Raw genomic sequence first — 102,455 nt, 5'->3', positions numbered from 1 at the left:
CCCCCTTCGGCCCGGGGCGGTGGGTGCCGCACCGGGCCTTGGTCGGGAGGGTGTGTGGATCCCTCGTTTCAGCAGGTCGCGGGCTTACGAGGTCACCGCGCACCGTCCGCGCTCTTCGGCCGTCGGGCCCTCCTGAGTCGGGCGGATGTCGAAGTCGAAGATCGCGGTGGGGAGGTAGAGCGAGCAGCAGGAGTTGGGGATGTCGACGATGCCGCTGATGCGTCCCTCGACGGGCGCGGACCCCAGGATCAGGTATGCCTGCTCGCCGCTGTAGCCGAGTTTCTTGAGGTACTCGACGGCGTTGAGGCAGGCGCGGCGGTAGGCGACCGTCGCGTCCATGTAGTAGTTCGTGTCGGTGTCGTGGTCGACGGAGACCCCGACGAAGGAGAGGAACTCCGAGTACCGCGGCTCGACGTTGCCCGGCATGAAGATGGGGTTGGTGGTCACGCCGTACTTCTCCATGCCGCCCTTGATCAGGTCGACGTGGAAGTCGATGAACCCGCCCATCTCGATCGCACCGCAGAAGGTGATCTCTCCGTCGCCCTGGCTGAAGTGCAGATCACCGGCGGACAGCTTGGCGCCGGGGACGAAGACGGGGCAGAAGACCCTCGACCCCCGGGTGAAGTTCTTGATGTCCTGGTTTCCTCCGTTCTCCCGACCGGGAACGGTACGGGCGCCTTCCCGCATGATGCGGTCGGCGGCGTCTCCCGTAGCCGTGCCCGCGAGTGCATTGTCGGCGAGCGGAGGCAGGCCCAGCGGCGGCACCCGGTCCGGGTCGGTGTCGATCAGGGCCTGCTCGCGCCGGTTCCACCGCTGCAGCAGGTCGGCGGACGGCGCGGTGCCGAAGAGTCCCGGGTGGGTGATACCGGTGAAGCGGACGCCGGGAAGGTGCCGGGAGGTCGCCATCTGGCCGTGGAAGTCCCAGATCGCCTTGACGGAGTCCGGGTAGTAGTCGGTGAGGAAGCCGCCGCCGTTGTTCTTGGCGAAGACTCCCGTGTAGCCCCAGCCCTGCCCCGGCGCGTCGCCCCTCTGCTGGGGGACCGGCCCGAGGTCGAGGATGTCGACGATGAGTAGGTCGCCGGGCTCCGCGCCCTCTATGCTGATCGGCCCGCTCAGCATGTGGCAGCGACTCAGGTCGATGTCACGTACATCGTTGGCCGAGTCGTTGTTGCCGATCTGCGCGTCGGTCCACTCACGGCACTCGAGGCGGAACTCGTCGCCCGGTCGCACCGTGGCGACGGTGGGGACATCCGGGTGCCACCTGTTGTGTCCGGGGACATCCTGATCACGCATCGACTTGGACTGGTCGACGCTGAAGATGACATCAGGCATGAGTGCTCCTTGTGCATTTCGGTACGGTGGCGGTCGGGCATGACGCTTGAGGTCCAATGGGGGACGCGGCACGTCTGCCTGGTGACAGGTTCTTTTTGAAACACCTCTCTACAGTTCTCCCGGTGGCGTCTCCCGAAGACGTCCGACTAATAACCGCCGCTGCCCGCTGGGGTGCCCTGCGCCACCTCTGGCCTCGGTGGCGCCTGACGGCGAGTGAAGACCCACAGCCCCCCGAACACCACGACGGCGAAGGCTCCCAGCGCGATGGCGATTTCGTCGGTGTGCACCCAGTAGCCGGCCAGCAGCAGATATGCAGGAATGACGCCGGTGACCCAGCCCTCGATGGCCGTGACCCATCCGACGTACTGGGTAAGACTCTCCATTTTGAGCCCGAGCAGCAGGAAGAAGAGCATCCACAGGAACGACCAGTAGAGCCATATCGCCCCGAATGGATAATCCTTGATGAGCCGGAAACTGACGAACGAGAAGCCCAGAGCGACGATGGACACGAAAAGCGAGTAATATCCGACGCCCGTCGTGTCCAGGCCCATGAGCAGGCCTACCCCCACATACAGGTATGTGAATCCGAAGAGGTATATTCCGGACGCCAGGAGGATTTTCCGCGGATCTCCGTTCGCGGCGATGATGAGATATGTAGGGGTCAATACCTGCAGACCGCCTACGAACAGGTTGAAAATTGCGGCGGACCGGGCGTCGACCTTTCCCAGGAGCATCATCCCGTCGAGGAACAGCACCGCGCCGACGAACAGCAGACCTACGTTAGCCACGGGGGACCCCCTAGTACCCTAAGCGTTGGATAACAATTCCGATTCCGGAAATCGGGATAGGGGCGTCCGGGATATGGGTGTCCGGATATTTTTGCTCGTGCTTTTCTCGTTCTTGCCGTACTGCTCTGCGGCCGGTGCGGGTCGGCCGCCGGCCGCCGTCAAGGGCGTGGCAGGGAGGCGATTGCCGGATGAACGCTCGCCGAACCGCATCGCGTCGGCGGCGGCCCGGAGACCACCGACGGGCTCTCCCGCGACTGTTCTTCCTGCTCATGCAGGCCTTTCAGCAGCTTCGACGGCACGCTCAGCGCCGGAGACGAGTACACACGCCGCGCCACGGCCGCACAATCCGGGCACACGTACTCGACGGGTGCCGTTCCGATCGGTAGCCGCACGTCGAAATTTCCGCAGCGATGGCACGAATATCCGTAAGTCACCATATGCGCCTCCATCCCCGCCCGCGCCGGGGTTCCTTGTCCACCCGTACCCGTACACGCTCATACGCGGGGCTCAACGTCGCAGCAAATGCGTCACTTTCCAGGCAACGCTTGTGGGAACCCGTTGTCAAACGGAGACACCGTACTGCCGAATTAAAAGAAGTCCCGGAGACCGGTGTCCCGGCAGGGAGCTGTCGAAAAATAATTCCTCGGTTCACTGTCACGGCAGCTTTAGTTCTTGATCATTGATTTGTTCGTGCAGGTCAGGTGGCTGCGGCGGCGGTGATGCTGTTCCAGCGGCGGTGGCAGGCTTGGGCGGCGGCTTGATGGCGGCGGCGTCAGGCGGATCAGCTTAGGACGTGGTCCTTTCCCCGGTGGGGCTGGGGGAAGCGCGGTGGTCCTCAGCACGTTGAGCAGTTCGCGCGGACTGCCGGGCGGGAGTTCGCTCTCGCGGGTGGCCCGGGTGGTGCGGAGGCGGGTGACGGCCAGGACGGCAGCCGCAAGCAGGCTGATCAGGCTCCAACGCATCCAGGAGTTCCAGAAAGCCACCTGGCCCTGGTCGAGACCGGTGATCGACTTCGCGTTCTGGAAGGTCTCCTCGATCTTCCATCTGGTGCAGATCACATGGGCGAGGTCGGCGAGTGCGACGGGGACGGCGGAATGGCAGCGATAAAAGGAGAGTTCGCGGATGTAGCGGTTGACGTCGCACGACGAGGAAGGAGTGCACGTCGCCTGGGGCATCCTCGGTGTCGGGGGTGTCGTCGGGTTGGACGTCGATGATCGCCCAGTCGTAGTGGCGGTCGCCTTTGAGGCCGTGGCCGGTGCGCATGCGCATCCAGGCCCGGCGGGGCAGCCGGGTGGCCAGGGCGGTTGAGGTGAAGCGGCCGGCCGGGGTGGAGACGGTGTGATCGGCGCGGACGGCCAGGGCGTAGTCGAAGCCGAGCTCGCGGACCCGGGCGCGTATCCCGCGGCCGCCGTAGACCTAATGGGCAGTGGAGGAAGGGGTGGCAGACGGCGGGCGCGGGTCGGCATGGCCACGGCCGGCTGGGGCTTGGTGGCGAAGCAGAGGCCGTCGGGCACGTGGGTGAGCAGGCGGCGTTCCTCGTCGGCGGCCCAGTCGGCGGTCAGGTACAGACTCCGGTCGATCAGAGCGTGCCCGCCCTGGGCCGCGTAGGTGAGGTGAACGGCGACCTGGCACAGGCCGACCCCGCCCCTGCTGAACTGCCTGCTGCCACTTCACCCGTCGAAGCCGGCGATCACGGTGCCGACCGGCTCCGCGACCTTCTCGGCGAGGAGCAGCGCCTCGGGATCGCGGGCGATGAGCCGCTCCACTCCCTCCCGGTCGTCGCTGATACTCGTGCCCTCGGCGGCGACCTTCCAGAAGGCCGGCACGGTGTCGAGATCCTCGGGCGTCGCGGCCCGTATACGCAGCTCGGTCATGCGCCGATCCCAGCACGCGGCCCGGCCCGCGACACGGAATTCCACGAGCCGGACGCGTCGCACGTCCGCAGGCCACCGGCCCGCCTGCCGCCGGTCCCGGCGCGTACGCCGCAACAGCGGCCACGCCATGGAGCCCGTCTGTGCGTGTCACTCGTGAGCGATCGCCTCCAGGACGTTCATCCGCGACGCGCGCAGGGCCGGCAGGAGTGCCGCCGCGATGCCGACCACCGCCGCACCGATGACGACCGCCACGATGGTGCCCCAGGGGATCGCGAGCGCGGCCATGCCCTGCAGTGTCAGCACCCGGTGTATGCAGACGCCCCACACCAGCCCCAGCACGAGGCCCAGCACCGCGCCGAACACCGCGATCACCACCGACTCCAGTCGGATCATCCGCCGCAGCTGCCGCCGGCTCAGCCCGATGGCCCGCAGCAGACCGATCTCCCGGGTGCGCTCCACCACCGACAGCGCCAGGGTGTTGACCACGCCGAGCACCGCGATGATGATCGCCAGCCCCAGGAGGGCGTAGACGAGGTAGAGCAGGACCGCGATCTGGTCATGCACGAGGTCCTTGTAGTCGGCCTGGTCACGTACCTGGACCTGCGGATACGGGTCGAGCGCCGTCTCCAGCCGGCCGCGGAGCTCATCCGCGCTCGTGCCGTCGGCGGCGTTCACGTACAGCGCGGAGTCCTGCCCGCCGGGCACGTACTTCTCGACCGCCGCGATACCGAGGAACAGTCCGCCCTGCACGCCGAAGCCCTCGCCGCTTTCCATGTCGGTGAGGGCGCCCACGGTCACCTCGGTGCGCTGCCCGCCCGGGAACTCGACCGGGATGACGTCGCCCGTCCGGACGCCGTGATCCGCGGCGAATCCGGCGTCCATGGCGATGCCGCCGTCGGCCAGCGCCGCCGCCGTGTCGCCGCTCGCGTAGGTGAGCCGGGCGACGTCGTCGACCCGGTGGTCGTACCCGGCGGCGGTCGTCTCGATCCGCTCCCCGTCCGGCAGCCGCACCGCCACCGGCGCGAACCGCTGCCGTACGACGACGCCCACGCCCTCCGTGTCCCGCACCTGGTCGGTGACCTTCTGGGAGAACGGCAGGAAGTTGGCGTTCTGGATGACGAAATCGGCGCCCAGCGTCTTGTCGATCTGCTCGTCGAAGGAGCGGGACATGGAGGCGCCGGCCACCGACATGCCGCCGACCAGGGCGAGTCCCACCATCAGCGCGGCGGCGGTGGCACCCGTACGGCGGGGATTGCGCAGGGCGTTGCGCTGGCTCATCCTGCCGACCGGTCCGAACAGGGCGGGGAAGGCCCCGCCCAGCACCCGGATCACCGGCCGCACCAGCAACGGACCGGCGACGACGGTCGCGATCAAGGTCAGTACGACGCCCAGCCCCAGCAGGGACGCCGCCGACTCCGTCCCGGCCGAGACGGCGCAGCCCACCAGGGCGGCCGCGCCGAGCGCCCCGACGACGGAACCCACCACTGCGCGGGTCCGCAACGGCCGGCCCACCCCGGCGATCTCGGCGTCGGCGAGGGCGGCCATCGGGGACACCTCTGCCGCGCGGCGGGCCGGAAGGTACGCCGCCACGAAGGTGACCCCGACTCCGACCACATACGCCGTGACGGGCGTGACCCATCCGATGACCATCTCCGTGGTGTTCAGGTTCATGCCGAAGACGCCCATCAGCCGGATCAGCCCGTAGGCGAGCCCGATACCGGCCGCCATGCCCAGCGTCGAGCCGAACAGGCCGAGCAGCACCGCCTCGGTGAGCACCGATCGGCGCACCTGCCGCCGGTCGGCGCCGAGCGCCCGCAGCAGCCCGAGTTCGCGGGTGCGCTGCGCGATCAGCATCGAGAAGGTGTTGACGATCAGGAAGATGCCGACGAGCACGGCGATCCCGGCGAAACCGAGCATCACGTACTTGATCACGTCGAGGAATTCGCCCAACTCGTCGGTGGCCGTCGCGGCCTGCTCGTCGGCCGTCTCCACCCGGTAGGCGCCGGCGCCGAGCGCCTTGGTGACACGGTGGTCGACCTCCTCGGCGGTCACGCCCGGCTCTGCCTCGACGGCGATGCTCGTGGCCCGGTCCGCCGAGCCCAGCAGCTCGACGGCGGCGACCTTGGGATCGAGGAAGAGGAGGGCCGCGCCCGGGTTGGGGGTGGTGAAGGCGGCGATCCCGACGATCTCGACGCGGAAGGCGCCCGGCTGAGCCTGCACCGACAGGGTGTCGCCGATCGCCACGTCCTCGGCGTCGGCGGTGTCCGCGTCCAGCACGGCCTCTCCGGCACCGCGCGGGGCGCGGCCGGAGGACAGCTCCACGCCACTGCGTTCGCCGGGGAACCAGTCCACCGCGCGCGTCGGTGCGCCGATCGTCGGCCCCACCGGGTCGTTGTCGCTGTCGATGACCGTGATGTTCCCGGCCTTGACGTCCGGGTGGGCGGACTTGACCCCCTCGATCCCGGCCAGCCGCTCGGCGAGCGAGGCCGGCACGGTCCGGACCTGGCCGGTGGGCACGGCCGCTGCCAGGTCGTCCGGGGGTGACACGGTCACGTCGGCGGAGGTGGATGCGAAGAGCCGGTCGAAGGTACGGGCGACGGTGTCGGAGAAGATCAGGCTGCCCGTGACGAATGCCACGGACAGGACGACAGCCAGCGCGGACAGCAGCAGTCGCCCCTTGTGGGCGAGGAAGCTCCTGAGCGTCGCCTTCAGCACGGTCTCAGTCCTCGCCGGGGGCCGGCTCGTCCAGCACGGTCTCAGTCTTTGCCGGGGTCGGCTCGTCGGACCGCACGGCATCCCCGGTGGCGGGGCCTGCTCCGGGAGCGGGTTCCGGGGCACGGTGGGAAACCGGGCCGGGGGCGAGGCCGGAAGCCGGTTCCGGGGTGAGGCCGGAAGCGCGGCCCGGAGTCGGGATGCCGCCGTCGGACCGGGAGCGGATCACGTCGAATCGCTTCATCCGGTCGAGCACCGCCTGTGCCGTGGGCCGCTCCATCTCGTCGACGATCCGCCCGTCGGCCAGGAACAGCACCAGATCGGAGTGCGTGGCGGCACCGGGGTCGTGGGTGACCATCACCACGGTCTGGTTCAGCCGGTCCACGGCCTCGCGCAGAAAACCGAGCACCTCCAGCCCCGCGCGCGAGTCGAGATTGCCGGTCGGCTCGTCCGCGAAGACCAACTCTGGCCGGGAGGCCAGCGCCCGCGCACACGCCACGCGCTGCTGCTGACCGCCGGACAGTTGCGCCGGCCGGTGCCTGAGCCGGTCCCGCAGGCCCAGCGTGTCGATGACCTGGTTCAGCCATTTCTCGTCGGGTTTCCGGCCCGCGATGTCCATGGGAAGCGTGATGTTCTCCAGCGCGTTCAGCGTCGGGATGAGGTTGAACGACTGGAACATGAAACCGATCCGGTCCCGGCGCAGACGGGTCAGCTCACGGTCCTTCAGCCCCGTGATCTCGGTGTCGCCGAGCCACACCTGGCCGGCCGAAACGGTGTCGAGCCCGGCCAGACAGTGCATCAGCGTCGACTTCCCCGACCCCGACGGGCCCATCACCGCCGTGAACCGGCCTCGCGCGATGTCCACGTCCACCGCGTCCAGGGCGAGCACGGTCGTCTCATCGGACCCGTACGCCTTCGTCAGGCCGCGGGCGCGGGCCGCGATCGAGTCGGCCGACGCGAGGCCGGGGGCGTGCTCCGCAGCGGGTGTGGACAAGACCGCCTCCTCCGTGTGGATCTCGGGCCGTTCCGGACGTGCTGGTTGCGCCCGACGATAGTGTGATCCGGCACACACCGAATATCCCTCGTAAGTGCAAGGACGCGCCATTCCGGTGTAAGGGGCACCATCCTGCTTCCCGGGTGGGAGCCGGGCGACGGGGTCGGGGGTGGCGGCGAACGAGGAATGCTTCGGTGAGCCCCGGGATGGCCTTGCCGGCGCGACGGCCGTAGCCGAGAGCGGAGCCCAACAAAGCTGCTGCTGCGACAAGTGCAGCGAGCGCCGGCACCGCTTCTCCCGGGCCCTCTGACCCGTGTCAGCTCCCTCATCCGAGCCGCGCACCAATTGGCTTGGCGAAAATTTTACCGTCGTGCCGTCCGGCCACGCGTCTGAGACCGGGCACGCCGAGGTGGCCGGTGGGAGGGCTGTCGAGCCGGGCAAGCTTGGCCTCAGCGCCGCCGAGGCCGACTGGGAGACCGGCGACTTCTCCGCGCCGGCCTTCGCGTTCGGCCTCCTCGATGCGGCCGATGAGGTTGCCGCGGATTTCGACCAGGCATGGCCGTTGGGTGGGGCCGGACGGAGCATCGAACACCGGACGCAGGCGTGCTCGTGGATGCAGGCACTGCCGTAGGCACGTCCGCAGGAGTTTGCCGGCCTGGGGGACGACCAGGGTCGACAGATCACGTACAGGCGTCACGGATTCATTCACGAACCGCATGGCGCCCGGATCTCCGAACGTCACCTGAGCTGCGGAAAGAGAGCAGCCGGTTCAGTCAACGAGGCGCCCTCGCCGCCGTCGCGCGGCACGAGGCCCAGACCTTCCACGCCCCCGTCCACGGCAGCCCGCACGCCCGAGCCGCCGCCCTGCTCCAACTGCTGCTCCACGTGCCCGCGCTGGAGCGCTCCGCCGCCCTGTTCGCCGCCGCCGTCGCGTACGCCTACCTCGTCGCCGGCGGGCTCAAGGTCGTCATCTCGTCGGTACAGGTCCGCATCTCGTCGGTACAGGTCCGCGATCCGGCCCGGCTGGTCAAGAGGGGCGAGGCCTCCGTGGACGACATGGCCACCGAGTTGCGCCGATGGAGCGAGTGAGCGGCTCGGGCCAGTGGTCAGCTCCGGCCCGTCGCCGGATCGTCCGCCGTATCGCGCGCGGGCCGCCAGGCGGTGCCCAGCACGCAGTACGACGTCGGCAGCTTCGGCCCGTTCTCCGGCATCAGCGTGCGCCGGTACGGGCCGAGTTCGAAACCCGCCCCCCGCAGAGCGCCGATCGGTTCCCGCGCCACATGGCAGCCACCGGCCAGCGGCGGCCACACCGTCCGGTCCAGGGTGCGCTGGGTGAACCGCATGACCTGGCCGCCGCCCCGCCCGTGCTCGAAGAACCGCACCTCGCCGCCCGGCCGCAGCACCCGCCTGAGCTCCGCGAGCGCCCGCGTCACGTCCCGCACACTGCACAGCACCAGGGAGATGACCGCCGCGTCGAACGCCTCGCTCTTGACCGGCAGTGCCTCCGCCGCACCCGGCGCGACATCCACCGGGACACGGGCGCGCAGGGCGGCCTCCACGGCCAGCTTGCGCAGCACCCGCTCCGGTTCGATCGCGACCACCTCCGAGACGGTGCCCGGATAGTGCGTGAAGTTGAGGCCGTTGCCCGCGCCGACCTCGATCACCCGCCCGGACAGCCCGCCGAGCAGCCTCCGCCGGACCGTGGCCATGCCCGCGCGGGTCTCCGCGGCCACACTGACCCGCGCGTAGTAGCGGGCGAACAGCGGGTGGTGCACGGGATCCCGCGCCACCTTCGCGGAGCCGGCCACCATGGGGATACCTCCCTGCCTGGACGAACCCGGGAACCGAGGCGGACATGAGAACCGCCGCCTCCCGCAGGACGAGCCCTCCGGGCTGGGGCCCTACCGGGATTGTCCCCAGCGAGAACCCCTTGCACCCCCCCCGCACTGGTACCCGGTCACGGGGTCCCGCGGGACCCCGTGACCGGGTACCAGTGCGCCGCGCGGGAGATCAGCCGGCCTCCAGCTCCCGGAACGCCACCGCGTCCCACATGCCGTCCAGCCGCGGCGCCAGCCATCGTGGAGCCGACGCGCGGAAGCCGGCCGGGGGCAGGCCTGCCGCCCCGGCCGGAACCGCGCCCAGCAGCGGCACCCCCGTCACCTCCGGCAGGTCCCGCACGTTGCAGCGTGCGGCCAGATCGGCCTCGGCGGGCCAGCTGCCGATCACCACGCCCGCCGGTTCGAGCCCGCGCGAGCGCAGTTCGCGGATCGTCAGCTCTGTGACGTTCAGGGTGCCGAGACCCGCCGCCGCCACCACGAGCACCGGCGCCGACAACAGCGCCGCCGCGTCCGCCAGCGTCCCGCCGTCCTCGTCGAACCGGACGAGCAGCCCGCCCGCGCCCTCCACGAGCACCAGATCGTGCTCGGTGGCCAGCTTGGCGGCGGTCTCGGCCACGTCGTGCGGACGCACCGGTGCCCGACCCGCCCGCCGGGCGGCGGTGGCGGGTGCCAACGGGTCCGGATACCGGGCGAGTTCGGTGGCCGTGACGGCCCCGGCGAGCCGCGTGACCTCCTCGGCGTCCCCGGGTTCGTCCGGCCGCACTCCGGTCTGCGCCGCTTTCAGCACGGCCACCGACCGTCCGGCCGCCAGCGCCGTCGCGGCGACCGCAGCCGTCACCACCGTCTTGCCGACCTCGGTGCCCGTGCCCGTGATCACCAGTACCGGCATGTCATCCCTCCTCGGCCGCCGCGCACACCGCGTCCGCGATCCGGGCCACGTCAGTGTCGCCGGTGACGTACGGCGGCATGGTGTAGATGAGATCGCGGAACGGCCGTAGCCACACACCCCGGCGCACCGCCGCGCGCGTGGCCGCCTCCATGTCCACGGCGTGATCGAGTTGGACGACGCCGATGGCACCGAGGACCCGCACGTCACGGACGCCCGGCAGACCGGCCGCCGGCGCCAGCCCGTCGCGCAGGCCCGACTCGATGCGCTTGACCTCCGCGAGCCAGTCCTGCCCGAGCAGCAGTTCGATCGAGGCGCAGGCCACGGCAGCCGCCAGCGGATTGCCCATGAACGTCGGACCGTGCGCCAGCACCGGTACGTCGCCGCGCGAGATGCCGTCGGCCACGCGCGCGGTGCACAGCGTCGCCGCCATGGTCAGATAGCCGCCGGTCAGCGCCTTGCCCACGCACATCACGTCGGGCGTCACCGCCGCGTGCCCGGCCGCGAACAGCGCGCCCGTACGCCCGAACCCGGTCGCGATCTCGTCGAACACCAGCAGCACGTCGTGTGCGTCGCACGCCTCGCGCAGCACCCGCAGATACGCGGGGGAGTGGAAGCGCATGCCGCCCGCGCCCTGCACCACCGGCTCCACGATCACGGCCGCCAATTCCCCGGCGTGCCGCCCGATCAGCTCCCGCAGGTGCTCGGCGTACGACTCCTCGTACTCGGCCGGCGGGGCCTGTGCGAACACCTGCTCCGGAAGCACCCCGGTCCACAGCTCGTGCATCCCGCCCTCGGGATCGCAGACCGACATCGGCTGCCAGGTGTCGCCGTGGTAGCCGCCCCGCCAGGTCAGCAACCGCCGCTTTTCGGGCCGCCCGAACGAACGCCAGTACTGCAGGCACATCTTGACGGCCACCTCGACCGACACCGAGCCCGAGTCGGCGAGGAAGACATGCTCGAGGCCGTCGGGTGACATGTCGACAAGGAGCTTCGCCAGCCGGACGGCGGGTTCGTGCGTGAGCCCGCCGAACATCACATGGCTCATCCGCCCGAGCTGGTCGCGCGCGGCCTCGTTCAGCACCGGGTGGTTGTAGCCGTGGATCGCCGACCACCAGGACGACATCCCGTCGACCAGCTCGCCCGAGCCGTCGGCGAGCCGCAGCCGGACTCCGCTCGCCGACTCCACGACGAGCGGCTCCCCGCGGCCCGGCATGGGCCCGTACGGATGCCAGACGTGCCGCCGGTCCAGCTCGAGCAGTTCGGGTACGGACCACTCAGGCATTGGGCGCGAGATCCGTTCCGGCACCCCGCCGGCGGACGGCGACGAGATCGGTACGCGGCCCGTCGGCCGGGCCGGCCCCCTCCGTGGCCGTCCCCGGGCCCGAGGACCCCTCCGCCCCTGCGCCTGCGCTCACGCCCGGGGGCGCCTCCGCGCCCCCGCACACCCCCGCGCCGGAGGACGCCGGCCCGCACCCGCCGCCGTCCTCGTGGGACCCGCACCCGCCGCCTCCGTGCGACCCGCACCCGCCCGCGCCCGCCCGGTGTTCCGGCAGTGTCACCCGGTCGGTGCCCTCCACCTCGAACCCGGCGTCCGTGATCATCTCCAGGTCGGCCCGGCCCGCCTGGCCCTCGCTGGTGAGATAGTCGCCGAGGAAGATCGAGTTGGCCAGGTGCAGCGCGAGCGGCTGCATGGTGCGCAGATGCACCTCCCGGCCGCCCGCGATCCGTACCTCGACGTCCGGGCACACGAACCGCACCATCGCCAGGATTCTGAGGCACCGCTGCGGGCTGAGGTTCCATTCCTTCGCGAGCGGCGTGCCCTCGAAGGGGATCAGGAAGTTCACCGGCACCGAGTCCGGGTCCAGCTCGCGCAGCGCGAAGACCACGTCGACCAGGTCAGCGTCGCTCTCACCCATGCCGGCGATCAGACCGGAACAGGCGGACAGACCGGCGGCGTGCGCCTTGTGCACGGTGTCCACGCGGTCGGCGTACGTGTGCGTGGTGGTGATGTCCCCGTAGGTGGCCTCGGAGGTGTTGAGGTTGTGGTTGTAGGCGTCCGCGCCCGCCTCGCGCAGCCGCTCAGCCTGGCCCTCGGAGAGCAGTCCGAGGCAGGCGCACACCTCGACGCCCTCGTTGCCCTCCTTGATCGCCCTGATCGTGTCGGAGACACGGTCCACGTCACGGTCGGTCGGACCGCGGCCGCTGGCCACCAGGCACACCCGCTTGGCGCCGCCCGCCAGTCCGGCCGCGGCCGCCTGCGAGGCCTGGTCGGGCTTGAGCCAGGTGTACTTCAGGATGTCGGCCTTCGAGCCGAGCCGCTGGGAACAGTAGGAGCAGTCCTCCGGGCACAGGCCGGACTTGAGGTTGACCAGATAGTTGAGTTTCACCCGCCGCCCGAACCAGTGCCGCCGCACCTTTCCGGCCGCGGCCACCACGTCGAGCAGATCGTCGTCGGATGTCCCGAGGACGGCCAGCGCTTCCTCACGGGTCGGCGTCTCGCGCCGAAGCCCCTTGTCCACCAGCGTGTTCAGCAGGTCCATGAGAGCCGATCCTGTCCTATTCGGACGCGCTGGCCAAGGAGGGTTCGTACAACAGAGGCGCCGTCGGCTGTGTGCATGGCCACACTGTGGTTCGGCGGCCGTCCCGCTACTGTCTGTTCATTGCCTACAAAAGCACCCGGAGGACCCATGGCGTTCGGCTGGATCGACGAGCAGGCGGAGCTGCGCCGCCGGGCCGGGCTCGTACGGACTCTGCGCCCGCGCGCCGCCGACGCACCGCTCCTCGATCTGGCGAGCAACGACTACCTGGGCCTCGCCCGTCATCCGGAAGTGGCCGAGGGCGCGGCACGGGCCGCGCGGACCTGGGGCGGCGGGGCCACCGGGTCCCGGCTCGTCACCGGCACCACCGAGCTGCACACCGAGCTGGAACGCGAACTGGCGGACTTCTGCGGCTTCGAGGCGGCCCTCGTCCTCTCCTCCGGATACGCGGCCAACCTCGCCGCCGTCACCGCGCTGGCCCCGCACGACTCGCTGATCGTGTCCGACGCGGGCAACCACGCCTCGCTGATCGACGGCTGCCGGCTGGCCCGGGGCAGGACGCAGGTCGTGGCGCACGCCGAACCGGACGCCGTGCGCAAGGCGCTGAGCGGGCACGACGGAGCCGCCGTGGCCGTGTCCGACACGGTCTTCTCGGTCGACGGGGACGCCGCCCCGCTCGCCGCGCTGGCGGGTTCGTGCCGTGAGCACGGGGCGGGGCTGGTGCTCGACGACGCCCACGGCCTCGGGGTGCTCGGCGACGGCGGACGCGGCGCCCCGCACGCGGCGGGGCTCGCCGGCGCCGAGGACGTCGTGGTGACGCTCACGCTGTCCAAGTCGCTCGGCAGCCAGGGCGGAGCCGTGCTCGGCCCGGCACGGGTCGTCGAGCATCTGGTCAACACGGCCCGGACGTTCATCTTCGACACGGGCCTCGCACCGGCGGCCGCGGGAGCCGCACTCTCGGCCCTGCGTCTGCTGCGCCGTGAACCCGGGCGTGCGGCGCGGGCGGGCGCGGTGGCGCGCGACCTGCACCACCGGCTGACGGCCGCGGGCCTCGAAGCCGTACGGCCCGACGCCGCGGTCGTCTCCGTGCGTGCCCCGTCCCCGGAGCAGGCCGTGCGATGGGCGGCCGACTGCCGGGCGGCCGGCCTGTCCGTGGGCTGCTTCCGTCCTCCTTCCGTGCCCGACGGCATCTCACGGCTCAGACTGACCGCCCGCGCGGACCTGTCCGGGGCCGAGATCGAACGCGCTGTACAGGTGATCGGCGACACGCGGCCATGAGTCGGCGGGGCACGGCCGTGAGTCGCCCGATGACGGACGGTCGGATGGGTGCCGGCGAACCGGCAGGTCAGTGAACCGCGGCCACGAACTCCGCCCAGCTCCCGGGGGAGATGAGCAGCGCGGGTCCGGCCGGGTCCTTGGAATCGCGCACGGCGAGCAGTCCGGCTCCGGGGCCGGAGGCCGGCCGGGCCGTCTCCACGCAGTTGTTCGCGCCCGTGCTGTAGCTGCTGCGCAGCCACCGCACACCGGGCAGGTCGGTGCTGGAGGGAAGGGTCCGAGGCGGAGCGGGCATCATGCCTCCTTACACGCCGGCAGCTGTCCCGGCGATGAAATCCAACGAGTCCTCTGGCGAAAGGGCGTGGATCGAGAGGGCGTTGAAAGCCTCCGAGTACGCCCGGAGGTCTTCTTTCCACTCCAGGTAGAGGCTACTCGTCAAGTGGTCGAGAACTACAACGTCCAGATCAGAAGTGCGCGAAAATGAGAAGATTACGAAAGGTCCGGTGACGCCGATGTGCGCTCCGGCTGTGAACGGCAGTACCTGAAGCCTTACTTGGGGGAGGCGCGCCGCCTCCACCAGCCGTTCCAGCTGACGGGCCATGACGCCGGGGCCGCCGACCTGCCGCCGCAGCACCGCTTCGTCGAGGACCGCGCTCAACTCCATCGGCGGATCCGCCCGCAGGACGTCCTGCCTGGCCAGCCGTACCTCCACCAGCGTGTCCAGCCGCTCCTCGGAGGCGTCCTCCAGAGCGGCCTCGGTCACCGCCCGCGCGTACTCGGGCGTCTGCAGCAGTCCCGGAACCACCGTGGTCTCCAGGGTGCGCATGGCGCTGGCCTGTGACTCCAGGCTGATGAAGTCCCGGTAGGTGGGCGGCAGTACCCCGCGATACGCGTGCCACCAGTGGTGCCGTCCACCGTTGTCGTCGGACCCCGCCAGCACCAGCAGCAACTCCCGCAACTGGACGTCGGTCAGACCGTAGGCGTCGAGCAGTAACCGCACATCGGCCGGTTTCACCCCGCTCGTGCCCGTCTCGATGCGGCTCACCTTCGACTGGTGCCAGCCCACCAGCCGGGCCGCCTCACCACTGGTGAACCCCGCCGACGTGCGCAGCGAGCGCAGTTCGGCGCCCAGTTTCCGGCGGCGTACCGCGGGACCGTGCTGCATGGTTTCCCCCTACTCCCTCAGGGTCACCCAAATACGGCCTCCCGTCGCAGAGTTCACCGATTTGAGCGACAGATATATGCATATCTTGGCCGTATCGTCGCCGACGGCCTGCGGTGATGGCAGTCTGGCGACGAAGCGCCAGTGCGGGACCGTACTCGAATCAGCCGCTCCGTGTCGGACTGCGGTCCCGTGGAAAGGGACGACATCGCCATGGCAGACCATCTGGAAGCATCCATCACTCTGCCGAGCGAGCCCGCCTCGGTCTCCGCGGCCCGCGCCCATGTGGTGGGCACGCTGGCGGAATGGGGCATGCCGGAGGACACGGACGTGTCCGACACCATCCGGCTGATCGTGTCCGAACTCGCGACCAACGCCGTGCAGCACACCCTGGGGCAGTCACCCACGTTCACCGTGGACCTCGTCCTCGACCGCGACGACCAGCTGTGCATCGGGGTCACCGACAGCCACCCGAGGTTCCCCAAGCGGCTCCCCGCCGCGGTCCAGCAGGACAACGGCCGGGGACTGGTCATCATCCGCTGGCTGGCCATGGAGTGCGGCGGCAGGATGAGGGTCCGCCCCACCGGAGAGGGCGGGAAGACCGTCTCCGTCGTCCTCCCGTGGGCCGTCCCCGCCGAGCCGGCCACGGCGGTCGAAGTGGCAGGACAGCAGGAACCGTAGGGGGCCATGGCAGGAACGGGGGCGAGGACGAGGGCGGAAAGAGGAGCGAGCAGGGGCAGATGCAGAGGCGGAGGCAGAGAAGCGGAAGAGGACCTGCCCACCCGTTCGGGCGATGCGCAGGTCCTCGAGCCGCCGCACCGGTGTGTTGTCCGGGCGTCGTTCGGTGCGTTCGGCGGGGCGGCGGCAGAGGGGTGCCGCCGCCCTCGCGGGTCACTTCACCCGGCCGTACCAGACGCTGCGGGTCCAGATCTTCTGCAGGCGCACCACGTCCCCGGTCTTGGGCGCGTGCCAGAGCTTGCCCTGGCCCGCGTAGATGCCCACGTGGTAGACGTTCTGGCCCGAGTGGAAGAAGACCAGGTCCCCCGCCTTGCGGTTCGAGGCGGAGACGTGGCGGGACTTGTTGTACTGCTGGGCCGCAGTGCGGGGCAGCTGCTTGCCCGCCTTCTTGAACGAGTAGAGGGTGAGTCCGGAGCAGTCGAAGCGGCTCGGTCCGGTGGCGCCCCACCGGTAGGGCGCGCCCTGCTTGGACGCGGCGATCTTGAGGGCCTTGGCGGCCGGAGTCGCGGCCGCCGCCTCCGAGGCGGTGCCAGGGAGGACGATCGAGCCGCCCACGGCGGCGAGGGTGAGGGCCGAGGCCGTGCCGGCCCTGGCCATGAGAGACGGGACACGATTGAGCGCGGTCATGCGCAACCCTTCGTCAGCCGCCTGTGAAGGATGACCTGTCGGATTCGGGCTGGCGAAGTTGCCCGGCCGCACGAGTGCGGCTTCACCCCAAGGGCTGCCCGGCGCGGAAATCGAACTCCCGTCCCGGCGACCCGTCTTGCTCGGGTCCTCCACTCCTGCCGATCCACTCCTGTCGACCGGTCATCCGGGCGGCGGCAGGACTCGGCGTCCGCCCGGATCGCCCCGCCGCGGTGGCGGGGTCTTGTCGTCAGTGAGCGATCTTGGCAACCGTCGGCCCGAAATCCCAATGGAACCGGGGGTTTGTGTTGTTACTCACCACTCATCCGTTCGAGTGGACAGCCCCGCGTCCGGGCTGTCGTCCGGAGTGCCGAGGAGTCCCGGACCAGCATCGGAATGACCTGTTCCGGTACGCGGCCACGCGTGGTGCGCAACTGTGACGGCCCGAAAAGAAGGGAACATATACACCGGTTGGCGGTACCCCCTTTGGTCCGTTTCAACTTCGATGCGGACGTGCCGCCGACGCCGTCCCCGGCCGGACCGGTACAGGCGTCAACTGCCGGAGCCCGGCGGCAACGTGACCCGGGCCGTGCGTCGGTCGCCGTCCAGCACCCGCAGGGCCCGGGCCAGCGTGGCGGCGTGCAGTTCGGTCTCGCCGCGCCGGTGCATCAGGGTCAGCGCGTCGCGCAGTGCGACGGCCTTGCCGACCAGCGCCTGTGCGGCGCGAAGTCCACGATAGGTGTCGCCGTCGCGGGCCGGGTTGATCCGGCCGAGCAGGTCGACGGTATCGAGGTAACAGTCGATCAACTCGGCCTCGGCGCGGGTCAGCGCGGGCAGTGGTGGCAGTTCGGGGGGCAGCATCGGCGGCTCACCTCGCGCCGGGAGTGGGGCGCGGGCTCTCACGGTCGGTCAGGATCCGGCCGGCGAGGCCGTACGTCACCGTCGCCCGCGCGTCGAGGACGGTGTCCCGCTCGATGTCCGACCGCGCCTGCTCCGGGGTGCGATGGGTGTGCCGGACCAGCATGTCCTCGATCCGGTCCCGGACCCGTGACAGTTCCTCCGCCTGGACGGCCGGATCGCTCGTGCTTCTCTCCGCCGGCTCCCACAGCACCGGCTGACGGAGCACCAGTCGCGCCCCCGGCAGGACGTACCGCTTGCCCGGCGTCCCGGCGGCCAGAAGGAGCGCGGCCGCCCCGTCCGCCCGGCCCAGGCAGACCGTCTCCACCTCGCAGGTGACGAAGCGCAGGGTGTCGTAGATCGCCGACATGGCGTGGAAGGAGCCGCCGGGGGAGTTGACGTAGAGGGCGATGTCCCGGTCGGGGGCCCGGTGCTCCAGGTACATGAACCGGGCGATCAGGTCGTTCGCGGAGGTCTCGTCGATCGGCGTCCCCAGGAGGACGATCCGCTCCTCCAGCAGCTTCGCGTGCGGATCCGTGGTCCGGTACCCGGAGGCCGTGTGTTCGGTGAACCCGGGCACGGCATGACGGGCGAGCGGTCGGGTCATTGGCTCCTCCTCATGGCGACTATCCGTAAAAAATGTACAGGACGTACGTGACGTTATGATGGGGGTATGGCCTACGAGATTCCGGTGACGCAAGCGAGGGCTGAGCTCGCCGACCTGATCAACCGTGTGGTGTACGGCGGTGAGCGCGTCGTCGTGACCCGGCACGGAAAGCCCCTCGTCGCCCTCGTTTCCGCCGACGACCTGCGGCGACTCGACCAGCTCCAGGAGCTCGAGGAGAGCCGGAAGCCCGCCGGCGAGCAGATGATCAGCACGGTGGCCGGGGTCCACGGGGCCGCGTCCGCTCCCCGCGAACAGCAGCGCTTCGACATCGCCGCGGAGCACCGGGGGACAACCACGTCGTAGGCGGCCCGAAGCCCCCGTCGCCCCGCGATCCGGCCCGGCGGACGAACAGTGAGGGGCGGCCGGATGACTCCGGCCGCCCCTCACTCATGGGCTGCTCCTGCGCTTACGAGGCCGGCGGCCTGCCCGACTGGTGGTTCAGCTTCGCGGCAACCGCGGGAGCCGACGCTTCTCCTCCGCCTTGCGCTCGGTCTCCTCCGCCTTGGCGACGGCCGCGTACTGGTCCACGTACTCCTGTCCGGACAGCGTCAGAATGGCATACATGATCTCGTCGGTGACGGCACGCAGGATTGCCCGCTCGTCCTCCATGCCCGCGTAGCGGGAGAAGTCGAGAGGTGCGCCGAAGCGGATCGCCACGGGGTGGATGTTGGGGACGACCTTGCCGGGCGGTTGCGCCTCGAAGGTGCCGATCATCGCGCACGGAATCACCGGGACGCCGGCCTTGAGAGCCATCACCGCGACCCCGACCTTGCCCTTGTAGAGGCGCCCGTCGTGCGACCGCGTGCCCTCCGGGTAGATGCCGAGCAACTCCCCCTTGCCCAGCACCCCGAGACCCTCCCGGATAGCGGCCTGGCCTGCGTCCTTGCCGGAGCGGTCGACCGGGATCTGCCCCGCGCTGTGGAAGAAGAACGCCGTCAGCCGGCCCTTGATGCCGGGCCCGGTGAAGTACTCGGCCTTGGCGAGGAACGTGATGCGCCGCTTGAGGATCGAGGGCATCAGGAAGTGGTCTGCGAACGACAGGTGGTTGCCGGCGACGATGGCCGCACCGGACGACGGCACGTGCTCCAAGCCCTCTATTCGAGGCCGGAAGACCAGTCTCAGCAGCGGGCCCAGAAGTACATATTTCAGCAGGTAGTAGAACAAGGGCGCGCTCCTCGACTCCGTCGGACGGGCCCAGCGGCGTGTTGCAGCAGGTCAACCGGCACGTCGTGGGGTTGTCAGTGTAGGTCGGGGCGGGACTGTCCGGCACCATGTGCGACAGGGCCGGAGTGCGGGCCGAGACGGAGCCCGCCGGGCGGCTGAACGACCGTCAGCGCACGGGCGGGCGAGGACGTGTGGTGCAGCGGCCCTCTGTCCGGGCCCGCTTCACGGGCGGAGCGCCCCGAGGGGCTCCTTCCCCAAGCTCTCGGTTTCTCCCCCACTCTCGACTTCGCTCGAGCGGGGGACCCCCATGAGCAGGGGAGACCCCCATCGGCTTCGTACCATGCGGGTCTCCGTCTCCTCCGACATGGACGAACCCGTGGCCCACGCCCTGCTCGCCGAGCTGCGCGAGTGCGGCCACGAGGTGCGCGTGCACGGTGCCCTGAGACCCGGGAGCGATGCGCGGTGGGCGTTCTGCCCCGAGGCGGCCGCCCGCGACGTCGCCGACGGGACCGCGGACCGGGCGGTGGTGTGCTGCTGGACCGGCACGGGTGCCTCGATCGCGGCCAACAAGGTGCCGGGCGTACGGGCAGCCCTGTGCGCGGACGCCTACACGGCGGACGGCGCGCGCCGCTGGAACGACGCCAACGTGCTGGCGCTCGGCTTGCGGCTGACGTCCGAGCCGCTGCTGAAGGAGATCCTCGACGCCTGGTTCGCCCCGGTGTCCGGCCGGGACGAGGAGGAGCGGAGCAACGTGGACCGGCTGGCCCGGCTCGACGGCACACGGCCCACCACCGGCTGATCGGTCCCGTTTCCGGACGTGGCGCGAACCGCCACGGCCGGGTCACAGCCGGACGACGATCAGCGCGGTGTCGTCGGTGGCGCCGCCGGGCGGCAGCAGCTCCAGCAGCACAATGTCCGCCAGCGACTCCGGATCCCGTGTCCGGTGGCGGCGCAGCGACTCGGCGAGCCGGAACAGCCCGGTGTCGATGTCCTCCCGGCGGCGTTCGACCAGACCGTCGGTGTAGAGCACAAGGGTGGACCCCGACGTGAACGTGGTCGTCGCCTCGGGCCTCGTGGACGGTTGAAGGAGGGCGTCGAGCGGGGGATCGGTGGCCCGGTCGAGGAACTCCACCCGCCCGTCGCGGTGGACCAGCACGGGTGGGGGATGACCGGCGCTGCTGTACGTGATGGTGTGCCGGTCGAAGTCGACGAAGGTGGTGACCACGGTCGCGGACTCGGCACCGTCGACCACATGGGCGTAGCGCCCCACGACGTCCAGGGCCTCGGCGGGCCCTGCCGCGACCCGCGAAGCGGCGGTGAGCGCGCTGCGCAGCTGGCCCATGACCCCGGCCGCCTCCAGCCCGTGCCCGACCACGTCACCCACGGACACGCCGATACGGTGGCCGCCCACCAGGTCGACCAGGTCGTACCAGTCCCCGCAGACGTTGAGCGCGCCCACCGCCGGGCGGTAGCGCACGGCGGCCCGGTGGTGACCCACCTGCCGAGGGGCGGGCAGCATCGCCTCCTGAAGTACCAGCGCCACCTGCCGCTCCCGGGCGTGCGCCTGGCGCAGCCGGTTGTTGAGCTCCTGCAGCTCGCGTGCGCGCGCGTACAGCTCGGCCTCCAGGACCCGGCCCTGGTCGATGCCGGCGCGGTCGCGGGCCCGCATCAGCTCGGTGACCTCCTCGACCCGGTGCACGATCAGGACCACGCCGCCGTCGCTGCCCAGCACCGGCGTGTTCACCGGGCTCCAGTAGCGTTCCTCCCACTCGCCGGGGTGCTCCTGGCTCTCGACGTCGTAGCGCTGCAGGGCCATGGTGTCGCGCTCGCCGGTGGCCACGACGCGCAGCAGCGAGGCGTGCAGGCTGCGCGCGCCGGAGGAGCCGGGGTTGTTCGGGTTGTCCGGGAAGACGTCGAACAGGTAACGGCCCAGCAGCTCCTCCCGGGAGAGCCCGGTGCCCTCGAGGAACGCCTCGTTGACATCGGCGTACACCAGATCCGGGGTCAGGATCGCCACCATGCCGGGCAGGGCCTGGTACACCGCCGCGTAGTCGATCGCCGTCTGTGTCATGACCACTGCCTCTGTGACGGAATTGCCTAATTTTTTCACACCGTGAGTGAAATGGGCGGGTTGAGGTGGCTGCTCGCGAGGTGTGCGGTGCCGGAGGTGTCAGCCGACGGGAAGGCCGCCCGGGCCGGTCAGCGACTGCTCGGCCCAGATGACCTTTCCGCCGGGAACGAAACGGGTGCCCCACCGCTGGGCGAGCTGCGAGACCAGCAGCAGCCCGCGCCCGCCCTCGTCCATGGCGCGGGGATGACGCAGATGGGGTGTGGTCGCACCGCCGTCGAACACCTCGCAGACCAGTGCACGCTCCCGGATCAGCCGCAGCCGGACGGGGCCGGCGGCGTGCCGGATGGCGTTGGTGACCAGTTCGCTGACGATCAGCTCCGTGGTGAAGACCAGCTCCTCCAGGCCCCAGCGGCCCAGCTGCCGGGCGGCCGTCCTGCGGGCCTCGGCCACCACGGCCGGATCCGCCGGCAGGTCCCAGAACGCCACCTGGCCGGTGTCCAGGAGGCGGGTACGGGCCAGCAGCAGCGCCACGTCGTCGTACGGGCGGACCGGTACCAGGGCGTCCACCACGGCCCGGCACTGCTGCTCCAACGAAGTGGTGGACCCTTGCAGTGCCTGCCGCAACCGGTCCTGGCCGGTGGCGGTCGAACCCGTCGTCGTGTCGGTCAGCAGCCCGTCGGTGTGCAGGGCGAGCGTGCTGCCCTCGGCCAGGGACAGCTGCACCGCCTCGAACGGCGGGCCGCCCACGCCGAGCGGGGGCCCTGCCGGCAGCTCGACGAAGCCGACCGTGCCGTCGGGCGCCACCAGAGCGGGCGCGGGATGACCTGCGGCGGCCATCGTGCACCGGCCGTCGACCGGGTCGTAGACGGCGTACAGGCAGCCGGAGCCCATCGAATGGCCGTAGCTCCCCTCCGGCGTGGTCTCTCTGTTCCGCGCCGCCAAGTCGTCGAGATGCGCCAGCACCTCCTCCGGCGGCAGATCCAGCGCGGCCAGGGTCTGAACGGCGGTCCGCAGCCGGCCCATCGCGGCGGCGGCGTCGATGCCGTGTCCGGGAACCTCGCCGATGACGAGGGCGACGCGGGCACCGGACAGCGGGATCAGGTCGTACCAGTCGCCGCCCAGGCCGGTCAGTTCGTCGGCCGGGCGGTAGCTCGCGGCCACCTCGACGGCGTCCTGCTCCGGGAGCCGGCGGGGCAGCAGGCTGTGCTGCAGCACGAGCGCCGCGTCCCGCTCCCTGGTGTAGCGCCGGGCATTGTCCACACAGACGGCGGCGCGGGAGACGAGGTCCTCGGCGAGGTTCAGGTCGTCCTCGCGGAAGGGGTCCCGGCGGCGCCGGAAGAAAACGGTGACGCCCAGGGTGACACCCCGGGCGAGGATCGGCACGATCATCACACTCTGCAGACCCAGCTCCAGGAACGTGGCCTCCCGACGGCCCGACGTGCTCTCGGCCCACTCCAGGGCGAGCGGGTCGAGCTGCTCCTGTCGCCAGGGCCGGCCCGTGGTGAGGCAGCGGGCCGGCGGGGAGCCGGGCAGATAGGAGAGCAGCGCGCCGATGTCCCGGACCGTGCGCGGCAGATCCTCGTACGCCGACCGGTGGCCCGCGCGGCGCAGCGGCACCCTGTCCGTCTCCGCGAGCGGTCCGGGCGGGAGCTCGGCGCCCCGCGGCACCGTCTCCAGAAGGTCCACGGTCACGAAGTCCGCGAGTTCCGGGACGGCGACGTCGGCCAGCTCCTGCGCGGTGTGCATGACGTCCAGGGTGCGGCCGATGTGCTGCCCGGCCCGGTCGAGCAGCGCGAGGCGCTGGCGCGCGCGGTGCCGATCGGTGATGTCGACGACGCTGTAATGGACGCCCATCGGGTGGCCCCGGTCGTCGTCGAGCCGGGTGAACGACAGCATGTGCGCCGTCTCCCGCAGCGGCGTCGAACGGACCTGGCCGACGTGCTCGAAGCCCGTCACCGGCTCGCCGGTCTCCAGCACACGACGCATCTGCGCCTCGACGGACCCGGCGTCCAGGCCGGGCTGGACATCGGCGAACCGCAGTCCCAGCCGCTGCTGGGCGGGGCCGCCGCCGAACTGCTCGAGAGCGGGGTTCGACCACACGTACCGCAGGTCCGTGTCCACGATCGCGAGCCCGATCGCCGATCCGGCGACCATCTGCTCCAGCATCGTGCGGCTCATGTCCCAGCCGGAGGAGCCGGCCAGCTCCGACAGCAGCACCAGCAGGGACGAGTGGCCGCGCGGATCCACGGTCCGCAGCACCCTGACCATGAGGGGGACCCGGTGTCCGTCCCGGTGCCGGGCCGTCATCAGGCCGGCCCAGCCGTCGGTGGCCCGGCAGCGCCTGACCAGATCCGGCACCCGCTCGGCGTCCACGACGGTCAGCAGGTCGGACAGCTTTCCGCCCACCGCCTCGGCCGCCGTGTACCCCAGCAGCCGCTCGGCCGGACCGGTCCAGTTCGTCACCACGCCCTGCGGATCGAGCAGCAGGGGAGCGGCGTCGGCCACGTCGAACCCCTGCCGGGCAACGTCCTGCTCCCCGTGTCCGCTCACGTCTCCGCCCACGGCCGACCTCATCCGTCGCTGGGAGTGGTCTTCCACCTCTTGACCCCATCTTCACCCGGGAACGGGGCTGGGGGCTTCCCGGGTGAGGACCGGACCGCCGAACGACGGACGGGCGGACGGGTGGACAGAAGCCGGGCCGTCCATCCGTACGCCCGTTCCCGTCCGCCACGGGTCGGACAGGACCCGGGAACGAGCCGAAGGTCAGCCGCCCTGGCCCAGCACCTTCCCCAGCGTCTCCAGAGCGTCCTGGAGCTCCTCGCCCCGGATGGTGAGCGGCGGGGCCAGCCGGATGGTGGACCCGTGGGTGTCCTTGACCAGGATTCCCTCCCGCATCAGCTGCTCACTGACCTCACGTCCGGTGCCGAGTGCGGGGTCGACGTCGACGCCCGCCCACAGCCCGCGCGAACGGAAACCGACGACGCCCCGGCCGACCAGGGACTCCAGTCCGCCGCGCAGCACCACGCCCAGTTCCGCCGCCCGGCGCTGGAACTCGCCCGTCTCCAGCAGCTCCACCACCGCCGTACCGACGGCCGCGGCCAGCGGATTGCCGCCGAACGTCGAGCCGTGCTCGCCGGGGTGCAGCACCCCGAGCACCTCGCGCCGGGCCACCACCGCCGACACCGGGACGATGCCGCCGCCCAGCGCCTTGCCGAGCAGCACCATGTCCGGGACGACCGACTCGTGGTCCACGGCGAGCGTGTGCCCCGTACGGCCGAGCCCCGACTGGATCTCGTCCGCGACGAACAGGCACCCCGCGCGGCGCGTCAGCTCCCGTACGCCCGCCAGATAGCCGTCGGTGGGGATGTTCACCCCCGCCTCGCCCTGGATCGGCTCGATCAGCACCGCGGCCGTCGTTTCGTCGACCGCCGCCTCCAGCGCCGCCAGGTCGTTGTACGGGACGACCCGGAAGCCCGGGGTGAAGGGCCCGAAGCCGGCGCGGGCGGTCTCGTCCGTCGAGAAGCTCACGATGGTCGTCGTCCGGCCGTGGAAGTTGTCCGCGGCGACCACGATCGTCGCCTTGCCGGCCGGGACGCCCTTCACGTCGTAGGCCCACTTGCGGGCCACCTTCACCGCGCTCTCGACCGCCTCCGCGCCGGTGTTCATGGGCAGCACCATGTCCAGCCCGGTCAGCGCGGCCAGCCGCTCGGCGAATTCGGCGAGCCGGTCGTTGTGGAAGGCGCGCGAGGTCAGCGTGAGCCGGTCCAGCTGGCGGTGCGCCGCCTCGGTCAGCGCGGGATGCCGGTGGCCGAAGTTGAGCGCCGAGTAGCCGGCCAGCATGTCGAGGTAACGGCGGCCCTCCACGTCCTCCACCCACGCGCCCTCGGCACGCGCGACGACCACGGGCAGCGGGTGGTAGTTGTGCGCGAGGACCGGTTCCTCCGCACCGATCAGCTCGGCGGACGAACGGGTACGGACGGCAGAGGTCATGAGCGGATCTCCTGAGTGCAGCACTTGATCCCGCCGCCTGCCTTGTGGAACTCGGACAGGTCGACGGGGACGGGAACGTAACCGCGATCGGCGAGCCGCGCGGCAAGGGCAGTCGCCCCCGGGGAGACGAACACATGGCGTCCGTCGGAGACGGAGTTCAGGCCGAAGGCCATGGCGTCCTCGCGGGTCGCGGTCACCGCGTCCGGATAGAGCCCGGCCAGCACCTCGCGGCTCCCCGGCGAGAACGCCTCCGGGTAGTACGCGATGTTCTCCTCGTCCAGCGCGAACAGCGCCGTGTCCAGGTGGTAGAAGTACGGATCCACCAGCGTCAGGCCGATCACGGGCACTCCGAAGAACTCCTGCGCCTCGTGATGCGCCTCGCGAGCGGTGCGGAACCCGGTGCCGGCGAGGATCCAGCGCCCGGCCGGAACCAGGTCGCCCTCGCCCTCGCACACCGACTCGGGACGGTGGACGTCGAAGCCCTCCGTCTTGAACCAGGTCTCGTACGGCACGGACTCGGGGCGCCGCTCGGGCGCCAGGTACAGGGAGCCGAGGACACGGCCCCCGACGACGACCGCCGCGTTCGCGGCGAACACCATGTCGGGCAGGCCGGGTACCGGTTTCACGCTGTCCACGGTATGGCCGTGGGCGCGGTAGACGTCGACCAGTGTGCGCCACTGGCGCTGGGCCAGAGCGAGGTCGACGGGACGGTCGGGACACATCCAGGGGTTGATCGCGTACCGCACGGCGAAGTGTCCGGGGTCGCAGACGAGGTAGCGCCGTCGGGACGGCACACGGGTATCGGTCACAGAGGGGTTCCTCCGCTTCCACGCGGTGTCATCAGGGGTGTGTCCACGGTAGAAAGGGACCCGGGCGTGCGACAAGGAACATGAGTTGCGCGCTCACGCAGTAATGCTGCGTGTTCCGACTGCTCCGCGCACGTCTGCTGCGTCTCGTGCGAGGTCCGTGAACGCTACGGAGCCGGCTGGCTCGCGCCCGCCTCCGGACTCTCCGGGATCAGATGGGACAGCACCATCACACTGATCGTCTTCCGGATGAACGGCTCCGCACGGATCCGCTCCAGCACTTCCTCGAAGTGCTCCACGTCCCGTGCCCGCAGATGCAGCAGCGCGTCGGCACCCCCGGTCACCGTCATCGCCGCGGCGATCTCCGGATGGTTGCGCACCACCTCCGCCAGCCGCCGGGGCGGTGCCGCGCCCTCGCAGTACACCTCGACGTACGCCTCCGTGCGCCAGCCCAGCGCCGACGGCCGCACCGTCGCCGTGAACCCGGTGATGACCCCCGTCTCGCGCAGGCGGTCCACCCGGCGCTTGACCGCCGTCGACGACAGACCGACCGCCGCGCCGATCTCGGCGAAGGACGTCCGGGCGTTCGCCATCAACGCGGTGACGATCTGTCGGTCGAGCTCGTCGAACGGCGCGGGCCTGCTGCTCATACCCGCACTGTAACCAGCACCGGCCGGCCTCCGCCGTCACGCGGTGAGCGTCCCCGCCGTCACCCGGCGACCGGTGCCGGTCGCGGCGGCGCCCGTGCACCGCCCCGGGCCCGCGGGGCCGCCCGAAACCCCTCCCGGCCGACGAAAAGCCCACGTCCGAGCCATGTCCAGACGTGGCAATCCCCTCTAGACTCCACCTTCATGCTGCGCGCCCTGGCCGTCGACGACGAACGCCCCTCGCTGGAGGAACTGCTCTACCTGCTGCACGCGGACCCCCGCATCGGCAGTGCCGAGGGCGCCGGCGACGCGACCGAGGCGCTGCGCCGCATCAACCGCGCCCTGGAGTCGGGTCACGACGGCCCCGAGGCCGTCGACGTCGTCTTCCTCGACATCCAGATGCCCGGCCTCGACGGTCTCGACCTCGCCCGGCTGCTCGGCGGGTTCGCCCGGCCGCCGTTGGTCGTGTTCGTCACCGCCCACGAGGACTTCGCCGTGCAGGCGTTCGACCTCAAGGCCGTCGACTACGTACTCAAGCCCGTCCGCAAGGAAAGGCTGGCCGAGGCGGTCCGTCGCGTCGTCGAACTGCGCGCCGCCGCGCAACGCGGCAGCACCCCGCGCATCCCCGTGCACGAACCCGACCCGGACCACATAGCCGTCGAACTAGGCGGCGTGACCCGCTTCGTCGCCGTCGACGACATCACGCACGTGGAGGCCCACGGCGACTACGCACGCCTGCACACCGACCGCGGCAGCCACCTCGTCCGCATACCGCTGTCCACACTGGAGGAACGCTGGCGCTCGCGCGGCTTCGTCCGCATCCACCGCCGCCATCTCGTCGCCCTGCGCCACATAGGGGAACTCCGCCTCGACGCGGGCACCGTGAGCGTCCTGATCGGCTCCGAGGAGCTTCAGGTCAGCCGGCGGCACGCCCGTGAACTGCGGGACCTGCTGATGCGCCGGACCACGGGCTAGGGGAGAACGCGTGCCCCAGGACCCGACCGAACGCCGCGTGGTCGTCACCGGCCCGCCCCGCCGCGCCCGCCGCTCCTTCGGCTACTACCGCCCGCGCACCGAGATCGACGAGCAGACCACCCTCGGCCACACCTACGTCCGTTCCCTGATGCGCATCCAACTGCGCACCGGGCTGACCGTGTTCGCCGTCCTCGTCCTGCTCATCGGCCCCCTCCCGCTGGTCTTCGCGGCCGCCCCGGACGCCCGCAGGCTGGAGTGGGCGGTCCTCGGCTTCGGGCTCTACCCGCCGCTGGTCCTGCTCGCCCGCTGGTACGTACGCCGCGCCGAACGCAACGAACGCGACTTCGTGCGGCTCGTCGAGGACCGCTGAGGAAACGCAGTCGCCGTGAACTCCAGTTACGCCGTTCCCGCCGTGGCCCTCGTCGCCCTGGCGACCATCCTCGTCGGCGCCTTCGGCCTGCGGATCTCCCGCACCACCTCCGACTTCTACGTCGCCTCCCGCACCGTCGGCCCCCGCCTGAACGCGGCCGCCATCAGCGGCGAGTACCTCTCCGCCGCGTCCTTCCTCGGCATCGCGGGCCTGGTCCTGGTCCAGGGCCCCGACATGCTCTGGTACCCGGTCGGCTACACCGCCGGCTACCTGGTGCTGCTGCTGTTCGTCGCCGCCCCGCTGCGCCGCTCCGGCGCCTACACGCTGCCCGACTTCGCCGAGGCCCGGCTCGCCTCGCAGGCCGTGCGGCGGCTCGCGGGCGCCTTCGTCGTCGGCGTCGGCTGGCTGTACCTGCTGCCCCAGCTCCAGGGCGCGGGGCTCACCCTGACCGTGCTGACCGGTGCCCCCGACTGGCTCGGTGGAGTGATCGTCGCCGTCGTGGTCACCGTCATCGTCGCCGCCGGCGGCATGCGCAGCATCACCTTCGTGCAGGCCTTCCAGTACTGGCTCAAGCTCACCGCCCTGCTCGTGCCCGGACTGTTCCTGGTCCTCGCCTGGCAGAGCGACGGGGCGCCCAGCCACGCCTTCGACGAACCCGCCACCTTCCGCGAACAGCGCGTCGTCCGCGTCGACGACACCGTCGACCTGCGGATCACCGCACCGCTGGCCGTCACCGTGGACGGCACCGTCGACGGCCGTGAACACGACGGCACCGAGGTCCGCCTGCCCGCCGGCACCCACCGCATCGACGGCGGCACCCGGCTGACCTTCGCCGAGGGAGCCGAGGTCCCGGCCGCGGGACGCGGCGCCGACGACGCCCTCTCGCCCTCCCGCGCCGAGTCCCGCGAGGAACGCCCGCTGTACGCCACCTACGGGCTGATCCTCGCCACCTTCCTCGGCACCATGGGCCTGCCGCACGTAGTGGTCCGCTACTACACCAGCCCGCACGGCGTCGCCGCCCGCCGCACCACCGTCGCCGTCCTCGGCCTGATCGGCGCCTTCTACCTGCTGCCCCCGGTCTACGGAGCCCTCGGCCGTCTGTACGCCCCCGAGCTCAGCCTCACCGGCGACGCGGACGCCGCCGTACTGCTGCTGCCCGGCCGGATGTTCGGGGGAGTGGGTGGCGACCTGCTCGGCGCACTGGTCGCCGGGGGAGCCTTCGCCGCGTTCCTGTCCACGGCGTCCGGGCTGACCATGGCCGTGGCCGGCGTGATCACCCAGGACGTCCTGCCCTCGCGCGGCGTACGGCACTTCAGGCTCGGCACGGTGCTCGCCATGGCCGTCCCGCTCCTGGCCAGCATCCTGGTCGGCGGGCTCCCGGTGGCCGACGCCGTGGGGCTCGCCTTCGCCGTGTCGGCCTCCTCGTTCTGCCCGCTGCTCGTCCTGGGCATCTGGTGGCGCCGGCTCACTCCGCCCGGCGCGGCGGCCGGCATGCTGGCCGGCGGTGGCTCCGCCTTCCTCGCCGTCGCCGCGACCATGGCCGGCTACCCCGGACAGGGTGCCTGGCACGCGCTCCTCGCCTGGCCCGCCCTGTGGTCGGTGCCGGTGGGCTTCCTCACCATGATCCTGGTCTCCCTGGCCACCCCCGGCCGGGTGCCGCCCGGCACGGCGGCGGTGCTCGCCCGGTTCCACCTGCCGGAGGAACTACGGACGGAGGTGTCCAAGTGAGTGGGTTCCTGGCGGGCCTGTGCGTCGCCGTCCTGCCCCTGCTGGCCGCGGGCTTCTGGCTCGGCCGGCGCACCGCACGGCCGCCCGGACTGGCCGGCCTCGGCACCCCCGTCGAGCACGCCACCTTCGAGACCCTGCACACCGCCTCCCTGGCCACACCCCCGCTCCGGGCCGGACTGACCGAGGAGGCCGCCGGCCGGTCCGCCCGCAAGCTGCGCTCCCTGCTCGGCACCGACGCCCTGTGCCTCACCGACCGCGAACAGGTCCTCGTCTGGGACGGCGCCGGCGCCCATCACCGCACCGAGATCATGGAACGCCTGGCCGGGCCCCTCGACTCCGGCCGCGGCGAGGCCTTCCCGCTCACCTGCGACACCCCCGACTGCGCGGTGCGCTGGGCCGTCGTCGCCCCGCTCACCGTCGACGACCGGGTGCACGGCGCCCTCGTCGCCTGCGCGCCCCGCGAGTCCGCGGTCCTGGTCCGGGCGGCCGGAGAGGTCGCCCGCTGGGTCTCCGTCCAGCTCGAACTCGCCGACCTCGACCAGTCCCGCACCCGCCTGATCGAGGCCGAGATCAGAGCGCTGCGGGCGCAGATATCCCCGCACTTCATCTTCAACTCGCTCGCCGTGATCGCCTCGTTCGTGCGCACCGACCCCGAGCGCGCCCGTGAACTGCTGCTGGAGTTCGCCGACTTCACCCGTTACTCGTTCCGCAGGCACGGCGACTTCACCACCCTCGCCGACGAACTCCACGCCATCGACCACTATCTGGCGCTGGTCCGGGCCCGCTTCGGCGACCGCCTCTCCGTCACCCTGCAGATCGCCCCCGAGGTGCTCCCGGTCGCCCTGCCCTTCCTCTGCCTGCAGCCCCTCATCGAGAACGCCGTCAAGCACGGCCTCGAGGGCAAGGCCGACACCTGCCGCATCCAGATCACCGCGCAGGACACCGGCGCCGAAGCGCTCGTCGTGATCGAGGACGACGGCGCCGGAATGGACCCCGGCCTGCTGCGCCGCATCCTCGCCCGTGAGGTCGACCACACGGGCGGCATCGGCCTGTCCAACGTCGACGACCGGCTCCGCCAGGTGTACGGCGACGACTACGGCCTCGTCATCGAGACCGCGGTCGGCGCCGGCATGAGGGTCACCGTCCGGCTGCCGAAGTACCAGCCGGGCGTGCACCTGACGGGCCGGCTCACACCGAAGTGAGCCGGCCCGTCAGGTGCGGACCGCGGGCGGCCCGGCCACGGACCGCGGGCGGCTCAGGCGCTGCGTGTGGCGACCATGGCGAGGGTGGCCAGTCCCAGGACGACCCAGCCGAACCACAGCCATCCGTTGCTGCCGAGCGCCACCGTGTAGGCCGTCACGGCGACGAGCCCGCCGACGGTGAGCACTCCCATGGCCTTCGTCGAGGTGGAACCGTTGCTGGAAACGGGCATCGCGACACCCTCCTCATGGCTCGGTTCCCTCCATGGTGCCCCCGTTCCGCCTTTTTACGGTGCACACGACGACATGTGCGCCCGTTCCCCAGGACCGCTCACCGGTCCACGACCCGGCTTCGTGGACGGACGGGTCGAAGCCGTAGTCACGAGGAGGCACGTCACGGGCGCACGCCGCGTCCGACACCTCGCGCGCCTCGGCGAGCGTGACGTCCTCGCCCAGTCGGGTGAATCCGAGGATCTGCTCGTCGTACCGGCCGCCGCACGGCACCAGCAGGGCCTGACGCCCCGGACGCGCGTCCAGGCAGTCCCGGCGCTGCATCGGCACGGTGTCCGCGAACGCCGTGCCGAACGGGCGCCGGTCGCCCAGCGGCCCGTACGCCGGCCCGTGCGCCCCCAGGACCAGACAGGCGGTGCGCCGCCCGGCCTCCTCGAACCCGTCCGGGACCGGTACGACGGCGAGCGGGCGCACTGCGGTCATACGCCCGCGGAACTCCCGCGTAGCCTCCTCGCACCGGGCCGGACCCAGCTCCCGCGCCTCCTCGGCTGAGGAGGCCCCGACGAACCCCACGACCTGCCCGTCGACCTCCTGGCCCGCCCCGCCCGCACAGGCCGGTTCGACGCTGAGCCGGGGCACGCCCGTGAACCGGCGGCCGCCGGGCCAGACGGCGCGCACACAGGCGCCCCGCTCGAGCGGCTCGGCGAGCCCCACGGCATCTCCGTACGGCGCCGTCACCACCCCGCCGTCGCTCGTCCGGTCGGCCAGCGCGTACCAGGCGCCCCCCAGGGCCAACACCACCCCGAGCCCGACGGCGACGGCGGCCCGCAGGACGGGGTGGCGCGGACGCTGGTGCGCGGGGACGGTCCCGGCCGCCGAGGAACCCGCACGCTCCGCAGGTATCGCACGTGCCGCAGGAGTCGCAGGCTCAGCGGCTCCCGCACGTCCCGCGGCTCCCGGGGGCCCTGTAGTGCTCGTGGCAGGCCCTGTCATGCTCCCGGGCAGGCCCGACGCGACCCAGGGCGGCTGGGAACCCAGGTCGGTGGGCGGCCGGGTGTACGACTCCGACTGGGGCGTGACGAGCCGCGACAGCTCCGCTTCCAGCATTCGGGCGGGTGTCCGCCGCTGGGGATCCTTCTCGAGCAGACCCCGCAGCGCCGGCTCCAGGGCGCCCGCCCGCACCGGCCGGCGCGGCTCCTCCGTGATCACCGCCGCGATCGACGCGAGCGGCGACTCCCGCTCGAAGGGGCCGTGTCCCTCGACGCCGTGGTACAGCGTGCAGCCCAGGGAGAACAGGTCGGCGGCCGGCGTCGCCGGACTCCCGGTGGCACGTTCCGGCGCCAGCCAGCCCGCGGTGCCGACCACCCCCGACGCCATGGTGTACCGCGTCTCACCGGTTTCGGGCTGCACGGAGATGCCGTAGTCGGTGAGCAGGACCCGCCCGTACGGGGCTCCGCTGTGGTCCGGGGCGAGCAGGATGTTCGCCGGTTTCACGTCCCGGTGCAGTACGCCCCGCTCGTGACCGGTGGTCAGCGCGTCCAGCACGGCCAGCCCGATCCGGGCGCACTCGGCGGGGGCGAGCGGGCCGCGCCGGGCGACCAGCTCCCGCAGATCGACGGCGCCCGCCACGTACTCCATGACGATCCACGGCAGACCTTCGTGCTCCATGACGTCGTGCACGGTCACCACATGCGGGTGATCACGCAGACCGGCCGCGTGCCGGGCCTCCGCGCGGGCACGGGCGACCCGGGTCTCCCGCTCCTGGCCGGGCTCGGCCGGATCGTGGAACACGATCTCCTTGAGGGCGACCTCGCAGGCGAGTCTCTGGTCATGAGCCAGCCAGACATGCCCCATGCCGCCCCGGCCCAGCCGGTGCAGCAGCACATAGCGGCCGGCGACGACCCGGCCCGCTCCCGACGACGACGCGCGCAGTGCCATGACCGCTTCCCCCCGGCGGCTCGCCCTGGCTGCTCATGCTACTGAACGATGGCACCCTTCAGGTGAATCGGGAAGAAAGTGAGCGAGGGGGAGGGAAAGTGACCGAAAGGGACTCATTTCCCGGTTGTGTGCAATGAGGTCAGATAGGCGTTGTACGCCTCGAGTTCCTTGTCCCCGTCGCGGTCCGCGGCCCGGTCGGTGCGCTTGGCCTGCCGCTGGTCCGAGGCGTACCACTGGAACAGCAGCGCGATCAGCACCAGCACGGACGGGATCTCGCTGAACGCCCAGGCGATACCGCCGGCCGCGTTCTGGTCGGAGAGCGCGTCGATGCCCAGCGAGCCCGGCGGATTCTGGAAGCTCGTCACCATCGGCGTGGACGCCATCATCAACGCGATGCCGAAGAACGCGTGGAACGGCATGCCCGCGAACAGCTCCAGCATCCGCATCAGGTGCCCCGGCCGGTGCGGACCCGGGTCCACACCCATGATCGGCCAGAAGAAGACCAGGCCGACGGCGAGGAAGTGCACCATCATCGCGATGTGCCCCACCTGGGAGCCCATCAGGAAGTCGAACAGCGGGGTGAAGTACAGCGCGTACAGGCTCGCGATGAACATCGGGATGGTGAACAGCGGGTGGGTGACGACCCGCATGTAGCGGCTGTGCAGCAGCATCAGCAGCAGTTCGCGCGGCCCCTTGCGGCCACGGGCGGCCGGCGGCAGGGCGCGCAGCGCCAGTGTGATCGGGGCACCGAGCAGGATCAGGATGGGCGACACCATGCTGATGACCATGTGCTGCACCATGTGCACGCTGAACATGACCATGCCGTAGTCGTTCAGCGCGGTGCACATCATGAGCCCGACGCTCAGCACGCCGACGAAGAACGACACGGTCCGTCCGACCGGCCACTTGTCGCCGCGCCGCACCAGACGGACGACCGCCCAGCCGTACAGCGCCAGCCCCAGCAGGCAGGCGACGAGGAAGAACGGATCCGCCGACCAGGCGAACCCTCGCCCCAGCGTGAACGGCGGCAGATCCATGGTCGTGCCGTGCCCGCTGTGATCCATCCGCCGGCTCCGTTTCGTGGGGGTTGTGCGCCGTCTGTCCGCACCAGAGTAGAACCGCCCCCGGCCGCGACGGCGACCGGGGGGCGGCTTCACCCGGCGGCTGCCGAAACGTCAGGCGCTACAGGACGCACTCCGCCTCGGCGTAGCGGTCGTCGGGCACCGTCTTCAGCGTCTCGACGGCCTCGGCCAGCGGCACCGTCACGATGTCCGTGCCGCACAGCGCCGTCATCCGCCCGAACTCCCCGCGGTGCACGGCCTCCACGGCGTGCCAGCCGAAGCGGGTGGCCAGCACCCTGTCGTACGCCGTCGGCGTCCCGCCGCGCTGGGTGTGCCCGAGGATCACCGGCCGTGCCTCCTTGCCGAGCCGCGTCTCCAGTTCCACGGAGAGCTGCCGCGCGATCCCGGCGAACCGCTCATGGCCGTAGACGTCCCTGGCACCCTCGTCGAAGTCCATGGTCCCGGCCCGCGGCTTGGCGCCCTCCGCGGCGACCACGATGGCGAACCGCTTGCCCGCGGAGAACCGCGCACCGACCTTCGCGGTCAGCTCGTCGATGTCGAAGGGCCGCTCCGGTACGACGATCGCGTGCGCGCCGGCCGCCATGCCGGAGTGCAGCGCGATCCAGCCGGTGTGGCGGCCCATGACCTCCACGATGAGTACCCGCTGGTGGGACTCGGCGGTCGTCTTCAACCGGTCCAGCGCCTCGGTCGCCACACCGACGGCCGTGTCGAAGCCGAAGGTGACGTCGGTGACAGCGATGTCGTTGTCGATGGTCTTCGGCACGCCCACTATCGGCAGGCCGTTGTCCGACAGGAGCCGGGCAGCCTTCAGCGTGCCCTCACCGCCGATCGGGATGATCGCGTCGAGGCCGAGCTCCTGGACGTACCCCCTGGCTCGCTCCACACCGTCCCGCAGATGCTCGGGACGCACCCGGGAGGAGCCGAGGATGGTGCCGCCGCGGGCGAGGATGCCACCCACCGCGTCGAGGTCGAGCTTGAGGTAGTCGCATTCCAGGAGGCCCTTCCAGCCGTCCCGGAAGCCGATGACCTCGTCGCCGTGGTCGACGACGGCGCGATGTACGACGGAGCGGATGACGGCGTTCAGGCCGGGGCAGTCGCCGCCGGACGTGAGGACACCAATGCGCATAGCCCGAAACAACCTTCTAGCCGTGGGCCGGGACCGGACCGCGTCGTCCGGCTCGATCCCGCCACCCTAGCGGCACCGGGGGGTGGGGTCGAAGCGCGCGTCCGCCTACTGGACGACCCCGCTCACCTGTGCGGACCAGCTGTCGGACGGGCCGGATGGCACCGGCCCGTCCGACGCGGTCACGGGTGTTACGCGGGCTGCTGCGAGGCCGCGATGCGCTCGTTGCGCAGCGCCTCGTACCAGTGGTCCTCGGTCGGCGGCAGTGCGTTGACGTCGAGCGCCAGCTTCAGCAGCAGGTCCGCGATCTGCGGGTTGCGGGCCAGCACCGGACCGTGCATGTACGTGCCGAACACGGTGTCGTTGTAGGCGCCCTCGGTGCCGTCCCCCGTGCCGTTGCCGTTGCCGAAGCGCACCCGGGCGAGCGGGCGGGCCGTCGGGCCGAGGTGGGTGACGCCCTGGTGGTTCTCGAAGCCGGTCAGCGGCGGCAGGCCGAGCGGTGCGTCGATGTCCCCCAGCACGTCGCCGACGCACCGGGCGCCCTCGCCGCGCACCGAGACGACGTCGAGCAGGCCGAGGCCGGGCTCCCGCTGGCCGAGGTCGTTGATGAACTCGTGGCCGAGGATCTGGTAGCCGGCGCACACCGAGAACACGATCGCGCCGTTCTCCACCGCCCGGTGCAGTCCGCCGTCCCGGCGCAGCCGCTCGGCCGCGAGCCGCTGCGGACGGTCCTCACCGCCGCCGATCAGATAGATGTCGCCGGAGGTCGGGATCGGCTGGTCGCTGCGCACGTCGAGCCGGGCCACGTCGAGGCCGCGCTGCCGGGCCCGGCGCTCCACGACGAGCACGTTGCCCTGGTCGCCGTAGGTGCTGAGCAGGTCGGGGTAGATCCACACGATCCGCAGACCGTTGTCGCTCATGAAGTCACTGTCCTTGTGAGTACGTCGCGATACGTCGCCCGCGTCAGTTGCCGACGCGGCGGCGCAGGTCCTGGAACGCGGTGTAGTTGGCGATGACCTCGATCCGGCCGGGCGGGCACTGCTGCAGCGCCTGGTCGAGGTCCTCGCAGACCTGGAACTGTTGGTTCGCGACCTCGAGCCGCACCGCGAGGTCCAGCTTTCGGTCGCCGAGGACGACGATCGGGTGGCCGGTCAGCCGGGTGTAGTCGACGTCCCACAGCCAGGAGGTGTCGGTGCCGTCGGCGGAGCGGGCGTTCACCGACAGGATCACCGGGGTGGGCGGGGGGTCGATGAGGGAGAACGTCTCCAGCCAGCCCGCGGGGTTCTTGGCGAGCAGCAGCCGCAGGTCACGGCCCTGGTACTGGACGACGTCGTACCGGCCGGCGACGGCCTGTACCTGGTACATGCGCTCCAGGGCGACCTGCGGGGGTACCCCGAACACCGCGGCGACGGCCGCGGAGCTCGCGGCGTTGGCCTTGTTGGCGCGGCCCGGCAGCTGGAGGTGGATCGGCCAGGCGGAGCCGTGCGGGTCGAGGACGTGGTCGCCGGAGAGCGCCCAGCTCGGGGTGGGACGACGGAAGCCGCACTCGCCGCAGAACCAGTCGTCGCCGGGGCGCTGCATCACGCCTCCGCAGGACGGGCAGGACCAGGCGTCGTCCTTCCACATCTGGCCCGCGGCGACCCAGATCACGTTGGCGGAGGAGGACGCGGCCCATACGACCAGCGGGTCGTCGCAGTTGGCGACGATGACAGCCTTGGAGCCGGCCAGGCCCTCGCGCCAGTTCTCCGCGAGCATCCGCGTCTCGCCGGCCCGGTCGAGCTGGTCGCGGGAGAGGTTGAGCAGGGCGATGCACTTGGGGTCGGTGTCCCGGGCGACGCCGGCGAGGTACTTCTCGTCGACCTCGATGACGCCGAACTTCGACTCCGAGCCGCCCGCGAGCGCCGAGGTGATGCCCGCGGGCATGTTGGCGCCCAGGGCGTTGGACACGACCGGTCCGGCGGCTCGCAGGGCCTCCGCGATGAGCCGGGTGGTGGTGGTCTTGCCGTTGGTCGCCGACACCAGGATGCAATCCAGGTTCTGGGCGAGCCGGGCGAGGAGATCGGGGTCGAGTTTGAGCGCGACCCGGCCGCCGATCACCGAACCGCTGCCGCGCCCCGCGGCGCGTGATGCCGCTGCGACCGCCCTGCCCGCGGTCACGGCCAGCTTGGCCCGCGGCGTGAGCGGGTCCGAGTTGCCTGCCATCAAGTCTCGATCCTCCTTGCGTACGCGCCGCGCCTGTGGCTGACGGCCACGTGGTGTGAACCTCAGCCTATCGAGATCCATTCGCACTCCAGAACCACGTCACCACCCATGAGACGGGCGTTGCTGTAAGGACCGTACTCTGACCGCCATGCGAGACGGTTCCATCCCCGGTGTCCACGGCCGCGTCCGGCCCCTCACCCTGCTCGGCGACCCGGTGCTGCACGCACCCTGCGAGGAGGTGACCGACTTCGGCCCGGAACTGGCCCGCCTCGTGGAGGACTTGTTCGCCACGATGTACGCCGCGCGGGGTGTGGGCCTGGCCGCCAACCAAATCGGAGTGCCGCTGCGGGTGTTCGTGTACGACTGCCCGGACGACGAGGACGTCCGTCATCTGGGACATGTGGTCAACCCGCGACTGGTCGAGACGGACGGGGTGGTGGTGCGCGGCCCGGAGGGCTGTCTGTCGCTGCCGGGCCTGGAGGCGGGGACGGAACGTCACGATCACGCGGTCGTCGAGGGCCGCACGGTGACCGGCGAGGCGGTCACCGTGCACGGCACGGGTTTCTTCGCCCGGTGCCTGCAGCACGAGTGCGACCACTTGGAGGGCCGTGTCTACGCCGATCGTCTGACCGGCCTGCGCCGGCGCCGGCTCAGCCGCCAGGTGCGGCGGGCCTCCTGGAGCGGGCGGGACCGAGGGGCGGGCGGTGCCGCGGAGGCGGAGGACTGAGGGAGCGGGCGGGACCGGGGGGACGGGCGGTCCCCTGGAACGGGCGGGACCGGTGGAGCAGGCAGGCCCGCTGAGGCGGTCCGGGGGCCGGGGCTCAGAACCCCGGACCGCCGACCCGGTCGCCTGCCGCTGCCAGCCGGCCCCACAGCAGGTCGGCCAGGCTGCGCACCAACTCTGCCCGGGAGCAAGGCCGTTCGCCGAGCCACCAGTCGCCGGCCGCGTGCATCATCCCGACGATCCCGTGCCCCCACACGCGGGCCAGTTGCTGGCTGCCGGGGCCGAGGTCCAGCCGCTCCTCGATGACCTGGGCCAGCTCCTCGCCCATGCGCCGCAGCAGCGGCGCCGAGTGCTTGCCGACGTCGAAGCCCTGGTCGCCGGGTGAACCCTCCGCCGGGTGCATCAGGAACCGGTACACCTGGGGACGCAGCTCGATCGCCGCGAGATAGGTGTCCAGGGTGTTCTCGACCCGCTCCCGCCGGTCCGCCGGGGCGTCCAGTGCCGCCCGCAATGAGGCCAGCAGGGCGTCGGTGTGCCGTTGGGCGAGGGCGGCGTACAGTCCTCCCTTGTCGCCGAAGTGCCGGTAGAGGATCGGTTTGGTGATGCCCGCCTCGGCGGCGATCGCGTTCATCGAGGCATGCGGGCCGTCGCGCAGCACCACCCGGTCGGCGGCCTCCAGCAGCTCGCGCCGGCGGCGGTCGGCGGACCGCTGTTGATCGGTCCGCTGTGTGGTGCCCATGATCTCTCTCCACCCCTGCTGGTTCGGTGACGCCTGCGCAAACTAACACCGACGGTGTGACCAGCGGCGAACGGGATGACGGGGCCCGGGGGAGTTGACTTTCCCTACCGGCGGGTAACAGACTCTGGTTACCGTAAGTAACATGCATGTGCGTCGCCGCTGGAGGGGACATGGCCGAGTTCACCATGGAGCTCAACGAGGAACAGAAGGAAGTCCGGGACTGGCTCCACGGCTTCGCCGCCGAGGTGATTCGCCCCGCGGCCGCCGAGTGGGACGAGCGCGAGGAGACTCCCTGGCCGGTCATCCAGGAGGCCGCCAAGGTCGGCATCTACTCACTCGACTTCTACGCCCAGCAGTACTTCGACGCCACCGGTCTCGGCATCCCCATGGTGATGGAGGAGCTGTTCTGGGGCGACGCGGGCATCGCCCTGTCGATCGTCGGCACCGGCCTCGCCGCCGTCGGCGTCCTCGCCAACGGCACCGAGGAGCAGATCGGCACCTGGATCCCCCAGATGTACGGCGACGTCAATGACGTCAAGGTCGCAGCCTTCTGCTCCTCCGAGCCCGACGCCGGCTCCGACGTCGCCTCCATGCGGACGCGTGCCGTGTACGACGAGGCCAAGGACGAGTGGGTGATCAACGGCACCAAGACCTGGGCGACCAACGGCGGCATCGCGGGCGTCCACGTCGTCGTCGCGGTCGTCGACCCGGAGCTCGGCTCCAAGGGCCACGCCTCGTTCATCGTCCCGCCGAACACCCCCGGCTGTTCCCAGGGCCAGAAGTTCAAGAAGCACGGCATCCGCGCCTCGCACACCGCCGAGGTGATCCTGGACAACGTCCGTGTGCCCGGCTCCTGCCTGCTCGGTGGCAAGGAGAAGCTCGACGAGCGCCTCGCCCGCGCCCGGGAGCGCGCCAAGCAGGGGGGCGAGCGGGTGAAGAACGCCGCGATGGCCACCTTCGAGGCCTCCCGCCCGGCGGTCGGCGCCATGGCGGTCGGCACCGCCCGCGCCGCCTACGAGGTCGCCCTGGAGTACGCGCGGACCCGTGAGCAGTTCGGCCGCCCGATCGTCGACAACCAGGGCGTCGCCTTCCAGCTGGCCGACATGCGCACCCAGATCGACGCCGCCCGCCTCCTGGTGTGGCGTGCCTCCTGGATGGCGGTGAACGGCAAGCCGTTCACAGCGGCCGAGGGCTCGATGTCCAAGCTGTACGCCAGCGAGACCGCCAAGCAGGTCACCGCCCAGGCGATCCAGATCCTCGGCGGCAACGGCTACACGCGCGAGTACCCGGTGGAGCGCATGCACCGCGACGCCGCGATCTACACCATTTTTGAGGGCACGAGCGAGATCCAGCGTCTGGTCATCGCCCGCACCCTGTCCGGCATGCCCATCCGCTAGGCACCGCAAGGAGTCAGGGGCGGGGGGTGAGGGCAGCCCGGCGGCGTGAACCACGCCGCCGGGCTGCCGCTCCGTCGCGCTGCCGGGGTACTGCGGGTGACGTCCGCCCGGCTCCTGGGGGACCATGGTGGGGGACCCGGGCGCCCCACGGACCGGCCGACCGACGCGACGGAGACCGCGATGACGCGCACGGCCCGGGAACTGCTGGAGACGATCACGCGGGAACTGGCCCCGGACCCCCGGTCCAACCCGCTCGTACCCCTGATCGCCCGCGGCGACGCAGGCCGGGACACCCTGGCCGCGCTCGCCCTGGAACAGAGCTGGGTGATCCCCGCCGACCGCCGCGCGTTCCAGCACCTGGCGGACCGCTCCGCGGACCAGCCGCGGGCCGCCGCGTACTTCACCGCCCTGGCCGAGGGCGAGGACCTGGCGGCGGCGCGGCTGGACGCCTTCGCCGCGGCCTGCGGCGTGGACCGGGAGCGTGCGGCGTCGTACGACCCCCTGCCGGGCTGCCAGGCCTATCCCGCCTACGTCGCCTGGCTGGCCCTCAACGCGGCACCGGCGGACGCCGCCCTCTCGGTGGCCGCCGACTTCTCGGCCTGGGGCGGCTACTGCGCCACCATCGCCGAAGCGCTGCGCACCCACTACGGCTTCACCGACGAGGCCTGCGGGTTCTTCGACCTCTTCGCCGAACCGGCCCCCGGCCTGGACCGGACGGCGGCCGAAGCGGTCCAGGACGGCCTGGACACGGGCCGCCTCGACGAGAGCCTGGCGCGGGGGTACGGCCACCTGCTGCAGAGCTACGAGTCGCTGTTCTGGAGGACGCTGCTCCGGCCGGTCTGAGCACGCGGCCGGCAGCTCGCCGCCCGCGCTTCTCCCGGGCAGGCTTCAGGCCCTGCTCCCGCTGCTGTGGGCGATGCACGCCACGTCGATCCGGTCGGCCAGCTTCGCCAGTTCGATGGTGAGGGCGGCGACCGTGTCCTCGTCGAGCCGGTCGTCGCCGGACTCCACGAGATGCAGCCACCGCCCGCCCATCGTGCGCAGCAATTTGCTCACGTCCGCCGCGGAGACCTGCAAGGTACCGCGGTCGTCGACGATCAGAGGCAGAGTCACTTCGCGGTTCACAGATCGGATCGTAGCCGCGGGAGCGTCACGCACCGTGCCAAACCGTGGTGATGTTGCAGAACTCGCGGATTCCGTGCCCGGACAGCTCACGCCCGTACCCGGACCGCTTGACCCCGCCGAACGGGAGCGCCGGATGGGACGCCGTCATCCCGTTCACGAAGACGCCGCCCGCCTCCAGATCCCGGACGAACCGGTCGACCTCGGCCTCGTCACGCGTCCATACGTTGGAACTCAGACCGAACGGGGAGTCGTTGGCGATCAGCACCGCCTCGTCCAGGTCCGCCGCCCGGTACAGGGTGGCGACCGGGCCGAAGGCCTCCTCACGGTGGATACGCATGTCGCGGGTGATCCCGGCCAGGACGGTCGGCGGGTAGTACCAGCCGGGCCCGTCGGGGAGTTCGCCGCCGCACAGTACGCGGGCCCCGGACCGTACGGCGTCGTCGACCAGTTCCGCCAGGTCCTTTCGGCCCTGCTCGCTGGCGAGCGGGCCGACATCCGTGTCCTCGTCCATGGGGTCGCCGGTCGTCAGCGCCTGCATGCCCCGGGTGAAGCGTTCGGCGAAGGCGTCGTGGACGTCCGTGTGCACGATGAACCGCTTGGCGGCGATACAGGACTGCCCGGTGTTCTGCACCCGCGCGGTGACCGCGACCGCGGTGGCCCGGTCCAGGTCGGCGGACGGCATCACGACGAACGGGTCGCTGCCACCCAGTTCCAGCACCGTCTTCTTGACCATCTCACCGGCGGTGGCGGCCACCGCGCGTCCCGCGGGCTCACTGCCGGTGAGGGTGGCCGCCTTGACCCGTTCGTCCCGCAGGATGTCGTCGACCGCGGCGGAGCCGATGAGCAGGGTCTGGAAACAGCCCTCGGGGAAGCCCGCCCGGTGGAACAGGTCCTCCAGGTACAGGGCGGTCTGCGGCACGTTCGAGGCATGCTTGAGCAGGCCCACGTTGCCGGCCATCAGCGCGGGCGCGGCGAACCGTACGACCTGCCACAGTGGGAAGTTCCACGGCATGACGGCGAGCACCGGGCCGAGCGGCCGGTAGCGCACCAGGACCCGGGAGGCGCCGGAGTCCTTCACGTCGGACGGATCGGGCTCCTCGTCGGCGAGAAGGTCCGCGGCGTGGTCGGCGTACCAGCGCATCGCCTTGGCGCACTTGGCGGCCTCCGCGCGGGCCTGTCCGACCGGCTTGCCCATCTCGGTGGTCATCACCTCGGCGATGCTTCGCCGGTCCTCGTCGAGGAGGTCGGCGGCCCGGTGCAGCAGGCGGGCGCGCTCCTCGAATGTCGTCGTCCGGTACGTGCGGAACGTGGCCTCCGCGAGCTGGAGCCGGCGCTCGGTCTCCTCCTCGCCCATGGCCTCGTACGTCCTGAGCGTCTCGCCGTTCACCGGATTCACCGTTGCGATGGGCATGGCTGGCCTCCCTGGGGACGGGGCGTGCATGTCGACCCTCCCGCGCGACGGTGGGCGTCGCAACGCGGAAGGGTTCCTCAGCGTGAGTGCTCCGCCAAGCGGTCGAGAAACGTCGCCTGGGCGGAGACGATCAGTTCCCGCGCCCGGTCCAGGGCGAGCCACTCCACCCGGTCCAGCTCCGGGAACTCCCGTATCCGGCTCGACTTCGGCGGCCACTCCATCCGGAAGGTGCCGGGCACGACGGCCGCCGGGTCGAGGTCGCCCTCGACGGCCCAGGCCGTGACGGTCTTGCCGCCCGACTGCCGGACCTCGCCGAGCGGCACGGCCTCCCCGTCGGGCGGCGGCAGGCCCAGCTCCTCCTCGAACTCCCGGCGCGCCGCGTCCCAGGCCGTCTCACCGGCGTCGTACTCGCCCTTCGGCACGGTCCACGCGCCGGCGTCCCGGCGGGCGAAGAACGGGCCGCCCATATGACCGAGCAACACCTCGAGCCCGTGATCGGTGTGTCGGAACACCAGCAGGCCGGCGCTTCGGGCGCCCGTCACGGGCCTACCTCCGGGTGAGCGGCGAGCAGGCTCTCCACCGTGTCCGCTTCGTCCGGGCGCTTGTCCTCGCGGTAGCGGACCACCCGGGCGAAGCGCAGGGTGACACCGGCCGGGTAGCGGGTGGAGCGCTGGAGGCCGTCGTAGGCGATCTCCACGACGAGTTCCGGACGCACGGTGACGACGCACGCGCCCGGGTCGCTTCCACCGGTGCCGGGACCGGTGGCCAGTTCGCGCAGCCGTTCGGTCTGCCACGTCAGCATGGCGTCGGTCATCCCCTTGAAGGTCTTGCCGAGCATCACGAAGCCGCCGTCGGCGGTGCGGGCGCCCAGGTGCAGGTTGGACAGCTTGCCGGTACGGCGTCCATGGCCCCACTCGGCCGCCAGCACCACCAGGTCGAGCGTGTGCACGGGCTTGACCTTCAGCCAGGACGCGCCGCGCCGCCCGGCGCTGTAGGGGGCGTCGAGTCCCTTGACCACGACGCCCTCGTGACCGCGCGCCAGCGTGTCGGCGAGAAAGTCCTCCGCCGCCTGCACGTCCGGGGGCCCGGACACCCTGGTGCCCCGTACCCGCATGGCCTGCGGCACCAGCCGGGCCAGTTCCGCGTGCCGGTCGGCGAAGGGAAGATCCAGCAGGTCACGGCCGCCGACGGACAGCACGTCGAAGAAGACGACGGCGACGGGCACGTCCCGGGCGGCCGTGGCCACGGCCGCCCGGGAGCCGACCCGCCCGGCGGTCTCCTGGAACGAGCGGGGGCGCCCCTGCGCGTCGAACGAGACGACCTCGCCGTCCAGGACGAACTGCTCGCCCGGCAACGCCCGTGCCGCCTGTGTCACTTCGGGCAGCCGGTCGGTGATGTCGTCCAGGGTGCGGGTGTGCACGCGCACCGTGCCGCCGTCGCGGTGCACCTGGACGCGAATGCCGTCCAGTTTCTCCTCGACCGCCGCCGCCCCCAGCTTCTCCACCGCCTCGGCGACCGAGGAGGCGCTGTGCGCCAGCATCGGCAGCACGGGGCGCCCCACCGTGAGACGGAACCGCCCCAGCGCGTCGGGGCCGTCCGCCAGCAGCGCACCGGCCACGGCCTGCAGCGAGCCCGCCAGCATCACCGCCCGCCGCACCTCCGCCGGCGGCGCCCCGGTCGCCCGCGCCAGCCCCTCCACGGCGACCGCGTCCAAGGCCCCCTGCCGGACCTCGCCGCTGAGCAGGCCGAACAGGAACCGCTGCTCGTCCTCGGTCGCCGCGCCCAGCAGCTCCCCGACCAGCAGGGCCCGCCCGGCCTGCGCGCCGGGGCCGGACACCTCGGCGAGCCGGCCGAGCAGGGCGTCGACGGCGCGGACGGTCAAGGTCGCCTGCTCCGCCGGGGCGACCTGCCGACTCAGCGTCTTCCAGCCCACGCCGATCCGGCCCTGCGGTAGCCGGCCCGCCAGATACGGGATGACGACGGGGACGTCGTCCGCCTCCGCGTCCCGGAACAGCTCCGCGAGCAGCGCGATCTTCCGGGACCGCGCCGAGGTGGCGGCGACCTCCCGCGATACGCGGGCCAGCCGGGACAGCAGCATGCGGCCATGGTGCTACGGAGCCCGGCGTTCCACACCCGGGCCGCCGAAGCAGCCGCGGATCACGCGGTCACCGCGGCGTCCAGGTCCGTCATCAGCAGATCCCCGACGATCGCGGCCGCCGCTCGGTAACCCCCGCTCGCCGCGTGGACGACCTGTTCGGCGAAGCCGATCGCGTTGCCCGCCGCCCAGACGCCCGGCACCGAGGTCAGGCCCGTCGGGTCCACGACCGGGTACGCGCCGAACGGGGTCTCGGACAGCTCGGCGCCGAGCCGCTCCAGCAGGCCCGTCTGCGGCACGGGGCGCGGCCCGACGTACAGCACGGAGCGGGCGTGGACGGAGCCGTCGGCAAGACGGACGCCGGTGAGCCGGTCGTCCTCGACCACCAGTTCGGCGACCTCGCCGGGCACCACGCCGACACCGGCCGCGGCCAGTCGGCGCAGGTCCTGGTCGGACAGCTCCTCCTCGGCGACCGTGTGCAGGAAGAAGGTGACGTCCTTGGACCACCGGGACACCATCAGCGCCTGGTGCACACTCATGGCGCTGGAGGCGAGCACCCCGAACGGCTGGTCGCGGACCTCCCAGCCGTGGCAGAACGGGCAGTGCAGCACGTCCCGTCCGAACCGTTCGGCGACCCCGGGGACCGCGGGCAGCTCGTCCTTCAGTCCGGTGGCGACGATCAGGCGCCGCGCGTGGACGGTCCGGCCGCCGTCCAGCAGCACGGCGAACCCTGCGTCACCGGTGCCGGCATCGTTCCGGGTCACGTCCGTCACCCGGCCCGCGAGCAGTTCGACGCCGTAGCCCGCGATCTCCTCACGGCCGACGGCCAGGAACGCGGCCGGTGACATCCCGTCCCGCGACAGATAGCCCTGCATGTGGGGCGAGGGCGCGTTGCGCGGCTCGCCCGCGTCGACGACCAGGGTCCGCAGCCGGGCCCGGCCGAGCACCAGCGCGGCGGACAGCCCGGCCGCACCACCTCCGGCCACCACCACGTCGTAGCCGGTGCCAGTCCCGGTGCCGTCCGTTTCTCCGGTCCCGTGTGTGAATCCGTCGCGGGTGTTCCCGCTCTTCTCGCTCATGGCGACCACCTCCACGTCGACCGTCGCCCGAGTACCACCGGATTGACAAATGCCTTTGCCGGTTCTGCAATGTTCGTATGGCTACCGACGGCATGACCACCGATGACGTTCTCGCGGATGTGGGTCCCCGGCTGAGGCGGCTCAGGAAGGAGCGGGAGGTGACCCTTGCGGGGCTGTCCGAGGCGACCGGCATCTCCGTGAGCACCCTCTCGCGGCTGGAGTCCGGGCTGCGCAAACCCAGCCTCGAACTGCTGCTGCCGATCGCGCAGGCCCACCAGGTGCCGCTGGACGAACTGGTCGGTGCGCCGCCGGTCGGCGATCCGCGCATCCGCTCCAAGCCGTTCCAGCATTGCGGCCGCACCCACTGGCCGCTCACCCGCCAGCCCGGTGGACTCCAGGCGTACAAGGTGCTCGAACCGCAACGCACGTTCGAGCCCGAACCCCGCACGCACGAGGGCTACGAGTGGCTGTACGTGCTGTCCGGCAAGCTGCGGCTGGTACTGGGCGAGCACGACGTGGTGCTGACGGCGGGGGAGGCGGCGGAGTTCGACACGCGCGTGCCGCACGCCTTCGGGTCGACGGGGGAGGGGCCGGTGGAGTTCCTCAGCCTGTTCGGTCCGCAGGGGGAGCGGATGCACGTACGGGCACGTCCCAAGCGGTCCTGACGGAGGCGGCGCCCCCTCGGCGGACCGGGGTGCGCAAGGCCGTGACCTGCGAGACGGTTCCCTGGAGGCAAGCGACCGCTTAGTATGCGATGGACCCGGTCAGGCGAACACGACGTTCACAGTCCCGTGGAGGCTCCGCATGCAGGCATGGCAGGTGCACGAGATCGGCGAGCCGGGCGAGGTGATGAGCCTCGCGGAGGTGGAGCGGCCGACGCCCGGTGAAGGCCAGGTCCTGCTGAAGGTGCGTGCCGCGAACATCAACTTCCCGGACGCGCTGATGTGCCGGGGCCAGTACCAGGTCAGGCCGCCGCTGCCGTTCACGCCGGGCGTGGAGATCTGCGGCGAGACCGAGGACGGGCGCCGGGTGCTCGCCACCCCCGCCCTGCCGTACGGCGGCTTCGCCGAGTACGCCGTCGCGGACGCCGCCGGACTGCGCTCCGCCCCGGACGCGCTGGGCGACGCCGAGGCCGCCGCCCTGCACATCGGCTACCAGACCGGCTGGTTCGGGCTGCACCGCCGGGCCTGCCTGGAGGCCGGCGAGACGCTGCTCGTGCATGCCGCCGCGGGAGGGGTCGGCAGCGCGGCCGTGCAGCTCGGCAAGGCCGCCGGCGCCACCGTCATCGGCGTGGTGGGCGGCGGGGCGAAGGTGCCCGTCGCCCGCGAACTGGGCTGCGACGTGGTGATCGACCGGCGTGAGCAGGACGTCATCGCCGCGGTGAAGGAGGCCACCGGCGGCCGGGGCGCCGACGTGATCTACGACCCGGTCGGCGGAGAGGCCTACGCCCAGTCCGCCAAGGTCGTGGCCTTCGAGGGCCGAATCGTGATCGTCGGCTTCGCGAGCGGCACGATTCCCGGCCCGGCGCTGAACCACGCCCTGGTGAAGAACTACTCGATCCTCGGCCTGCACTGGGGCCTGTACAACACCAGGAACCCGAAGCTGGTCCAGCACTGCCACGAGCAGCTTCTGGAGCTGGCCGCCCGGGGCGCCGTCAAACCGCTGGTGAGCGAGCGCGTGCCGCTGTCCGGTGCCGCCGACGCCGTGCAGCGGGTCGCGGACGGCGTCACCACCGGACGCGTCGCCGTGCTGCCCGCAGCGGAGAACGGAGCCGTCGCATGACCGACGCAGCCGAACTGAGGCGGCGCACCCAGGAGCTGTTGGCCGCGCAACCGCCCGCCACCACCGCCCGCCTCGACTTCCTGCGCGCCCGCTTCGACGCGGGACTCGCCTGGGTGCACTACCCCGCGGGGCTCGGCGGACTGGGCGCCCCGCGATCCCTCCAGGCCGTCGTGGACGCCGAGCTGGAGGCCGCCGGGGCGCCCGACAACGACCCGCGGCGCATCGGCATCGGCCTCGGCATGGCCGCGCCGACGATTCTGCAGTTCGGCACGGAGGAGCAGCAGCGCCGCTTCCTGCGGCCGCTGTGGACCGGCGAGGAGGTCTGGTGCCAGCTGTTCAGCGAGCCGGGCGCCGGATCCGACCTGGCCGCCCTGGGCACCCGGGCGGTCCGCGCGGACGGGGACGGCTGGGTGGTCGACGGGCAGAAGGTGTGGACATCGAGTGCCCATGCCGCCCGTTGGGCCATCCTCATCGCCCGCACCGACCCGGACATGCCCAAGCACCGGGGCATCACCTACTTCGTCTGCGACATGACCGACCCCGGTGTCGAGGTGCGGCCGCTGCGCCAGATCACCGGCGAGGCCGAGTTCAACGAGGTCTTCCTCACCGGTGTCCGCATCCCCGACTCCCGCCGGCTCGGCGAGGTCGGCGACGGCTGGCGGGTCGCGCAGACCACGCTCAACAACGAGCGCGTGGCCATCGGCGGCATGCGGCTGCCCCGTGAGGGCGGGATGATCGGCCCGGTCGCGAGGACCTGGCGCGAACGTCCCGAACTGCGCACCCACGACCTGCACCAGCGCCTGCTCGGGCTCTGGGTGGAGGCCGAGGTCGCCCGGCTCACCGGCGAACGCCTGCGCCAGCAGCTCGCCGCCGGCCAGCCGGGTCCGGAGGGCGCCGGGATGAAGCTGGGCTTCGCCCGCCTCAACCAGCAGATCAGCGGCTTGGAGGTGGAACTCCTCGGAGCAGAGGGCCTGTTGTACGACGACTGGACCATGCGGCGTCCCGAACTGGTCGACTTCACCGGTCGCGAGGCCGGCTACCGCTACCTCCGCTCCAAGGGAAACAGCATCGAGGGCGGGACCAGTGAGGTCCTGCTGAACATCGTCGCCGAGCGCGTCCTGGGCCTCCCGGCCGAGCCGCGTACCGACAAGGACGTCGCCTGGAAGGACCTGGCCCGATGAGCACGACGAGAACGACGAAGGCCGGCCCGGCGAATCCGATGGGCGCGCAGCCCGATCTCCTGTACTCGGAGGAGGAAGAGGCGCTGCGCGCCGCCGTCCGGGACCTGCTCACCGACCACTGCGACGCGGCCCGGGTGATCTCCCGCGCCGAGTCGGACACCCCGCACGACCTGTCGCTGTGGAAGGCACTCGCCGATGGCATGGGCCTCGCCGGGCTGCTGGTGCCCGAGGACCGCGGCGGCCAGGGCGCCACGCACCGGGAGGCCGCGGTCGTCCTCGAGGAGCTGGGGCGGTTCGTCGCCCCCGTGCCCTATCTGACCAGCGCCGTCGTGGCCACCGAGGCGCTGCTGGCCTGTGCCGGCGGGGGCGAGGTGCTCGCCTCGCTGGCGTCCGCGCGCCGGATCGGTGCCCTTGCCGTCCCGCTGCACACCGCCCCGGGTGCGTCCTTCCCCACCGTCCGTGCGGCGGACGGTGTCCTGCACGGCGAGCTGGCCGGCATCGCGGACGCGGCCGCGTCCGACGTGCTGCTCGTCCCGACGGACGACGGCGGGCTGTACGCCGTTGAGGCGGACGCCGCCGGTGTCACCGTTACCGGGCAGACGTCCCTGGACCTGACCCGTCCCCTCGCCCGCGTCGCCCTGGAGGGCGCCCCGGGACACCGGGTGGGTGACGCCGAGCCCGCCGTACGACGGGCTCTGCGCGCGGGTGCGGGGCTGCTGGCCTCGGAACAACTCGGGATCGCCGATTGGTCGTTGACGGATACCGTCCGTTATCTGAAGGATCGCAGGCAGTTCAACCGGCCGGTGGGCGGTTTCCAGGCGCTCAAGCACCGGCTCGCCCAGCTGTGGCTGGAGGTCGTCAACCTCCGTGCGGCGGCCCGCAACGCGGCGGACACACTGGCCGCCGACGCGGCGGCCGCGGGCGACGACGCCGATGCGGCCGTCGCTGTCGCCGTCGCGCAGGCCTACGCGGGCCAGGTCGCCGTCCATGCCGCCGAGGAGGCGCTGCAACTGCACGGCGGCATCGGGATGACCTGGGAGCACCCGGTCCACCTGTACCTGAAGCGGGCCAAGGCCGACTCGATCGCCTACGGTACGGCGGGCGACCACCGTGAGGCGCTGGCTGAGTTCGTCGACCTGCGGTCACCCTGACGCATCGTCATATATCTTCCTGCGCCGTCGAATCCGTTGAGCAGTGGTACTCACACTCGGCCGAACGTCCCATGGAAGAGTCCGCCGTCACGGCGGGCTCTTCGGTACATCCGGCTTCCCGCGAGGTGAACGTGCGGCGGCGAATCAAGCAACTCGCGCCACGGCACTGCCGCTTGGGCATACGGGGACCTCATACTCCAGAGGTTCCCGTACGCCATTCCAGGGAGGCGGAGCATGGCCCTCACCACCCGTCGCAGAGCCCTCACCACCCTCGGCACCGTCCTCGCGACCTCGTTCGCCCTGCCGGCCACCCAGGCGCTGGCCGGTGAACACGGCTACCGCCCAAGGCCGTTGTGGCGGGCCCATGCCCACAACGACTACGAGCACCCGCGTCCTCTCCTCGATGCCCTCGATCACCGCTTCGGCAGCGTCGAGGCCGACATCTACCTCGTCGGCGACCAACTCCTCGTCGCCCACGACCCCGAGGACCTCGACCCGTCCCGCACTCTCGAGTCCCTCTACCTCGATCCACTCACCGCCCGTGTGCGGGCCCACCACGGGTCGGTGTACCGGGGGCACCGCAAGCCGCTCCAGCTGCTCATCGACATCAAGACCGAGGGCGCGTCCACCTACCTCGAGCTCCACCGCCGTCTCCGGCGGTACCGGAACCTGTTCACCACCTACGCGGGCGGCCGGGTGCTGCCCGGTCCGGTCACCGCCGTCATCTCCGGCCACCGTGCCGCCCGTGCGCCGATGGAGGCCCAGCGGGTGCGGCACGCCTTCTACGACGGCCGACTGGCCGACCTCGGCGGCCCGGCCCGCTCTTCCCTGATCCCGCTGATCAGCGACAACTGGGCGCTCAACTTCACCTGGCAGGGCGTCGGCGCGTTTCCCGTCGCCGAGCGCCGGAAGCTGCACGCCATCGTGGCCACCGCGCACGGGCGCGGCCGGACGGTACGGTTCTGGGCCACCCCCGACCTGCCGGGCCCCGCCCGGGACGCCCTGTGGGGCGAATTGGTCGCCGCGGACGTCGACCACCTCAACACCGACGACCTCGCGGGACTGGAATCCTTCCTCGACGCGTACCACCCGCGGTAAGCCGTAGACACCACACGTTCGGAGGACAGCTCAGCCGCCCGGACGAACCCTCCGCTACGCCACACTTGCGGCCGAACGCCGCGAAGCGGACGTGGCGGAGGAGGTTGACGATGGCCGTTTCCATCTCTGTGGTGCTGCTGCTCGCGATCCTGGCGGTGATCTTCCTGCGCAACGGCGGACTCAAGCTCTCCCACGGGATCGTCTGCCTGCTGCTCGGGTTCTGTCTGGCCGGATCGGGTATCGCCCCCGCCATCCACAGCGGCCTGACGGTGACGGCGGACATCGTCAGCGGTCTGCGGCCGTGAGGAGGCCAGGGGCCGCCGACGCCGGAGGTTCCTGACCTGGCCAGGAAGGGGGGCTTCTCGGCGTCAGGTCACCGGGTCGCGCGGCAGCACCGTGACCCGGTGGAAATTGCACCCGGAGGCCGTCGGCACGGGAGAGGGGAGAGGGGTGGCCTGGTGGGCCTTGAGGGCGACGCTCACCAGGGTCAGCAGCAGGTCGATGTCGGTGGCGCAGTCCAGATGCACCGTCACCCAGTTCGAGCCCGGGACCAGTTGGATCGCGGTCGAGGTGCTCAGGTCGTAGCGGAAGCGCTGGATGGCGTGGCGGGTCAGGTGGAGATCGACATCCCGTCCCGTGTGGAAGTGGACGACCTCGTGCCGGGCGAAACGGAGCGCCTGTCCGGTACCGCACCCCGCCTTGCAGGCGGTGAGATCGGGCCAGGCCCGAAGTCGCTCCATGGCTTGCTGCGCCGGTGTCATGGCCTCATGGTGTCCTGCTCACCGTGCGGCAACCAGTGGTTGGGCGTTTCGTAATCGATCAGTGAGGCGAAGCATCCTTAGCATATGATTGCATCATGACAGGCAGTCACCTCACGACCATGCGCGGAGTCTCCGTTCTCGTGTGCGACAAGGGCGGATCGAAACTGAGCGGCGGCCGGACCGCCCTCGATCTGATCGGTGATGCCCTGGGGTGTCAGGCCGACATGGTGGCCGTCCCGGTCGAGCGGGTGGCGGACGACTTCTTCGCCCTGAGCTCGGGTGTTGCCGGTGAGGTGGCGCAGAAGTTCGTCAACTACCGCATCCGCCTGGCGGTCATCGGCGACATCGCCTCCCACGTGGCCGGCAGCGATGCCCTCCGCGACTTCGTGCGCGAGACGAACCGGGGCAATCAACTCTGGTTCGTACCCGACCGTGCGGAACTCGAGGCGCGACTGGCCTGAGAGTGTCGGCAGGAGCCCTGCCGACAGGAGGCCCCGCCCTCCTTCCCTGGGGCCGGTCGCAGGGGGCGGGCGGGGCATCGGGCACACTTTGCGTGTCGTAGTCCGTCTTGATGAAGGATGACCCACTCATGATCACGCTTACCAAGGAAGACGGCCCGGCAGACCTGGACGGAGTAACCCACCTGTCCATCGGGGCCTCCTGGGACCCGACCGCCGGCAGCAGCGGCGGGGTGCTGGGCAAGCTGCGCCACAAGGCCGGCACAGACCTCGATCTGATCGCCATTGCCATGCAGGACGGGGACCCGGTACGCCTCGCGGGTCTCGACTCGCTCGACCCGCTGGGCAACGGCTCGCTGGTCCACAGCGGAGACAACCAGACGGGACACGGCGACGGGGACGACGAGACGGTGACCGTCGAGTTCGCCCGGGTCCCGTCCAACATCACGTCGATCGTGTTCGTCGCCGCCGCCTACAAGAAGGGCAGCGCCTTCCAGAAGGCGCGCAACATCAGTTTCAAGGTCTACGACGCCACCGGGGGCAGCACCCAGCAGGTCGCCGACATCTGGCCGAGCATGCTCACCCAGGACAACTGCTGCGCCGTGGCCAAGGCGGTTCGGGCCGGTGGCGCGTGGAAGCTCGAGGTGATCAATGTGACGGGCAAGGTCAAGCAGGGTGACGAGCACGCCCTGATGCGGTTCGCCGTCAGCAAGTGACGAGAGCGGCCGGCCGAGCCGGCCGCACAGACATGGGGGCGGGGCCGTGGTGAGCCAGGTGCTCTACGGCGAGCGGTCGAGGAATCCGCTGGCACGGACCGTGGAACTGACCGGGGACCGGCTGCGCAGGGGTGGCGGGATCACGCCGTTGAGCGAGCTGAACCTCGGCGCCATGGCGGAGACGTTCCACCGCGGGCTCTGGCTCGGAGGCGGCGGGACGGAACGCCCCTTGGAGTGGCTCCCGGACGGAGCCGGGGTCGTGCCGGTGACCCGCGTCACCGGCACGACCACGCCGTTGAAGGTGCGACAGGCCTCGGAGTTCGCCCGCGCGCTGGGGGAACTCGCGGTCCGGCGGTGTGGTGGACCCGACCAGGTGACCGCTCTGGCGGCCCGGGCCCGTGCCGAGGGCGTGCCGCTGTGGATCGCGCGGCGGTTCGCGCAGGGGCCCGCCGGGCCGGTCACCGTCACCGTGGACCGGCGGCTGGTGCGCGTGGACGTGTGGGGGCCGGGTGCTCCCATGGTGCGGATTCGGGCGCCGCGCGGCTTCCACCCGGACAGCCCCGAACCCGGCAAGGGCCTGCGGCTGGCCGTCGGCGACGTTGCCGCGGAGCTGGTTCTCCGGAAGAAACTGCGCAAGTCCAAGAGTTTCGTGGAAGTGCGACTGCCCGACCGGCACTGGGTGCTGTCGAGGAGGGACGCGGAGAGTTCGTGGCTCCTGCGCGACGGACGGCGCGCAGCTCTCCTCACACGTCCCTCGCGTTGGCCGGCGCCGGACACGGTACTGCTGCCGTTGGCCCCCGTGCGGTACGAGAGCCCCGACCCGCTGGACGCCGTCATGGCACAGGTCTTCGCCGTCGCCTTCGGGCTCGGGGACACGACCGGTTCGGCCCGGTTCCGGTCGGAGCGCCGTCCAGCGGGCGGATACGAGCCGGACGGCGCCGACGACACGTCGTGGGACCGTCCCTGGTTCAGCAACCTCGGCAGGGGGAGGGACGACAACGAGCCCGGCGGCGGCGACGGCTGGGGCTCGGACGGCGGCGACGGAAGCGACGGTGGTGGCAGTGACGGCGGTGGCGACGGCGGCGGCGGGGACTAGCCGCGGGGCCACCAGGGGTATCGGCCTCCTCCTCACCCCGCCCCGGCGACAGCAGCCGGGAACCGGGCGCCCCTGACAACCGGCGACCACACTCTGCGGCGGACCGAACGGACCCGGGTCGGCCGGACAGTTCGGCTCAAGCCCGTTCGGCGACGGACGCCGGATCGTCCAGGACTCCCCGGATCACCGAGTGCGCCGCGCCCAGCAGGGGGCCCTTCGGGCCCAGGAGGGACACCGAGACGGGGCAGGCCGGGCCCGTTGTGCGGCGGGCCAGTTCGGAGCGGAGCGACGGCAGCAGCCAGGGGGCGAGCCCGGACAGTGCGCCGCCCAGCACGACGCTCTCGGGGTCCAGGAGATTGACCGCCCCGGTCAGCGCGATGCCCAGCGCCGTTCCCGCGTCGTGCAGGGCACGTCGTACGGCGGGGTCGCCCCGCTCGGCGCGGCCCGCGAGCAGGCCCACGCGGTCCTCGCCGGGCTCCAGGCCGGCGGCGCGCAGCACGGCCTCCTCGCCGGCGTACTGCTCCAGGCAGCCGCGGCCGCCGCACGCGCACTCGGGGCCGTCGGGCCGGACCGGCACATGGCCCAACTCGCCCGCGAAGCCCCGGTTTCCGAGCAGCAGCCGCCCGTCCACGACCACCGCGGCGCCGATACCGATCTCGGCCGACACATGGAGGAAGTCGCGCGGGGTGCCCTCACCGAGCCAGAGCTCGGCCAGCGCGCCGCAGTTGGCCTCGTTGGCCACGGTCAGCGGGAACCGCGCCGGGAGCAGGGCGCCGAGGTCGGTGTCGTGCCAGCCCAGGTTCGGCGCGCGGACGACAGTCCGTGCGTCGCGTGCCACCAGGCCCGGTACGGCCACGGTCAGCCCGGCCGGCCACAGACCCTCGTCCTTGATCGCGCCGACGACCCGGAACAGCAGCGTGGTCAGCTCCTCGCTCACGCTCCCGGGGGAGCGGCCGCGGTTCGGAACGTGGCGCACGGCCCGCGTCCGGACCTCTCCGCGCAGGTCGACCGCGCAGACCGCGAGATGGTCGACGCCGACCTCGGCGCCGATCCCGGACGGACCGCGCCCGCTGACGGCGAGCGCCGAGCCGGGCCGGCCCACGCGGCCGGGCCGCTCGGGACCCAGTTCCTCCAGCAGACCCGAGCGGACGAGCTCGTCCACCAAGGTGGACACCGCCGCCCTGGTCAGGCCGATGCGTGAGGCGACGGCGGCCCGGGACAGCGGTCCCTCGGCGCTGACGGTGTGCATCACCCGCGAGAGATTGCGGCGGCGCATGCCCTGCTGGGTGTCGGGCAGTGCGCGTCGCTCCGGACCGGCCGAGGGCAGTACCCGCCCCGGGCCGGCCGGGCGGGCCTCGTGCAGCGGTGCGCTCATACCTCCGTCAGTCCTCGGTCGGGGCCGGGTCGTTCCCGGTCGGTCGTGAATCGGTCGTGAATCGGTTCTTGGCCGTCAGGCGGTGTCCGTGCCGCGCTCCAGGAGCGGGGCCGCGTCGGAGAGTACCCCGGCGATCCTGGCCAGCGTCTCCTCGTCCCGCTCCACCGCCTCCAGCACCGGCCCCGCGGCCGTGTCCCAGCGGCGGGCGACCGCGGCCGGGTCCTCGCCGGTGAGCAAACCGGCCGCCTGCGCCGCCGCCCCCAGCGCGACCAGCTCCCGTGCCTCGGGCACCTGCACGGGCCGCCCCGACAGCCGCCGTACGGTCTGCTGCCAGGCCGTGCCCCGCGCGCCGCCGCCGATCAGCAGCAGGGGCGCCGACGGGTCCGCGTCCTCGTCGACCACGCGGTCCAGCGCGCCCAGCAGCGAGTGCACGGCACCGTCGTAGGCGGCCTGGAGCAGCTGGCCACCGCTCGTGTCGTGGCGCAGCCCGTGCAGCAGCCCGGACGCGTGCGGCAGGTTCGGGGTGCGCTCGCCGTCCAGGAAGGGCAGGAGCGTGATGCCGGTGCCCGGTTCGACGGCCTCGCGGTCCAGGCCCAGCAGCGTCGCGACCCGGTCCACGGCGAGGGTGCAGTTGAGCGTGCAGGCGAGCGGCAGCCAGTCGCCGCGCGCGTCGGCGAAGCCCGCCACGATGCCGGTCGGGTCGGCGGGCCGCCGCCGCGACACCGCGTACACCGTGCCCGAGGTGCCGAGGCTCATCACCGGCGTGCCGGGTCGTATGCCAAGCCCCAGCGCGGCAGCCGCGTTGTCCCCGGTGCCGCACGCCACCAGGGTGCCCTTGGAGAACGGCAGGTCATGGCTCTCGCGCACGGTCCCGGCCACCTCGCCGGGGCGCACGACCCGGGGGAGCAGCGCCGGGTCCAGCCCTACGTGCGCGAGGATCTCCTCGTCGTACGCCTCGGTCCCGGAGGCCCACCAGCCGGTACCGGAGGCGTCGCCGCGATCGGTCGTGCCCTGCCCGGTGAGCCGTTCGGTCAGGTAGTCGTGGGGGAGCCGGACGGCCTTGGCGGCACGGACCGCCTCCGGCTCATGCTCCGCCAGCCAGGCCCACTTGGTGACCGTGAAGGAGGCGGCCGGCACGCTTCCGGTGCGCTCGGCCCAGAACTTCGCGCCGCCCAGCTCCTCGGTCAGCCGGTGGGCCTGGGGCGCGGAGCGCACGTCGTTCCACAGCAGCGCCGGGCGTACCGGCTCGCCGTGAGTGTCCAGGGTGACCAGCCCGTGCTGCTGGCCGCCGATCGACACCGCGGCGGCCTCGTGTGCCGCCTGGCCGCACTGGCGCAGCGCCTCGGTCAGGGCGTCCCACCACTGACGGGGATCGCTCTCGCGGCCCGCTCCCGATGTCACCGTGTGCGGTGCCTGGCCGCTCGCCACGACCCGGCCGGTGGCCACGTCGACGACCAGTGCCTTGGTGGACTGGGTGGACGTGTCCACGCCGACGACGAGCGGACCCTCGGCTGCTGACATCGATTTCTCCCTTTAGCGCGGCTCGGCGGGCTGACCATCTTCCCAGAGATGCTGTTGCATACTAATTTGTAAATCGCCATGACGAAATAGTCTCAGCGAGCAAGGAGCCGCGGCATGAACTACCAGCCCACCCCCGAGGACAGGTTCACCTTCGGCCTGTGGACCGTCGGCTGGCAGGGACGGGATCCGTTCGGTGACGCCACCCGACGCGCCCTCGACCCGGTCGAGTCGGTGCAGCGCCTGTCCGAACTGGGCGCCCACGGCGTCACCTTCCACGACGACGACCTGATCCCGTTCGGCTCGAGCGACAGTGAGCGCGAGGGGCACATCAAGCGGTTCCGCCAGGCGCTGGACTCCACCGGCATGAAGGTGCCGATGGCGACGACCAACCTGTTCACCCACCCGGTGTTCAAGGACGGCGCGTTCACCGCCAACGACCGCGACGTGCGCCGCTACGCGCTGCGCAAGACCGTCCGCAACATCGACCTCGCGGTCGAGCTCGGCGCCGAGGTGTACGTGGCCTGGGGCGGCCGCGAGGGCGCCGAGTCCGGTGCCGCCAAGGACGTGCGGGTCGCCCTGGACCGGATGAAGGAGGCCTTCGACCTGCTCGGCGAGTACGTCACCTCCCAGGGCTACGACCTCCGCTTCGCCATCGAGCCCAAGCCGAACGAGCCGCGCGGCGACATCCTGCTGCCGACCGTCGGCCACGCCCTGGCGTTCATCGAGCGCCTGGAGCGGCCCGAGCTGTACGGCGTCAACCCCGAGGTCGGCCACGAGCAGATGGCCGGGCTGAACTTCCCGCACGGCATCGCGCAGGCGCTGTGGGCCGGCAAGCTGTTCCACATCGACCTCAACGGCCAGTCCGGCATCAAGTACGACCAGGACCTCCGCTTCGGCGCCGGCGACCTGCGCGCCGCGTTCTGGCTGGTGGACCTGCTGGAGTCGGCCGGCTACAGCGGCCCGAAGCACTTCGACTTCAAGCCGCCGCGGACCGAGGACCTCGACGGTGTGTGGGCCTCGGCGGCCGGCTGCATGCGCAACTACCTCATCCTCAAGGACCGCGCGGCCGCCTTCCGTTCCGACCCCGAGGTGCAGGAGGCGCTGCGCGCCGCCCGCCTGGACCAGCTGGCCGAACCCACGGCGGCCGACGGCCTCCAGGCCCTGCTCGGCGACCGGTCCGCCTTCGAGGACTTCGACGCCGAGGCCGCCGCCGCGCGCGGGATGGGCTTCGAGCGCCTCGACCAGCTGGCGATGGATCACCTGCTGGGCGCCCGGGGCTGAGTTCCCGGCTCCAGGGGCCCCGGAGGCCTGCCAGGGTCTGCTGCGGGCGTGGGGGCGGGGCCGGCACGGTGCTTTCGCGCGTCGGCCCCGCCCCCACCGCGCGGTGCCGGACGGCCTCCGCGCCGAAGCCGTCCGGCACCGCGCGGAGACTGTCCGACGCCGATTTCCGGCCCCGGACCCGGAACCCGACGTCCGACTCCGTGGCGAATTCCGCGCAAGACGGTCGCACCCGGGGTACGTCCGAGGCGACCATGGTCGGTATGGCCACGCCACCGGTACCGCCCCAGCCGCCCGGTTCGCCGGGTGACACGCCGCCCCCGGGCGGCGGCTTCGGACCTCCCTCGTACGGCGGCGCACCGCCGCCACAGGACCCCCCTCCGCCGCCGGGCCCGCCCGACGGCGGAGGCGGCTCGGCGCGCGGTCCCGGCGGGCGCCGGAATTTCCTGCTCATCGTGCTCGCCGCGATCGTGGCCGTGGTGGCCGTCACCGTCATCGTGCTGATGGGGTCGGGAGACGACGGCTCGCCGGACGACCGGCCCACAGGGAGCCGGACCGACGGCTCGGCGGAGCCGCCCCCGGGCCTCCCGTCCGAACTCCCCAGTGATCTGGAGAGCCTGCTGCCGTCCGGCTTCCCCACCGAACTGCCGTCGGACTTCCCGAGCGAGCTGCCCAGCGGCCTGGAGAGCTCGCTGCCGACCGAGCTGCCGAACCTGCCCACCGACCTGCCGAGCGGCGTGCCCAGCAACCTGCCGAGCGGCCTCGAATCGTTCCCGCCGTCCCCGGGGGAGGCCGCGCTGCGCTGAACCGAGCGGAGCGCGTGGGCGTGCGAGGGCCGGCACGACGGTGCTCCGGGAGGGCTATGTCCCGGAGGGCCGCCCTGCCGCCGCATCCGGCTCTGGCTCCGGCTCCGCGCGGGCCTCCGTTCGCGCCTCTGGGTCCGCTGTGGCCAGGGCGGTTGCCGGGTCCTGGGCGGCGCCTCCGGCCGGGACCCAACGGCCGCGCTCCTTGCGGTACGGCCACCATCGGCCGTCACGCCCGAGTCGCAGCTGGATCCGCCCGCCGTCGAGGGTCCAGCGGTTGGCGCGGGCCCGGAACGTCGGCCGCTCGGCCTCGTCGCTCTCGGCCCAGGCCGACTCGAGGGCGGCACGCGCGCGTGCGAGGGCCTCGGCGTCCACCGCCCACTCCTCGTCGAGCACGGTCAGCGCCGCCGCACCGCCCTGGCGCCAGGCCCGTACCGCCACCGCCAGGCCTTCCCGGCCACGGCCCGAACCGTCGGCGAGCCGGGCCGTCACGGCGCGCGGGGGCTCACCGGCGGCCAGTCGCACCGCGTCCCGCGCCACCGTTGGTTTCGGCGCCGCCGGGCGCCGCTCATGTCCCTCCCGAAGTGCCTCCGCCAGCAGACGGTGGGCCTGTATGGCGGTCCGCGCGGCGAGGAACTCCAGGGCGGACGCGTCGACTCCGGCAGGGGGCGGCTCGTCCGTGTCCAGAGACGGCGGCACCCCCGGCTCCGCGGGGAGCGGGGGCCCGCAGGGCAGCGCAGGCCGGATGCCGCCCGCCGCGAACGCCTCGGCCGCGTCCACACCCTCCGGCCGCGGCCGCTTCCCGGAGGCGGAGGACGGCCCGCCACGCGACTGGAGCGCGTCCAGCAGGGCGCGCTCACCGCGTCCCCGTACCAGGAGCAGGACGAACGGGTCATGGTCCAGCAGCCGGGCCACCTGGTAGCAGAGCGCCGCCGTGTGACCGCAGTGGTCCCACGCTCCGCAGTCGCACTCCGGCTCCAGATCGCCCAGGCCCGGCAGCAGTTCGACCCCGGCCAGCTCCGCGTCCTCCATCAGATGCGCCGGCATCTCCCGGTCGAGCAGCGCTGCCACATGCCCGGCCCGCTCGACGGTCATGTCCAGGAAGCGGTCCCACTGCTCGTCGGACAGTTCCTGCAACAGCACGTCCGCGCGGTGCGCCGTGCGGTCACGGTCCTGCACGACGGCCGTGATCCGCCCCGGCCGTACGGACACGGCGCCGACCGCTCCCGCGCGGGCGAGCCGGCGGCCCGCCTTGAGCTGCTGGGCGTCCAGCGCCGTGCCCTCCAGCGCCGTCAGCCAGGCCCGGCCCCACCAGGTCTGCGCGAAACCGCGTCCCCGCGCGGGAGGCAGCGCGGCGAACGTCCGCTCCGCGCCGGCCCCGCCGTCGCTCCCCTCCGGGTCGGTTCCGTCCGGGTCGGTCCCGCCCACCGGGGCTCCCTCCGGCTCGTACCAGTCGTCGGTGTCTTCCCTGTCTGCTCCGTCACCGTCGTACCGGGTCATCGCGGTTCCCCTCGCAGTGCCACCAGATCCGCCAGTTCCGCGTCCGTCAGCTCCGTGAGCGCCGCCTCGCCGGAGCCGAGCACCGAGTCCGCCAGCTCGCGCTTGCGGACCAGCAGTTCGGCGATGCGGTCCTCGATCGTGCCCTCGGCGATCAGCCGGTGCACCTGCACCGGCCGGGTCTGGCCGATGCGGTACGCGCGGTCCGTGGCCTGCGCCTCCACGGCGGGGTTCCACCAGCGGTCGTAGTGCACGACATGCTCGGCGCGGGTGAGGTTCAGCCCGGTGCCCGCCGCCTTGAGCGACAGCAGGAAGACCGGGACCTCGCCGTCCTGGAAGCGCCTCACCATCGCCTCGCGTTCGGCGATCGGTGTGCCACCGTGCAGGAACTGCGACGGCACACCCCGCGCGGCGAGGTGCCGCTCCAGAAGCCGCGCCATCTGCACGTACTGCGTGAAGACCAGCGTGCAGGCCTGTTCGGCGAGCACGGTGTCGAGGAGTTCGTCGAGCAGTTCGAGCTTCCCGGACCGTCCCGTGAGCGCCGGTCGCTCCTCCTTGAGGAACTGCGCCGGGTGGTTGCAGATCTGCTTCAGCCCGGTCAGCAGCTTCACGATCATTCCCCGCCGCGCCATGCCATCGGTCCCCAAGACGCCGGAGGTGCCGGAGATCTCGGCCAGGGCCTCGCGGACCACGGCCTCGTACAGAGCCGCCTGCTCCGGCGTGAGCGACACCGCGTGATCGGTCTCCGTCTTCGGCGGCAGCTCGGGCACGATCCCCGGGTCCGACTTGCGGCGGCGCAGCAGGAACGGCCGTACCAGCCGGGTCAGCCGCTCCGCCGCGGCAGGGTCCGTCCCACCCTCCACGGCATCCGCGTACCGCCTGCGGAAGGTGCCGAGCCGGCCCAGCAGTCCGGGCGTCGTCCAGTCGAGGACGGCCCACAGCTCCGAGAGATTGTTCTCCACCGGCGTGCCGGTGAGTGCCACGCGCGCGCGTGCGCCGATGGACCGCAACTGCCGGGCCGTCGCCGCGTACGGGTTCTTCACGTGCTGAGCCTCGTCGGCGACGACCATCCCCCAGGACACTTCGGCGAGCCGGGGAGCGTCCAGGCGCATGGTGCCGTATGTGGTGAGCACGAACTCGCCGTCGGCCAGGCCGTCCAGCGAGCGGTGCGCACCGTGGAAGCGGCGGACCGGGGTGCCCGGCGCGAACCGTTCGATCTCCCGCTGCCAGTTGCCCATCAGGGAGGCCGGGCAGACCACGAGGGTGGGCCCGGCGGACGCGGGGTCGGACTGCCGGTGCAGATGCAGGGCGATCAGGGTGATCGTCTTGCCGAGCCCCATGTCGTCGGCGAGACAGCAGCCCAGGCCCACAGACGTCATGTGGGCCAGCCAGTTCAGCCCGCGCCGCTGGTAGTCCCGCAGCGTGGCGGCGAGGGCCGCAGGCTGCGGGACGGGCTCCTGGGACTCGGGGTCCGCGAGCCGGCCCCGCAGGGTCGCCAGCCAGCCGGTGGGACGCACCTCGAACCGGCGGCCGTCCACCTCCACCGAGCCGCTCAGGGCCGCGCCGAGCGCGTCGACGGGGGTGACCTCGTGGTCCTGGCGCGCTCGGGCGCGGAGTACCTCCTGGGGGTCGATCAGCACCCATTGGTCGCGCAGCCGCACGACGGGGCGTTTGGTCTCCGCGAGCCGGTCCAGCTCCGCGCGGGTGAGCGTCCGGTCGCCCAGGGCGAACGACCAGTCGAAGGCGAGCAGCGCGCCGGCCGACAGGAAGGACGGTTGCTGGGAAGCGTTCTTGAAACCTGCCCGGCCGGGTGGCCGCTCCCCGCCGGCGGGACCGATCTCCGCGCGGGTGGTCAGTTCGCGGGTCAGCTCCTTGGGCCAGTGCACGTCGACGCCCGCGGCCGCGAGCGCCCTCGCGCCTTCCCCGAGGAGCTCGGTGACCTCCTCGTCGGCGAGTTCGACCGCGTCGGGCACGGTCGCCGACAGCAGGGGGGTGAGCGGGGCCCAGGCGCGGGCGGCCCGGCGCAGCGCGAGCAGCGTGTCCATCCGGGCCCGCGGTCCGAAGCCGTCGTTCGCGCCGGCTGAGCCGACCGGGCCATCCTGTCTTTCCGCGGCCCCGGCCCACACGTCAGTGGCGTCCGCGACGAGGGCGGGATCGCTCACGCCGTGCACCTGGAGCACGGCCCGGAACGTGGCGTCGGTGCCGTCGGCGGTGCTGTCGTCGATGGGGTGGGTGGCGGGGTCGGTGTGGTCCGTGGCACCCGGCGCCTCCTGCGTCTTCGGCGCGGCCCAGGTCTCCGGCGCGTCGGTGAGGCCGTGCACTTCGATGCGCAGCGACAGGCGTACGCCCGCGTCGTGGCCCGCGGCAACGTCGGCGGCCCAGTCGCGCAGTGCGGGCAGGTGCTGAGGCTCGGGCACGGCGAAGGTGGGGGAGCCGGTCACCAGGGGCGCGGCGGGGGAGCGGGGCAGGGTGTCGGCGACCGCGTCGAGGAAGGCGCGCAGCAGCCGTTCGGGGTCGGGCAGCCGCAGGGGCCCGGTGCCGTCCAGCGGCTGGGCGTGCGACTCGGGCGGCATCGCGGCGGCGAGCCGACGCACGGCCTCGATGTCCTCCGCGTCCAGCGGACCCGTGCGCCAGGCGTCGTGACCGGCCGGGGACAGCCCCGGCAGCAGCAGACCGCGCGCCACCAGACGCAGCGCGTGCACGGCGGCGGCACCCCAGAAGACGGCGGCCGGGTGCCCGTCGCCGTCGGCCCGTGCGCGCGTGAGGACGGGCAGGGCGGCACGCACCGGCAGCAGCACCGCGGGGACGCCCACCGCCTGCACCCCCTCGCCGCCGGGCACGACGACGGTCAGCTCCTCGACCTGCGCCGTGTCCACTACAGGGGGAGCCGACCCGTCGGGCCGCCAGAAGGCCATGCGGCCGGTGCGGGCGGGGTCGCCGGGTACGAATACGGCGGAGCAGCGGGCCAGGTCGGCGTACTGGGCGGGAGAGGGAAGCACGGGAGTCGTCTGCGCAGCGCTCACGAAATCCTTGATTCATCAAACTTGACTAGCGGGTCGGAGTCGCCGAGAGTACAGCACGGCCGGGGCCGACCGGGTAGGCGTGGGATATGAACTGGGACACCATGGATACGCGGTCGTGCTCCGTTCGGAGGGACCGACGAGCCGAGGATTCGGTGAGTCGGCGACGCCCCCTGAGGGAACCCTAGGGGGCGAACCTCAGGGACGTCTCAGGGTCGCGGTCGGAACCGCCGGGAGCGCGGAGCCGTTTTCACGACAGAGAGCGGCAGTGGCCGCGAAGGAGGCGACACCATGTCGAAGAATGCCAAGATCGCCGCGGGGGGTGTGGCGGCCGGGCTCATCCTGCTCATCTGGCTGCCCTGGTGGGCGGCGCTCCTGATCATCCTGGGAGTCCCGGCTGCCGCGTACCTCGCCCTGGACCCCTCGCAGCGGAGCAGGTTGCGCCGCGTTTCGCGCAAGGAGCTGGGCCGCTGAGACGCAGGGGCCCGTCCCGGAAGATCGGGTCCCTGCTCGGCCCCTGCTACCGCGCCGCCGCCCCAGCACCGTCCAGTGCGCAGGAGTTGACCACGTCACCGTCCGCGGGCCTGCCGATCGTCCGGTCCGCGGGCGGCCTGACTCCGCGCTCCACCCATGCGGTCAGAGTGTCGAACGCCGACCGGTAGCAGGGCAGGATCGGCCGCAGCCGGTCCGGATGGGTGTCGTACAGCCCGTCGACGTGGGTGCCGCCCTGCACCGTGTAGTAGCGGTGCAGCGGCCCCCGGCCCTTCGCGTCGATCATGCGGGCGTACACATCGGAGTGGGCGGCCTTCGGCAGCAGCGCGTCCAGATCACCGTGCAGCGTGATCAGCGGCCGGCCGATACGCCCGGTCAGTGCCGCCCGGGCCGCAGCGCGGTGCACGGAGGCGGGACGTGAGGCGTAGTCGTACGTGGCGTCGGACGCGCACGGCGCCAGGATCTGCTCCACCGTGGTCCCGGCCGAGGGCCCCGGGCAAGCGGGATCGTAGGCCGGGTCGAACTCGGCGCGGTAGATCTTCTGCGTGACACCCCAGTAGGCCTTCTCGTGGTACGGCCACAGGAACTCGGAGCCCGGTGCGAAGCCCACCGCGCGCAGGTCCTCGTCCCGTGCCGTGCCGAACATCCGGGCCACCGTGACCGGCAGGGTGGTGAACAGACCGGTCCCGTCGGCGGCCCACAGCGCGCCCTCCCGGTCCACGCCGCCGTCGTACGGCTCCGGGTGGTTCTCCAGCTGCCGGCGGGTGAGATAGCCGCCGTTGGAGATGCCGGTCATGTACGTCCGGCGCGGGGCATGCCCGTAGCGGTGGGCCACCGCGCGCTTGGCCGCCCGGGTGAGCTGCGTGGTCCGGGTGTTCCACTCGGCCACCGCGTCACCGGGCCGGGTCCCGTCACGGTAGAAGTCGACCCCGTTGTTGCCCTTGTCCGTCGAGGCGTACGCGTCCCCCTGGGCCAGTACCCGGTCGGAGATGGCCTTGTCGGTCGCGTACTGCTTGCGGGTGCCGGGTGCGCCCGTGACGACCAGCCCGCCGTTCCACCGGTCGGGCAGCCGGATCACGAACTGTGCGTCGTGCGCCCAGCCGTGCGTCGTGTTGAAGCGGGAGGAGTCCGGGAAGTACCCGTCGACCTGAATGCCGGGCACTTCGGACGGCGACCGGGTGGCGGCCGCGGTCAGCCCCGCCTGGTCCGCCAGGTCGGTGTACGGGGTGCCGGCCAGCTCCGTGGTGGTCGGATCGGCCAGACAGGTGGTGTGCTGGTGGGCCGCGCCCGGCACCCGCACACGCTCCTGGCGCGCACAGTGTTCGTCTCCGGCAGCGGCGGCCGGAGCCGGAGCGGTGAGGGCTGCCGCCGCGAGGGTGACGGCGAGCAACGGAATGCCGAGGGACGGGCGGACGGCCTCCAGGAAGGACGGGAAGCGGAAGAGGGCACGGTATGGAGCACGAAGCTGCCCCCTGGTGCGGGCCCAACGCTGCCATCATCGATGGGTCGGCGCCCCACGGGACGGCGCCTTCGCATGGAGGTTCACACCGCATGCGAAGGCAGGCGCACACCTCATACGGAGCCAGACGCCCCCGCCGGGCGCGGTTCAGAGCGGCCGTACGGCGATCCTGTCCAGGCCCTCCAGAAGACCCGGCAGTTCCGGCCCCCTGCCCACCGGGAGGACCTCGCCGGGCTCGTCGTCGAGCAGGACGAACGCCATGTCGTCGGTCCTGGCCACCAGGGACCAGCCGGGCCCATCGGCACGCAGCGTGCGGGCGTCGCCCGGCGCGAAGGACGAGCGGACCCGGCCGAGCGGCGGCGGCGAGGAGACGTAGGCACGTGCCTCCGCCAGGACCCGCCGAATGCCGCTGTGGCCCGTCTGCTGCCCGTTCGGGCCGTCGGCCGAGGCGCCGTCGCCGGACGGAGCACCCCCCCTCGGCTGCTCCGCAGTCGTGCTCTCGTCGGCCGGACCGCCGTCGGCCGGGCCGTCACCGGCGGCTTCCCCGGCGCTGTCGGAGGCATCCACGGAGCCGCCCGGAACAGGGAACGCCGAGTCACCGACCTGTTCCCGCCAGAGCGCCCACTGGAGCGCGATCTCGTCAGCACCCAGACGCCGCTGCGCCGGCCCCCAGGCGTCGGAGTCGGGCGGCGCCAGCAGGGGCCCGTCGGCGACCTCGGGGCCGGGATCGTGCGGCGCGGGCACGTTCGGAGCCGCCACGGCGACCGCGAGGGGCCAGCCGGGCAGCGCCGCGACGACCGTGCGCTCCTCCGGAGACAGATCGTGCTCCATGCCGCAGTCCCAGGAAGCGATCGCGACGGCGACCAGCGACACGTCGTCGACCGCGACGGTCCACCGGGCGCCCTCACCGTCCTGGCCGAGCACCAGCCCGTACCCGTCGGCGAGCGGGGGGAGACCGAGCGCCGCGCACGCTTCCGGGTAGTCGTCGCCCAGCACGCTCGGGAACTTCGCCGGCGTCAGCAGCGCCGCCGTCAGCACATAGAGCGCGTCGTCCGCGGCGGCGACGGCTTCCTCGTCCGTCCCGGCCATTCCAGCCTCCCCGTCGGTTTCGTCCACCGGCGCGCACACTAATCCGCCCCCGAGCCTCTTGTCACGACCTCGCAGCCGCACCCGGAGCTGCGGCCCGACGGGGCGAATCGGCCACGCACTCCCGGCCGGATCAGGTTGCCGGAAGCCCCAGCAGGTGCCGCGCGACCGTTCGCGGAGACGCGTCGCGCTCGCGCGCGAGCGCAATGACCGCCCGGCACGCCAACTCGTTCACCCCGAACGCCAGCGCCTCCGGCGACACCCAGCCGGTCACCTCGTCGATCCTCTCCTGATCGTCCTCCGCACAGGCCGAGACGTACGCTGCGGCGGCCTCGAACAGATTGTGCGGACGCTCCTCCCGCTCGGTCCTCTCCTCCGCGCGCAGGTTGTCCCCCACCTTGCCCCCGATCCTGCGAACCCTGCCCCACATCCAGTCCACCTTTCCCCTGAGCGATTTTCCTCACCGAACATCCATGTCCTGTCCTGCCACTCAACGTAGAGTTTGGAGCGTCCGCGGCAGAAGGGACAGCGGGGCGAGGTGCTTCGAACGGCTGGAATCATTCAACCGTCCCCTTCAGAGTTCACTCGTTTACGAAATCAGGGCTCAACAGCGCACGCGCCTGAAGAATCTCCTGTTCGACGCCGCCGAGGTCTGCGCGGGCAGGTGCTCGTGCCGGTGGACACCCGCGTCGTCCGTGGTATTCGTACCGGGCCGCTCCGTCCCCCGCATGGTCACCGGCGGGAGGACCTGGGCACGCACCCGGTACCGTGGCCGCGGGTTGCCCGGTGCGGCACGTGGACCGAGAGGCCCGACGCGAGGGCGGGCGCTCAGTCCGCGCGGACGGCCAGCGTCAGGAACCGGGCGTCCTCGTCGACGTACGACGTCATGCGCCAGCCCGAACCGGCCAGCAGCGGACGGAGGTTCGGCTCCGCGCGGAGGTCGTCCGGCGTGATCGAGCGGCCCTGACGCGCGGCGAGCGCCACCCTGCCGATCGGGTGGAACAGCGCGAGCACGCCACCGAGACGCACCACCCGCGCGAGCTCCCGGAGATTCTCGGCCGGGTGGGGCAGGTGCGCGATCAGGCCCGCCGCGAACACGGCGTCGAGCGATCCCGAGCGCAGCGGCAGCACGGAGACGTCGGTGAGTAGCAGCACCCCGTCGTGGCCCCGTCCGGCCCGCGCGGCCTCCCGCAGCATGGCCGGGGTCAGATCCGCCCCGAGGACCGTTCCGGAGGGGCCCACGGCCGCACGCAGCGGCGGCAGGGCCCGTCCGGTGCCGCAGCCGGCGTCGAGCACCCGGGCGCCCTCGCGCAGCCCCAGCTCGGCCACCGCCGCCGCGTAGGCCGGACCGTCGTCGGGGAAGCGGCGGTCCCAGTCGGCGGCACGCGCGGTGAAGAACTCCTGGACATGTGTGTGGTCGTCGCTCATGCCCGGCATGATCCCCCACCGAACGGCCCGGACCCCAACACCCGGCGAGCCCCGGAGACGTACCGTCCTGCGCGATCGCACCCGCCGCCGAGGCACTGGATCCGGCCACGGAGGCCCCTGGCCGTGTCCCCCCGCGTGAGGGCATCCGGGCCGCGTCACTCCGTGCCGCGGCCCGGCGATCAGTCCGCGACGCCCTTCTCCGACAGGACCTTCTCGACGGCGGCACGGACAAGGAGCTCGCCCGGCACACCGTTGCGCGCTCCGAACTCCTCGGCACGGTCCTGGCCCATGTACCGCCCGGCGATCCGCGTGGCCCAGCGCACCAGGTCCTCGGGATCCTCCGAGATCCGCGCCCGGCCCTGCAGCACCACGAAGGCGAACGGCGGCCGGTCGTCGTCCACGCACAGGGCGACCCGGCCGTCACGGGCCAGATTGCGTCCCTTCACCGTCTCCTTGCCGGTGTTGAACACCACGTCGTCCCCGTCGAGCACGAACCAGATCGGCGCCACGTGCGGACTGCCGTCGGCGCGCACGGTGGAAAGCTTCGCGGTGCGGGTTCCGTACGAGACGAACCCCCGCCATTCCTCATCGGTCATCGTCTGTCCCATGGCTCCTATCCTCCTTGTCCGCCGCCCGGCCGTGGGGAAGGCTGACGGAGGGATCCATACGGGGAAGAGCAAGGGGGAGATTCGCGACATGACACAAAATCGGGGACTCGACTGGCTGCTGGACGACCTGACCCAGAGAGTCGAGGAGGTACGGCACGCGCTGGTCCTGTCCAACGACGGGCTGGTGACGGGGACGAGCACGGGGCTTCGACGCGAGGACGCGGAGTACTTAGCCGCGGTCTCGTCCGGACTGCACAGCCTCGCCAAGGGCTCCGGACAGCATTTCGGCGCGGGCGGGATGCGCCAGACGATGATCGAGTTCGACGAAGCGGTGCTCTTCGTCACCGCGGCCGGTACAGGCAGTTGCCTGTGCGTGCTCAGCGCGGCCGAGGCCGACATCGGCCGGATCGCGTACGAAATGACGCTGCTGGTCAATCGGGTCGGCGAACACCTGGACGTGGACGCCCGCCGACCGGAACCCGACGACCCCACAGGTACCTGACCTGTACGTTCGTCGGCCCCAGTGGAGTTATCCACAGATCCGTCACGAAGAGTGACGGATCCGCTACGGTTTTCTCCGGGCGGCGCACACGGCGTCGGCCGAGCGCACTCCACGGGGGAGACGAGCATGTCCGAAAACACCGCCACACACGAAGTCACGACCGTCGGTTCCTGGGTCGCGGCAGGTCGCGCGGCACGGGAACTCGGCCTCAAGCCCAGCGAGTTCGACCTCGCTGTGGACCTCGGCCGGATCCGTACCACCCCCGGCGGGCGGGGAGCCGGCCGCCGCGTGGACCGCGCCGAACTCGAACGGCTCCGCGCCCGGCCAGGTCACCCGGAGGCTCTGCGCGAGAGCGTCAGGACCGTGGGCACCACGGAGGGCGCGCTGCTCATGGGGGTGACGAAGGACCGTTTCACGCGCCTGGCCCGGCTGGGGCTGCTGGCCCCCACGAGGTTCTACCTCAACCGCTACCGTGCCGTGGTCTGGCTCTATCTCGCCGAGGAGCTACGGCAGTTCACGGCCGACGAGAAGAACACCCCGTTGCTGAGGGGCCGCGCGTCCGACAACCTCAGGGGACAGCTCGACACCGGCCTCGACCTGCGGGCCCGCAACTGGCGCACCCGCCGTCTGGCAATCCTGCTCCGTCGGGCCACCGACCCGTGGTCGCGCGCCGGAGCCCTCGCGTCCCTGCTCGACCCGCCCCACATCTGCGAGGTCGTCAAGGACCCCTACGAGCGTTCCCACCTCAGCCGGTTCTGTCCAGAAAGGCCTTCCCACGGCTCCCCTGGCTCACCCGGGGCCGTCCTCACGGAAACCCTCGTGACCGCTCAGGACCCCGACGAGATCGCCTGGTTCCAGGCGGAGCTCGCACAGATGCTGGCAGAGGCCCGCGAACACCGGCCGGCACCCCGTCCGGCTTCCGCCCCGCCCCGCCCCGCCCCGGCCGGGCAGGCTCCCCGGGAGCCGGAACGCCCACGCGGGGCGTTCCGCGCGCTGCTCGCCCGGTGGCGCGGCAGAAACCGAGGACCGGCTGTCCCCTGACCGGCCGACCACTGACCAGCCGGCCCGGGTGATGCGCCCGGTGGTCTACAGAGCCCGGAACAGCCCCTCCTGGACGACGGACACCAACATCCGCCCCTCGCGGTCGTAGATCCGCCCTCGGGCCAGACCACGCCCGCCCACGGCGATCGGCGACTCCTGGTCGTACAGGAACCACTCGTCCGCGCGGAACGGGCGGTGGAACCACATCGCGTGGTCCAGCGACGCCATGTCGAAGCCGCGCGGGCCCCACAGGGGTTCCACCGGGAGCCGGACGGCATCCAGCAGCGTCATGTCGCTGGCATAGGTCAGGGCGCAGGTGTGAACCAGCGGATCGTCGCCGAGCGGGCCCATCGCGCGCATCCACACGGCGCTGCGCGGTTCGGCGTCCTTGACGTCGTCCGGGTCCCAGCGCAGCCGGTCCGCGTAGCGGATGTCGAAGGGCTGACGGTGGGCCATCCGCTCCAACTGCTCCGGCAGCTCGCCCAGATGCCCGCGGATCTCCTCTACGACGGTCGGCAGCGACTCCGGATCCGGGACCTCGCGGGCCGGCGGCAGTTGGTGCTCGAAACTCCCCTGTTCAGGTTTGTGGAAGGAGGCGGTGAGAGTGAAGATCGTGCGGCCCTGCTGCACGGCGGTGACCCGGCGGGTCGTGAAGGACCGGCCGTCCCGTACCCGCTCGACCTGGTACACGATCGGTACCCCGGGCCGCCCGGGGCGCAGGAAGTACGCGTGCAGCGAGTGCACGGGGCGGCCGCCCTCCGTGGTGCGGCCCGCGGCGACCAGCGCCTGGCCGGCCACCTGGCCGCCGAAGACCCGCTGCAGCGACTCCTGCGGACTGCGGCCACGGAAGATGTCGACCTCGATCTGCTCCAGGTCGAGCAGGGCGACGAGGCTCTCGGTCGGGTTCGTCATGGGCGCTACGCTCCTGCGTTCACAGCTGGCCGACAGTGGTGACCCGGACGACCGCACGGCCCTCCGCGTCGGAGGCGGTGAGGTCGACCTGGGCGCTGACTCCCCAGTCGTGGTCGCCGTTCGGGTCGTCGAAGATCTGCCGGACCCGCCACAGTCCATTGTCCGGCTCCTCGTCGATCAGCAGCAGCTTGGGACCGCGGGCGTCGGGACCGGTGCCGAGTTCCTCGTACTCGTCCCAGTACTTGTCCATCGCCTCGCCCCAGGCGTCGGCATCCCAGCCGGCCTCGGCGTCCAGCTCGCCCAGCGCCTCCACCTGGTCCAGAGCGGCCAGTTCGACACGGCGGAACATGGCGTTGCGGACCAGGACGCGGAAGGCGCGCGCGTTGGCGGTGACCGGCTTGACCTGGTCGGCCTTCTCCTGGGCCTCCTCGGCGGTCATCTCCGCGGGATTGGCCAGCTGCTCCCACTCGTCCAGCAGACTCGAGTCGACCTGACGCACCATCTCGCCCAGCCAGGCGATCAGATCCTGGAGATCCTCGGACTTCAGATCGTCCGGGACGGTGTGGTCCAGGGCCTTGAAGGCGCTGGCCAGGTACCGCAGCACGATGCCCTCGGTCCGGGCCAGCTCGTAGTGGGACACCAACTCCGTGAAGGACATCGCCCGTTCGTACATGTCCCGCACCACGGACTTCGGCGACAGCGGATGGTCACCGACCCACGGGTGACTCTTGCGGTAGGTGTCGTACGCGTGGAAGAGCAGTTCCTCCAGCGGCTTCGGGTACGTGATGTCCTGAAGGCGCTCCATGCGCTCCTCGTACTCGACGCCGTCCGCCTTCATCAGGGCGACCGCCTCACCGCGCGCCTTGTTCTGCTGTGCGGCGAGGATCTGGCGCGGGTCGTCCAGCGTGGACTCCACCACGGACACCATGTCGAGCGCGTAGGAAGGCGACTCGGGGTCCAGCAGCTCGAACGCGGCCAGCGCGAAGGTGGACAACGGCTGGTTCAGCGCGAAGTCCTGCTGCAGATCCACGGTGAGCCGGACGATCCGCCCCTCGGCATCCGGTGTGTCCAGCTTCTCGACGATGCCGCCGTCCAGCAGGGACCGGTAGATGGCGATCGCCCGCCGGATGTGCCGCAGCTGCTGCTTGCGCGGCTCGTGGTTGTCCTCGAGGAGGTGACGCATCGCCGCGAAGGCGTTCCCGGGCCGTGCGATCACCGACAGCAGCATGGTGTGCGTCACCCGGAAACGGGAGGTCAGCGGCTCGGGCTCGGAACCGATGAGCTTCTCGAAAGTCTGCTCCGACCAGGCGACGAACCCCTCCGGCGCCTTCTTGCGGACGACCTTTCGGCGCTTCTTCGGGTCGTCGCCCGCCTTGGCCAGCGCCTTCTCGTTCTCGACGACGTGCTCGGGGGCCTGCGCGACGACGAACCCCTCGGTGTCGAAGCCGGCCCGTCCGGCCCGACCCGCGATCTGGTGGAACTCGCGGGCCCGCAGCGTGCGCACCCGGTTCCCGTCGTACTTGGTCAGGGCGGTGAACAGCACCGTGCGGATCGGGACGTTGACCCCCACGCCCAGCGTGTCCGTACCGCAGATGACCTTCAGCAGACCGGCCTGCGCGAGCTTCTCCACCAGCCGCCGGTACTTGGGCAGCATGCCGGCATGGTGCACACCGATGCCGTGCCGGACGTAACGGGAGAGGTTGCGGCCGAACTTGGTGGTGAAGCGGAAGCTGCCGATCAGGTCGGCGATCCTGTCCTTCTCCTCGCGCGTGCACATGTTGATGCTCATCAGCGCCTGCGCCCGCTCCACCGCCTGGGCCTGCGTGAAGTGCACGATGTAGACCGGAGCCTGCCGGGCCGCCAGCAGGTCCGTGAGCGTCTCGGTGAGCGGCGTGTAGCGGTACTCGTAGGACAGCGGGACCGGCCGGATCGCCGAGCGGACCACCGACGTGGGGCGGCCGGTGCGGCGGGCGAGGTCCTTCTCGAAGAAGGAGACGTCGCCGAGCGTCGCCGACATCAGCACGAACTGTGCCTGCGGCAGTTCCAGCAGCGGAATCTGCCACGCCCAGCCGCGGTCCTGCTCCGCGTAGAAGTGGAACTCGTCCATGACGACCTGGCCGACGTCGGCGTTCCTGCCGTCACGCAGCGCGATCGACGCCAGCACCTCGGCGGTGCAGCAGATGACCGGGGCATCGGCGTTCACGGACGCGTCGCCGGTCAGCATGCCGACGTTCTCCGTGCCGAAGATCTTGCACAGCTCGAAGAACTTCTCCGACACCAGCGCCTTGATCGGTGCCGTGTAGAAGGTGACCTCGTCCCGAGCCAGCGCGGCGAAGTGGGCGGCGGCCGCGATCATGCTCTTGCCCGAGCCGGTCGGGGTCGAGACGATCACGTTCGCCCCGGAGACCACCTCGATCAGCGCCTCCTCCTGGTGGGGGTAGAGCGTGAGACCACGTTCCCCCGCCCACGACTCGAAGGCTTCGTACAGGGCGTCGGGGTCGGCGGTCGGCGGCAGCTGATCGATGAGGGTCACGCCCCCATCTTGCCTGCCGCCGGGCCCCGCGCGGGAATCGGATTCGGGTATGAAGATCGCGAACGCTACGCTGTGTCGCCGAAGGGGCGTCAACGCACCTGGTCAACTGGACAGCGGCACAAGCGGATGGGGCGGGCAACGGGGATGATGGGACCAGCACACTCACTGTCGGGTGCCGCGGCATGGCTCGGTGTAGGCGCGGCGATGGCCGCCGCCGGAAAGCCGATGCCCTGGCCGGTGCTTCTGGTCGGCGCTCTGATCTGTGCCGGCGCCGCCCTCGCCCCGGACCTGGACCACAAGGCGGCGACGATATCGCGGTCCTTCGGCCCCGTGTCCAAGAGGCTGTGCGAGATCGTCGACAAGCTGTCGTACGCCGTCTACAAGGCCACCAGGAAACCGGGCGACCCGCGCCGTTCCGGCGGTCACCGCACCCTCACCCACACCTGGCTGTGGGCGGTCCTGATCGGTGGGGGCGCTTCCGTCCTGGCGATCACGGGCGGCCGGTGGGCGGTGCTGGCCATTCTCTTCGTCCACATGGTGCTGGCCATCGAGGGCCTGCTGTGGCGGGCTACGCGGGGTGCCAGCAGCGACGTACTGGTGTGGCTGCTCGCCGCGACCAGCGCGTGGATCCTCGCGGACATCCTGGACGAGCCGGGCAACGGCGCCGCCTGGCTGTTCACGGAGCCCGGCCAGGAGTACCTGTGGCTGGGGCTGCCGATCGTCCTGGGCGCGCTGGTGCACGACATCGGGGACGCCCTGACCGTCTCGGGCTGCCCGATCCTGTGGCCCATACCGGTGGGACGCAAGCGCTGGTACCCCATAGGTCCGCCCAAGGCGATGCGGTTCCGGGCGGGCAGCTGGGTGGAGCTCAAGGTGCTGATGCCGGCGTTCATGCTGCTCGGCGGAGTGGGCTGCGCGGCGGCGCTCAACGTGATCTGAGACGCGGACGACCGGCCGTCGTCGACGGTGGATGCCCGGTGGTCGCCGTCGCCGGCTCAGCCGGAGCTTTCACCACCGTAGCGGCGCTGGAAGCGTGCGACGCGTCCTTCCGTGTCCACGGTCCGTGCCGTGCCCGTGTAGAAGGGGTGGCTCTCCGAGGAGATCTCCACCTCCACGACCGGGTAGGTCTCGCCGTCGTCCCACTCGATCGTCTGCTCGCTGGTCGCGGTGGACCGGGTCAGGAAGGCATATCCGGCGGCCCGGTCGCGGAAGACGACGGGGCGGTAGTCGGGGTGCTTGTCCTGCTGCATGGACGCTCCTCGTGCGACGTGGGCGATGCGTGCGGCGCGCGCGATGTGATCGGTCCGGATGACGGCATGGATGGCCTGCGCCGTTCGGACGGCCGTGACGGCCGTCACGGCCGTGAAACGGTGAGGTCAGCCGGGCAGGGTGTCCTCGTCGACGACATGCACGGCGGCCTCCTCGGCCGAGGCCGCCGCCCCGTCGATGCCGACGTCCGTGGCGAGCAGGGCGGTCTCCTCGTCCTCGTGCGCCCCTTCGTCGGGGGCCACGAGCCGGCCGGAGCGCACGGCACCGACCTCGTTGTCCAGGAGCTCGCCGTCGGTGCCCTCGCTGTCGCCGAGGTTGTCACCGTCGGCGGCGGTGAGATCGGGCCGCTCCTCGGCGAGCCGCTGGTCCAGGGTCTCGCCCGCCCTGCGCTCCGACGCCGTCACACCGCGGTGCTCCACGGCCCACGGCCGCTCGGGAGGGGACCAGCCCCGGTCGAGGGGATCGTCGACCCCGTCGTTCTCGAGAGTGTCCTCGGCGTCGAGCAGTCCGGCGTCGTCCTGGACCTCGGATCCATCGGGCTGGTAGACGTCGTCTCCCCAACCGCCGGCTCTGTTCACGGGGACCTCCAGGGGGTGGGGACGGGCCCGTTCCCGCCGTGGCCCGTTCCGGGCCGCGCCTGCACGGGGCACTGGCACCAACCGCACCCCGGTTCTCCGAAGCCCCGGGCGTCCCCCGAGCCGGTGCCTGGTTCCACCCTTCCACCCAGGCTCGGCTCCGCGCAACGGCACGGTCCGCCACCAGCGGCCGGTGGCGGACCGTGCACACGGTGAATCCGCCCTCGGGCGCGTCTCACCCCCGGCCGGGGACCCGCCGAACGCGCCCGGCCGCACAGCCCGCCCGGCCGCACCCTGCGCGCTCATCCCTCCCCTCACCTGGGCCCTCACCCGTGCCAGGAGCGCCACAGCGCCGCGTACGCACCGCCCGCAGCGACCAGCTCGTCGTGGCTGCCCAGCTCGCTGATGCGGCCGCCCTCGACAACAGCGATGACGTCCGCGTCGTGGGCGGTGTGCAGGCGGTGGGCGATGGCGACGACGGTGCGGCCGTCGAGGACACGGGCCAGCGAGCGTTCCAGGTGCCGGGCCGCGCGGGGGTCCAGCAGCGAGGTCGCCTCGTCCAGCACCAGCGTGTGCGGATCGGCCAGCACCAGCCGGGCCAGCGCGATCTGCTGCGCCTGGGCCGGGGTGAGCGCCAGCCCGCCCGAGCCGACCTCACTGTCGAGACCGTCGTCGAGCGCACGCGCCCAGCCGTCCGCGTCGACCGCGCCGAGCGCCGCCCACAGCTCGGCGTCCTCGGCATCCGCCCGGGCGAGCCGCAGGTTGTCGCGCAGGGAACCCACGAAGACGTGGTGCTCCTGATTGACCAGGGCCACATGGGTACGGACGTGTTCCGCGGTCATCCGGGACAGTTCGGCGCTGCCCAGGGTCACCGTGCCGTCCCGGGGCGCGTAGATCCCGGCGAGCAGCCGTCCCAGGGTGGACTTGCCCGCGCCGGACGGGCCGACCAGCGCCAGCCTGGTGCCGGGCGCGACCTCCAGCGACACCTTGCGCAGCACGTCGACGCCCTCGTGGTAGCCGAAGTGCACCCGCTCGGCGCGCACATGGCGCCCGTCAGGAGTCAGCGCGGCGTCACCGGTGTCGGGCTCGATGTCCCGGACCCCGACCAGCCGGGCCAGCGACACCTGGGCCACCTGCAACTCGTCGTACCAGCGCAGGATCAGCCCCACCGGGTCGACGAGCATCTGCGCCAGCAGCGCACCGGTCGTCAGCTGGCCGACACCGATCCAGCCCTGCAGGACGAAGACACCACCGATCATCAGCACCGAGCCGAGCACGGTCACATGGGTGATGTTGATGACGGGGAAGAGCACCGACCGCAGCCACAGCGTGTAGCGCTCCCAGGCCGTCCACTCCTTGACCCGCTGGTCCGACAACGCCACCCGGCGCTCGCTGAGCCGGTGCGCCTCGATGGTCCGTCCCGCGTCCACGGTCTCGGCGAGCACCGCGGCCACGGCGGCGTACCCGGCGGCCTCGGAACGGTACGCGGCCGGCGCCCGCCGGAAGTACCAGCGGCAGCCGGCCACGAGCAGCGGAACGGCGACCAGTACGGCCGGCGCCAGTTCGGGTGCCGTGACGACCAGGCCGCCCAGCAGCAGCACCACCCACACCACACCGATGGCGAGCTGGGGCACGGCCTCACGCATCGCGTTGCCGAGCCGGTCGATGTCGGTCGTGATCCGGGACAGCAGATCACCCGTCCCGGCCCGCTCCAGCACACCGGGCGGCAGCCCGACCGACCGCACCAGGAAGTCCTCGCGCAGATCGGCCAGCATCCGCTCTCCGAGCATCGCCCCGCGCAGTCGCACCTGCCGCACGAACACCGCCTGGACGACCAGCGCCACCACGAACAGTGCGGCGGTGAGCCCCAGATGGAGCTCCCGCGTGCGGTCCGAGACCCGCTCCACCAGGCCGCCCAGCAGGTACGGGCCGACCATCGAGGAGATCACCGCGACGGTGTTCACCGTGATCAGGAGTACGAAGGCCCTGCGGTGCCTGCGGAGCAGCTCGCCCACATAGGCGCGGACGGTGGCGGTCGCGCCCACGGGCAGGGTGCCGGCCGTGGTCGGGGCCGCCGGGTCGTAGGCCGGTGGCGCCACGCCGATCATGCTGTCTCCTCGATTTCTACGAGCTTGTCCAGCTCGGTCAGGTCGTCCGTTCCGGCCTCGGCCCCGGTCTCGGTCTTCGCCTCGGCCCCGGCTCCGGCCCCGGTCTCGGTCTTCGCCTCGGCCCCGGCTCCGGCCCCGGTCTCGGTCTTCGCCTCGGCCCCGGCTCCGGCCCCGGTCTCGGTCTTCGCCCCGGCCCCGGTCCTGGTCTCGGTCTTCGCTCCGGCCCCGGTCCTGGTCTCGGCCCCGGTCCTGGTCTCGGTCTTCGCCTCGGCCTCCGTCTCGCGGGTCACCACGGCCCGGTACCGGGGCTCGGTACGCACCAGCTCGTGGTGGCCGCCGACCGCCACGACCGTCTCGTCGTGCAGGAAGACCACCTGGTCCGCCCGGTCCAGCAGCAGCGGCGACGAGGTGAACACGACGGTCGTCCGTCCCGACCGCAGTTCCCGTACGCCCTCGGCGATACGGGCCTCGGTGTGCGAGTCGACGGCGGAGGTCGGCTCGTCCAGGACGAGGACCTCCGGGTCGGTGACCAGCGACCGGGCCAGTGAGAGTCGCTGGCGCTGACCACCGGAAAGGGATCGTCCACGCTCGGTGAGCTGCGCGTCCATCGGGTCCGCGGCGTCGAGCGAACCCTGCACCAGCGCCGCCAGTACGTCCCCGCACTGCGCGGCGCCCAGCGCCTCGCGCGCTTCGACGGCCCCGGACGCGGGTACGTCGAGCAGTTCGCGCAGTGTGCCCGACAGCAGCACCGGATCCTTGTCCTGGACGAGGACGGAGCCGCGGGCGGAGTCCAGCGGCAGCTCGTCGAGCGGCACGCCGCCGAGCAGCACCGAGCCGTTCCGCGTGGCCTGCGCCGCATGCCCGCCGAGCCGTTCGGCCAAACGTCCCGCCGTGTCCGGATCCCCACACACCACGGCGGTGAGCCGGCCCGCCGGGACGAACAGACCGGTCGCCGGGTCGTACAGGTCTCCGGTGGGCCTCTCGGACCTCTCGGAACCGGGCGTCCCGGCGGCGTCCACGGCCCGTTCCAGCGACAGCACACGCGCCGCACGCTTGGCCGACGGCCGGGAGAAGGAGTAGGCCATCGCGATCTCTTCGAAGTGGCGCAGAGGATACGCGAGCAGCATCACCGAGCTGTAGACGGTGACCAGTTCACCCACGGCGATCCGCCCCTGACGGGCCAGGTGAACGCCGTAGCAGACCACCGTGATCAGCAGGATTCCCGGCAGCAGTACCTGGATCGCGGCGATCAGGGACCACATCCGGGCACTGCGCACGGCAGCGTGGCGGACTTCCTGGGACGCGCGACGGTAGCGGTCGAGGAACAGCTCCTCGCCGCCGATGCCGCGCAGTACACGCAGTCCGGCGACGGTGTCCGAGGCGAGTTCCGTGGCCCGTCCGGCCTTCTCCCGCTGGACGTCGGCCCGCCGGGTGGCGTGGGGCAGCAGCGGCAGGACCGCGAGTGCCAGCAGGGGCAGGCCCACGACGACGACCACACCGAGCGCGGGCTGGTAGACGAGCAGGCCGACGCAGACCAGCACGATGGTGACCACGGCCGCGGTGAACCGGGACAGTGCCTCGACGAACCAGCCGATCTTCTCGACGTCACCGGTGGAGACGGCTACGACCTCGCCGGCCGCGACGCGCCGGGTCAGCGTGGAACCCAGCGTCGCGGTCCTGCGGGCCAGCAGCTGCTGGACACGGGCGGCCGCGGTGATCCAGTTGGTGACGGCGGCCCGGTGCAGGAAGGTGTCGCCGACCGCGTTGCCCACGCAGGCCAGCGCCATGAGCCCGCCGGCCAGGGCGAGCCGGGTGCCGGAACGGTCGACGGCGGCCTGGACGCCGATGCCCACACAGAACGGGAGCGAGGCGACGGAGGCGAAGTGCAGCAGTCCCCAGGCGAGGGATTTGAGCTGGCCCGGGAGCTGGTTCCGGAAGAGCCACCGCAGGAATCGGGGGCCCGAGCGGGCGTCGGGCACGCCCGGGTCGGGATACGGAAGGTCTTGTATCTGCATGACGTCCCAGTGGCTCGCTAAGGCGGGGCCGCGCGCCGTCCTTGGACAGCGGCGACAGCAAACCGTGACAGGTTGACGCCACTGCGTGCCGCAAAGCAAACGATTTTTCACGCAGAGCCCGGAATCGGTTCGACGCACGGGACGGGAACCTCACGGCACACCGGACGACCCCGGCGGGCGCACCGGCCGACGACGGCACGAGGCCCCGGCAGCGACCTCCGGCGCGGTGTCTCAGCAGGACGCGTCGCGGTGCTGCGGGGTGGCGGCCGTCCCGTCGATCAGCGTGTTCAGCAGCTCGCCGAGAACCTTGCGCTGCTCGTCCGCCAGCGGAGCCAGGATCTCCTCCGCGGCGGCCCTGCGCGCGGCGTGCAGCTCCCGCAGGGCCGCGTGTCCGTCGTCGGTGAGCTCGATCCGAATCACCCGCCGATTGGCCGGATCGGGCACCCGCCGCACCTTGCCGCTCGCCTCCAGCCCGTCGACCAGCGTCGTCACGGCTCGCGGTACCACCTCCAGCCGCTCCGCCAGGTCGGCCATGCGGGGCGGCGAGGCACAGTGGGCGAGAGTGCGCAGCAACCGGGACTGGGCAGGGGTGATGCCCAGTTCGCGCCGCACCAGATGGCGCTTTTGAATGCGGTGCACCCGGCGGGTCAGCCGAAGCAACTGCTCGGCCAGCAGGCCGTCGGGGTCGGGGGTGGTCATGTGCGGAACAATATCAGGACGTCGTTCATTGTGAGCATAGGTAACAATGAGCTAAGCTCCGCTGGCCCGGCATCCCGCAACATCCCCACGGCGGTCCTGGGCTCCCGCGCACTGCTTTCCGCTCCCGAGCCCTCGAAGGAGACCATGCACCCCGACCATGAACCCGCCTGGAGCGCACCCGCGGGCGCCGGGGAACAGCCCCGGCAGGTGCGCCGCATCCTGAGACTGTTCCGCCCCTACTGGGGTCGCCTCGCGATCGTCGGCCTGCTCGTCGGAGCGGCGTCGCTCGTCTCGGTCGCCACCCCGTTCCTGCTCAAGGCGATCCTCGATGTCGCGATCCCCGAGCGCCGCACCGGACTGCTCAGCCTGCTGGCCCTCGGCATGATCCTCAGCGCCGTCCTCACCAGCGTCTTCGGCGTGCTCCAGACGCTGATCTCCACGACCGTCGGCCAGCGCGTCATGCACGATCTGCGCACCGCCGTCTACGACCGGCTCCAGCGCATGTCGCTCGCCTTCTTCACGCGTACCCGCACCGGCGAGGTCCAGTCCCGCATCGCCAACGACATCGGCGGCATGCAGGCGACCGTGACCTCCACGGCGACCTCCCTGGTCTCCAACCTCACCAGCGTCGTCGCCACCGTCGTCGCGATGCTCGTCCTCGACTGGCGGCTGACCGTTGTCTCGCTGGTCCTGCTGCCGGCCTTCGTGTGGATCAGCCGTCGTGTCGGCAACGAACGCAAGAAGATCACCACCCAGCGTCAGAAGCAGATGGCCTCGATGGCCGCCACGGTCACCGAGTCGTTGTCGGTCAGCGGCATCCTGCTCGGCCGCACCATGGGCCGCTCCGACTCCCTGACCAGTGCCTTCGCCGACGAGTCCGACCGTCTGGTGGACCTGGAGGTGCGGTCGAGCATGGCCGGTCGCTGGCGCATGGCCGTCATCACGATCGTCATGGCCGCCATGCCCGCTGTCATCTACTGGACCGCGGGCATCGCTCTGCGGACGGGCGGACCGGGGGTCTCCATCGGGACGGTCGTCGCCTTCGTCTCGCTCCAGCAGGGCCTGTTCCGGCCGGCCGTGAGCCTGCTGTCGACCGGGGTACAGATTCAGGCCTCGCTCGCGCTGTTCCAGCGCATCTTCGAGTATCTCGACCTCCCCGTCGACATCACCGAGCGCGCGGACCCGGTCCACCTGGACCGGGTCGGCGGCGAGGTCCGGTTCGAGAACGTCACTTTCGGCTACGACGGCAAGGGCGGCCCCGTCCTCGACGGCATCGACATCACCGTCCCCGCCGGCACCAGTCTCGCGGTGGTCGGTTCGACCGGCGCCGGCAAGTCCACGCTGGGCCACCTCGTGCCGCGGCTGTACGACGTCACCGGGGGCCGGGTCACCCTCGACGGGTTCGATGTGCGCGACCTCGACTTCGACACCCTGGCGCGCGCGGTCGGCGTCGTCTCCCAGGAGACGTATCTCTTCCATGCCTCCGTAGCCGACAACCTGCGCTTCGCGAAGCCCGACGCCACGAACGAGGAACTCCATGCGGCGGCACGGGCGGCACAGATCCACGACCACATCGCCGCCCTGCCCGACGGGTACGACACCGTCGTGGGGGAGCGCGGCCACCGCTTCTCCGGCGGTGAGAAGCAACGCCTGGCGATCGCCCGGACCATTCTGCGCGATCCGCCGGTGCTCGTTCTCGACGAGGCCACCAGCGCGCTCGACACCCGTACCGAGGCCGCCGTCCAGCAGGCCATCGACGCACTGTCCGCCGACCGCACCACGCTCACCATCGCCCACCGGCTCTCCACCGTCCGCGGCGCCGACCAGATCGTGGTGCTCGACGCGGGACGCGCGGTCGAACGCGGCACGCACGAGGAACTCCTGGAGCGGGACGGGAGGTACGCGGCCCTGGTCCGCAGGGACGCCCAACTGGAGCCGACGAGATGAAAATATGCCGGGTTTGTGGCGATGTGCGAGTTACCGTGCCCGCATGCAGACGAACACTCCGTCACGAGGCACGATCCGACTGACGCGCCGGGGGCGGCTCGCCCTCATCGCGACCGGGGCCGTCGTGGCCGGTACCGCCGTGGCGGTGCCCCTGCTCATCCTGGGCGACAGCGGCGACCCCCGCCCCACGACCCTGGTGATCCCGGAGGGCCGACGGGCGAGCCAGGTGTACGCGGCCGTCGACAAGGCCCTCGAACTGCCCGCGGGGAGTACGAGGAAGTCCCTCGCGAAGGCCGACCTCAAGCTGCCGGACGACGCCGACGGGAACCCGGAGGGTTACCTCTTCCCGGCGACGTATCCGTTGAAGGAGAAAGCGACACCGGAGCAGTTGCTGGCGCTGATGGTCGAGACGGCCAACAAGAAGTTCAACGGAGCCCCGATCGCCGCCGGTGCGCAGCGCAACGCGATGAACGTCTATCAGGCCGTCACCATCGCGAGCCTCGTCCAGGCCGAGGCGTCCACCAAGGCCGACATGGGCAAGGTCGCCCGGGTGATCTTCAACCGCCTGGAGCGCGGGATGCCGCTGCAGATGGACTCGACGGTCGACTACGCCCTGGGCCGTTCGACGCCCGGCGTCAAGGAGAAGGACATCGAGGTCAGCAGCCCCTACAACTCCTATGCGCGCATGGGGCTGCCGCCCACCCCGATCGACAACCCCGGTGAGGAAGCGATGCGCGCGGCGATCACCCCGACGCCGGGCGACTGGCTGTACTTCATCACGGTCAAGCCGGGTGACACCCGCTTCACCGCCGATTACAGCGAACACCAGAGTGACGTCGCCGAGTTCAACGCGCGGCAGCAGAAGGAGAAGCAGGCGGAGAAGCAGGCGGAGCCGGGGGGGAAGTGAGGCGGCCCGTACCAGCCGTCGGCGTCGGACCGTGGCGCGCTCCTCCGCCGCCGGCATCAGACCGTGGCGCGTTCCTCCGCCAGCAGACGCCTGATGTCCCGTACGGCCGCGCGTCCGGCACGGTTGGCGCCGACGGTGCTGGCCGAGGGGCCGTAGCCGACGAGGTGGACGCGGGGGTCGGCGACCGCCCGGGTGCCCTCGACGCGGATGCCGCCACCGGGTTCCCGCAGCCGCAGCGGAGTGAGATGGTCGATGGCCGGACGGAATCCGGTGGCCCACAGGATGACGTCGGCCGCCACCTGCCGCCCGCCCTTCCACTCCACCCCCTCCGGCGTGATCCGGTCGAACATCGGCTGCCGGTCCAGTACGCCGTCGGCGATGCCCCGGCGGATCGCGTCGTTCAGTAGCAGCCCCGTCACCGAGACGACACTGCGCGGCGGCAGCCCTTGCCGCACTCGTTCCTCGACCAGTGCCACGGCCGCCCGTCCCGCCTGCTCGTCGAAGGGGTCCTCGCGGAAGACCGGGGGCCGCCGGGTCACCCAGGTGGTGTCCGCCGCGTACGGGGCGATCTCCAGCAGGTGCTGCGTGGCCGAGGCGCCTCCCCCCACCACGACGACCCGCTGCCCGGCGAACGCCTCGGGGCCGGGGTACTGCGCGGTGTGCAACTGCCGCCCCCGGAAGGTCTCCTGCCCCTCGTAGCGTGGCCAGAACGGCCGGTCCCAGGTGCCGGTGGCGTTGATCAGTGTCCGCGTCGACCAGGTGCCCGCCGAGGTCTCCACGAGCAGCCGCCCGCCGGCGCCCTCCCGTACCGTCCGCACCTTCACCGGCCGCCGTACCCGCAGGCCGAACGTCCGCTCGTAACGGTCGAAGTACTCGGTGATGACCTCGGAGGACGGCCGCGCCGGATCGGCGTCCGTGAGTTCCATGCCGGGCAGCGAGTGCATCCCGTGCACCCTGCCGTAGGTGAGCGAGGGCCAGCGGTACCGCCAGGCCCCGCCGGGGCCCGGGTTGTGATCGAGCACCACGAAGTCTCGCTCCGGTTCAAAACCGGTGCGCCGCAGGTGATAGGCGCTGGACAGTCCTGCCTGTCCAGCGCCTATGACGACTGCCTGGACCTCGGCCGCCTCGGCCTCGCTGATGTAGTTCACGTTTCTACTAACATCGATAGGGGCGCACATCTTCCCACGAGCCGTTACCGCCACTCGAGGGCTTCCTCCCTCGAAGAGCCCCGGTGCATGGGCCAGGATGGAAGCTATGCCAGATGCCTTCGACACCCGGGTCCTGAACGTCGCCACCGGCTCCGCGGAGCGGATCGTCGACCTCACCCGTGACTGCGAGTCCTTCCTACGGGAGGTGGCGGCCGGCCGCGACGGGCTGCTCAACCTCTTCGTGCCGCACGCCACCGCCGGCATCGCTGTCATCGAGACAGGCGCCGGCAGCGACGACGACCTCCTGACGGCCCTGCACACCCTGCTGCCGGCCGACGACCGCTGGCAGCACCGCCACGGCAGCCCCGGCCACGGCCGCGACCACGTCCTGCCCGCCCTCGTCCCGCCGCACGCCACCCTGCCCGTACTGGGCGGCCAACTGGAACTGGGCACCTGGCAGTCCGTGTGCCTGGTCGACACCAACCGCGACAACCCCGACCGCCGGGTCCGGCTGAGTTTCCTCGGAGGCCGGTAGACCGAAAGGCCGGCAGGCCGGTGAGCGGCCGCCTCACCGCACGGGGCTGCCCGCCGCCCCCGTGGGGAACTCCTCGACGCCGAGTACCCGGAGCAGCCCCGGCCGCTCGCGGGCTTCGGCGTCCGCCGGGGTGAGCACGAGCAGTAGCTGACCCTGGTCCGGAGTGACCGGGGTCTCGCAGTTCAGCAGCGGGTGGCCCACCCGCGGGTGCAGCAGGGTCTTGCGGTCGGCGCGACGGACCGCCACCTCGTGCTCGTCCCGGACCGGCGGAATTCGGCGCCCGCGGCCCGCGACCGGTCGACGAGCCCGGCCGCCTCGGGGGCGCCGGGCCGGCGGCAGGCGGCCGGGCGCAGGTCGGCCCCGTGTCTCCGCCGGGAAGCTCCGGCCCCACCGAAACGGTGAGAAGTGGCTCCGCCGGGTGTGCGAGCGGCGGGCCGGTGGGTGGTCCGCACACCAGCGCGGCCGGCGAGAAGAGGCCGGCGGGAGGCCCGGGTGACCGGTCGCCCGACCGTTCGAGGGGCAGGGTCACCTCTGCCAGTCCCCCCGGGGCCGGCGAACCCCGTTCAAGACAGCCACGAGCCGGCGGGCGTGGTACTCGTGTTCCTCGGGCGGCCCCCGACCGAAGCGGGTTCCGCCGGAGAGCGCGGAGAGCGCGCAGATCCGGAGCATCCGGAGGCCCGAAGCGTCCGGAAAGGATGCGGGACGGACGGCTTCAGGAGGAGGAGGCGCCGCCCGATTCCACGAACCGCGCGAGACGGGTCAGCGCCCAGCGGGCCCCCGCCTCGTTGTCCGCGGCGGGCACGGCGTCGGGGACGCCCTCGTGGACCACCAGGACGACGGTGCCGCCGTCGGCGTCCGTGAGCGTGGTCGTCATGGTCATCGTGCCGCTCAGCGCCGGGTCCTCGGCCTCGAACTCGACCACCTCCACCACCATCTCGTCCGGCACGAGCCGCGCGAAGCTGCCGTGGTAAATGTCGGTGTGAGCGGCCGACTTGCCGACCGCGTCCGGCGCGTCGTACGTGAGTGAGACCCGGAACCTGCCGCCCTCGCGCGCCTCGAACTCGTGCACCTCGCCCCGCATGCCCGGCGGCACCCGCCACCGTGCGATCGCGTCCGCGCTCACCAGCGCCCGATAGACGGCCGGCCGGGGAGCGTTCACCCGACCCGAGACCCGCGTCGTGTACATGGTCCTCTTCTGCCGTCGCCCTGCCGCCGCCCTGCCGTGCCGTCGATGGATCACCGCTCGCCGCGGACGACGGTGACCGGGCAGTCGGCGTGGTACAACAGTGCCTGGCTCACCGACCCCAGCAGCATCCCGGTGAATCCGCCGTGTCCCCGTGCCCCCGCCACCAGCAGCTGGGCCTCCTTGGCGGCCTCCAGCAGCGCGTGCCGCACCCGGGACCGCTCCAGGAGCGGTTCCACGGACACCTCCGGATGAGAAGCCCGCCATGGAGCCAGGACCTCCTCCAGCCGGCGCCGGTGCTTCTCGCGGAGCTGGTCCAGGTCGATCACCACGTTCAGCGGATCGGTGTGACCCTCGTGTGGTGTCGGCTCGCTCCAGGTGTTCCACACGTGCAGCGCGATCAGCGGGGCCTTCCGCAGCGCCGCCTCGGCGAAGGCGAACCCGCCCGCCGCGGCCCCGGCGGGCGAACCGTCCACGGCGAGGAGCACGGGCCCCTGCGGATCGGGGCGCCCCCGCACCGCCATGACCGGGCAGAAACCGTGGGCGGCAAGCTGCACGACCGTCGAGCCCAGCAGCAGGTCCCCGAACCCGCCGCGGCCCCGCCCGCCGACCACCGCCAGCACCGCGTGGCGCGACTCGCTCCGCAGCACCGTCAGGGTGTCCCCGGACGCCACGGTCCTGGACACCTCCAGGCCCGGCGCCACGTCAGCGGCCCGCTGTTCTGCCTGTGCCAGGACGCCGTGGACCATCGGGTCCAGGTCGGACGGACGGCTGAAGGCGTGCACGACCCGCAGCTGTGCGCCGCGCAGCCGCGCCTCACGGGCCGCGACGTCCACAGCGGCGAGACTGGACGGTGATCCGTCCACTCCGACCATCACCACGTCATTCACCGTTCACTCCCGTCCCGATCGGGCACCCCCCTCGTGGCGGGTGCGTCCCGGCCCTGCCCGCGCGTACCGAAGTACCCGCGGGCAGGGCACCGTACCGGCCCGAAAGCTCCGAAGGGGGGCGGGCTATGCGTCCCCGTCCTTCTCCCCGCCGCCGCGGACGACCGCCACCGGGCAGTGGGCGTGGTGCAGCATCGCCTGGCTGACCGAGCCGAGCAGCAGTCCTGAGAACCCGCCCCGCCCCCGGGCCCCGACCACCAGCAACTGCGCCGTACGGCTCGCCTCGATGAGCGCTTCGCGCGTTCCGCCGTGCACGACCTCGTGCCGCACCTTCACACCGGGGTGCCGCTCCTGCTGCCCGGCCAGTGCCTCGGACAGCAGACGCTCCTCACCCGCCCTCAGCGCGTCGGGCCCGCTCGCGTAGGGAGCCTTCTCGTCCTGCGGCGGGGGCGCCGGCGCGTTCCAGGTGGTCCAGGAGTGCAGCGCGACCAGTTCGGCCCCGCGCAGCGACGCCTCGGCGAAGGCGAAGCCGATCGCCTTCGCGCCCGCCGGGGAACCGTCGACCCCGACCACCACAGGCCCGTCCGAGGCGCCCGTCTCCCGCACGATCAGCACCGGGCACCGCCCGTGGCTCGCCAGGTGCACCGCCGTCGATCCCACCAGAAGCCCGACGAAACCTCCCATGCCACGCGATCCGATGACCACCAGTTCCGCGTTGAGGGACTGCGCCTCCAGTACGGTCAGCGGTTCGCCCGTCACCACGGCGTGCGAGACCTCCACGTCCGGCGCCACGGACCTGGCGTGCTCCACCGCCTCGGCCACCAGCTTCTCGACCATGGTCCGCAGACCGCCCTCGGGCGGTCCCAGCGGCGAGGGTCCCAGCGGCACATGCATGGCGGGCCAGAGGAACGCATGCACCACCCGCAGTTCGGTCCCGCGCCGCCGGGCCTCCTCGGCCGCGGCCCCCACCGCGGCCAGACTCGATGCCGACCCGTCAACTCCGACTACGACCAGACCACCCATCACGCCTCCTGAATCGGTATGTCATATAAATGGTCCCACGGGCATGCCTCGCCGCCATGGGACCTACGGGCCACCTCCCGCGGCCGACCTGACCAGACGATTTCCGGAGCTGCCGGTTCCAGCCCCGCGCACGGCATGGCACCACTCCAGGGCCCACGGGGGAGGGTCGGTGGCCGTCACAACTGTTGCCCATCCGTGGCGTTACCCAATATCTCGGCGAGATCGCGGGATGACACGATGTCTCCACGGGGGCTGACCATCAGCGCGATGAGGGTCCCCGCCCATGGACGGACGACAGAAGAAAACCGGGAAGGGGACGGGCTGTGCCTGCTCCACGGATGAGCACCACGCCGCTGCCGGGCATCGGCGTGAAATACGATCTCACCACGCGTGAGCACCAGCACCTGTCCGTGATCGCGCACCGGGACGGCGCACGCACGGTCAACGTCTACCGGACCGACGACCCGGACGCCTGCGCCCAGTCGCTGCGGCTGAACGTCGCCGAATCGGCCGCCCTGATCGACGCGCTGACGCCCGCTCACCACAGTCCGAACCTGCTGCACACGACCGACCTCGGCCTGGTCGCCGAGCGCATCGAACTGTCCGCCGCCTCGCACTGGAACGGCAGGTTGCTGGGCGAGACCAGGATCCGCACCGACACCGGAGCCTCGATCGTGGCCGTACTGCGCAGGGCCGAGGCGATCCCGTCCCCGACGCCCGACTTCCGCCTGGCGGGCGGGGACACACTCATCGTCATCGGCACCCGGGAGGGCATCGAGACCGCCGCCGAGATCCTCGGGCGGGAATGAGCATGAAGAAGGCCCCCACGGACGGCATTCCCGCCCCCGCCGAGGCCGCACCCGCCCCCGCTTCCGCCATGGCCCCCGCCCTGGAGATGCTGGAGCCTGTGGAGGACGGAAAGACCGGACGGCCATAGCGCCGGGCCGCCCTCTTCTGCCGCCCGGGTCCCGTGCTCCCCGCCCTGATCGGGGCCGTGGAGCACGGGGCTTCTGCTGAGGCCCTAGCCGTCCAGTCGGACCGGCATCAGCAGGGAGAACGTGTCCTCGTCGTCCGGTCGGCGGATCGCGACGGGCGCCGTGGGGGCGCCGAACTCCAATACCAGTCGGTCACGGGCCCCGGCGTCGAGGGCATCCAGCAGGAACGTACGGTTGACCGCGACACGGTCGCCGTTCCCGTTCACCCCGCCGTCCCCGTCCGTACCGTCGTCGCAGACCTGCACCGCGCCGTCGGCACCGGCTCCGATCACACTGACGTCGAAGACCGCCCCGTCCTGCTCGCGCACCTCGCCCGTACGGACGGGGCCCTCCTGCACCGCCTCCCGGAAGGCGGCCACGTCGACCACGGCGCGGCGCCCGGCGGGGAGGCTGACCAGACGGAGATAGTCCGGGAAGTCGTGATCGAGGGACTGACCGGCCACCTGGCGACCGCCCCCGGTCTCCAGGGTCACCCGGTCACCGTCCACGGCAAGCCGTACGGGCTCGGTGCCGCCGACCAGCGCCCGCATCGCGTCGACGAGTGGCAGGGGCACCACGACCTGCACGCGCGGCCCGCCGTGCCCGGTGACCGGGACCCGCGCGACAGCCAGCCGGTACCGGTCGGTGGCCACGAGGCGCAACGCGTCGCCATCGAGGTCGAAGAGGACTCCGCCGAGCATCGGCAACTCGGGGTCGGTACAGGCCGCGAAGCGGACCGCGTCCAACGCGGCGGCCAGTTCGGATGAGGCAAGGGCAGGCCGGGCCGTGGCGGTACGGAGCGGGGTCATGGATTTCTCCCTGTCGTCGAGTAGGGCTCGGAGCGTGGAGAACTCACCGCGGGCATCGGCCAGCCCTCGTTCCAGGCGGCGCAGGTGTGCCTCAAGGAGCTGCTGTACGAGATCGGTGTCCGCGCCGGTCCAGCCGGCCAACACCAGCCGGATGTCGGCCAGGGGCATACCGGCCCGCCGCAGCCGCGCCAGCAGCCGGGCCTCGTCCAGCTGCCCGGGGGCGTACCAGCGGTAGCCGCTCACCGGATCGACCCAGGCGGGTACGAGCACACCGGCACGGTCGTAGAACCGCAGGGCGCTCACGCTCAGGCCGCTGTCCCGGGCCATCTCACCAATGCTGCGCATCTCGCTCTCCACACCCGAGACCCTCATGCCTCGACAAGGTCGAGGGTCAACCCCGCGCCTGCTCCCTCCCCGCTCGGTCGGCCGCCAGGTGACGGCGGCGGAGGCGGGTGAAAGCCGTGGGACCGGGCCGGCGCGCGAGGAACTCCTTGACGCGCTGTGCGCACTCGCGAGGGCTTGCCGTGCCGGTGCCGCACACCAGGTCGTAGTCGCCGTGGGCGTGGAACGGATCGTACCGGTGCGCCGCGAGGCCCGGCGGGCGGCCGCCCCGGGCCGGCTCGCGACGGGTCAGTTCGTCCGGCGGACAGTGGACACCGACGAACAGAACGTCCTCCGGAGGCAACACCGTCAGGCAGTCGAGCAGTCGCCACGGTTCGCTCAGCACATGGTCGACCACGATGTCGTTGTCCACTCCGGCCATGGCCGTGATTGAGCGGTGGAGGCCTTCCCGGGTCTGCCGCAGCGCGGTGTCGAGCTGCTCCGCCCCGAGCTCTCGCCTGGTGCGCATCGCGCTGAAGCCGTCGACGGCCAGGTGGAAGAAGACACCGTCGCCCAGGACGTCCAGAAGCTCCCGGACGGTGCTCGTCCTGCCCGAACCGGAGGTGCCGTTGAGGAAGGTGATCCGGCCGGATGTCATACCGCCATGATCGCCTGTCACCAGCCCCCCGGCTCCGCCCCCGCCGGGGTCAGAACGGCGAGGGTGCCGGTGGCCCTGCGGAGGGCCTGTTCGAGGGGGACGGGGGAGTGCAGGGTGCCGGTGCCGTCCGGGGGTACGAGCCATTCCAGGCGGCCGGTGGGCCGGTACGGCGGGGGCACCGCCACCCAGGAGCCCCGGCCGACATGCCGTACGCCGAACCCGATCCACTCGCCGGCCGGGTCAGGCGGCAGGAAGAAGCCGACGCGGCGGGCCGTGACGTCCACCAGGGTGGGGCCGGGCACCTTCAGCGGATCGTTCCACAGGAGATCCAGGGCGAGCAGTCCGAGCCGGTCGGGAACGCTGAGCACGTCCCAATAGCGTCCCGCCGCCAGCAGTGCTGTCCCCGTGCCGTGGTCCCACTGCCGTTTGCACTCACGGGGATCCCCGGCTGCGGCGGCCAGCCATTCGACGGCCTGTTTCCATCTGACGCTCTGCATGTCCCACCCCGGGCACGGTTGGCCGCGCCGCTGCGGGCGCGTACTGGATCCGGGCCGACGGTCCCACGGGCGTGCGCCGGTCCGGTGTGCAGCCATGGTGATAGATATTTCTATGCGCCGGAAGGTGTACTGCAGGCTTACGTTCCCTCGTTCCGCTTCGTGCGGCATCCCACTCGAACGAGAACACCCCCGAGGGGAAAATCCGTTCGGGGGTGTTCGACGTCAGAGGGTGTGACGCGAGGAGAGGGGGGGTGCGCCGTGGTCAGTTGCCGTGGTCAGCTGTTGTGCTTCGCGCGTTCCGCGTTCCGCTGCTTGATCCGCTCCGCCTCCTTGCGGACCTCGGCCTGAGTGGCCTGCTCACGCTCCAGCCACTCGGGGCGTTCCTCCCTGAGGGCGTCGATCTGCTCCGTGGTGAGCGGCTCGGTGATTCCGCCGCGGGCGAGACCGGCGATGGAGACACCCAGCCTCGACGCGACCACGGGGCGGGGGTGCGGGCCGTTGCGCCGCAGCTCCTGCAGCCACTGGGGCGGGTCGGCCTGGAGCGCGTTCAGCTCGGCGCGTGAGACGACACCCTCCCGGAACTCGGCGGGGGTGGCCTCGAGGTACACACCCAGTTTCTTCGCCGCGGTCGCGGGCTTCATCGTCTGGGTGTTTTGGTGCGACGTCATGGTGCCCAGGGTATCGACCGTACGCGCGACCGCCGACCACCATCGACGACCACAGCCCCTTGGCGTGATCGCCGAGCAGGACCGGGGGCCGCGACCGGCTGCCGTGATCGGTGGTCATCATCCACGGTCCACGGTCCACGGTCCATGGCTCGTGGCCACGGACGGTAACCTGGCCGGGTGAAAGGCTCGGATGTATCCCCGTCGTTCCGGCTCGTGTACGCACCCGGGGTGATGCCCGGCAAGTGGGTGCGCGTCTGGAATGAGCGGCTGCCCGGTGTCCCGCTGGCCCTCACCCAGGTGCCCGCCGCGGAGACGGGCGGCCTGCTGCTGGCCGGTGACGCGGACGCGGGCCTCGTCCGGCTGCCCGTCGACCGGACGGTGCTCAGCGCGATCCCCCTCTACACCGAACAGACGGTCGTCGTGGTTCCCAAGGACCACCTCGTGACGGCGGTCGACGAGGTGTCCCCGGAGGACCTGGCCGACGAGATCGTGCTGCACCCCCTCGACGACGTCCTCACCTGGGAGACCCTGTCCGGGAGGCCCGCCCTCGAACGCCCCGCGACCACTGCCGACGCCGTCGAGCTCGTCGCGGCCGGGATCGGCGTGCTCGTCGTACCGCTGTCCCTGGCGCGGCTGTACCACCGCAAGGACCTCACCCACCGGCCGCTCAAGGACGCCCCCGAGTCCGGTGTGGCGCTGGCGTGGCCCGAGGCCGCGACCACCGACCTGGTGGAGGACTTCATCGGGATCGTCCGCGGCCGGACCGTCAACAGCACCCGGGGCCGCACCCAGCCCCAGGATTCCGCGCAGGAGAAGCAGAAGAAGCAGGACAAGCCCAGGCGCACCGCCGATAAGGGCGCTGCCCGGCAGCAGGCGGCGGGCGGGCCGGCCGGCCGAGGGCAGCGGAGGGGCACCGGCGGGGCACCTAAGAAGAAGGGCACCGGCGGCACACCGAAGAACCCGCGCCGGGGCAAACCCCGCCGCGGGTCCTGACGCCTGGCTCCCGGTGGCCGGGACTCCTACTTCACCGTCGCGCCCGGTGTCGGCGCCGGGGAGACCGTGTTGAGGTCCTTCAGCTCCTCGGGAATCTCGAGCACCAGCACCGGGGAGCCCGCCTGCGGGGCCGGCGGCGTCACCTGCTCCCGGGGCATCTTGGGCGGGCTGGTCTGCTGGAAGTTGACCTGCTCGTGATTGACCAGGCCGGTCTTCTCCAGGACCGTGATGTGGTCGAGCACCGTGTCGTTGGCCTGGTCCGCCAACTGCCGCACCAGGGTGTTCCTGGTGTTGGCCCGGACCTTGGCGATCACCGAGAAGATCTGGCCGTGCGTCACCCTCATGATGTTCACGGCCGTGGTGTCGAACTCCTTGTCGTTGGTGGACTTGATGGTCTCCACGAACTGCTGCTGCTGGGGGGAAGCCTGGTTGGGCAGGGTGATGCCCAGTTCGAGGGAGATCCTGCGGCAGCTCTCGTCGAGCCGTCCGTGCCCGACGACCAGGTGCTCTCCGGCCTCCTTCATCTCCGGTGTCGTACCCCGCTCCCTCGCCAGCAGACCCAGGGGGTGTTCCCACAGCCCGGCCGCGCGCACCTTGACCACGAAATCACGGTCGGCCTCGGTCAGCTGTCCGTACTGCGTGTTGGCGACGACCCGGTCCTGGGTGCTCGATGTGGTCTGCACGCCCAGCATGGTGGGGTAGGCGAGCGCGGTGAGGGTGAGAACCATGGCTCCGCCCACGAACGCGGTTCCTGCCGTGCTGCGCGAGATGCGCATCGTTCCTCCTGGTGTATCAACAGCCCAACACCAGGGAGTACGGATGAGAGCGGCAGGACAATCACCGTTCCGGAAGAAATTTTCTGCCAAGGCGCGGCGGCGTTACCGGGCGTCGAGCCCAGATATTCGATATTACGAACACCGTGCAGATGGTCGACCGGACGATAGGGAGGGGCGGGAGGGCGTCAACGGGTCGGGAGGGACCGGATCCGGACGTTCGCCGGAGACACCCGCCCCATGGCGCCAGGGTCCTGGACCGCGGCCGCCGTGCGGACGCCCCCGGCGGCGACGGAACCGGCCCTGGCCCATCTCCACGGCCTGGAGTGGGCCCTCGCCGAACTCGCCGCCCCTGCGGGCACCACCGTCCGGGTCTCCGCTGGTCGGGGCCTGAGGGCGACGGCCTGCGGGGTCGGGCGGAGCGCCCTTCCTGGTCCAGACCTTTAGTGATCGACTGCTAGCGTCACCCCGGTCGGCCGGAAGCGAGAGGGGATCAGGCGTGAGCGTGGAGGACGCGGGCGTGACGAACGGCAGGCGGCGGGCGTTCATAGGAACGTTCACGACGGCGGGCGGCCCGGGCATCGTCACCGCCGCCCTCACTCCCGACGACGGCTCCCTGACCGTGCTGAGCACCGTGAACGGCCTGCCCGACCCCTCCTGCCTGGCGCTCTCTCCCGACGGACGGACGCTCTACGCGGTCAGTGAGACAGCCGAAGGGGCCGTGGCCGCGTTCCGGGTGCCCGGAGCCGGGGCCGGGGAAGGAAGGGACACACCGGAGCAGGCCGGACCCGCGGTGCCGGTCCACGGCAACGGGCCGACCCACCTCTGCCTTTTCGCCGGACACGTCCTCACGGCCAACTACGGTTCGGGCAGCGTCACCGCCGTCCCCGTCCGCGCCGACGGGAGCCTGGCACGCTCCGCGTCCGGGGTGTTCCCGCACACCGGCCCGGACCCTCACCCGCACCGCCGGCAGCGGCCGCATGCCCATCAGGTGCAGCCCGACCCGAGCGGCCGCTGGGCGGTCGGCGTCGACCTCGGCACGGACTCGGTACGGGTGTACACCCTGGCCGACGGGGCTCCCGCGCGACACCGCGAGGTGGCGCTGCGCCCCGGCTCGGGCCCGCGCCACCTGGCCTTCCACCCGGACGGCACGCGCGCGTACCTCCTCAACGAACTCAGCCCCACCCTGACCGTCTGCAGCTGGGACGCCGCCGAGGGCAGGCTGCGGCCGCTCACCGAGATTCCCGTCCTGCCCGGTGCCCCGTCCGGCGACGCCTACCCGTCGGGCGTCGCAGTCTCGCCCGACGGCCGCTTCGTATGGACCGCGACCCGCGGAGAGGACGTCCTGTCGGTGTTCGCGGTAGAGCAGGGCGCGGACCGCGCGGGCCACCTTGACCGCTCGGCCGGAAGCGACGGGGCGGCCGGGGCGGAGAGGACGGCCGGGCTGCGGCTGATCGCCACCGTCCCCTGCGGCGGTCACTGGCCCCGCGCGCTCATCGAGTCCCACGGCTTCCTGTACGTGGCGAACGAGCGCTCCGGGGACGTGACCTGGTTCGCGGTCGACCCGGCCACCGGAATCCCCCGGCGCCGCGGCTCGATCCCGGTGACGGCGGCGTCGTGCGTGGTCGTCGGCTGAGCGATTCCCCGAGTGCAGGGAGCCTGAGTGAGGGGGCCCCGCCCGCACGCGCGGCTCGGGGGTGCCGCGTCGCTCCCGGCCGTACACGCCGAAAGGCCCGCTCCGGTGGTCGGAGCGGGCCTGTTCGGCGTCTGCGTCGTGGAGCGGATGAGCCCGCCCGGGGTCAGTTCGCCGGAGTGCTCTGCGTCTGCTGCGGGCTGATGCCCAGCGCGGAGGTGTACCTGGCCAGGGCGAGCTTGCCGATCGCCGGGTAGGGACCCAGCGCCTCGGCGGCGGAGCAGCCCACCTCCTTCGCGGCCTCCTCGACCAGGCTCGCGTCGATCTCGGGGCCGATCAGGTACGGTGCGAGCGCCAGCTGCTGCGAACCGGAATCGCGCAGCTGCTCGGCCACCGACGCGATCGAGCCCTCCTCGTCCAGGGCCGCCGCCATCACCGGCACGGCAAGGCGCGCGGCGAGCAGCATGCCGGTGATCCCGGCCGCCTGTACGGCCTCGTCACCGCCCACGGAGGCGAGGATGATGCCGTCCGCGGCGGTCGCCACGGTGAACAGGCGGGCACGGTCGGCGCGAGCCAGTCCGGCCTCGGACAGCCGTACGTGCAGCGCCTCCGCGAGCAGCGGGTGCGGGCCGAGCACGTCGGTCAGCTCGGCGGCGACACGGCTGTCCATCAGGGCCTGACGGACCTGGCGCAACAGCGCGCTGTCCGGACCGGCGAGCAGCGGCACGACGACGGCGACGGGGCCGTCCGGCTCCTTGGCGTCCAGGCCGGCCGCGCGCGCCTGCTCGAAACGGGCGGCGCGCTCCTCGGCGGCGTACGCCAGCACCGACTGCAGCGTGGGAAACTCTGCGTCGTCCCCGTCGAGGTAACCGGTCCGGGCGTCCAGGCCCGGCAGCTCGGAACGGGCGATGCTGATGACCTCGTCGGCGAGGGAGCGGGTGGCGCTGCTGGGAGTACCCGGCACGGCGAGGACGAGCGCGGGCGCGCCTTCGGGAGCCACCAGAGGCTCGGGACGGCGGTGCCGTCCGGGCTGGCGGGGGCGCGGCATTCGTACTGGCAGGCCGGACGCGGGCCCAGTGGGGGTGCTCATGGAGCGGAATGTTAGTGGTTTCCTGTGCTCCCCTGTTCGGGGAGGGTGCGCCTGCGCGGACTACATCCGTTTTTGTCTGATGTGTCATGTATGGGTATCGGGCGCACCGGCGCCCCCCTCACCTGCCGGGCTCGTCACGCACAGCATCTTCTCGTCACCCGGAAGGGTGAACGAATCGGTCGCGAGGTCCGTGGCGATACGTACCGCCCCGTGCAACGGATCTCCTTCCGCCGCCACCCGCCGTGCCCAGGGCAGCCGTTTCGCCAGTTCCTCGCCCAGGGGGACGAGGAGGGGGTCGCCCAGGTTGAGCAGGCCACCGGTGAACGCCACCAGCGGCTCGCCCGCGTCCGGGCCCTCGCCCGACCCCGACCCTCCGGCCGACCCCCCGCCCCCTCCCGAGCCCGTCTCCGGGCAGACGGCCGCCGCCGAGTCCGCCATGTGCCGGGCGGCCGCCCGCAGAATGTCCGAGGCGACGGCGTCACCGTCGGCGCACTCGGCCACCCGGGGTGCGAAGGAGGCGAGGACGGCCGCCCGGTCGGTACGCGGATACAGACGGCCGGGAAGCGTCGCCGCCGGGCCGAACGTCTCCTCGGCGAGTTCCAGTAGGCGGCCGGAGCCGCCGTCCCGTCCGTCATGGGCGCGCAGCGCCGCCTCCAGGCCGGCCCGCCCGATCCACGCGCCACCGCCGCAGTCGCCGAGCAGATGCCCCCAGCCGTCCGCCCGGCGCCAGCCGGCCAGATCGGTGCCGACGGCGATCAGACCCGTACCGGCGGCGACCACGGCACCCGGCCGCGGCCCCAGGGCGCCGACGTAGGCGGTGACGGCGTCGGCGGCCAGAGCGACGCGGCACACCCCCAGTTCCCGGGAGAGTGCTGCCGGCAGCACGGCGCGCAGCGCGTCCCCGAGACTGGCCAGCCCCGCCGCACCGACGACCGCCGTGTCCAGCCGTCCGATGCCGGCCTCGACGGCCAGTCCCCGGGCCATGGGCACCAGTTGTTCCATCAGATGGCCGGGGTCGATCCCCCGGGAGCCGGTGCGCACCGGCTCCGCGGACGCACCCCGGGCGAGCGGACCGCGTCCGGCGGTACCGACGACGACCCGCAGCCCCGAGCCCCCGGAGTCCACGGCGACGAACCCGGGCCCGGCGACCGTCGCGCCTGTCGCCGCCGCCCCCTGCCGGGTTGACGGACCACTGATCGGCGAACCGCTCGTCGGCGCACCGTTGTCGGACGGACGCAACGGGCTCCCCTCTCTTCCCGGGCCTCGACCTCGACGGGGAGGAAGAGTAGCGCCCCAGGGCGCCCCCGACGCATGAAGCGGGCTGCTGGGCCAGGGGTGTCGGTGCGAGCCAGTAGAGTGATCCGCCGTGGCACCACGACCCTTGCATGAACTTGTTGAGCCCGGCTGGGCAAAGGCCCTGGAACCGGTGGCCGGACGCGTCGCGGCCATGGGGGACTTCCTGCGCGCGGAGGTCGCGGCCGGCCGGACGTACCTCCCGGCGGGAGCGAATGTCCTGCGGGCGTTCCAGCAACCCTTCGACGACGTAAGGGTCCTGATCGTCGGTCAGGACCCATATCCGACACCGGGAATGGCGATCGGGCTGAGCTTCGCGGTGTCGCCGGACGTGCGGTCGCTGCCGGGCAGCCTCGAGAACATCTACCGGGAGCTGAACACCGACCTGGGCCTGCCCAGGCCCGTCAACGGTGATCTGACCCCGTGGACCGAACAGGGCGTCCTGCTGCTCAACCGGGCGCTCACCACCGCCCCGCGCAAGCCCGCCGCGCACCGGGGCAAGGGCTGGGAGGAAGTCACCGAGCAGGCCATCCGCGCCCTGGCCGCGCGGGGCGGGCCGCTGGTGTCGATTCTGTGGGGGAGGGACGCGCGCAACCTGCGCCCGCTGCTGGGGGACTATCCGGCGATCGAGTCGGCGCACCCCTCGCCCATGTCGGCGGACCGCGGTTTCTTCGGCTCGCGCCCGTTCAGCCGGGCCAACGACTACCTGGTCCGGCAGGGCGCGGCCCCCGTGGACTGGCGACTGCCGTCCGCCCAAGAGGCGAACGCGCCGGCCGGGTAGCGCCGTCGGGGCGAGGGCCGTAACGGAAAGGAGGGCGGTCAGGACCGCGGCTCCCAGGGCATAGGTCTTCCAGTTCTTGTGCGCAGTACGCACGGCGGTCCCCTGTGTGCGGTCATCCGGTCCGAGTGTTCCGAGTGTTCAGCCGGTTACCGGGACTCGTGCAGAAAGCCCCGGCGTTCACGCCGGGGATGAATGCATCTCAGGACTGCTCTGACGTGCACCTTGGAGTGGACGTTGTTGCTGCTCGATGTACTGGCGGACGATCGCCAACGGTGCTCCGCCGCACGATGCGGAGAAATACGAGGGCGACCACAAGTGTCCGTGCATGATGGCGCGGTTGATCCGGCCGGTGAACTTTCCCCCCGGCCTTCGGCCGGGAGGTGTCCCCAGCCGTATCCGGCGGGCGGAGACGCCCTTGAGGCTGTTGACCAGCTTGGAGACGGCGACCTTGGGCGGGTAGTTGATCAGGAGGTGGACGTGATCGCGTCCGCCGTTGAACTTCTTCAGTTCCGCTTCGGAGTCCTCGCAGACCTTGCGCATGATCTCTTCGCAGTGCGTCGGCATCTCGTCGTCGAACACCCGCGCAGGTGCTTCGTCACGAAGACCAGGCGCACATCTCCCTCACGGGAATAATGCGTCTTATATGCCTTTCGTCGTTCCGTGCCGTGATGAGGTCAATGATCGTAGGGTCTTGGTTTGTGCAGCTCCGCTACAACTACCGGGCCTACCCGGACGCCGCCCAGCGCCGTGCGCTGGCGCAGGCGTTCGGGTGCGCCCGCGTGGTGTGGAACGACTGCCTGCGCGACCGCAAGGAGGCGCACGCGGCGGGACTGCCGTACGTGACGTCGGCCGAGCTGTCCCGGCTTCGCATCACCCAGGCCAAGCGCACCGCCGAACGCGCCTGGCTCGCCGACGTCTCCGCGGTCGTCCTGCAGCAGTCCCTGCGGGACCTCGATACCGCCTACCAGAACTTCTTCGACAGTCTCAAGAACAAGCGGCAGGGCCGCAAGGTCGGCCCGCCCCGCTACAAGTCGAAGAAGGACACCCGCCAGTCGATCCGCCTCAACACCAACGCCTTCTCCCTCCAGGCGGGCGGCACGGTGTACGTGGCCAAGGTCGGTAACCTCAAGGTCACGTGGTCCCGCCGGCTTCCGGCCGCGCCCACGTCCCTGACCGTCACCAAGGACAGCTGTGGCCGCTACTTTTTGAGCTTCGTCGTGGACACCGAGCCGGACATCCTCCCCGGCCTTCAGACCGACGCCGGTCTCGACCTCGGCCTGTCCGCCTTCGCCGTCCTGTCCGACGGCCGCAGGATCGACAGCCCCCGCTTCCTGCGCCGGGCGGAGAAGAAACTCAAGCGCCTCCAGCGGGACCTGTGCCGCAAGACCAAGGGGTCGAAGAACCGGGCCAGGGCCCGCCTCAAGGTCGCACGCCAGCACGCCAGGGTGGCCGACCGGCGCCGGGACTTCCACCACAAGGCATCCACACGGATCATTCGCGACAACCAAGCGGTGTACGTGGAAGACCTCGCGGTGGCCGGTCTCGGCCGCACCCGGCTCGCCAAGTCCGTGCACGACGCGGGCTGGTCCGCGTTCGTCGGCATGCTGGAGTACAAGGCGGTCAAGCACGGACGCATCTTCGCCAGGGTGGACCGCTTCTTCCCGTCCTCCCAGGTCTGCTCGGCCTGCGGATTTCGGGACGGACCCAAGCCGCTGCACGTGAGGGAGTGGACGTGCAAGGCGTGCGGCACGGTGCACGACCGCGACCACAACGCGGCCCGCAACGTCCTGTTCGAAGGACGCCGAATCGTCGCCGCCGGACGGGCGGAGACGCTAAACGCCTCGTGGAGCGCCGGTAGGACCAGGTCGAAAGTCCCGGCACAGCGCGTTGAAGCAGGAAGCCACCGGAAGGGTCAGCCGACCCAGGCCGGAATCCCTGGCCTTTAGGCCAGGGAGCACGTCAAGTTGATGACGCCGAGAGGAGACGGGGAAATTCCGTCCGTGCGGAATCGTGACGGCACGCAGACATTGAGGTCGTGCTTCCGGCTCGCCGTCTCAGGGCTGCCCCGAGGCTCCTCCGGACGGCGGGTGGTTCGCTTCGCGGGGCGGCAGGCGGCTGCGCCTGCGGGGCCAGTAGGTCCGATCCCTCGGGCTTCAGCCGATTCGTTTCACGGGAGAACCGCGGCCCGGACGCACAGCACGTCCGGCAGATGCGCGGCGAGCTGCCGCCAGCTGTCGCCGTCGTCGGCCGACGCGTACACCTCGCCGTTGCGGTTTCCGAAGTACACGCCCGCCGGGTCGGCGCCGTCGTGGCACATCGCGTCGCGCAGCACCGTGCCGTAGTGATCGCCCCGCGGCAGGCCCGCGCCGAGCGGCTCCCAGCTTCGGCCCGCGTCCGTCGTGCGGTAGACGCGGCAGCGCCGGTCGGCCGGTACGCGGTCGGAGTCGGCGTTGATCGGGAACACGTACGCCGTGTCACCCCGATGCGGATGGGCCACGACCGCGAAGCCGAACGTCGACGGCAGCCCGGCACCGATGTCGGTCCAGTGCGCGCCCGCGTCGTCGCTGCGGTACACACCCCAGTGGTTCTGCAGATACAGCCGATCCGGTGTCACCGTGTCCCGGGCCACCTTGTGCACGCACTGGCCGAACTCCGGGTTCGGATCCGGCAGGAACACCGCGGAGACCCCGGAGTTGGACGGGGCCCAGTTCGAACCGCCGTCCAGCGTGCGGAACACGCCCGCCGTGGACACGGCGACCGTCACCGCCCGCGGATCCCGCTCGTCGGTCAGCACGGTGTGCAGGCCCTCACCGCCGCCGCCCGGCACCCATCGGGAACGGGTCGGATGCTCCCACAGCGGCCGGACCAGGTCGAAGGTCTCCCCGCGGTCCTCCGAGCGGTAGAGCGCGGCCGGTTCCGTGCCCGCGTACACCACGTCCGGCTCCGCGGCCGCCGGATGGAGCTGCCAGACCCGCTCCAGCGACGCCCCCGTGTCCCTGGGGAACTTGACGGCGGGCCGAGCCGGTTCGGTCCAGGTCCGGCCCAGGTCGTCGGAGTGGAACACGGACGGGCCCCAGTGCGCGCTGTCACCACCGACCAGCAGTCTCGGTGCCGGACCGCGGGTGTCGACGGCGACCGAGTACACCGCCTGCGCGTTGAAGTAAGGGCTTTCGTCGAACTCCCAGTCGGTACCCCGCCTGCGCCCGATGAACAGACCTTTGCGGGTGCCCACGGCGAGCAGAACCTCGGACATGCCGATCACCTCCGCGACGTCTTCGTCGACGTCCTCGTTCCGGACACCCGCCAGTCTGCACCCCACCACTGACAGTCACCTCCGGATCAGGCGCCGACGCAGGTCGGAGCGGTGCGGCGGAATGTGAGGCGGGTGCGGCGGATCGCGCGACGGACCGGTCGCGGGACGGGCCGTGGACGGGTGTGGGCCGGCCTT

99 protein-coding genes and 4 pseudogenes are annotated in these 102,455 nt (G+C 71.7%); 37 read left to right on the top strand and 66 right to left on the bottom strand.

The annotated features are described in order from the left end of the window. Positions 1-84 precede the first annotated feature (84 nt). From fmdA to ACFP2V_RS36840, 8 genes and pseudogenes are all read right to left on the bottom strand, one after another. Entirely contained in the window at positions 85-1,332 is a 1,248-nt protein-coding gene (gene fmdA, locus ACFP2V_RS36875; protein ID WP_381220469.1) for a formamidase, read from the bottom strand. A 146-nt stretch (positions 1,333-1,478) separates the two neighbouring features. After that, the gene (locus ACFP2V_RS36870) at positions 1,479-2,120 is read right to left on the bottom strand and encodes an AmiS/UreI family transporter (RefSeq protein ID WP_381220466.1); all 642 of its coding nucleotides are present in this window, start codon (positions 2,118-2,120) and stop codon (positions 1,479-1,481) included. A gap of 158 nt (positions 2,121-2,278) precedes the next feature. After that, positions 2,279-2,557, bottom strand: a complete 279-nt coding sequence (locus tag ACFP2V_RS36865) for an FmdB family zinc ribbon protein (protein WP_381220463.1) — start codon at positions 2,555-2,557, stop codon at positions 2,279-2,281. A gap of 228 nt (positions 2,558-2,785) precedes the next feature. Beyond that, the gene (locus tag ACFP2V_RS36860; RefSeq protein WP_381220460.1) at positions 2,786-3,295 is read right to left on the bottom strand and encodes a hypothetical protein; all 510 of its coding nucleotides are present in this window, start codon (positions 3,293-3,295) and stop codon (positions 2,786-2,788) included. Between the two features lie 279 nt (positions 3,296-3,574). Beyond that, a pseudogene (locus tag ACFP2V_RS36855) lies at positions 3,575-3,754 on the bottom strand (transposase); the annotation flags it as partial. 39 nt (positions 3,755-3,793) lie between these two features. Next, a pseudogene (locus ACFP2V_RS36850) lies at positions 3,794-3,994 on the bottom strand (GNAT family N-acetyltransferase); the annotation flags it as partial. A gap of 147 nt (positions 3,995-4,141) precedes the next feature. Beyond that, on the bottom strand, positions 4,142-6,709 hold the full coding sequence (locus tag ACFP2V_RS36845) for an FtsX-like permease family protein (protein ID WP_381220457.1): 2,568 nt from the start codon (positions 6,707-6,709) through the stop codon (positions 4,142-4,144). 4 nt (positions 6,710-6,713) lie between these two features. Further along, on the bottom strand, positions 6,714-7,700 hold the full coding sequence (locus tag ACFP2V_RS36840; protein WP_381220454.1) for an ATP-binding cassette domain-containing protein: 987 nt from the start codon (positions 7,698-7,700) through the stop codon (positions 6,714-6,716). A 370-nt stretch (positions 7,701-8,070) separates the two neighbouring features. On the opposite strand from ACFP2V_RS36840, the gene ACFP2V_RS36835 reads away from it, so the two are divergent. After that, the gene (locus ACFP2V_RS36835) at positions 8,071-8,331 is read left to right on the top strand and encodes a hypothetical protein (RefSeq protein WP_381220451.1); all 261 of its coding nucleotides are present in this window, start codon (positions 8,071-8,073) and stop codon (positions 8,329-8,331) included. A 116-nt stretch (positions 8,332-8,447) separates the two neighbouring features. Next, positions 8,448-8,789 carry a fic family toxin-antitoxin system, toxin component gene (locus ACFP2V_RS36830; RefSeq protein WP_381220589.1) on the top strand — a complete coding sequence of 114 codons (342 nt, stop codon included), beginning with the start codon at positions 8,448-8,450 and terminating at the stop codon, positions 8,787-8,789. Between the two features lie 17 nt (positions 8,790-8,806). Here ACFP2V_RS36830 and ACFP2V_RS36825 read toward each other — a convergent pair whose 3' ends face one another. From ACFP2V_RS36825 to bioB, 4 genes are all read right to left on the bottom strand, one after another. After that, complete coding sequence (locus ACFP2V_RS36825; protein ID WP_381220448.1) at positions 8,807-9,511, bottom strand: class I SAM-dependent methyltransferase; 705 nt, start codon at positions 9,509-9,511, stop codon at positions 8,807-8,809. A gap of 199 nt (positions 9,512-9,710) precedes the next feature. Further along, positions 9,711-10,427, bottom strand: coding sequence for a dethiobiotin synthase (gene bioD / locus ACFP2V_RS36820; protein WP_381220444.1), 717 nt, complete (start codon positions 10,425-10,427; stop codon positions 9,711-9,713). Position 10,428: 1 nt separating this feature from the next. After that, positions 10,429-11,709, bottom strand: a complete 1,281-nt coding sequence (locus ACFP2V_RS36815; RefSeq protein ID WP_381220441.1) for an adenosylmethionine--8-amino-7-oxononanoate transaminase — start codon at positions 11,707-11,709, stop codon at positions 10,429-10,431. Then, positions 11,702-12,967 (bottom strand): biotin synthase BioB, encoded by a 1,266-nt coding sequence (bioB, locus tag ACFP2V_RS36810; RefSeq protein ID WP_381220438.1) that lies wholly within the window; start codon positions 12,965-12,967, stop codon positions 11,702-11,704. The genes ACFP2V_RS36815 and bioB overlap by 8 nt, the downstream gene beginning before the upstream one ends. 147 nt (positions 12,968-13,114) lie before the next feature. Here bioB and ACFP2V_RS36805 point away from each other — a divergent pair, with 147 nt between their 5' ends. Continuing rightward, positions 13,115-14,242, top strand: a complete 1,128-nt coding sequence (locus ACFP2V_RS36805; RefSeq protein ID WP_381220435.1) for an 8-amino-7-oxononanoate synthase — start codon at positions 13,115-13,117, stop codon at positions 14,240-14,242. 67 nt (positions 14,243-14,309) lie between these two features. On the opposite strand, the gene ACFP2V_RS36800 is transcribed toward ACFP2V_RS36805, so the two are convergent. Both ACFP2V_RS36800 and ACFP2V_RS36795 read right to left on the bottom strand, forming a co-directional pair. After that, positions 14,310-14,534, bottom strand: a complete 225-nt coding sequence (locus tag ACFP2V_RS36800; protein ID WP_381220432.1) for a DUF397 domain-containing protein — start codon at positions 14,532-14,534, stop codon at positions 14,310-14,312. Positions 14,535-14,543: 9 nt separating this feature from the next. Continuing rightward, a complete protein-coding gene (locus ACFP2V_RS36795) occupies positions 14,544-15,404 on the bottom strand; it encodes a helix-turn-helix domain-containing protein (RefSeq protein WP_381220429.1) in 861 nt (286 codons plus the stop codon). Between the two features lie 210 nt (positions 15,405-15,614). Between ACFP2V_RS36795 and ACFP2V_RS36790 the strand changes: the two genes are divergently transcribed. Beyond that, positions 15,615-16,082: an ATP-binding protein gene (locus ACFP2V_RS36790; protein WP_381220426.1), complete on the top strand. Its 468-nt coding sequence runs from the start codon at positions 15,615-15,617 to the stop codon at positions 16,080-16,082. Positions 16,083-16,292: 210 nt separating this feature from the next. Here ACFP2V_RS36790 and ACFP2V_RS36785 read toward each other — a convergent pair whose 3' ends face one another. The 3 genes from ACFP2V_RS36785 to ACFP2V_RS36775 form a co-directional block, all read right to left on the bottom strand. Continuing rightward, on the bottom strand, positions 16,293-16,766 hold the full coding sequence (locus ACFP2V_RS36785) for a C40 family peptidase (protein WP_381220423.1): 474 nt from the start codon (positions 16,764-16,766) through the stop codon (positions 16,293-16,295). Positions 16,767-17,315: 549 nt separating this feature from the next. After that, a complete protein-coding gene (locus ACFP2V_RS36780) occupies positions 17,316-17,624 on the bottom strand; it encodes a hypothetical protein (protein ID WP_381220420.1) in 309 nt (102 codons plus the stop codon). A 7-nt stretch (positions 17,625-17,631) separates the two neighbouring features. Further along, positions 17,632-18,267 (bottom strand): ATP-dependent Clp protease proteolytic subunit, encoded by a 636-nt coding sequence (locus ACFP2V_RS36775; protein WP_381220418.1) that lies wholly within the window; start codon positions 18,265-18,267, stop codon positions 17,632-17,634. 66 nt (positions 18,268-18,333) lie between these two features. Here ACFP2V_RS36775 and ACFP2V_RS36770 point away from each other — a divergent pair, with 66 nt between their 5' ends. Further along, positions 18,334-18,630, top strand: a complete 297-nt coding sequence (locus ACFP2V_RS36770; protein WP_381220415.1) for a type II toxin-antitoxin system Phd/YefM family antitoxin — start codon at positions 18,334-18,336, stop codon at positions 18,628-18,630. 135 nt (positions 18,631-18,765) lie between these two features. Here the strand turns inward: ACFP2V_RS36770 and ACFP2V_RS36765 are convergent, their stop codons facing one another. Beyond that, the gene (locus ACFP2V_RS36765; protein WP_381220413.1) at positions 18,766-19,491 is read right to left on the bottom strand and encodes a lysophospholipid acyltransferase family protein; all 726 of its coding nucleotides are present in this window, start codon (positions 19,489-19,491) and stop codon (positions 18,766-18,768) included. Positions 19,492-19,831: 340 nt separating this feature from the next. On the opposite strand from ACFP2V_RS36765, the gene ACFP2V_RS36760 reads away from it, so the two are divergent. Continuing rightward, entirely contained in the window at positions 19,832-20,290 is a 459-nt protein-coding gene (locus ACFP2V_RS36760) for an RpiB/LacA/LacB family sugar-phosphate isomerase (RefSeq protein WP_381220411.1), read from the top strand. A gap of 42 nt (positions 20,291-20,332) precedes the next feature. Here the strand turns inward: ACFP2V_RS36760 and ACFP2V_RS36755 are convergent, their stop codons facing one another. The 5 genes from ACFP2V_RS36755 to ACFP2V_RS36735 all read right to left on the bottom strand — a co-directional run bounded on the left by ACFP2V_RS36755 (position 20,333) and on the right by ACFP2V_RS36735 (position 27,008). Further along, positions 20,333-21,562 carry a PP2C family protein-serine/threonine phosphatase gene (locus ACFP2V_RS36755; protein WP_381220408.1) on the bottom strand — a complete coding sequence of 410 codons (1,230 nt, stop codon included), beginning with the start codon at positions 21,560-21,562 and terminating at the stop codon, positions 20,333-20,335. A 99-nt stretch (positions 21,563-21,661) separates the two neighbouring features. Further along, the gene (locus ACFP2V_RS36750; protein ID WP_381220405.1) at positions 21,662-24,112 is read right to left on the bottom strand and encodes a SpoIIE family protein phosphatase; all 2,451 of its coding nucleotides are present in this window, start codon (positions 24,110-24,112) and stop codon (positions 21,662-21,664) included. A gap of 213 nt (positions 24,113-24,325) precedes the next feature. Next, positions 24,326-25,552 (bottom strand): ornithine--oxo-acid transaminase, encoded by a 1,227-nt coding sequence (rocD, locus tag ACFP2V_RS36745; RefSeq protein WP_381220402.1) that lies wholly within the window; start codon positions 25,550-25,552, stop codon positions 24,326-24,328. Continuing rightward, on the bottom strand, positions 25,549-26,361 hold the full coding sequence (gene ddaH / locus ACFP2V_RS36740; RefSeq protein ID WP_381220399.1) for a dimethylargininase: 813 nt from the start codon (positions 26,359-26,361) through the stop codon (positions 25,549-25,551). The genes rocD and ddaH overlap by 4 nt, the downstream gene beginning before the upstream one ends. Before the next feature lie 164 nt (positions 26,362-26,525). After that, entirely contained in the window at positions 26,526-27,008 is a 483-nt protein-coding gene (locus ACFP2V_RS36735) for an Lrp/AsnC family transcriptional regulator (RefSeq protein WP_055592719.1), read from the bottom strand. A 201-nt stretch (positions 27,009-27,209) separates the two neighbouring features. On the opposite strand from ACFP2V_RS36735, the gene ACFP2V_RS36730 reads away from it, so the two are divergent. From ACFP2V_RS36730 to ACFP2V_RS36715, 4 genes are read left to right on the top strand one after another with little or no spacing between them, the layout of a single operon-like run. Then, a complete protein-coding gene (locus ACFP2V_RS36730) occupies positions 27,210-27,980 on the top strand; it encodes a LytR/AlgR family response regulator transcription factor (protein ID WP_381220395.1) in 771 nt (256 codons plus the stop codon). A 10-nt stretch (positions 27,981-27,990) separates the two neighbouring features. Next, entirely contained in the window at positions 27,991-28,350 is a 360-nt protein-coding gene (locus ACFP2V_RS36725; RefSeq protein WP_055592721.1) for a hypothetical protein, read from the top strand. A gap of 15 nt (positions 28,351-28,365) precedes the next feature. Beyond that, positions 28,366-30,078, top strand: coding sequence for a sodium/solute symporter (locus ACFP2V_RS36720; protein WP_381220392.1), 1,713 nt, complete (start codon positions 28,366-28,368; stop codon positions 30,076-30,078). Further along, positions 30,075-31,280 (top strand): sensor histidine kinase, encoded by a 1,206-nt coding sequence (locus ACFP2V_RS36715; protein ID WP_381220389.1) that lies wholly within the window; start codon positions 30,075-30,077, stop codon positions 31,278-31,280. Before ACFP2V_RS36720 ends, ACFP2V_RS36715 begins: the two co-directional genes overlap by 4 nt. Before the next feature lie 53 nt (positions 31,281-31,333). Here the strand turns inward: ACFP2V_RS36715 and ACFP2V_RS36710 are convergent, their stop codons facing one another. The 6 genes from ACFP2V_RS36710 to ACFP2V_RS36685 all read right to left on the bottom strand — a co-directional run bounded on the left by ACFP2V_RS36710 (position 31,334) and on the right by ACFP2V_RS36685 (position 37,853). Further along, positions 31,334-31,510 (bottom strand): hypothetical protein, encoded by a 177-nt coding sequence (locus ACFP2V_RS36710; protein ID WP_381220386.1) that lies wholly within the window; start codon positions 31,508-31,510, stop codon positions 31,334-31,336. 13 nt (positions 31,511-31,523) lie between these two features. Then, positions 31,524-33,446 (bottom strand): serine/threonine-protein kinase, encoded by a 1,923-nt coding sequence (locus ACFP2V_RS36705; protein WP_381220383.1) that lies wholly within the window; start codon positions 33,444-33,446, stop codon positions 31,524-31,526. A gap of 113 nt (positions 33,447-33,559) precedes the next feature. Beyond that, positions 33,560-34,510 (bottom strand): cytochrome c oxidase assembly protein, encoded by a 951-nt coding sequence (locus tag ACFP2V_RS36700; protein ID WP_381220380.1) that lies wholly within the window; start codon positions 34,508-34,510, stop codon positions 33,560-33,562. A gap of 118 nt (positions 34,511-34,628) precedes the next feature. Next, positions 34,629-35,654, bottom strand: coding sequence for a 6-phosphofructokinase (locus tag ACFP2V_RS36695; RefSeq protein WP_381220377.1), 1,026 nt, complete (start codon positions 35,652-35,654; stop codon positions 34,629-34,631). A 188-nt stretch (positions 35,655-35,842) separates the two neighbouring features. Continuing rightward, on the bottom strand, positions 35,843-36,571 hold the full coding sequence (locus tag ACFP2V_RS36690) for a type 1 glutamine amidotransferase (protein ID WP_381220374.1): 729 nt from the start codon (positions 36,569-36,571) through the stop codon (positions 35,843-35,845). Positions 36,572-36,614: 43 nt separating this feature from the next. Continuing rightward, positions 36,615-37,853, bottom strand: coding sequence for a Mur ligase family protein (locus ACFP2V_RS36685; RefSeq protein ID WP_055592499.1), 1,239 nt, complete (start codon positions 37,851-37,853; stop codon positions 36,615-36,617). 148 nt (positions 37,854-38,001) lie between these two features. Between ACFP2V_RS36685 and def the strand changes: the two genes are divergently transcribed. Next, positions 38,002-38,580: a peptide deformylase gene (gene def, locus ACFP2V_RS36680; RefSeq protein ID WP_381220370.1), complete on the top strand. Its 579-nt coding sequence runs from the start codon at positions 38,002-38,004 to the stop codon at positions 38,578-38,580. Positions 38,581-38,674: 94 nt separating this feature from the next. Here the strand turns inward: def and ACFP2V_RS36675 are convergent, their stop codons facing one another. Beyond that, on the bottom strand, positions 38,675-39,316 hold the full coding sequence (locus tag ACFP2V_RS36675) for a TetR/AcrR family transcriptional regulator (protein WP_381220367.1): 642 nt from the start codon (positions 39,314-39,316) through the stop codon (positions 38,675-38,677). 170 nt (positions 39,317-39,486) lie between these two features. On the opposite strand from ACFP2V_RS36675, the gene ACFP2V_RS36670 reads away from it, so the two are divergent. Further along, positions 39,487-40,713 carry an acyl-CoA dehydrogenase family protein gene (locus ACFP2V_RS36670; RefSeq protein ID WP_381220364.1) on the top strand — a complete coding sequence of 409 codons (1,227 nt, stop codon included), beginning with the start codon at positions 39,487-39,489 and terminating at the stop codon, positions 40,711-40,713. A 180-nt stretch (positions 40,714-40,893) separates the two neighbouring features. Continuing rightward, positions 40,894-41,556, top strand: coding sequence for a transcriptional regulator (locus ACFP2V_RS36665; protein WP_381220361.1), 663 nt, complete (start codon positions 40,894-40,896; stop codon positions 41,554-41,556). Positions 41,557-41,601: 45 nt separating this feature from the next. Here the strand turns inward: ACFP2V_RS36665 and ACFP2V_RS36660 are convergent, their stop codons facing one another. The 5 genes from ACFP2V_RS36660 to ACFP2V_RS36640 all read right to left on the bottom strand — a co-directional run bounded on the left by ACFP2V_RS36660 (position 41,602) and on the right by ACFP2V_RS36640 (position 46,438). Then, on the bottom strand, positions 41,602-41,838 hold the full coding sequence (locus tag ACFP2V_RS36660) for a DUF6213 family protein (protein WP_381220358.1): 237 nt from the start codon (positions 41,836-41,838) through the stop codon (positions 41,602-41,604). Positions 41,839-41,863: 25 nt separating this feature from the next. Beyond that, positions 41,864-43,249 carry an NADP-dependent succinic semialdehyde dehydrogenase gene (locus tag ACFP2V_RS36655; RefSeq protein ID WP_381220356.1) on the bottom strand — a complete coding sequence of 462 codons (1,386 nt, stop codon included), beginning with the start codon at positions 43,247-43,249 and terminating at the stop codon, positions 41,864-41,866. 77 nt (positions 43,250-43,326) lie between these two features. Beyond that, positions 43,327-43,791, bottom strand: a complete 465-nt coding sequence (locus ACFP2V_RS36650; RefSeq protein ID WP_381220353.1) for an NUDIX hydrolase — start codon at positions 43,789-43,791, stop codon at positions 43,327-43,329. Further along, complete coding sequence (locus ACFP2V_RS36645; RefSeq protein WP_381220350.1) at positions 43,788-45,347, bottom strand: ATP-dependent DNA ligase; 1,560 nt, start codon at positions 45,345-45,347, stop codon at positions 43,788-43,790. Before ACFP2V_RS36645 ends, ACFP2V_RS36650 begins: the two co-directional genes overlap by 4 nt. 59 nt (positions 45,348-45,406) lie before the next feature. Then, entirely contained in the window at positions 45,407-46,438 is a 1,032-nt protein-coding gene (locus tag ACFP2V_RS36640; protein ID WP_381220347.1) for an NAD(P)/FAD-dependent oxidoreductase, read from the bottom strand. A 77-nt stretch (positions 46,439-46,515) separates the two neighbouring features. Here ACFP2V_RS36640 and ACFP2V_RS36635 point away from each other — a divergent pair, with 77 nt between their 5' ends. The 6 genes from ACFP2V_RS36635 (at position 46,516) to ACFP2V_RS36610 (ending at position 51,940) form a co-directional block, all read left to right on the top strand. Beyond that, on the top strand, positions 46,516-47,088 hold the full coding sequence (locus ACFP2V_RS36635) for a helix-turn-helix domain-containing protein (RefSeq protein ID WP_381220586.1): 573 nt from the start codon (positions 46,516-46,518) through the stop codon (positions 47,086-47,088). A 139-nt stretch (positions 47,089-47,227) separates the two neighbouring features. Next, complete coding sequence (locus tag ACFP2V_RS36630) at positions 47,228-48,205, top strand: NADPH:quinone oxidoreductase family protein (RefSeq protein WP_381220344.1); 978 nt, start codon at positions 47,228-47,230, stop codon at positions 48,203-48,205. Next, entirely contained in the window at positions 48,202-49,386 is a 1,185-nt protein-coding gene (locus ACFP2V_RS36625; RefSeq protein ID WP_381220341.1) for an acyl-CoA dehydrogenase family protein, read from the top strand. The genes ACFP2V_RS36630 and ACFP2V_RS36625 overlap by 4 nt, the downstream gene beginning before the upstream one ends. A gap of 38 nt (positions 49,387-49,424) precedes the next feature. After that, a complete protein-coding gene (locus tag ACFP2V_RS36620) occupies positions 49,425-50,537 on the top strand; it encodes an acyl-CoA dehydrogenase family protein (RefSeq protein ID WP_381220583.1) in 1,113 nt (370 codons plus the stop codon). Between the two features lie 234 nt (positions 50,538-50,771). Next, positions 50,772-51,635 carry a phosphatidylinositol-specific phospholipase C/glycerophosphodiester phosphodiesterase family protein gene (locus ACFP2V_RS36615; protein ID WP_381220338.1) on the top strand — a complete coding sequence of 288 codons (864 nt, stop codon included), beginning with the start codon at positions 50,772-50,774 and terminating at the stop codon, positions 51,633-51,635. 110 nt (positions 51,636-51,745) lie between these two features. Continuing rightward, complete coding sequence (locus tag ACFP2V_RS36610) at positions 51,746-51,940, top strand: hypothetical protein (protein ID WP_381220335.1); 195 nt, start codon at positions 51,746-51,748, stop codon at positions 51,938-51,940. A gap of 63 nt (positions 51,941-52,003) precedes the next feature. Here ACFP2V_RS36610 and ACFP2V_RS36605 read toward each other — a convergent pair whose 3' ends face one another. Further along, complete coding sequence (locus ACFP2V_RS36605) at positions 52,004-52,396, bottom strand: luciferase domain-containing protein (protein ID WP_381220332.1); 393 nt, start codon at positions 52,394-52,396, stop codon at positions 52,004-52,006. A gap of 95 nt (positions 52,397-52,491) precedes the next feature. On the opposite strand from ACFP2V_RS36605, the gene ACFP2V_RS36600 reads away from it, so the two are divergent. The 3 genes from ACFP2V_RS36600 to ACFP2V_RS36590 all read left to right on the top strand — a co-directional run bounded on the left by ACFP2V_RS36600 (position 52,492) and on the right by ACFP2V_RS36590 (position 54,666). Then, positions 52,492-52,857 (top strand): DUF4180 domain-containing protein, encoded by a 366-nt coding sequence (locus ACFP2V_RS36600; protein ID WP_381220329.1) that lies wholly within the window; start codon positions 52,492-52,494, stop codon positions 52,855-52,857. A gap of 128 nt (positions 52,858-52,985) precedes the next feature. Then, complete coding sequence (locus tag ACFP2V_RS36595) at positions 52,986-53,570, top strand: TerD family protein (RefSeq protein WP_381220326.1); 585 nt, start codon at positions 52,986-52,988, stop codon at positions 53,568-53,570. Positions 53,571-53,616: 46 nt separating this feature from the next. Further along, positions 53,617-54,666, top strand: a complete 1,050-nt coding sequence (locus ACFP2V_RS36590) for a serine/threonine-protein kinase (protein ID WP_381220323.1) — start codon at positions 53,617-53,619, stop codon at positions 54,664-54,666. A 136-nt stretch (positions 54,667-54,802) separates the two neighbouring features. On the opposite strand, the gene ACFP2V_RS36585 is transcribed toward ACFP2V_RS36590, so the two are convergent. Continuing rightward, positions 54,803-56,041 carry an ROK family protein gene (locus ACFP2V_RS36585; RefSeq protein WP_381220320.1) on the bottom strand — a complete coding sequence of 413 codons (1,239 nt, stop codon included), beginning with the start codon at positions 56,039-56,041 and terminating at the stop codon, positions 54,803-54,805. 75 nt (positions 56,042-56,116) lie between these two features. Next, entirely contained in the window at positions 56,117-57,562 is a 1,446-nt protein-coding gene (xylB, locus tag ACFP2V_RS36580; RefSeq protein WP_381220317.1) for a xylulokinase, read from the bottom strand. Between the two features lie 114 nt (positions 57,563-57,676). Here xylB and xylA point away from each other — a divergent pair, with 114 nt between their 5' ends. Both xylA and ACFP2V_RS36570 read left to right on the top strand, forming a co-directional pair. Then, the gene (xylA, locus tag ACFP2V_RS36575; protein WP_381220313.1) at positions 57,677-58,843 is read left to right on the top strand and encodes a xylose isomerase; all 1,167 of its coding nucleotides are present in this window, start codon (positions 57,677-57,679) and stop codon (positions 58,841-58,843) included. Between the two features lie 452 nt (positions 58,844-59,295). Further along, a complete protein-coding gene (locus ACFP2V_RS36570) occupies positions 59,296-59,646 on the top strand; it encodes a hypothetical protein (protein ID WP_381220310.1) in 351 nt (116 codons plus the stop codon). A gap of 54 nt (positions 59,647-59,700) precedes the next feature. On the opposite strand, the gene ACFP2V_RS36565 is transcribed toward ACFP2V_RS36570, so the two are convergent. Both ACFP2V_RS36565 and ACFP2V_RS36560 read right to left on the bottom strand, forming a co-directional pair. After that, the gene (locus tag ACFP2V_RS36565; RefSeq protein WP_381220308.1) at positions 59,701-61,143 is read right to left on the bottom strand and encodes an SWF or SNF family helicase; all 1,443 of its coding nucleotides are present in this window, start codon (positions 61,141-61,143) and stop codon (positions 59,701-59,703) included. Further along, on the bottom strand, positions 61,140-64,055 hold the full coding sequence (locus tag ACFP2V_RS36560; RefSeq protein WP_381220580.1) for a DEAD/DEAH box helicase: 2,916 nt from the start codon (positions 64,053-64,055) through the stop codon (positions 61,140-61,142). Before ACFP2V_RS36560 ends, ACFP2V_RS36565 begins: the two co-directional genes overlap by 4 nt. 396 nt (positions 64,056-64,451) lie before the next feature. Between ACFP2V_RS36560 and ACFP2V_RS36555 the strand changes: the two genes are divergently transcribed. After that, positions 64,452-64,634: a hypothetical protein gene (locus tag ACFP2V_RS36555; protein WP_266075280.1), complete on the top strand. Its 183-nt coding sequence runs from the start codon at positions 64,452-64,454 to the stop codon at positions 64,632-64,634. A gap of 46 nt (positions 64,635-64,680) precedes the next feature. Here the strand turns inward: ACFP2V_RS36555 and ACFP2V_RS36550 are convergent, their stop codons facing one another. From ACFP2V_RS36550 to ACFP2V_RS36530, 5 genes are all read right to left on the bottom strand, one after another. Continuing rightward, positions 64,681-66,075: a tannase/feruloyl esterase family alpha/beta hydrolase gene (locus tag ACFP2V_RS36550; RefSeq protein WP_381220577.1), complete on the bottom strand. Its 1,395-nt coding sequence runs from the start codon at positions 66,073-66,075 to the stop codon at positions 64,681-64,683. Positions 66,076-66,258: 183 nt separating this feature from the next. Further along, positions 66,259-67,200 carry a hypothetical protein gene (locus tag ACFP2V_RS36545; RefSeq protein WP_381220305.1) on the bottom strand — a complete coding sequence of 314 codons (942 nt, stop codon included), beginning with the start codon at positions 67,198-67,200 and terminating at the stop codon, positions 66,259-66,261. Between the two features lie 130 nt (positions 67,201-67,330). Beyond that, the gene (locus ACFP2V_RS36540; RefSeq protein WP_381220302.1) at positions 67,331-67,627 is read right to left on the bottom strand and encodes a hypothetical protein; all 297 of its coding nucleotides are present in this window, start codon (positions 67,625-67,627) and stop codon (positions 67,331-67,333) included. 398 nt (positions 67,628-68,025) lie between these two features. Then, positions 68,026-68,625 (bottom strand): class I SAM-dependent methyltransferase, encoded by a 600-nt coding sequence (locus ACFP2V_RS36535; protein WP_381220299.1) that lies wholly within the window; start codon positions 68,623-68,625, stop codon positions 68,026-68,028. 179 nt (positions 68,626-68,804) lie between these two features. Continuing rightward, positions 68,805-69,233, bottom strand: a complete 429-nt coding sequence (locus tag ACFP2V_RS36530; RefSeq protein WP_381220296.1) for a PPOX class F420-dependent oxidoreductase — start codon at positions 69,231-69,233, stop codon at positions 68,805-68,807. Between the two features lie 88 nt (positions 69,234-69,321). Here ACFP2V_RS36530 and ACFP2V_RS36525 point away from each other — a divergent pair, with 88 nt between their 5' ends. After that, on the top strand, positions 69,322-69,735 hold the full coding sequence (locus tag ACFP2V_RS36525; protein ID WP_381220293.1) for a roadblock/LC7 domain-containing protein: 414 nt from the start codon (positions 69,322-69,324) through the stop codon (positions 69,733-69,735). A 126-nt stretch (positions 69,736-69,861) separates the two neighbouring features. Further along, positions 69,862-70,776, top strand: a complete 915-nt coding sequence (locus tag ACFP2V_RS36520) for a DUF6397 family protein (protein ID WP_381220291.1) — start codon at positions 69,862-69,864, stop codon at positions 70,774-70,776. 45 nt (positions 70,777-70,821) lie between these two features. On the opposite strand, the gene ACFP2V_RS36515 is transcribed toward ACFP2V_RS36520, so the two are convergent. Together ACFP2V_RS36515 and ACFP2V_RS36510 are read right to left on the bottom strand one after the other, a co-directional pair. Then, positions 70,822-71,688 carry an acyl-CoA thioesterase gene (locus ACFP2V_RS36515; RefSeq protein WP_381220288.1) on the bottom strand — a complete coding sequence of 289 codons (867 nt, stop codon included), beginning with the start codon at positions 71,686-71,688 and terminating at the stop codon, positions 70,822-70,824. Between the two features lie 19 nt (positions 71,689-71,707). Next, positions 71,708-74,221, bottom strand: coding sequence for a DEAD/DEAH box helicase (locus ACFP2V_RS36510; RefSeq protein ID WP_381220285.1), 2,514 nt, complete (start codon positions 74,219-74,221; stop codon positions 71,708-71,710). Positions 74,222-74,365: 144 nt separating this feature from the next. On the opposite strand from ACFP2V_RS36510, the gene ACFP2V_RS36505 reads away from it, so the two are divergent. Beyond that, positions 74,366-75,160, top strand: a complete 795-nt coding sequence (locus ACFP2V_RS36505; RefSeq protein ID WP_381220282.1) for a metal-dependent hydrolase — start codon at positions 74,366-74,368, stop codon at positions 75,158-75,160. Between the two features lie 56 nt (positions 75,161-75,216). Here ACFP2V_RS36505 and ACFP2V_RS36500 read toward each other — a convergent pair whose 3' ends face one another. The 5 genes from ACFP2V_RS36500 to ACFP2V_RS36480 form a co-directional block, all read right to left on the bottom strand. Next, positions 75,217-75,471: a type B 50S ribosomal protein L31 gene (locus ACFP2V_RS36500; RefSeq protein ID WP_381220279.1), complete on the bottom strand. Its 255-nt coding sequence runs from the start codon at positions 75,469-75,471 to the stop codon at positions 75,217-75,219. Between the two features lie 126 nt (positions 75,472-75,597). Then, a complete protein-coding gene (locus ACFP2V_RS36495; protein WP_381220276.1) occupies positions 75,598-76,068 on the bottom strand; it encodes a DUF5709 domain-containing protein in 471 nt (156 codons plus the stop codon). A gap of 323 nt (positions 76,069-76,391) precedes the next feature. After that, entirely contained in the window at positions 76,392-78,173 is a 1,782-nt protein-coding gene (locus ACFP2V_RS36490) for an ABC transporter ATP-binding protein (protein WP_381220273.1), read from the bottom strand. After that, positions 78,170-80,188 (bottom strand): ABC transporter transmembrane domain-containing protein, encoded by a 2,019-nt coding sequence (locus tag ACFP2V_RS36485; protein ID WP_381220270.1) that lies wholly within the window; start codon positions 80,186-80,188, stop codon positions 78,170-78,172. The genes ACFP2V_RS36490 and ACFP2V_RS36485 overlap by 4 nt, the downstream gene beginning before the upstream one ends. 231 nt (positions 80,189-80,419) lie before the next feature. Beyond that, complete coding sequence (locus ACFP2V_RS36480; RefSeq protein WP_381220268.1) at positions 80,420-80,887, bottom strand: MarR family winged helix-turn-helix transcriptional regulator; 468 nt, start codon at positions 80,885-80,887, stop codon at positions 80,420-80,422. Positions 80,888-81,031: 144 nt separating this feature from the next. On the opposite strand from ACFP2V_RS36480, the gene ACFP2V_RS36475 reads away from it, so the two are divergent. Beyond that, positions 81,032-82,834, top strand: a complete 1,803-nt coding sequence (locus tag ACFP2V_RS36475) for an ABC transporter ATP-binding protein (RefSeq protein WP_381220265.1) — start codon at positions 81,032-81,034, stop codon at positions 82,832-82,834. A 43-nt stretch (positions 82,835-82,877) separates the two neighbouring features. Further along, positions 82,878-83,741: an endolytic transglycosylase MltG gene (gene mltG / locus ACFP2V_RS36470; protein WP_381220263.1), complete on the top strand. Its 864-nt coding sequence runs from the start codon at positions 82,878-82,880 to the stop codon at positions 83,739-83,741. A 56-nt stretch (positions 83,742-83,797) separates the two neighbouring features. Here mltG and ACFP2V_RS36465 read toward each other — a convergent pair whose 3' ends face one another. Continuing rightward, on the bottom strand, positions 83,798-84,919 hold the full coding sequence (locus ACFP2V_RS36465; protein ID WP_381220260.1) for an NAD(P)-binding domain-containing protein: 1,122 nt from the start codon (positions 84,917-84,919) through the stop codon (positions 83,798-83,800). Positions 84,920-84,995: 76 nt separating this feature from the next. Here ACFP2V_RS36465 and ACFP2V_RS36460 point away from each other — a divergent pair, with 76 nt between their 5' ends. Further along, on the top strand, positions 84,996-85,424 hold the full coding sequence (locus ACFP2V_RS36460; protein ID WP_381220257.1) for a YjbQ family protein: 429 nt from the start codon (positions 84,996-84,998) through the stop codon (positions 85,422-85,424). A 33-nt stretch (positions 85,425-85,457) separates the two neighbouring features. On the opposite strand, the pseudogene ACFP2V_RS36455 reads toward ACFP2V_RS36460, so the two are convergent. The 4 genes and pseudogenes from ACFP2V_RS36455 to ACFP2V_RS36440 all read right to left on the bottom strand — a co-directional run. Then, positions 85,458-85,783 (bottom strand): annotated as a pseudogene (locus ACFP2V_RS36455) (MmyB family transcriptional regulator); the annotation flags it as partial. 353 nt (positions 85,784-86,136) lie between these two features. Continuing rightward, positions 86,137-86,610, bottom strand: a complete 474-nt coding sequence (locus tag ACFP2V_RS36450; RefSeq protein ID WP_381220254.1) for an SRPBCC domain-containing protein — start codon at positions 86,608-86,610, stop codon at positions 86,137-86,139. Between the two features lie 50 nt (positions 86,611-86,660). Beyond that, on the bottom strand, positions 86,661-87,497 hold the full coding sequence (locus tag ACFP2V_RS36445; protein WP_381220251.1) for a universal stress protein: 837 nt from the start codon (positions 87,495-87,497) through the stop codon (positions 86,661-86,663). 123 nt (positions 87,498-87,620) lie between these two features. Further along, on the bottom strand, positions 87,621-88,517 hold the full coding sequence (locus ACFP2V_RS36440; protein WP_381220248.1) for a universal stress protein: 897 nt from the start codon (positions 88,515-88,517) through the stop codon (positions 87,621-87,623). Between the two features lie 338 nt (positions 88,518-88,855). Between ACFP2V_RS36440 and ACFP2V_RS36435 the strand changes: the two genes are divergently transcribed. Continuing rightward, the gene (locus tag ACFP2V_RS36435) at positions 88,856-89,326 is read left to right on the top strand and encodes a cation:proton antiporter regulatory subunit (protein ID WP_381220246.1); all 471 of its coding nucleotides are present in this window, start codon (positions 88,856-88,858) and stop codon (positions 89,324-89,326) included. 2 nt (positions 89,327-89,328) lie between these two features. Then, positions 89,329-89,454 (top strand): hypothetical protein, encoded by a 126-nt coding sequence (locus tag ACFP2V_RS36430; RefSeq protein WP_381220243.1) that lies wholly within the window; start codon positions 89,329-89,331, stop codon positions 89,452-89,454. 84 nt (positions 89,455-89,538) lie between these two features. Here the strand turns inward: ACFP2V_RS36430 and ACFP2V_RS36425 are convergent, their stop codons facing one another. The 4 genes from ACFP2V_RS36425 to ACFP2V_RS36410 form a co-directional block, all read right to left on the bottom strand. Then, positions 89,539-90,645 carry a DNA polymerase III subunit beta family protein gene (locus ACFP2V_RS36425; protein ID WP_381220240.1) on the bottom strand — a complete coding sequence of 369 codons (1,107 nt, stop codon included), beginning with the start codon at positions 90,643-90,645 and terminating at the stop codon, positions 89,539-89,541. A gap of 46 nt (positions 90,646-90,691) precedes the next feature. Continuing rightward, on the bottom strand, positions 90,692-91,279 hold the full coding sequence (locus ACFP2V_RS36420) for a chloramphenicol phosphotransferase CPT family protein (RefSeq protein ID WP_381220237.1): 588 nt from the start codon (positions 91,277-91,279) through the stop codon (positions 90,692-90,694). A 17-nt stretch (positions 91,280-91,296) separates the two neighbouring features. Beyond that, positions 91,297-91,776 carry a hypothetical protein gene (locus tag ACFP2V_RS36415; protein ID WP_381220234.1) on the bottom strand — a complete coding sequence of 160 codons (480 nt, stop codon included), beginning with the start codon at positions 91,774-91,776 and terminating at the stop codon, positions 91,297-91,299. 275 nt (positions 91,777-92,051) lie between these two features. Further along, on the bottom strand, positions 92,052-92,444 hold the full coding sequence (locus ACFP2V_RS36410; RefSeq protein ID WP_381220231.1) for a DUF5997 family protein: 393 nt from the start codon (positions 92,442-92,444) through the stop codon (positions 92,052-92,054). Positions 92,445-92,621: 177 nt separating this feature from the next. On the opposite strand from ACFP2V_RS36410, the gene ACFP2V_RS36405 reads away from it, so the two are divergent. Next, positions 92,622-93,437, top strand: coding sequence for a LysR family substrate-binding domain-containing protein (locus tag ACFP2V_RS36405; RefSeq protein WP_381220228.1), 816 nt, complete (start codon positions 92,622-92,624; stop codon positions 93,435-93,437). Positions 93,438-93,463: 26 nt separating this feature from the next. On the opposite strand, the gene ACFP2V_RS36400 is transcribed toward ACFP2V_RS36405, so the two are convergent. Continuing rightward, positions 93,464-94,213, bottom strand: a complete 750-nt coding sequence (locus ACFP2V_RS36400; RefSeq protein ID WP_381220226.1) for a DUF4142 domain-containing protein — start codon at positions 94,211-94,213, stop codon at positions 93,464-93,466. Positions 94,214-94,730: 517 nt separating this feature from the next. On the opposite strand from ACFP2V_RS36400, the gene ACFP2V_RS36395 reads away from it, so the two are divergent. Next, positions 94,731-95,846, top strand: coding sequence for a lactonase family protein (locus tag ACFP2V_RS36395; protein WP_381220574.1), 1,116 nt, complete (start codon positions 94,731-94,733; stop codon positions 95,844-95,846). A gap of 163 nt (positions 95,847-96,009) precedes the next feature. Here the strand turns inward: ACFP2V_RS36395 and ACFP2V_RS36390 are convergent, their stop codons facing one another. Together ACFP2V_RS36390 and ACFP2V_RS36385 are read right to left on the bottom strand one after the other, a co-directional pair. Next, entirely contained in the window at positions 96,010-96,933 is a 924-nt protein-coding gene (locus tag ACFP2V_RS36390; RefSeq protein ID WP_381220223.1) for a sirohydrochlorin chelatase, read from the bottom strand. Positions 96,934-97,017: 84 nt separating this feature from the next. After that, positions 97,018-98,130, bottom strand: coding sequence for an N-acetylglucosamine kinase (locus ACFP2V_RS36385; RefSeq protein WP_381220571.1), 1,113 nt, complete (start codon positions 98,128-98,130; stop codon positions 97,018-97,020). Positions 98,131-98,299: 169 nt separating this feature from the next. On the opposite strand from ACFP2V_RS36385, the gene ACFP2V_RS36380 reads away from it, so the two are divergent. After that, positions 98,300-99,007, top strand: a complete 708-nt coding sequence (locus ACFP2V_RS36380) for a uracil-DNA glycosylase (protein ID WP_381220220.1) — start codon at positions 98,300-98,302, stop codon at positions 99,005-99,007. Positions 99,008-99,184: 177 nt separating this feature from the next. On the opposite strand, the pseudogene tnpA reads toward ACFP2V_RS36380, so the two are convergent. Beyond that, a pseudogene (tnpA, locus tag ACFP2V_RS36375) lies at positions 99,185-99,621 on the bottom strand (IS200/IS605 family transposase). Positions 99,622-99,705: 84 nt separating this feature from the next. Between tnpA and ACFP2V_RS36370 the strand changes: the two are divergent. After that, positions 99,706-100,953 (top strand): RNA-guided endonuclease InsQ/TnpB family protein, encoded by a 1,248-nt coding sequence (locus tag ACFP2V_RS36370; RefSeq protein WP_381220569.1) that lies wholly within the window; start codon positions 99,706-99,708, stop codon positions 100,951-100,953. 221 nt (positions 100,954-101,174) lie between these two features. Here the strand turns inward: ACFP2V_RS36370 and ACFP2V_RS36365 are convergent, their stop codons facing one another. After that, a complete protein-coding gene (locus tag ACFP2V_RS36365; protein ID WP_381220218.1) occupies positions 101,175-102,329 on the bottom strand; it encodes a WD40/YVTN/BNR-like repeat-containing protein in 1,155 nt (384 codons plus the stop codon). Between the last annotated feature and the right edge of the window lie 126 nt (positions 102,330-102,455).

It is taken from the genome of Streptomyces incanus, assembly GCF_042656345.1.
Lineage (GTDB): Bacteria > Actinomycetota > Actinomycetes > Streptomycetales > Streptomycetaceae > Streptomyces > Streptomyces incanus.
This window is presented reverse-complemented; position numbering and strand designations above follow the sequence as displayed.

Bases quoted from the DNA above. Each gene is read 5' to 3' on its own strand.
- fmdA (WP_381220469.1), bottom strand. From the start codon at position 1,332: ATGCCTGATGTCATCTTCAGCGTCGACCAGTCCAAGTCGATGCGTGAT.
- ACFP2V_RS36865 (WP_381220463.1), bottom strand. From the start codon at position 2,557: ATGGTGACTTACGGATATTCGTGCCATCGCTGCGGAAATTTCGACGTG.
- ACFP2V_RS36860 (WP_381220460.1), bottom strand. From the start codon at position 3,295: ATGCCCCAGGCGACGTGCACTCCTTCCTCGTCGTGCGACGTCAACCGC.
- ACFP2V_RS36825 (WP_381220448.1), bottom strand. From the start codon at position 9,511: ATGGTGGCCGGCTCCGCGAAGGTGGCGCGGGATCCCGTGCACCACCCG.
- bioD (WP_381220444.1), bottom strand. From the start codon at position 10,427: ATGCCGGTACTGGTGATCACGGGCACGGGCACCGAGGTCGGCAAGACG.
- ACFP2V_RS36815 (WP_381220441.1), bottom strand. From the start codon at position 11,709: ATGCCTGAGTGGTCCGTACCCGAACTGCTCGAGCTGGACCGGCGGCAC.
- bioB (WP_381220438.1), bottom strand. From the start codon at position 12,967: ATGGACCTGCTGAACACGCTGGTGGACAAGGGGCTTCGGCGCGAGACG.
- ACFP2V_RS36805 (WP_381220435.1), top strand. From the start codon at position 13,115: ATGGCGTTCGGCTGGATCGACGAGCAGGCGGAGCTGCGCCGCCGGGCC.
- ACFP2V_RS36800 (WP_381220432.1), bottom strand. From the start codon at position 14,534: ATGCCCGCTCCGCCTCGGACCCTTCCCTCCAGCACCGACCTGCCCGGT.
- ACFP2V_RS36795 (WP_381220429.1), bottom strand. From the start codon at position 15,404: ATGCAGCACGGTCCCGCGGTACGCCGCCGGAAACTGGGCGCCGAACTG.
- ACFP2V_RS36790 (WP_381220426.1), top strand. From the start codon at position 15,615: ATGGCAGACCATCTGGAAGCATCCATCACTCTGCCGAGCGAGCCCGCC.
- ACFP2V_RS36785 (WP_381220423.1), bottom strand. From the start codon at position 16,766: ATGACCGCGCTCAATCGTGTCCCGTCTCTCATGGCCAGGGCCGGCACG.
- ACFP2V_RS36780 (WP_381220420.1), bottom strand. From the start codon at position 17,624: ATGCTGCCCCCCGAACTGCCACCACTGCCCGCGCTGACCCGCGCCGAG.
- ACFP2V_RS36775 (WP_381220418.1), bottom strand. From the start codon at position 18,267: ATGACCCGACCGCTCGCCCGTCATGCCGTGCCCGGGTTCACCGAACAC.
- ACFP2V_RS36770 (WP_381220415.1), top strand. From the start codon at position 18,334: ATGGCCTACGAGATTCCGGTGACGCAAGCGAGGGCTGAGCTCGCCGAC.
- ACFP2V_RS36760 (WP_381220411.1), top strand. From the start codon at position 19,832: ATGCGGGTCTCCGTCTCCTCCGACATGGACGAACCCGTGGCCCACGCC.
- ACFP2V_RS36755 (WP_381220408.1), bottom strand. From the start codon at position 21,562: ATGACACAGACGGCGATCGACTACGCGGCGGTGTACCAGGCCCTGCCC.
- rocD (WP_381220402.1), bottom strand. From the start codon at position 25,552: ATGACCTCTGCCGTCCGTACCCGTTCGTCCGCCGAGCTGATCGGTGCG.
- ACFP2V_RS36735 (WP_055592719.1), bottom strand. From the start codon at position 27,008: ATGAGCAGCAGGCCCGCGCCGTTCGACGAGCTCGACCGACAGATCGTC.
- ACFP2V_RS36730 (WP_381220395.1), top strand. From the start codon at position 27,210: ATGCTGCGCGCCCTGGCCGTCGACGACGAACGCCCCTCGCTGGAGGAA.
- ACFP2V_RS36710 (WP_381220386.1), bottom strand. From the start codon at position 31,510: ATGCCCGTTTCCAGCAACGGTTCCACCTCGACGAAGGCCATGGGAGTG.
- ACFP2V_RS36705 (WP_381220383.1), bottom strand. From the start codon at position 33,446: ATGGCACTGCGCGCGTCGTCGTCGGGAGCGGGCCGGGTCGTCGCCGGC.
- ACFP2V_RS36700 (WP_381220380.1), bottom strand. From the start codon at position 34,510: ATGGATCACAGCGGGCACGGCACGACCATGGATCTGCCGCCGTTCACG.
- ACFP2V_RS36695 (WP_381220377.1), bottom strand. From the start codon at position 35,654: ATGCGCATTGGTGTCCTCACGTCCGGCGGCGACTGCCCCGGCCTGAAC.
- ACFP2V_RS36690 (WP_381220374.1), bottom strand. From the start codon at position 36,571: ATGAGCGACAACGGTCTGCGGATCGTGTGGATCTACCCCGACCTGCTC.
- ACFP2V_RS36685 (WP_055592499.1), bottom strand. From the start codon at position 37,853: ATGGCAGGCAACTCGGACCCGCTCACGCCGCGGGCCAAGCTGGCCGTG.
- def (WP_381220370.1), top strand. From the start codon at position 38,002: ATGCGAGACGGTTCCATCCCCGGTGTCCACGGCCGCGTCCGGCCCCTC.
- ACFP2V_RS36675 (WP_381220367.1), bottom strand. From the start codon at position 39,316: ATGGGCACCACACAGCGGACCGATCAACAGCGGTCCGCCGACCGCCGC.
- ACFP2V_RS36670 (WP_381220364.1), top strand. From the start codon at position 39,487: ATGGCCGAGTTCACCATGGAGCTCAACGAGGAACAGAAGGAAGTCCGG.
- ACFP2V_RS36665 (WP_381220361.1), top strand. From the start codon at position 40,894: ATGACGCGCACGGCCCGGGAACTGCTGGAGACGATCACGCGGGAACTG.
- ACFP2V_RS36655 (WP_381220356.1), bottom strand. From the start codon at position 43,249: ATGCCCATCGCAACGGTGAATCCGGTGAACGGCGAGACGCTCAGGACG.
- ACFP2V_RS36645 (WP_381220350.1), bottom strand. From the start codon at position 45,347: ATGCTGCTGTCCCGGCTGGCCCGCGTATCGCGGGAGGTCGCCGCCACC.
- ACFP2V_RS36635 (WP_381220586.1), top strand. From the start codon at position 46,516: ATGACCACCGATGACGTTCTCGCGGATGTGGGTCCCCGGCTGAGGCGG.
- ACFP2V_RS36630 (WP_381220344.1), top strand. From the start codon at position 47,228: ATGCAGGCATGGCAGGTGCACGAGATCGGCGAGCCGGGCGAGGTGATG.
- ACFP2V_RS36625 (WP_381220341.1), top strand. From the start codon at position 48,202: ATGACCGACGCAGCCGAACTGAGGCGGCGCACCCAGGAGCTGTTGGCC.
- ACFP2V_RS36620 (WP_381220583.1), top strand. From the start codon at position 49,425: ATGGGCGCGCAGCCCGATCTCCTGTACTCGGAGGAGGAAGAGGCGCTG.
- ACFP2V_RS36615 (WP_381220338.1), top strand. From the start codon at position 50,772: ATGGCCCTCACCACCCGTCGCAGAGCCCTCACCACCCTCGGCACCGTC.
- ACFP2V_RS36610 (WP_381220335.1), top strand. From the start codon at position 51,746: ATGGCCGTTTCCATCTCTGTGGTGCTGCTGCTCGCGATCCTGGCGGTG.
- ACFP2V_RS36605 (WP_381220332.1), bottom strand. From the start codon at position 52,396: ATGACACCGGCGCAGCAAGCCATGGAGCGACTTCGGGCCTGGCCCGAT.
- ACFP2V_RS36600 (WP_381220329.1), top strand. From the start codon at position 52,492: ATGACAGGCAGTCACCTCACGACCATGCGCGGAGTCTCCGTTCTCGTG.
- ACFP2V_RS36595 (WP_381220326.1), top strand. From the start codon at position 52,986: ATGATCACGCTTACCAAGGAAGACGGCCCGGCAGACCTGGACGGAGTA.
- ACFP2V_RS36585 (WP_381220320.1), bottom strand. From the start codon at position 56,041: ATGAGCGCACCGCTGCACGAGGCCCGCCCGGCCGGCCCGGGGCGGGTA.
- xylB (WP_381220317.1), bottom strand. From the start codon at position 57,562: ATGTCAGCAGCCGAGGGTCCGCTCGTCGTCGGCGTGGACACGTCCACC.
- xylA (WP_381220313.1), top strand. From the start codon at position 57,677: ATGAACTACCAGCCCACCCCCGAGGACAGGTTCACCTTCGGCCTGTGG.
- ACFP2V_RS36565 (WP_381220308.1), bottom strand. From the start codon at position 61,143: ATGACCCGGTACGACGGTGACGGAGCAGACAGGGAAGACACCGACGAC.
- ACFP2V_RS36560 (WP_381220580.1), bottom strand. From the start codon at position 64,055: ATGGCCTTCTGGCGGCCCGACGGGTCGGCTCCCCCTGTAGTGGACACG.
- ACFP2V_RS36555 (WP_266075280.1), top strand. From the start codon at position 64,452: ATGTCGAAGAATGCCAAGATCGCCGCGGGGGGTGTGGCGGCCGGGCTC.
- ACFP2V_RS36545 (WP_381220305.1), bottom strand. From the start codon at position 67,200: ATGGCCGGGACGGACGAGGAAGCCGTCGCCGCCGCGGACGACGCGCTC.
- ACFP2V_RS36540 (WP_381220302.1), bottom strand. From the start codon at position 67,627: ATGTGGGGCAGGGTTCGCAGGATCGGGGGCAAGGTGGGGGACAACCTG.
- ACFP2V_RS36535 (WP_381220299.1), bottom strand. From the start codon at position 68,625: ATGAGCGACGACCACACACATGTCCAGGAGTTCTTCACCGCGCGTGCC.
- ACFP2V_RS36530 (WP_381220296.1), bottom strand. From the start codon at position 69,233: ATGGGACAGACGATGACCGATGAGGAATGGCGGGGGTTCGTCTCGTAC.
- ACFP2V_RS36525 (WP_381220293.1), top strand. From the start codon at position 69,322: ATGACACAAAATCGGGGACTCGACTGGCTGCTGGACGACCTGACCCAG.
- ACFP2V_RS36520 (WP_381220291.1), top strand. From the start codon at position 69,862: ATGTCCGAAAACACCGCCACACACGAAGTCACGACCGTCGGTTCCTGG.
- ACFP2V_RS36515 (WP_381220288.1), bottom strand. From the start codon at position 71,688: ATGACGAACCCGACCGAGAGCCTCGTCGCCCTGCTCGACCTGGAGCAG.
- ACFP2V_RS36505 (WP_381220282.1), top strand. From the start codon at position 74,366: ATGATGGGACCAGCACACTCACTGTCGGGTGCCGCGGCATGGCTCGGT.
- ACFP2V_RS36500 (WP_381220279.1), bottom strand. From the start codon at position 75,471: ATGCAGCAGGACAAGCACCCCGACTACCGCCCCGTCGTCTTCCGCGAC.
- ACFP2V_RS36490 (WP_381220273.1), bottom strand. From the start codon at position 78,173: ATGATCGGCGTGGCGCCACCGGCCTACGACCCGGCGGCCCCGACCACG.
- ACFP2V_RS36485 (WP_381220270.1), bottom strand. From the start codon at position 80,188: ATGCAGATACAAGACCTTCCGTATCCCGACCCGGGCGTGCCCGACGCC.
- ACFP2V_RS36480 (WP_381220268.1), bottom strand. From the start codon at position 80,887: ATGACCACCCCCGACCCCGACGGCCTGCTGGCCGAGCAGTTGCTTCGG.
- ACFP2V_RS36475 (WP_381220265.1), top strand. From the start codon at position 81,032: ATGCACCCCGACCATGAACCCGCCTGGAGCGCACCCGCGGGCGCCGGG.
- mltG (WP_381220263.1), top strand. From the start codon at position 82,878: ATGCAGACGAACACTCCGTCACGAGGCACGATCCGACTGACGCGCCGG.
- ACFP2V_RS36465 (WP_381220260.1), bottom strand. From the start codon at position 84,919: ATGTGCGCCCCTATCGATGTTAGTAGAAACGTGAACTACATCAGCGAG.
- ACFP2V_RS36460 (WP_381220257.1), top strand. From the start codon at position 84,996: ATGCCAGATGCCTTCGACACCCGGGTCCTGAACGTCGCCACCGGCTCC.
- ACFP2V_RS36450 (WP_381220254.1), bottom strand. From the start codon at position 86,610: ATGTACACGACGCGGGTCTCGGGTCGGGTGAACGCTCCCCGGCCGGCC.
- ACFP2V_RS36440 (WP_381220248.1), bottom strand. From the start codon at position 88,517: ATGGGTGGTCTGGTCGTAGTCGGAGTTGACGGGTCGGCATCGAGTCTG.
- ACFP2V_RS36435 (WP_381220246.1), top strand. From the start codon at position 88,856: ATGAGCACCACGCCGCTGCCGGGCATCGGCGTGAAATACGATCTCACC.
- ACFP2V_RS36430 (WP_381220243.1), top strand. From the start codon at position 89,329: ATGAAGAAGGCCCCCACGGACGGCATTCCCGCCCCCGCCGAGGCCGCA.
- ACFP2V_RS36425 (WP_381220240.1), bottom strand. From the start codon at position 90,645: ATGCGCAGCATTGGTGAGATGGCCCGGGACAGCGGCCTGAGCGTGAGC.
- ACFP2V_RS36420 (WP_381220237.1), bottom strand. From the start codon at position 91,279: ATGACATCCGGCCGGATCACCTTCCTCAACGGCACCTCCGGTTCGGGC.
- ACFP2V_RS36415 (WP_381220234.1), bottom strand. From the start codon at position 91,776: ATGCAGAGCGTCAGATGGAAACAGGCCGTCGAATGGCTGGCCGCCGCA.
- ACFP2V_RS36410 (WP_381220231.1), bottom strand. From the start codon at position 92,444: ATGACGTCGCACCAAAACACCCAGACGATGAAGCCCGCGACCGCGGCG.
- ACFP2V_RS36400 (WP_381220226.1), bottom strand. From the start codon at position 94,213: ATGCGCATCTCGCGCAGCACGGCAGGAACCGCGTTCGTGGGCGGAGCC.
- ACFP2V_RS36390 (WP_381220223.1), bottom strand. From the start codon at position 96,933: ATGAGCACCCCCACTGGGCCCGCGTCCGGCCTGCCAGTACGAATGCCG.